This is a genomic window from Maritimibacter sp. DP1N21-5, assembly GCF_019218295.1.
In the GTDB taxonomy this organism is placed as follows: Bacteria; Pseudomonadota; Alphaproteobacteria; order Rhodobacterales; family Rhodobacteraceae; genus Maritimibacter.
In genome coordinates this window covers 224,128-334,034 of sequence record NZ_JAHUZF010000004.1, presented here as the reverse complement: position 1 = coordinate 334,034, position 109,907 = coordinate 224,128, and the positions used below count along the sequence as shown (strand labels likewise).

The window sequence follows — 109,907 nt, the reverse complement described above, 5'->3', positions numbered from 1 at the left end:
AGCCTCGATGGTCTTGTCGTCGTCACGGATGAGGTCCTGAAAGGTCTGCATCCAGACATCGTAGAACAGATGACCTACAACGCGCGCATCGCCGGGCGAGCCATTTTGCAACGTGAGACTGTATCGCGACAGGATGACGGTAATGATATCCAGCAGCGCATCGTCCACCTGCTTGAACGAACGCCCGAGTTCGGTGGTTGGCTGCCGCAACGCCGCAGCGTTGGCATAGCGCCAGGTCCGCTTGCTCGCGATGTGCATGGTTTCGACCGAGACGTCGGTGAAGATCGTCATCAGTGTGGCCAGAAACGTCACATCCGTGCGTGGTTCGAGCACCTTGCTGTTGTCGCGCGCGTTCTGCGCCCCCTCGGCGATGATGGCGATCAGAATGCCGTCCTTGTTGCCGAAGTAGTTGAAAACCGTTGGGGTTGACACGCCCGCCGCCTCCGCAATCTCGCCCATCGTGGTCGCATCGACGCCCTGCTCGCCGAAGAGTGCACGGGCGTGATCGAGGATTTCTTCCCGACGCTTCGCCTTCTTCCTCGACCTCAGCCCCGCTGTTTCGCCACCCGTCGCGGCTTTCGCGACGTCCCGGACCGCAATGGATTGGGCTTTCTGCTTTGCGTTGCTCATGGGAAACTTTCTTTATCCTATATAAAATTTTATTGACTAAAAAGTTTTCGTCAATAGCAATGGAGCCGTCGACACTTTTGGGGAGGTTCTTTGTCCATGATCCGTAGCGCTCCTGCCATTCGAGGCCGGTCCACCGCCCACGCGGCGGGACACCAGTGATCCCGAATACGCCAACACGCGCGGGGATGCCATTCCCGCAACGGCTGGCCGCAGCACGACCCGGTCTTGGGAACAGTATGTCGACACCGATCGAAACGCTTGAGAGGAGATACATGTGTTTTATCTGAACAACATCACGATAGGTTTGACAGCAGCGGCGGCGCTAACCTGCATGGGAGGTACGGCGTTGGCGCAATCGAACGATCCGGGCCGCTGGCTGACACCGACAATGATCGAAGCGCGGGCGAGCATGTTCATGCCCACCCTCAACTACCTGACGTTCCAGCACATGGACCAGATGTTCGCGACCCGAACCGTGGCCGCAGGTGACGCGGTCTGGGACTTGCCGGAGAACCCGATGTCGCTCGAAGGCGACTACACCATCCAGGGCGAGACCTTCGACCTCGAAGGCGCTCTGGAGCGGACCCGGACCAACGCGCTCGTGGTGCTCAAGGACGGCGCGATCGTTCACGAGACTTACCGCAATGGCAGTGGCCCCGACACACGGTTCCTGACCTTCTCGGTGGCGAAGTCCTACACCTCGACCCTGATCGGCTTCGCGCTGGCCGATGGCCTGATCGAGAGCCTCGACGACAAGGTCACGAAGTATCTGCCCGAAATGGAGGGCTCGGGCTACGACGGGCCGACCGTGCGCGATGTGCTGCGCATGCGGTCGGGCGTGAACTGGGAGGAACGTTACGAGTTCGGCAGCGAGACCCAGCTCACAACGGTCCACGACAATTCGCTCGTCGCCTACACCTATCGTTGGTGCGACTACGCGGCGAATGAAAGCGAGCCCGGTCCGAATGCACCGGATGCCGTGTTCAACTACGCCACACTCGACACCAGCGTCCTGGGCTGCATCGTCGAACGGGTGACCGGACGGACCGGGGCCGACTACATGTCCGAAAAGCTCTGGCAGCCGATGGGCGCGGAAAGCGATGCCTATTGGATCATGGACGGGCCGGATGACGTGGGCCGCGAGTTCTTTGGCGCGGGTCTTGCCGTTACGGGCCGCGATCATGCGCGATTTGGCCAGATGTTCCTTCAGGGCGGCATGGCCAACGGGAAACAGGTGGTCCCCGCCGATTGGGTAACCGAGGCGACCGTGCCCGACGAGGGCTATGAACCCGTCGCCGAGGGCGAGCCCATCGGATACCAATACCAGTGGTGGACCGACGCCGCGAGCGACGTCTTCATGGCGCTTGGCCTGCATCACCAGTTCATCCGTGTCGATCCGACGAACAACATCGTCATCGTGAAGATCAGCTATACGCAAGAGCCCGTGGGCCGTGATGCCGAGAACGAAGAACTCTTCGCACAGATCACAGCGAAGCTGACCCAGTAATCGGAAGACCTGACCTCGATCAGGACGGGCTCCGACTTGGCGGGGCCCGTCTTTCGTCCGGGGGCGCAGGCATCTGATCCACCAGCTCGACGACCGCAACCATGCACCACGTCGCCAACGTCAAACCCGCCTCTCCTCGTCGGGCGAACGAAAGCTGCGGGCCGACTTCGGAATCTGGGTTCACCCACTTTGCGGGCCCGTCTTGACCCCGCAAAGGCGATGACATAGGTACGAATTCGCTGAGCGGGCGTTGTGTAATGGTAAGACCTCAGCCTTCCAAGCATGTGTCTTGAGTTTCGCCCAACTGCGCAGGATTGCTAGCACTTTCATTTCATTTAATAAATGATTGCATGGTGCACCACGTAGTTGCGCCCGATATCGTGACGTTACCTTCAAAAAGCCTGCAAAAATGCCCAAGCTCACAGAGACCTACACTTCGAAGCTCCCCTTCTCGAAATCAGGCACCCTCAAGCACTGGGACAGTGAGTTGAGAGGCCTGGGCCTCTTCGTCGGGAAGCGTTCAAAGACCTGGTACTTTCAGAAGGATGTTGGCGGACAGACGAAGCGCATCCTGATCGGGCGCCATCCGATCGTGTCGGCACAGATCGCGCGACAGGCTGCCTTGGAATACGCGCTGGAGTGGAGCCGCGGATCTGGAAAGTTGGTGCAGCCAAGGGTCCCTACCCTCGAAGCAGCGCTCGATTCCTACTTGGCGCGTCCAAAGCTCCGCTCAGAAACACACAAGCTTGGCATCAGGCAGCAGTTCGATCTCCATCTCAAGGATTGGCTGAAACGCCCACTCGATGAAATCGACCAAAGCGCAGGTGGTCGCTCGCCACAGGTCGATGGCATCAACTCCGTCCGGAGCGAACCATGCCCTGAAGTATTTCCGGACCGTCTGAAACCACGCGAGACGTACGACGGATTTGCCCGAGTGCCCGACCATGGCAATCAAGTGGTTCGAGGAACGGCCGAAAGTTGAGACCATCGAAGACCTGAAGGAGTGGCGGGATACGATCGACGCGCTTCCCAATGCCATCCACGCCGCGTTCTACGAGTTGATCCTGTTCACTGGCCTCCGCAAATCCGAGGCATTCGCATTGGAATGGCAGAACGTTCACGAAGACCACCTTCACATCCCGATGACGAAAAACGGACGCAGCTTCGATCTCCCAATCCTGCAATCGCATCACGAGATTTTGGGACCTCTGCGTGGCCTCAGCCGCGACTGGGTCTTTCCATCACCAAAGAGCGCGGCGGGTCACCTCACCGGCCCGCAACGACTGAAATGGTCACCGCACACGCATCGTCGTACCTTTGCGACAGTTGCGATGGAGGCCGGCGTCCTCGAAGAGGTCGTCGGGCGACTACTGAACAACACACCGATTACCATCACCGGACAGCGCTTGACCAAGCCAAGTCTGGACGCCCTCCGCCCGAGCATGGAGATTGTCTGCGATGAGTTGTTGCGGCGGTGCAGCTCCGCCCACCCAGCGGGCGAAGCCTGAACCATTGATTGCGAATGTGAAGAAAGTGATTTGGACGTGCGAGAAACGATCGATGGCCTGACGGGGCTTTTGCAGAAGTTCGAACTAGAGCGTGGACCCATAACGAGGATTCCCTCCAAACTCGGAGCATGATTCACTGCCCCTGCCACAGGGGGGACCACGATGCGCCGACGCTTTGACCTGACGGACCTCGAGTGGTCGATCATCCAGCCTCTCGTGCCGCAGAACCTGAGTTTTCGCAAAGTGAGAATTGGAGGATAAAGGCCACATGATTATTGTCCTCGGAGCCCGGAGCGCACGAATGGCGACTACCGCACATCCAGATTGTTCCGCCTGCTCACCCGAAATCAGGGTTAAACCAAGCAAAGCGCTGGGCTCGTGACGCTACTTAAGACGGCAACTCGTATCCAATAGTTCAACGATGCTCATTGAAGACGTCACTTCCGCCCGGGAGGCTTTGGCCACCCGGGCGAGGTTGCCATCACCAATGGGTCAAGCCGCCGTCGCATGCGATGGTCTGGCCCGTGATGAAGCCTGCCGCTTCGGTGTTCAGAAACATCACGAGTCCCACGAGATCCATGGGAACCTCTTCACGCGGGATGCACTGAGTGTCGCGCAACCAGGCTTTGCCAGCCTCAGTCACGGTTTCGCGCGGCACTTCGGTGAACGTGCCGCCGGGTTGCACGGCATTGACCGTGATCCCATGACTGCCCAGCTCGCGCGCCATAGAGTTGGTCATCCCGATCAGGGCCGATTTGGACGTGACGTAGTGCATGTAGTTCTTCACCCCGAGAGGCACTGACCCGGAGGTGATGTTGATGATCCGCCCCCACCCTTGTGACTTCATGATCGGCGCCACGGCCCGCGCCATCAGGAAGCATCCCGTGATATTCACCCTGAGCACCAGATCCCATTCCTCGAGGGGGATCGACGTGAAGTCGCGCATCTTGAGGGTCGAGAAGATGCCAGCGTTGTTCACGAGGCCGTCGATGCGGCCATGCGCCTCCATGACCGATGCGACGAGCGCATCGACGGACGCAGGGTCCGACACATCGGTGCGTGCGGACATCGCCCGCCCACCTTCTGCCTCGATCTCGGCAACCACACGCTCTGCCGCGTCGAGGTTGATCTCGGCGATCACCGGGATCGCGCCCGCGGCGGCGAACTGGCGGGCGTATTCGCGCCCGATGCCCTGTCCCGCGCCGGTGATGATCACCACCCGGCCCGTCACATCGAAATTCCGGCCACGTGCCACCGGCCGTGCCTCTTCGATCGTCGTCGTCATTCTGTCTTGTCCTCCTGAAGGTGTGTCTTGTCTGGAATGCGTTTTGTCATGGTCCACTGCGGCAACCGGAGTTCGCCCTCTGGCGTGGCGATCGTCTCGAACTGCAGCTCGACGGCGGCCCCGATCATCGGCTCCAAGCCAGCAGCGCCGACGAGATTGCCGATCACCATCGGCCCCTCGGTCGTTGCGACGCTGACCACCACGTAGGGGGCCGGCAGGTCGTCAAAGTACTGGCGATGGAACCGGGTCCACGACACGATCCGGCCCGTGCCGGACAGCACGTCCCAATGGGCCGCCTCTGACAGACACTCGGGGCAACAGGGGGCGGGCGGATAGCGGATGAACCCGCAGTCTTCGCAGCGCTGCATCCGGTATTCCCCGCGCGCGACGTGGTCCCAGAATTCGTCATCGTACAGGCCGCGCATCGGCAGGGGGCGTTGACCGCTCATGCGAAAGACCCCCGGTACATGATGCTCGCGACTTTGCCGGCAACGTCGGACATGTAGTGCACGTGACGGCGTCGCGCGATCTGCCGATCGCCCGCCTCGCCCCGCAACTGGCGCACGGCCTCGACCTGATGGTTCCAACCCTGCATGTAGCTTTCCGACAGCATCCCGCCGGAGGTGTTGAGAGGCAGCCGGCCACCGGGACCCAGCGCCCCGCTGCGGATCAGTCCGGCCACCTCGCCCGGCGGGCAGTATCCGAAACCTTCGAGGGCGAAGGGAACATGCGCCGTGAAGCTGTCGTAAACCTGTACGCAATCCACCTCGTCGGGGCCCAGACCCGCGACCTCGTAGATGTCCGAGGCGACCTTGCGATGGGCGCTGTGATAATAGTCCAGAAGCCGGGGGCGCAGGCTCGTTGCCCCTGCGTTCAGATCCGCCCGCGCCAGCGCCGCCAGATGCACCGCGCGCGGATTTCCACGTGCCCGTTCGGCCGACATCATGATCAGCGCCACGCCGCCGTCGTTGATGAGGCAATAGTCAAACAGCCGCAGTGGCTCGCAGATGTACCGGGCCGCCATATAGGCCTCGAGCGTCAGCCTGTCCCGCATGATGGCCTGCGGGTTCATCCGGGCGAAATCGCGTTGCGCGACCGCGACCCGGCCCAGATCCTCTGGCATGAGGTCGTGCTCCGACATGTAGCGGTTGGCCATCATCGCGTAGAGGGCGCCTTGCGACGTCAGGCCCCAAGGGGCGTAGTAGACATAGGCCAGAAACCGGTCACCCCCCATGGCACGCGGCCCTCCGTACTGGGTGCCGGCACTGCGCTGATCGTTGCCGTAGACGAGCGCGACACAGTCGGCGAGGCCCGCGTGAATGGCCATGGCACCCTGTATGACGGCGTTGACCGCATCCGCCTGCGCCGACCAGCGCAGGTCGAGCCCAAGCACCTCGGCCGTGCGTTCGGTCGCGGTCGCCTGACCGACCACGAGGCCGTCGATGTCCTCGCGCCGCAGGCCCGCATCTGCCAGCGCCCGGCGAAAGGCGATGGATGCAAACCCGTAGGCGTCCGTGCGGACATGCCCCCGTTTCAGCGCCGCATGGTCGGCGGCGTAGTCGGTTTCGCCGACGCCCGTGATCGCGACGCTTCCGGCAAGGGACGACAGTCGTTCGGGCCGCGTCACGACAGTCCCTCCACCGTTGAAGGCACTTGCCGCGTATTCCGGGACCGCGCGAGCGCCGCCAGTTCTCGACGCAGCGCGGGGTCAGGATGGCCGAGTGCGGCCATGGTCCCGCCCGTGCGCGCCGGCGTCCGCGACAGCCGCATGGGGGTGCCCAGCACGTCGAACACGGCGCCGTCCGGGGTCGGGGCACTCAGGATCAATTCCCGCGCCCTTGTCTGCGGATGCTCCAGCACCTCTGACACGCTCAGAACTGGCGCCGCCGGAATGCCCGCTGTTGCGAGCAGGTTCAGCGCCGCCTCTCGCGTGTGTCCCGAAATATCCATGGTGCAGTCCGTGGGCAGGATGACGAAGCCCGTCGTCGTTTGTGCGATCCGAAAGGGGGCGGGCCGGTCCGGCGCGTTCCACGCAAGACAGGTCGCCCAGACCGTTGCGTCCTGCATCGCGAGGTCAAAGCGTAAGCCCAGGCCCGTATTGCGTGCGTGACGCATCCCCGCGATCAGCGCGACCAGCCCGAACTGCCCGCCCAATTGGTCGGAAATCGAAATCCCCGCCTTCGTCGGCATCCCGGCGACGCGTGTCACGTCAAGCGCGCCGGACATGGCCTGGATGACGGTGTCGAGCGCGGGGCGCCCCGGATAGACCGTGTCGAAACCAAATCCGTTGACGCTGCAGTAGACAAGATGGGGAAACCGCTCCCTCACGGCCTCGGCACCCAGTCCCAGCTTTTCCAGCGCGCCGGGCTTGAGGTTTTCGATCAGGGCGTCGGCGGTGGACAGAAGATCGAAAAGAACCTCCCGGTCCGCGGGTGTCTTGAGGTCGAGAACCAATCCGCGCTTGTCGGTGTTGGAGAGCATGAAGACATAGCTCGCGCCCGCCGCATTCAGGGGCGCATTGTGCCTGTTCGTGTCGCCCGTTGGCGGCTCGATCTTGATCACGTCTGCGCCGAGCGCACCCAGTTGACGCCCTGCCAGCGGCGCCACCGTGTTCATGCCGATCTCGACGATGCGCAAGCCAGAGAGCGGACCCTGATTGTCCGAGGCCGGGGAGACGGCCGCGGATTTGCGCTGGCGGGCCGCGCGATCCTGCCATTGCGTCGCGCGAAAAACATTTCCGGGCGCCACAAGGCCACTGGCGGGATCGCGGCGACACAGTCCCCGGTGAACGACGTTCGGTTCGGACTCGAGATCGCCGATGGTCAGGATCGGGCTGGCAGGCAGCCCCGCCCCGTTCACGATCTCCACGACGCGGTCCGCAGGCAGACCGCCGACCCATGCGCCGATCACGGCGTCGATGTCGGCCACATTGGCGAGCCGCGCGGTGGTGGTATCGAACCGGGGATCCTCGGCCAATGCCGGGCGATCCATCAGCGCGCAGAGCTTTGCCCACATCGCGTCGGTCGGCGCACAGATCAGCACCCAGCGGCCATCCGATGCGCGATAGCTGTTCCACGGCGTCATCGTCGGATGCCGGTTGCCGTTTCGGGTGGCGGGAAGGCCCGCAGTCACGAGCGGCACGAAGGTCAGAAGCGCGTTCACCCCTACATCGTAGAGCGCGATCTCGACCTCCTGCCCCTCCCCACTGGCATCTCGCTCAAAGAGCGCAGCCAGAACGGCCGCCGCGGCGTAGACTCCCGCCTCCATCGACACGAAGGGCGCCCCGGTGATCTCGGGCGGCCCCTGCCGGTCGCCGGTCGTATCGGCCACCCCTGCCCAGCCTTGCACCAGTTCATCGGGCAAAGGCCGCCCGGCGAACGGCCCCGAGGTGCCAAAAGCGGTCAGGTCGCACCGTATCTGCCCCTGCGCGCGACCGGCAATGACGGCATCGACGTCGGACGATGTAAGCAGGATGTCGGCCTCGCTCAGAAGCGCCTGCACACCCTCATCCAGTCTCGCGGACGACATCGCCACGCGCCGCTTGCCTGTAGCGAGTACCTCGGACCGTCGGGAATCGCCTCCGCCATCGGCCAGCCGTACGACTTCCGCACCCAGCATCGCGAGCACGTTGCCACAGGCTGCCACGGCCATCCGGGTGCCAACTTCCACGACCCGAACACCGGCGAGCAGGTTGCAAACGGTCATGATTTGTCCGTCCTATTCTTGTTCATGACGCACATCGGAATTGTCCTGACAAATCATGTAGGTTTGCGCTGATGGTCGCGCGCGCCATAAAAGTCCGCGGGCCGCTTTTCCCGAAGCGACGCACCGCCTTCGATCGACTCCGGCGTACCGAAGTAGAGGGCCAACGCCTGAAACGCGAGGTTGGATATCCCGCGGATGTTCTCGGAATCCGCGTTGAAAGACCGTTTCGCGATGGCAAGGGCGGTGGGACTTTTCGCGATGATTTCGGCACACCACCGATCCACCTCTGCGTCCAGCTCGGCCTCGGGCACGACGCAATTGATCAGGCCCATCGCAAGTGCCTCCGCCGCGCTGTACTGGCGGCACAGGTACCAGATCTCGCGCGCCTTCTTCTCGCCGACGGTGCGTGCGAGTAACGCGGTTCCCCAACCGGGATCGACCGATCCCATCTTGGGCCCCGCCTGACCAAAGCGGGCGGTGTCGGCAGCAATGCAAAGATCACAAAGGGTTACGAGGACATTTCCGCTGCCGATGGCATAGCCGCGAACCTTTGCGATGACAGGCTTCGGCACGTCACGGATGGCGGACTGGAGTTCTTCCACGGCAGGGCCCAACATGCCGCGCCCCCGACCGACCCGATCCGACTTCTTTTCATCCTTGTCGCCGCCAACCCCGAACGCGCGACCGCCGGCACCGGAGAGGACAATCGCGCCCACGTCCCGGTTCCAGCCCGCACGCAGCACCGCGTCGGCCACCTCCCCATAGGTGTGGCCGCGAAAGGCATTCATCCGGTCCGGCCGGTTGAAGGTAATGTGCGCAACCCGGTCCCGCTCTTCATAAATGATGTCCTCGTATGACGTGTCTTGCATGTGTTCCTCCATCGACTCGGTTCTACTAAATGTACGTACATTTTTGCAAGAGAGATTCTTCGCTTTCCGATTATATCCATTATTGCCGAGCACAAATGGCGCCTGTATCACATGATAACGTATTGTACGTACATTTTAGGGAGAGAACGATGAATACCGAGATAGGACGACGGCAGATGCTGAAAGGACTGGCGACGATAGCAGCGGCGGCGACGGCCACGGGCGCGACCACGGCCCGCGCGCAAACGGCACCCTCGGCCACGCTGCCTGCGGGCAACCCCGGCTGGCACGGGTTTCGCATGGGCGACATCGACGCCCTTGTGCTGTCCGATGGGCCACTGGCACAGGGCGACCCGACCAAGGTTCTTCAGGGACAGCCCGAGGACGTCATCCGCGAGACGCTGCGCAACAACCACCTCGACGACCAGAACATGACACTCGACCAGAACGTGCTTCTGATCAGGTCCGGCGACCGGCTTGCCCTGTTCGACACCGGGACGGGCGGCGCGCCAGCGTTCGGTGACGATCCAGGCAAGCTCATGTCAAATCTTGCGCAACTCGGGATCGACGGGGCGAGCGTGACGGACGTGGTTCTGACCCATGCCCATCCGGACCACGTCTGGGGGCTCTCCAGCGAAGACGGCACCGCCAATTTTCCGAACGCGCAGGTCCATCTGCACGAGGCCGAACACGGCTTTTTCACCGATCCCCAGAATGATAGCCATCCGCTCCTCGGGCCCTTCATGCCAACCTGTCGTACAGAGCTCGAGGCGGTTGCGGACCGGATCACCATCTTCCGAGACGGCGACGAGGTTCTGCCGGGCGTCCATGCGATCGCAGCCTTCGGCCATACCCCGGGTCACAGCTGTTTTCGCCTGACGTCCGGGGACAAGTCGCTCCTGCTCGCGGGCGACCTGGCGCATCACCATGTCCTCTTCACCCGTTACCCTGGCATCAAGTTCGGCTTCGACACCGATCCGGACCAGATGGTGCAGTCACGGACGAAGCTGTTCGAAATGCTCGAGGCCGAGCGCATGGCGTTCCTCGCCTACCACTTCCCCTTTCCCGGTGTCGGGCACCTCGACCGCTTTGGCGACGGATACCAATGGGTTGCGGCGGGGTTGGACAACACGTTCTAGGCCAGAACGCGACAGGGCGCCCGACCGGGCGCCCTGTTCGGTAGGTGCGAGCAAGGTGCCGCGAAGCCGTCTCAGGTCCCGAAGCCCGTCAGGGTGATCTTCCCGATGGTCTTGCCGGTCTCGACCGCCTGATGAGCACGGCGCAGGTTCGCGGCCGTGATCGAGCCGAAATCTTGCGAGGCTGCCGAGCGCAGTTTGCCTGCGTCGACCAGATCGGCCACCTCCCCCAGAAGCGCTCCGATTGCCGACTGGCGATCACCGCCCTGAAAGACCTTGGTCCACATCATCTCGAAGTGCAGCGCGCCCGCCTTGAGCCGCAGGGCCGCCGCGTCGATCCCCTGCGGATTGTCGACCACGACCACTTCACCCTCTGGGGCGAGACACTCCACGATGTCCGGCCAATGCTCCACTGTCCCGTTGAGCGGAAAGGCATAGCGCACGTCAGACACACCGATCTGTGCCATTTGCGGGGCGAGCGGTTTCGTGTGGTCCAAGACCGCGTCCACGCCCAGATCCATCAGCCAGTTGCGCGATTGCGGGCGGGAGGCCGTTGCGATGATGCGGAGCCCGGTCTTGGCTCGCAGAAGCTGCACCGCCATGGATCCGACGCCGCCCGCCGCACCGATCAGAAGTATGGTTTCCTGCTCTGTCCGACCGCCTTGCCCCGAACCTTCTCCGTCGGCGCAAGCGATCTTCAACCGGTCGAAGAGCGCCTCGTAGGCCGTGATCGCAGTGAGCGGGAGCGCCGCCGCCTCGGTGAAGCCCAGCGTGTACGGTTTGCGCGCGACAACCCGCTCGTCGGCCAGCACGAATTCCGCGTTGGCGCCGTCCCTTCGCATGTCGCCCGACAGCATGACCGCCGCCCCGACGTCAAAGAGGTGCGCGTCCGGTCCCCGGGCGACCACTGTTCCGGCTGCGTCCCAGCCAAGGATGATCGGCGGCCCCTCCGCCCGCTCGCGCCGCATCCGCTGCACGGCATCGAGGGGATTGACGGAAATCGCCTCGACCCGAATGAGCAGGTCTCGTCCCTCGGCCCGCGGTGTCTGCGCTTCGAAGTCGAAGAGCGATTGGGGATCGGTCGCAGGACGCGACGTGAGATAGCCGACGGCTTTCATGATAGGCTCCAAACGTTCGGTTTGACCCGATCTGGTTCATCGAGTGCCCCGTTCAAACGGGGACTAGTTCATTTGAGCGGGCAGCCATGTCGAAATGGCCGGGAACGCAACGATGAGGACAAGGACGATGATCTCAGCCAGAAGAAAGGGCATGATGCCTCGGATCAGATCCACCGCCTTCATGCGGCCCTCGCTGGCGGCGACCACCGTGAAGAGGTTCAGACCCACCGGGGGTGTGATCGCCCCGATCTCGACGAGCTTGACGAAGAGGACGCCGAACCAAAGACCGTCGATCCCCAGCTCCTGCGCGATTGGATAGACAAACGGCAGCGTGATCACGGCCATCGATGCGCCGTCGATGAACATGCCCAGAACCAGATAGGTCACCGTGACGATGGCAAGAAATTCCCACTTGCCGATGCCGGCCCCGCTGACCGCATCCGTCAGCTCCGGGACAAAGCCACTGGTCGTCAGGAAGCGAGCGAAGATGAACCCTGAAATCACGATAAAGAACAGGGAACTGGTCAGTACCGCCGTGCGGCTCAGATCACCCCAGAGCGAGGCCCATGTCAGCCTGCGCTGTGCAAGGCTGATCAGGATCGCCCCCATTGCGCCGACGGCACCTGCGACCGAGGGCGGCATGAACCCGGTGTAGATTCCGCCCAATACGATCGCGACGAGCAGCCCCATGCCCCAGAGGGTCTTGAGCGAGGCGAGCTTTTCGGAGAAGGACGTGGTGTTGACGGGGACCGGGGCCCAATGCGGACGAAGGCGGACGCCGACGAGGATCAACAGGACATAGACGACCGCGGTCAAGACGCCCGGCAAAAGGCCGGCCATGAACAGCTTGCCGACCGATTCCGTGGTCATGATGCCGTACAGCACGAACCCGAGCGACGGCGGGATCATGACCGCGAACGTGCCGGCCGCAGCGATGGCGGCGGCGCTGATGCGGGCGTCGTAGCCCTGCCGCACCATCTCGGGCAGGGCCATGCGCGTAAAGACGGCCGCGTTGACCACTGTCGACCCGGACACAGCCGCGAAACCGGCGGATGCAAGGGTCACTGCGACCAGAAGCCCGCCGCGCACCCGTTCAAGCCAGCGCGCGGCCACCGTGAACAATGACTCGATGATCCCGGCAGAGGCCGCGACGTTGCCCATCAGCACGAACATTGGAACGACGATGAAAGCGTATTCTGCCGCGGTCGAAAACGGGATCGTCCTCAGGTTGACGGTCATCAGGGTCCAGCCCGAGGTCATCCACAAACCGAAGGCGGACACGAGCCCGATGGACGCGCCGATTGGCGCCCCGAAGAGCGAGATGATCACGATAGCGACAAGGGACAGAAGCCCCAGAACGACGGGATCCATGTTATTGGCCTTCCATCACGGGCGCCCCGCGCGGACGCAGGAGGTGGACGAGCTGCCGCGTGGCTTCAACGAGCGCAATCGTCATTCCGATAAACACAAAGGCCTTGAAGGGAGCGACCGGGATGTCGATGCGACCTGCCGATGTCTCGCCAACTGCGATGCTGCGCGCGGCCAGAAGATAGGCCTGCCAGGAGATGAGCGCGTAGAACAGGATCGAAACGATCTGGCCGAAGATGTCGGTGATCCGTTCGAGCCGGGGGCCAAAGATCTCGGACAAGATGTCGATCTTGATATGGGCCTTCCGGTACTGAACCCCGGCCAGCCCCAGAAAGATGAGCACCGCTTCGAACAGCCGCTGAAATTCGATCGCGCTGGGGATCGGGCGGGCGAAAAATTCGGTCAGGACACGGTCCGCCACCCCCAGCACCATGAGGACAAGGACGACCCCTGCCGCGCAGGCCGTCGCGGCCTTGGCCAGCAGGGCGATCGTGCCATCCGCCATTTTCAGAACTTGACTCAAGATGTCCTCCCTCAATCATACGACCCGGCGTGAGCCGGGCCGCACGTCTGCCTCCAGCCTATGTCAGTCTGCGAGCGTGGCGCGGATAATCTCGACGACCGCCGCGGCCTCTTCCCCTCGGCCTTCGCCCTCGAGCTTGGCCGACCAGATGTCCAGCATGTCCGGAATGGCAGCCTCGATCGCTTCCGGATCGGACACTGGAACCACTTCGACGCCAATGTCGACCATCGACTGGATGCTTTCTTCGGCGTTCTGCTGAATGTGATCCGCGCCCCAGGCCTCGGCATCGCGAGCGGCCTGCGTGACCACCGCCTGCACCTCGGGCGACCATCCCTCCCAGACGACGGTCGGGGTCACGATGGGGGCAAGCTCGATCATCCCGAAGGAGTAGTCGACGAGGTACTTTGCCACTTCGCCCAGCTTGAAGGCCGCAAGGAACGACGGCGGGAGATAGGCGCAGTCGATGATGCCTTTGTCGAGCGCCTCGTAAAGCTCGTTCGAAGCCACGTTGACCGGAACGGCGCCCAGCGCCTCCCACATCAGCGGAACATAGGCGCCGTACCCGCGCAGTTTCTTGCCTTTGAAATCCGCCGTCGACTGGATCGGGTCCTTGCAAAGCAGGTAGTATCCGGGCGACGGACGGACCAGAGTGACCTGGCCACCGATGGCCGCGAGCTCCTGCTGCACGACATCGCTCGCCAGCAGGGCCTGCGACGCTTCCAGAACTTCATCGGCGCTGAAGAACACCATCGGCAGCGCGTTGGTCACACCCGAGAACTGGGTTTCGCTGTACTGCCCGGTTTCGAGCATCGTGAAGTCGATGGCGCCAGCTTCAACGAGCGTCATCATCTCGTCAGCCTTGCCGAGCGACCGGGTCCAGTAGATTTCCGCCGTCAGGTTGCCGTCGGACAACTCGGTCAGCTTGTCGACGAAATATTCGTCCACGTCCGAAATCGCGTTCCCCTGCGGCAGCACGGACGCATACTTGAAGTTCATTTCCGGGATGCCCTGCGCCGCGGCGGGCACATAGGTTGCCGCCAGCAGGAGCGCGGCACGAATTGCAGACTTCACCAAGGTTCTTCCTCCCTCATAGCCGGGCGCTCGATGCGCTCCAGTCGCTTCAAAATGTCCGTACATTTAAACCGTGTCAACTGATATCTCGCTCCGGCGATAATTCTCTACGGCCCGCGACAACGCCCGCTCGAGCGCAAGCGCATCGCGCGCGACGGCGGCGGCGTCTACAGGCCGAAACGCCGGGAGCGGCGGGCCCTGCACCGTAACCTTCTGACCGGAAAGCCGGGACAGGGCATCAGCCATCGCGCGCGTGTCGCCCGCGAGCGCGGGCATAACCGGAGACGCGTCACCCTGTTGTGCGCCAAGGCTCTCGGCGATGACGTTGGCGAGCTGGTCGAGCGGGTCGAACCATGACAGACCCGAAAAGGGGATCACGCTCGCCCGACCTTGCGCGGCCTCCGCGCAGGCTTGTGACAAGCCCGCACTGATGCCCCGGTGGCGACCGGGGCCAAAGATGACGAAGGGGCGGATCACCCGCGCCGTCATCCCCGTGCGCTGCGCGGTTTCCTCCAGGACATACTCGGCCAACAGCTTCAGGCTGCCATAGACGCTCGGCGGCTTGCAGGACGCGGCGGCCGATGAGATCAGGGTGAAAATGCCGACACCCAGCTCCGCCGCTGCTTCCATCAGCGCGATGGTCGCGAGACCGTTGACGGCCACCGCGTCTTCAGGACGCTCCGCAGAGGTCGGCAGGTCGAGCGCCGCCGCATGTACGACCGCATCGCATCCTGACAGCGCCGCACGCACCGCGGCCCGGTCACGCAGGTCCGAAATCCGCCAGTCGACCTCGTCCCCCGACAGTTTCCAGACACCGCACTGCGACGGGTCCGCGAGAACCGTGTCGAGCGAACGCACCCGGTGCCCCCGATCCAGCAGTGCCCGGATCACCGGCAGGCCCAGGCACCCGGCTCCCCCGGTGACGAGAACCTGCCGCGGCGTTTCCATGACCTGCCCTAGGCCAGCTTGATCTGGACAGTCTTGACCTGCTGATACTCGGCAAGTCCTTCCCGCCCGAATTCCCGGCCCACGCCGCTGTCCTTGTAGCCGCCATGCGGCATGTCATCTATGCCGACGTTGTTGTAGCCGTTCACGAACATCTTGCCGGTCCGAACGCCCTTGATCACCTTGAAGGCCCGGTCGAGGTTTCGCGTCCAGACACCGCCCGCAAGCCCATAGGCGCTGTCATTGGCGAGCCGAATGGCCGCGTCGGTGTCGTCAAAGGGGATGACAGCGAGGATCGGTCCAAAGACCTCTTCCTGCGCAAGGCGGCTCTGGTTGTCCACGCCGCCGAAAATCGTAGGCATGAGATAAAGCCCGTCATCGAGCCGGCTGTCGTCCGGCCGGCTCCCGCCGGTCAGAAGCGTCCCGCAATCGTGCCCGACGTTCACATGGCCACGAACACGGTCATACTGTTCGCGGTTCACGAGGGGCCCCATCGTCGTGGCCGCATCACGCGGGTCGCCGACGATCTGCTTGCCCGCCTGCGCCAGAACCCGCTCCATGAAATCGTCATAGATCGACCGTTGCACCAGAAGCCGCGTTCCTGCCGAACATTGTTGCCCGCTGTTGTAGCAGAAAGCGGCGATCGCCGTGGCCGCCGCCGTATCGAGGTCGGCATCCTCGAACACGATGTTTGCCGACTTGCCGCCCAGTTCGAGCGCGACCTTCTTGTTGTTGGTCGCCGCTGCGCGCATCACCGCCCGCCCTGTCGCGGTCGAACCGGTGAAAGCGACCTTGTCCACGAGCGGCGAGGACGACAGGTACTGGCCCACCACCGCGCCGCGGTCCTTTTGCGAGGTGATGACGCTCACGACACCGTCCGGCACGCCCGCTTGGGCCAGATAGCGCGCGAGCAGCACCGTCGGACTGCTGCATAGATGCGACGGCTTTGCCACGACGACGCAGCCTGCGGCCAACGCCGGGGCGATCTTGCACACCGGGTTCAGCAAGGGGAAGTTCCACGGAGTGATGAAGGCGGCCACACCTACGGGTTCCCGCAGGATCAGCCCGAAGGCCTGCGGATTGCGGTCGCTGATCGCCGAGCCCTCGAGGTCCAGCGTCGCCCCTGCGTAATACTCGAAGGTCTTCACGGCCCCCATGATTTCGCCCATCGCGGTGCTCACCGGCTTACCGCTTTCCAGCACCATCCGCTCGGCCAGCTCCTGTTTGTTGTCTTCGATGATGCGCGCCACGCGGCGCAGCACCTCGAAGCGACTGCGTGCGGGTGCATTGGACCAGACGCCGGAGTCGAAGGTCTTGCGCGCCAGTTCGACCGCCCGGCGCGCATCCTCCTCACCGCTGTCGGCAAACCGCGCGACCACCGAACCGTCGATCGGGCTGATGTGGTCAAAGGTCTTGCCCGAGGCGGCGGGCATGTCCTTATTGCCGATCCAGTTCAGAAACGTGGTCGTCTGCAAGGGCGCAGGCGAAGCTACGGTGTTCATGTGGTCTTCCTCCATGGTCGCCATCCCTGTCGTAGACGGCTGATCGTTTGTCTCGACATCGGCGCTACCATAATGTACGTACATTTGCAAACCAAAATGATCGTCCGTAAAGGATCTGCGATGCCCACCATGACGCCCCCGCCCCCGCTCGCCATCAGGTTCCTCGACGATGACCACGTCATTAGGCTGATCCCCGCCCTCCTCGCCGGACCAAATGGTACAAGCGCAGATTACGTGCGCGACTTCTTCAGTCCCGAGAAAATCGAGGCATCCGCATGGGCGGCCCTGACGCGGAGGCTGGAGGCCTACCACATCGCCCCCGAGGCCCTGTCCGTTTCGCCAGAAGACAGCGCGGTCCTTGTGTTCCGGCGCGGCCGAATCGATACGGACATTTTAGATGCCCATCCGAACCTCAGGCTGATCCAGCGCCTTGGGAGCGGCCCGCATACCATCGACCTCGACGCAGCCTCCGAACGCGGTATCGCAGTGTCCTGTATCACCCGGCCAAGTCTCGTGACCGTGGCCGAGCACTGCCTCATGCTCATGCTCGCTGCGAGCCGGAGGCTCATCCCCTGCGATCATGCGGTGCGAAGGGCAGAATATGCGCCGGGCAAAGCCGGGGAGGTCGCCTACAACTGGCCCGGCATGACGGGGATCGAAAGCCTCTACGGTAAAACGCTCGGCATCCTCGGCATGGGCGAGGTCGGCACCCTCCTTGCCGAGCGGGCGCGCGCGTTTGGGATGCGGCTCCTCTATTGCGACGAAAGCCCCCTGCCGCCCGCGGTCGCGCGGACCCTCGCAGCCGAACGCGTCGACAAGGCCGCGCTCTTTGCCCGCGCCGATATCCTGTCGATCCACATCCCCGGCACCCCCGCAAACCGCAAAGCGGTCGGTGCAAGGGAGATCGCGTTGATGAAGCCGGAGGCCATCCTCATCAACACCTCGCGGGGCAGCATCGTCGATGAGGACGCGCTCTGCGACGCCCTCGAAACCGGACGTCTCTCCGCCGCAGCGCTCGACGTGCATGGCCACGAACCGCGCGGACCGGACCGGATCACCGCCCTGCCCAACGTAGTTCTGACGCCGCATCTCGCCGCAGGATCGCGGCTCAACGTGCTCAAGGATATCGCGATGGTCTGCGACAATCTGCTGGCGGTCCAATACGGCGACCCCATCGTGCATGGCCTCGTGCCGCGAGGCGTGGCGCAATGACCCGTGTCCTTTCATCAACTCACCTGAACTTTCCCGACCTGCTGCGTGAAGGTGACCGGATCATCTGGACCCAAGGCGCGGGCGAACCGGTCAGCACGATCGAACGACTCTTGTCCCAACTCGATGACGTGCCCCCCGTCGAGGTCTTTCTGGGGGCCAGTTATTCGGGGCTGATCCGACCGGAACATGCGGGCCGCATCCGGTTTACGGGCATGGGTGCAGTGGGAACCACGCGCGCCTTGGCTGAGAAAGGCCTCATTGACGTGATCCCCTGCCACCTGTCCCACGTTCCGAGGCTTGTCGCAGCGGGGCAACTCCGCTTTGATGTCGTCATTCTGCAGGTGTCGCGGCGGGCGGATGGCCGGCTCGGCACCGGGGCGGTCAACGGCTATGTCCACGAGGCGCTTTCAAAGTCGCGCGTGGCGATTGCAGAAGTCAACGAACAGGCGCCCGATAGCACCAGCAGCACGGTGTTCGACATGTCGGACTTCACGCATGTCGTTCATGTTTCACGGCCGCTGATCGAACAGGCCCAGCCGACGCCGACCGAATTGGAGCGGCGGATCGCGCGCAACGTGGCCCACTTCGTCGGAGACGGCGACACGCTTCAGATCGGGATTGGCTCGATCCCAAACGCGCTGGCCGAAGCCTTGTCTGACCGCCGCGCGCTGGGATTGCATTCGGGCGTAATAGGCGACCGCGTGGCCGACTTGATCCGCGCCGGGATCATCGACAACAGCCGCAAATCGGTTGACCCCGGCGTGTCGGTCACGGGGGTCTTGGCCGGGTCGCGCGCCCTGTTCGAGCTTGCCCACGAGAACCCCCAGGTTGCCATCGAACCCGTGTCCAGAACCCACGCCATCGGCACCTTGGCGGCCATTCCGAATTTCGTGTCCCTGAACTCGGCCATCGAAGTGGACATCACGGGCCAAGCCGGGGCTGAATTGGTCGGCTCCCGCTACTACGGCACCATCGGCGGGCTGAACGACTTTGCCCGCGGCGCGCTCGCGTCCGCTGGAGGACGGTCGATCCTCGCCTTGCCGTCGCGAACCGGATCAGGGCAAAGCCGTATCGTGCCACTGGTGCGGTCTGGCGTTGTGACGCTTGCACGGTCGGACGCCGACATCGTGGTCACAGAATACGGCGCCGCAGAACTGCGCGGGCGTAATCTGTCGGAGCGCGCCGCGGCGATGATCGCCATCGCACATCCGGACGACCGGGACACTCTGGCGGCGGCGGCACGGAGGGGTGCCTGAGGCTCCCCGACCTACGCCGTCGGATCGTCGTCCCGACGCTCGCGCAGATAGGTGACGACCTGCTCGTACCGATCCGAACGGCATGTCAGATGGACATGGACCAACGGCAGGTTATCAGACGCGAAATACGTCCGTTTGATGACAAGAACCGGCGCTCCCGCCTCGATCCCGAGCTGGCGTGCCGCCTCGGGATCGACCGCACCGGCGGAAATCGCCTGCCGCGTGCGCGACGCGGTATGGCCGCTGTATTTCTGAACGAGATCCACGAAATAGGTCTGTCCGAGCTCGGCGTCCGGAATATTCTTCACGAGTGACATCGGCGCAAAGAGATTGGACACTCCATAGGGGATCCCGTCCGTGGTCAGGACGCGAAGGATGTGAAAGACCTTGGACGTCGGCCGAAGCCCCAATATTTCCACGACCTCGGGAAACGCCTTTGCGGGTTCCTGCTGGGCGCTGATCGTCAGCGATTGCTCGACCTTGAACTCGCCCGTCAGATCGTCGAGCGAGCCGATGGCCCAATACCCTGCCCGCCCTTTGCGCACGATCCTGGTCCCGCTTCCCGGCATCCGTACGATGAGCCCGTCATCGACCAGATGCTGCAACGCGATCCGCATGGTGTGACGGCTCACGTCGAATTCCTTCATGAGCTGGACCTCGGGCGGCAGCTCTTCCTCATATGTACTCGCGACGATACGGCGCCGGATCTCTTCGGCGAGGCGACGATGGGCGGGAATGGGTCTGGCCAAGATCTCTCCACGGGGCTTGAGCGGCTTTGCGCCGAGTCTGGACGAAAAGACCGGACATTTCGAGTCCCTTTCGGGGGGACTTGCCGGGCGCTCTCCGAATAATGCGAGGATCGTCAGCTTGGCAGTCCGGCAATCCGGGCCAGAAGCTCCGCTGCGGTCCGGGCGCCCAGCTTGCGCATGAGCCGCGCGCGATGGGCTTCGGCAGTGCGGTGCGAAATGCCCAACGCCCGCCCGATCTCCTTGCTCGTCGCGCCGGATACGCAGAGCATCGCGACCTCACGTTCCCGAACCGTCAGGTCGGCAACGCTTCGGTGATGCGACAGGTCATGGAACGACCACACACACTCACGAAAGAGGTCGTTGCGTGACAGCGAACGACCGATCACCTGACACCAGAACAACGAACCGTCTCGCCGCTTCATGATACGCTGATCTTCGAACCGCTGAGACGGGCCTAGCTCTTTCAGCCACCTCGCACCGATATGGGAAAACTCGTCGTGCGATGGATAGAGCGCGGCCACCGACGCGCCTTCAAGCTCCGCCGGACCGTAGCCGAACATGTCGGCGAACCTGTCGTTGCATGTCGTTATGAGCCTGTATCGCGACACCATCAGCCCTACGGGGGCAAGGGTGAACGCTGCCGCCGCGCTGACCAGATCTGTTTCCACGATCCCCTCCCCATAGGGTAATTCTACGAATATGCACGGCGCGGCCGTCCGTAGAAACCTTGGATGTGAAATTGCCATGAGAGACAATCGCTATTACATCGCACATCGTTGGCTGGGGACACACCCCGTTTGGCCGCCTGAAGGATCAGTCCGTGGAAGATCTGCTCGTATCCAGCGCGCGCGAGGCGATTGCGCATGCCGAAATTGACCCGTCCGAGATCGACGCCATCTGGATAGGTCACTTCAATTCCGGCTTGACCACCGACGCCTTCGTGTCCTCGCTGGCGCTTCAGGTAGATGACCGGCTGAGGTTCAAACCCGCTGTACGAGTGGAAAACGCCTGTGCCTCGGGGTCTGCCGCGATCTATGCCGCGCGCGACGCCATCGCGTCGGGCCGTGTCCGGACCGCGCTCGTCATTGGTGTCGAGAAGATGACGGATCAGGATACACCAGCCGTCACCAGGGCGCTGTCGGGAGCATCCTACCAGCGCGAAGAGTCGCATCTGAGCTTTCCAAGCGTATTTTCGACCTTTGCCCGGTCCTATTTCGACGCTTACGGCGATCACGCGCTCGCACTCGCCCGTATCGCGTCCAAAAACCACGCCAACGCGATGGCCAATCCGCTCGCACATATGCACAAGCCGCTGAGCGTGGAGGACTGCAATACAGTGGGGGAACGCAACCCGATGATTGCGGCGCCCCTCCGCATGTCGGACTGCTCGTTGATCAGTGATGGCGCGGCCGCGCTCGTGCTTGCGTCGGCGGACATGTCCGCGCATTTTCCTCGTGCCGTAGGTTTCCGGGCGGCCGAACAGGTCAACGACTTCCTGCCGATGTCGCGTCGCGACCTCTTGCGCTTCGAAGGACCGGCCCGGGCTTTTGCCCGCGCATGGGACGCGGCCGGGATTGGCGTGCAGGATCTGGACTTTGCCGAAGTGCACGACTGCTTTACGATTGCCGAATTGATGATCTACGAAGCCATGGGCCTCGCCCCGGCCGGTCAGGGGCATCGCCTGCTGGAAGAGGGAACGGTGCTGGCGGGCGGCGACTTGCCTGTAAACCTTTCCGGCGGACTCAAGGCCAAGGGCCATCCGGTCGGCGCAACAGGCGTGTCCATGCACGTAATGGCGGCGCGCCAGCTCATGGGCGAAGCCGGCGACATGCAGCGGCAGGGGGCGGAACTCGGCTGCGTGTTCAACATGGGCGGATCGGGCGTGGCCAATTACTGCTCGATCCTCGAAGCGGTACGGTGACGCCATGAACCCTGCACACTGGCTCGACCGCACAGCACGCCTGAACCCCGAAGCCCCCGCCATTTTCGAGGGCACCCAGCTTGTCTGTGACTACGCCACTTTCGCGAGGCAGGCCGCATCACTCGCCCGTGCCTTGGTCCGGGACTATGCAATCCAACCCGGCGACCGCGTCGCCATTTTCATGAAGAACCGGCCCGAATACCTTGTGGTGCTCTATGCCATATGGTGGGCCGGCGCGGTCGCGGTTCCCATCAATGCCAAGCTCCACCCGCAAGAGGCCGCCTGGATGCTGGACGACTGCGGCGCCAGGGTTCTGGTCGGAGACGGCGACACCGTGATCCCGACGCTCGGCCATGTCACAGGGTCGAAAATCACCGGGCTCGACGTGACGGGCACGGACTATCGCGACCATCTGTCGAGAACACCTGTGTCCGGCCCGGTTGACAGATGCGTCGGCGATCTTTCCTGGCTGTTCTATACCTCGGGCACCACCGGCCGACCAAAGGGCGCGATGATCAGCTGTGGCAACATCCTTGCCATGACCCAGACCTATCTCGTCGATGTCGATCAGGTGGAGACGGGCGAGGCGATCCTTTACGCCGCGCCGATGTCTCATGGCGCAGGGCTTTACAACTTCATCCATGTCCTGCGGGCGGGTCGGCACGTCCTGCCCGCTTCGGGGGGCTTCGACCCCGATGAGATCGCGCAACTCGCGCCCGTCTTCGGCTCCGTCAGCCTCTTCGCAGCGCCGACGATGGTGCGCCGACTGGTCTCGCAGGCGGCAATCTCGGGATACGACGGCACCGGTCTCAAGACAGTGATCTATGGTGGCGGCCCGATGTATACGGCCGACATCGAGGAGGCGGTGGAGGTTCTTGGAGCAAGGTTCGTACAGATCTACGGTCAGGGAGAATGCCCTATGACCATTACGGTTCTGCCGCGCGAGACCGTTGCTGACCGCACCCACCCCCGATGGCGTGAACGCCTGGGTTCGGTCGGTGTCGCGCAATCCTCGGTCTCGGTCCGCGTGGTCGACGAGTTTGGCGCGCCGCTGTCCGCCGGACATGTCGGCGGAGTCGAGGTCAAGGGCGCCCCGGTCATGCTTGGCTACTGGGAGAACCCCGACGCGACCAAATCTGCGATCCGGGATGGCTGGCTCGCGACCGGGGACAGGGGCGAATTGGACGAGGATGGCTACCTCACCCTCAAGGACCGCTCGCGCGATGTTATCATCTCGGGTGGAAGCAACATATATCCCCGCGAAGTCGAAGAGGTGCTGCTCCGGCATCCGTCCGTTTCGGAGGTGTCCGTCATCGGCGTTCCTGACGCCGAATGGGGTGAAATCGTGGTGGCCTACATCGTCCCGGTCGCCGGTCGAATCGTCGAACAGGCTTCGCTGGACACGCACTGCCTCGCATCTCTGGCCCGGTTCAAGCGGCCCAAACGCTACATAGCCCTGTCCGAACTTCCGAAGAATGCTTACGGCAAAGTGCTGAAGACGACCTTGCGGGCGCGAAAGTAGGGGCAGTCTGAGCATCATTGAACATGAGAAGGCAGGTCGGCATTGGCAAGACGGTGAAGTGGGCGGCTTGCGGAAGTTCGCTGCGGGCGCGAGTTGCTGGAGAATGCTTCGCGGCAGCAGACATTCAGTTCGGTTGGCAAAATAGCAGGAAATGACACCATTCGTCGCGCGGAGACGGATCGCAGGCGCTTTCAGTTGGACCAGCTGTAATACAGGCTCGTCGCGATCCCCTCGCGACGGCAGAGCTCGGCAATGCTGTCTTCGCCGCGCAGCCCATCCAACACGATCCTAATCTTCTCCTCGGCTGAATGTTGCTTCCTCGTGCGCCGCCGGATGTCCTTCACTACTTTCTCAGCGGGCGCTTTCTGTGTTCCGGGTTTCTGTCTCATCTCCACTCCTTGGCGGTTATGATGAGCCAGAAACCCTCCGTTACGAAATCAATTCAGATGTCCCAAGGGTGCTGACGGGAGACAATCAGCTGTATGATCAGAATGTCCGTTACCGCCACCTGTCGGGTTCAAAGGCATACCCTTCACGCGACATCGATGCCGAGCACAATGCTATTACAGATGCGGTGCTCGAACGGAACGCCGACCTTTCTGTGGAACTTCTGATGTCGCACTACTCAACCACCGGCAACTTCCTCAAGGAAAAGCTGGCGCCGGAGTACAAGGCCTGATTGTATCACGTGCCATCCGAGACCCGCAGGGCATTCTCGAAACCACCTTCGCAGAAACCGATGAGCACGGCGTTGTACCAGGCCGGGTCGGTCGGGGCCTCGGCGCCGAGAGCGCGCGACAACGTGGCGATCCGCATGTTCGACGAGACCACCGAAAGCATCGCCGTTACCGACACGACGAAGGCCATGGCCAGCCGGTCGCGCGGGGCGTCCGGATCGACGGCAATCATCGCCGCGAGGAAATCCTGTGCGATCGGGTCGAAGAACTCGCGAACGCGGGGATACCAGCGTTCGTCGGTGGCGATGCGGGCGATGAGCTTGGCATAGGCCGCCCATTGCCGGTCACCGCTCCAGGCCATGCGCGAATAGGGCAGGACATAGGCTTCGAGAATGTCGCGTCGGGTCAACGCAGCGCCTTTCCGGGCGCGGAGTTCGGCCAACGCCTCGCTGCGGGCGCGATTGAGCGTTTCGGCCCGGCGCTGGAAGATCGTCAGGAACAGATCGTCTTTGCTGCCGCCATGAAACCCCACCACGCTGAGCGACACGACCGCTTCGCGTGCGATATCGCGAATCGAAACGCCTTCGAACCCGTGCTCGGCGAACAGTCGTTCGGCCGCGTCGAGCACTTTTTCACGTGTGGCCTCACCGCGCGCGAGGCGGCCGTCCGCCTTGGGCTTGGCATGTTTCTCAGGCGCATAGCGAGCATTTGTTGGGGTCATGGGGCGATCATACGAATAACTAGTACGAACGTCCAGATAGTTTCTTGACAAAAATTCGAACGGACGTATGAATTGTATCAAGTCGGGTGTCGAACCATCCTGACAAAACCATTGGAGGGAGGAACCAATGAAACGATCAGCCATGCTTCTGGGGGCCGCGGTGTTGGCGTGCGCCCTTTCCACTGGCGCTATTGCCGAGACGATCACCATCGGGCACACGATCAACCCTGCCCCCGCGCCGGTGTTCATCGCCGATCAGCAGGGGCTGTTTGCCGATGCCGGTCTGGATGTGCAGCTTGAGGTAATGACTGCCGATCCGCTGTTTCCCGCCGCGCTGATGTCGGACTCGATCACCGTCGCCGCGATGACGCCCACGACCTTTCTTGCCGCAGTGGCCAACGGGCTCGATCTGGTCGCGTTCAGCGGCACCTCGACGACGCTGCAGACCTCGCGCGACATAGCCATTGTGTCCAGCACCGCCAGTGGCGTGACAGACGCCGAAGGCCTTGCGGGCCACAACGTCGGCGTGCCCGGTATCGGCGCGCTGCTCGATGTGATCCTGAAAGCCTGGCTGAACAACCACGGCGTTGCGCCCGCCGATGTGACCTTCATCGAGATGCCGTTTCCGCAGATGGCCGATCAGCTCCGCGCCGGTCGTGTCGACGCGGTAATCACCGTCAACCAGTTCGCCGGTCCGATGATCGGCGAGGGCTTCGGCCATATGGTCGCGCTGCCGCTGGCCGAACTGCCCGAAGGGCTGCGTACGGTCCTTCTGGTCGGCACCCGCGACTGGGTCGAGGCGAATCCCGAGGCGGTCGGCACGCTGCGGGAGACCATGTCGCAGGCCCAGTCGGTGGCCGAGGCCTCGCCCGAAGCGGTCCGCGAGGCGCTCGCCACTGCGATGCGCCTGCCGCCGCCGGTGGCCGAGCGCATTGAGCTGCCAAATGTCGACGTGGCGTTGAGCGTTGAAGACTTGACGTTCTGGCACGACGCGCTGCGCGAGCAGGGAGTGCTGCCCGGCGACATCGACCTCGGCCTGTTGGTTGCGCAATGAGCGCCATGCCTTCACTCGAAAACGATCCGGCGCGCGCTGTCGCGCCGGGCCAGCCGATGATCTCGTTCCGCAATATCGGGCTCAGCTTTGGCACCCATGAGGTTCTCAGGGCCATCGATCTCGACATCGCCGAAGGCGAATTCGTCTCCGTGGTCGGTCCCTCCGGCTGCGGCAAGACAACGCTTCTGCGCCTGCTCGCCGGGCTGGTGCGTCCTGATCGCGGAGAGGTGCTGCTGAACGGCCAGCGGCTCACTGGCCCCGACCGCAAGATCGCGGTTGTGTTTCAGGATTACTCCAAGGCGCTGCTGCCCTGGCGCACGGCCTCGGGCAACATTGCCCTGGCGCTCTCGGCGATGGGCGTGCCGAAAACCGAGTGGCCCGAGCGCATCGAGGCGCTGCTGGCGATGACGGGGTTGGAACATGCCGGCGACAAGCTGCCGCGGCAAATGTCGGGCGGAATGCAGCAACGCCTGCAGATCGCCCGGTGCCTGGCGCAGGAGCCAACGGTGCTGTTGATGGACGAGCCCTTCGGTGCACTGGATGCGATCACGCGCCAGACCTTGCAAGACGAAGTTCTGCGGATTGCCGCCGAGCGCAAGGTGACGGTGTTCTTCGTCACCCACGAGCTGGAAGAGGCGATCTATCTCGGCGACCGGGTGGTCGGGCTCTACGCCAATCCGGGTCGGGTGGCGCGCTCGTTCGACGTGACGCTTGCCAAGCCGCGCGACCAGCTGACGACGCGCGAGGACGCACAGTTCCTGTCGCTCAGACACGAGCTGTTTACCTTCATCAAGCACGCATGAGGCTGGTCATGACCTTGCCCCTGTCCCTGCCGCGTGGCGCCGTGGTGCCTTTGGCACTGATCGTCGTGCTGGAAGTGCTTGCGCTGGCCTTTCTGGACCCCGAGAACTACACCTTTGCCGCGCCGCACGACATCGCACTGGCGCTGGGGCGCGTGCTGGCCGACGGCACTCTGCTGATTGCCACCGCCCAAACCCTGTCCTGCGCCTTTGCCGGACTGGCAATCGGTTTTGCGCTGGGGGTGACGGCCGGTGTCGCCTTGGGACTGTCGCCCGCGCTCGACCGGCTGTTCGCCGTGACCGTCGAAATCCTGCGCCCGGTGCCGCCTGCCGCGTTGATCCCGCTGATGTTGCTGGTCGCCGGCTTCGGCTTTCAAATGGAAACCACGATCGTCGCCTTCACCACGCTCTGGCCGATCCTGGTGCTGACCCGCGCCGCGATCCGGGCGATCGAGCCGGGACTGGTCGAGGTCGGCCGGGTGCTCGAACTGGATGTGCTGCGGCGCACTCTGGTGATCGTCATCCCGTCGGCGGTACCGCGGCTCTTCGTGGCGTTCCGGCTGGCGGCGGGAATTGCGCTCACGGTTGCCGTGGTCGTCGAGGTCGTCGCCAACCCGCGCGGGCTGGGCTACGGCATGATCCTCTCGGCGCAGACGCTCCACCCCGATGTCTCACTGGCCTTCCTGGTGTGGATCGGCCTGCTGGGCTGGGCGATGAATGCCGGCCTCAACGCGCTCGATGCGCGCTTCTTTGCGAGGTTCCGCTGACATGACGTCAACACAACGCCTGATATGGTTCGCCGCTTCGCTGGGCTTCGCCGCCATGCTGCTCTTGCTGTGGGAATTGGCGTCGCGGGCGGGTGTGGTGCGCCCGGTCTTCTTTCCCGCCCCGTCGCGCATCGCCGCCGCCCTTGCCGAAGGGCTGACCGATGGCTCGCTGCTGCGCAACACTGCGCTGACAGTGGCCCGAACATTGGGGGGTTGGCTGATCGCCTCGGTGATCGGGGCCGCGCTCGGGGCGCTGATCGGCATGTCGGACAAGGCAAATTCCTGGCTCGGCCCCATGCTCGAGGCGCTGCGGCCGCTGCCGGTGGCCGCATTGGTGCCGATTATCGTCGCGGTGTTCGGTTATACCGAGCAGATGGTGCTGGCGATCATCGCGTTTGGTGCGCTCTGGCCTTGCCTCATGTCGACCGTCAGCGGGTTTCGCGCGGTCGAGCCACGCCTCTACGAGGTGGCGCGCGTGTTGCAGATGGGCCGGGCGGCGGTGCTGTTCCGTATCGCACTGCCGTCCGCGCTGCCGGAGATCCTTGCAGGCATGCGCGTGGGGCTCACCGTCGCGCTGATCCTGGTGGTGGTGGGCGAAATCATGGCCAGCCGCCCCGGTGTCGGCTTTCTGATCCTCCTGGCGCAGCGAAGTTTCCAATCCGCTGATCTCTATGCCGGGATCCTCGTGCTGGGGCTGGTGGGGCTTGTTACGGCGGCGCTGCTCGACAGCATCGAAAAACGCCTGGTTTTCTGGAGATGATCCCGATGCAGTTGATCGACTTGTCGCGCCCGCTTGAGAACTCCACCTTCGCCGATCCGCCGGGGCTAGGGCCAAAAATCACCTATCATTCCCATGGCGACACCACGAATCAGATCCTTTCGTTCTTTCCCGGAATCGATGCCGCCGATCTGCCCGGCGGCGAGGGCTGGGCCGTCGAGGAGATCGCGCTCAACACCCACAACGGCACGCATCTTGACGCGCCCTGGCACTACCATTCCACCATGGATAACGGCCAGCGCGCCATTACAATCGACGAGGTGCCGCTTGGATGGTGCCACGCGCGCGGTGTCAAGCTGGACTTCCGCCATCTGCCGGACGGCCACGTCGCCACCGCCGCCGAGGTCGAGGCCGAGCTGGCGCGCATCGGGCATGATCTGCAACCGCTCGACATCGTCGTCGTCAACACCGCCGCCGGGGCGCGTTATGGCCAGCCCGACTATCTGGCGACAGGCTGCGGCATCGGGCGCGAGGCGACGCTCTGGCTGACCGAACGCGGCGTGCGGGTAACGGGCACCGACGCCTGGTCATGGGACGCGCCGTTCCTGCACACCGCGCGGCGCGTGGCAGAAACCGGCGATGCCGGGCTGATCTGGGAAGGCCACCGCGCCGGGATGGTGCGCGGATACTGCCACATGGAAAAGATGGGCAATCTCGAAAGCCTGCCTGCGACCGGGTTCGAGGTGATCTGCTTTCCGATCAAGGTCAAGGGCGCCAGTGCAGGTTGGTGCCGCCCGGTCGCCGTGCTCAAGGGGCAGCCCGACGACTGAGTTCATCGGTCTCGTCGCCACCGTTCAGGAGAACCACGATGAAGTTTGTAACGCTCGACGATGGCAGCCGCGACGGCCGCCTCCATATCGCCTCGCGCGACGGCCAGCGGGTTGTGCCCGCGGACGGTGCCCGCACGCTGCTGGCGGCGCTCGAAACCTGGGACGATCACCTTGCCACCTGGCAGGCCCAGTATGATAGGCTGAACGACGGGGATGCCGGCGCGGCACCGTTTGCGCTTGAGACGGCCCTCGCGCCGCTGCCACGCGCCTGGCAATGGCTCGACGGCTCGGCTTTTGAAACCCACGCGCTTCTTCTGCAAAAGGCCTGGGGTCAGCCGCAGGTTGGCCTTTCGGAACGTCCTTTGATGTACCAAGGGATGTCGGACCGGTTCCTGCCGCCTCAAAGCGTCGCGCGCTTTCCGTCGGCAGCGGACGGGATCGACTTCGAAGGCGAGTTCGGGGTGATCCTCCGCGATGTGCCGATGGGCACGCCCGCATCGCTGGCCGCGCGCGCCATCCGGTTGATCGTGCTGATCAACGACTGGAGCCTGCGCGCGCTCGGCCCGGTTGAGATGGCCACCGGTTTCGGCTGGCTGCAGTGCAAGCCTGCCTGCAGCATGGCGCCTTTCGCGGTTACGCCTGACGAACTCGGCGCCGCCTGGCACGACGCCCGTGTATGCCTGCCGCTGCGCATCGACGTGAACGGCCAGCCCTTCGGCCGCGCAAACGGCGGCGAGATGAAGTTCGGCTTTCACGAGCTCATCGCCCACGCGGCCTATTCGCGCGATCTGCCCGCCGGCACCATCCTCGGTTCGGGCACCGTGGCGAATGCAAGTTACGAAGACGTGGGGTCGAGCTGCATTGCCGAACGCCAAGCCATTGAGCTGATCGCCCATGGCGCGTCCCGCTCGCCATTTCTCAATTCAGGAGACCGGGTCGAAATGCGCGCCTCTACAGCCGATGGCGTCGAACTTTTTGGCCCGATCGACCAGAGTGTCGAGATCTCTGCCTCGACATAGAACCGCACAGCTGCGCCGTACCGCGGGCACTGCCTTCGCTCTCCAGCCGGAGTATCTGCTTCGTCCGCACGGGTGTCCGCAGCGAATGGCCGGTTCGACAGACCGCGCCGCAGCGCGATGATGTGAGCTTAAATGGCAGCAAAGGGCCGCAAGCCGACTGGATCTCCTGAGCCACAGGACTTCTTGAAGGGGTATCTTGACCCCCAAAAAATGATGTCTTAGTTAGGTCAAACCCGGCGCGGGCGTTGTGTAATGGTAAGACCTCAGCCTTCCAAGCTGATGATACGGGTTCGATTCCCGTCGCCCGCTCCAGTTTTCCAGCCTTGAACCAGGATGTCTGGCCCCGCGACGCGGTGGGCTTTTGCGCGCGGCCAGGGATTCCGTTGGACGGGAACCGATCCTTGGAACGTGAAAGAGCCGGACCCCTGGTCCGGCTCTCTTCAGAAGGACGATGTTTCGTCCTGACTGCCCTACCTCAGAGGTAGTAGCTGTCCGAGAAGACGTGACGCACGATGCCGTCACGGGTCAGGCCGCGTTCGGCCAGCTCTTCGTCGGTCATCGCTTCGAGCGCGGCGATTTCGCCCTGGCGCGAACGCGCTTCGACATATGCGGCACCGAAATTCTTGAGCGCTTCGAGAACCCGGGCATAGATCGGATGAGAAGCGGCGAAGTCAGTCGTGGTTGCAGTGTAAGCCATTTTGGAAACCTCAGATGGTCTAGTGTCTCTGTGTTCCCCCCTTGGCGTCAGAGATAGGACACAGGGACTTACCCAACCACCCACAATGCCGAAATGCCGCCATGCAGCACGCGCAACCCGATTGAATAATCAGTAAATTCAGAGCAGCGCGCCGCGATGCGGCGTCGCAGCACCGTGCTAGGCGGCATCGACCGAAGACGCCGGGCGCAGGGCCAGCCCGCCAAGCTCCACGAGCGCGTTAACGACGGCCTCCACGCCGTCGCCATGCCGAAGGGAGGTGAATACGAAGGGCTTGCCTACCCGCATCCGGGTGGCGTCCCGCTCCATCACGTCGAGGTTGGCCCCGACATAGGGCGCGAGGTCGCGTTTGTTGATCACCAGAAGATCGCTCCGACAGATTGCGGGGCCGCCCTTGCGGGGGATTTCTTCGCCCGCCGCGACGTCGATCACGTAGAAGGTGATGTCGGCCAGTTCCGGCGAAAAGGTCGCGGACAGATTGTCGCCGCCACTTTCGATCAGGATCAGGTCGAGGTCCGGATGCCGCGCATTGAGCTCGGCCACCGCTGCGAGGTTGATCGAGGCGTCCTCGCGGATCGCGGTATGGGGGCAACCGCCGGTCTCGACGCCCATGACGCGGTCGTCTGGCAGGATCTGCATCCGCATGAGCGCCTCGGCGTCCTCCTGCGTGTAGATGTCGTTGGTGATTACCGCCATGGAACAGCGGTCCTTGAGTGCGCGGGCCAGTTGGGCGGTGAGCGTGGTCTTGCCCGCACCCACGGGTCCACCGATTCCGACGCGCAGGGGGCCGTTGGTCATGAGCGGAAGATCCTCGAATACTGGGTTTCGTGCTTCATCGCCGCGATATCGGACAGGAAGGTCGCGCTGGCGATGTGCGACAGGTTGCCGTCGGTCGCTTCGGCAGCCGTCTCGGCGCAGACCGGGGCGAGGTTTCGGATCACCCGCTGCGCGTCCGTCTGACCGATGGGCCCAAGCCGCTGGGCCGCGCTCACCAGGTTCGAGATGAAGACCTGCAGATAGAGCGTCAGCGTCATCTCGAGCGGCAGATGTTCAATGGCGGCGGCACGGCCCAAAGCGACCGGATAGGTCAGCCCGGCCAGTTCCCGGTCCCAGACGTGACCGACCACATCGCAGAAGGCCCGCCCCTGCGCCACCGTCTCAAGAAGCCGCTCCCGGCAGGGCGCAAAGGCGCGGGCCATGCTGTCGACTTCGGAGAGGGGCACGTCGCCATGGAAGGCCGCCGCGACGAAATGCGCGTCGGCATGGGCGGATCCCAGCGTGAGAAGATCGGTGAGCCAGGCTTCCAGCGTTCCGGCATCGGTGATCCAGCCGGCGTGAAAGGCGGCTTCCAGCCCGTGGGAATAGGTGAAGGCCCCCACGGGAAAGGCGGGCGAGAGCCATTGGTGAAGCGTCATGACGGCATCAGTGCGCATGATCGGGTCCTTCGTGTCCATGCTCATGGTCGTGGTCATGATCGCCTGCGGTCGGACCATGGCCATGAGAATGATCGTGCCCGTGCGTGCGCCCGTGTCCATAGGCGCCCCCCTCGGGGGTGAAGGGTGCTTCGATTTCGAGCAGGGTCGCGCCGAGGCGGATGAGCATGTCCGCCAAAACATGATCGCGTTTGATTAAAATGCGGGCGTTCGGTGAATCGATCTCTGCGGGCGTGTGGCGGTTGCCGATGTGCCAGGCGAGTCGCAGGATGTCGGGGCCCGTCACCTCGATCAGGGCCTCTTGGGCCGCCACGACACCGACCCGGCGACCATCGTCCAGAACGAAGGCGTCGAAGGCTCCGACGCTCGTTGTCTTGGGCAGATCGACGAGAAACCGCTCGCCCGCCGTGGTGGTCAGCACCTTTCGCCGCAGGAACCGTTCGTCATAGGTCAGGACGACCTCGAGGTCCGGGTGATGGACGTGGGCGACGGTTTCGGCGGTGGGAAGGCGGGTCATGGTCGGTCCTTGGTCGCTCAGGCGTCAGAACAGGAAATAGCGCTGCGCCATGGGAAGTTCGGTTGCCGGTTCGCAGGTCAGAAGCTCGCCGTTCGCGCGCACCTCGTAGGTCTCGGGGTGCACCTCGATCTGTGGCAGCGTGTCGTTGAGTTTCAGGTCGCGCTTGCCGATGCCACGGGTATTGGTCACGGGCAGGCACTCCTTGGCGAGCCCCAGATGTTTGCCGATGGAGGAATTGTGGGCGGCACCGCTGACGAAGAGCACGGCGGAGTTTTCGACCGCCCGCCCCATGGCCCCGAACATCGGGCGGGAATAGACCGGTTGCGGCGTCGGGATCGAGGCATTCGGGTCACCCATCTGCGCCATGGCGATCATGCCGCCGATCAGCACCATCTCGGGCTTCACGCCGAAGAACGCGGTGTTCCAGAGCACGAGATCGGCGCGCTTGCCCACTTCGATGGATCCGATCTCGTGGCTCATGCCATGGGCGATGGCCGGGTTGATCGTGTATTTCGCGATGTAGCGGCGGACGCGGAAGTTGTCGTTGTCGCCGGTTTCCTCGGCCAGTTTCCCGCGCTGTTTCTTCATCTTGTCGGCGGTCTGCCACGTGCGGATGATGACCTCGCCGACCCGACCCATCGCCTGACTGTCCGACGCGATGATCGAAAACGCCCCCATATCGTGCAGGATGTCCTCGGCCGCGATGGTTTCGCGCCGGATGCGGCTTTCGGCAAAGGCCACGTCCTCGGGGATCGACTTGTCCAAGTGGTGACAGACCATGAGCATGTCGAGGTGTTCCTCGAGCGTGTTCACGGTGAAGGGCCGCGTCGGGTTGGTGGACGAGGGCAGCACGAAGTCTTCGCCGCAGACCTTGATGATGTCCGGCGCATGGCCACCGCCCGCCCCTTCGGTGTGGAAGGCGTGGATCGTCCGGCCCTTCATGGCCGCGACGGTGTTTTCGACAAAACCGGATTCGTTCAGCGTGTCGGTGTGGATCATCACCTGCACGTCCATGTCGTCGGCGACCGACAGACAGGTGTCGATGGCGGCGGGCGTGGTGCCCCAATCCTCATGCAGCTTGAGGCAACAGGCCCCGGCCATCACCTGTTCTTCGAGCGCGGCGGGAAGCGAGGCGTTGCCCTTGCCAGCCAGACCGATATTCATCGGCACGCCATCGAGCGCCATGAGCATCCGCCCGATATTCCAGGGCCCCGGCGTGCAGGTGGTGGCGAGCGTGCCATGGGCGGGACCGGTGCCGCCGCCCAGCATCGTGGTCAGGCCCGAATGCAGAGCGTCCTCGATCTGCTGCGGCGCGATGAAGTGAATGTGGCTGTCCATCCCGCCTGCGGTCAGGATCTTACCTTCGCCCGCGATGACCTCGGTCCCCGGTCCGATGATGATGGTCACACCCGACTGCGTATCGGGATTGCCCGCCTTGCCGATGGCCACGATCCGCCCCGACCGGATGCCGACATCGGCCTTGAAGATGCCGGTGTGGTCCACGATCAGCGCGTTGGTGATGACAAGGTCGACGGCCCCATCGCCACGCGTGACCTGGCTTTGACCCATCCCGTCGCGGATGACCTTGCCGCCGCCGAACTTTACCTGATCGCCATAACCCCCCTCGGCGGTCAGGTCGCGCTCGACCTCGATGATCAGGTCGGTGTCGGCAAGCCGCACCTTGTCGCCGGTCGTGGGGCCGAACATCGCGGCATAGTCGGAGCGTCTGATTTTCGCGGGCATGTTAGCCGTCCTCGCCTTGCATCCTTGTTTCGCGCCCGAGATCCGTCTCTGGCGCGTCCGTTCATCCCACCCTAGGGCAGTCTTGGCCCGCGTTTCGCGAGCCGTTTCACGTTTGATTTCGTCTTCTGCCGGATCGGCTTCATCGCGGCCTTGGCGGCGTCGCCCCCGGTCGCGGCGGCCACACTGGCGTTCATGATGGCGCGGGTATAGGCGCCGGTCTTTTCCGACAGCATCCGCGCATTCTCGGACGGGGTTACCGACCAGAGCCCGGCCATCCCCCAGAGCCGCATGGCAATGACCATGTTGGCCTCGCCCACGATCATTCCGGCCTCAATCACATTGGCCCAATAGTCCATCGGGGTCGGCAGGCGTCTCATCCGGCGTAGACTCCCTGCGCCTTGTGCCAGTCGACAAGGGACACGTCGGGGTAGCTGTCGAACACCTGATCGCCCTCGGACACCTCCGCCTTAACCCAGTCGGGCTTCTCGCCCATGAAGATATGGGTGATGCTGGGCGGCGCGCGAAGCGGCGTGCGGATGACCCCAGCGATGGGGTGGACAAGCTCGGGCCAGCGCTCATCGAAGAGCCAGAGTTGCGTCCCGCAGGCCCTGCAATAATACCGCTCGGCCCCCGAATGGCCGCCCGTGTCGAGCCTGGCCTGAAAGCTGTCCATCCCCTCCCAGTTGTCCACCGACAGCGTTTCCGTGATGGCCCCGATGTTCACCGAGTATCCCCCGCCCCCGGCCGAAACCCGGCAGATCGTGCAGTAGCACCGCTGATAAGGAACCGGCGTCGCGCTCTCGACGGTGAAGTTCACCGCGCCGCACTGACATCCGCCTTCGATCGTCACGGTCATCAGAGGCTCCCCATCACCTTCTGATTGAAGCCATAGACCGTGCGCGTGCCGCCCAAGGGCACCAGATTGACCTCGCGCGACTGCCCCGGCTCGAACCGGACGGCGGTGCCCGGCGCGATATCGAGCCGCATGCCCCGCACCTTCTCGCGGTCGAAGTCGAGCGCCGGGTTCGTCTCGTAGAAATGGTAATGCGATCCGACCTGGACCGGGCGGTCCCCGGTATTGGCAACCATGATCGTGACGACCTCGGCCCCCTCGTTGAGGGTGAGTTCGCCGGGAGCGGCCATGACCTCGCCGGGGATCATTGGTCGCCTCGCCGGGCTTCGGCCAGCGCCCGTACCACCGCGACCGAAGACAACGCCACACCGATCACGGCGGCCATGGCGGCGATCCAGAAGCCGTCCGACTCGTGCAGATGCGGAGCGTCAAGGGGATGCGCCAGCGCGGGCGTCGTGGTCAGCACAAGGACGATGAGGGCACGCATATCGGTCTCCTACCTGATGGGGTTGTGAACAGTGACGAGCTTGGTGCCGTCCGGGAAAGTCGCTTCCACCTGAACCTCGTGGATCATCTCGGGCACGCCCTCCATGCACTGATCGCGGGTGATGACCTGTGCGCCCGCACGCATCATCTCGGCCACCGAGCGCCCGTCCCGCGCGCCCTCGACCACCGCATCGGTGATCAGCGCGATCGCCTCGGGATGGTTGAGCTTCACGCCACGCGCCAGCCGGTTGCGGGCCACGATGGCGGCCATCGAGACCAGCAGCTTGTCTTTTTCTCTCGGGGTCAGGTTCATGTCAGAGCATCCAGGGTCTTGGGATTTCGTCGTCGTTGAGCAGCCGGATCGCGGGCACGATGACCTGCCTGAGCCGCCAGCCGTCCGGGGCCACCACGCGGGCGACCAGAATGTCATCTGCCAGAAGGCTCGCACCCCCGGTCCCGGGCATCAAGGCCCGAAGACGGTCAAGCATCGCCGCTGCCTCGGGACCGACGAGGACCAGTGCCGCCATCGCCCGCGCACCTCCCATCGTGGCGCGCGAGGCCATGTGTCCGGCAATATCGCCCGACAGGTTCACGCCGTCCGCATAGAGCGGCACACCGCCACGCCGGATCGTCACCCGGTCCATGAACCGTCCCTCGCACAGCTCTTCTCCCATGGCGACGCGCCCCAGCACCAGCGGCTCGACCATCAGGAACCGCGCATCATCGGCCAGGTCCACGGTCAGGCGACGCGCGAAGTTCATCTCGTTGAACAGGATCGTCTCCTGCGGGAGCCAGTTGAGCCGGGCGCCCGCCCCGGCCGTCAACATGGTCTCGACCCGCCCCGGTGCCTCGCCCCGGGCGGCATAGGCGCGCTCGGCCGCCTGCGTGGTCAGGGTCAGCGTCGTGCCCTCGCCCGCGCGTGCCTCGAGAAAGAAGCGATCCCCTCCGGTGACGCCGCCCGCCGTGTTGATCAGCATGGCGTCCAGATGGTCCGCGAAGGTCCGGGGAAACAGGCACTTCAGTGAGCCCGACATCGACAGGTCGTCGATCACGCTCGCCTTGCCACGAAGCTTCGCGCTCAGCCGCACCGCGCCGCGCGCACGGGGCTGGGCGGCTTCCGTGATCGGAGCGGCGGTCAAAGCGGTCATGATTCCTCCGGTGGCACCGGACTTGATCAGACAGGAGGGGCCGGGGGAAGTCAGGCGGTCGCAGTTCATTCCGAACGACGGACCGTCGCGACAGAATGCGACCGCTCATGAAATGAGCTGACCGCACAAAATAGGGGCGAAATGAAAACCGGGCGCGCGCTGGCCCGGCATGCCTCAGTCCTCGGCGGGCTTGTCGTCGTACTGCCCCGACAGGATCCGCTGGGCCGCGCCCTCGGGGTCGTCATACTGACCGCGCTTCATGGTCCAGACGAAGAGGACCAGCCCCAGCATGCCGAGGAAGATGGAAACCGGGATGAGGAAGACCAGAACGTTCATTTCACACGCAGTCTGAGGGCATTGAGGGAGACGATAATCGACGAGGTCGACATCGCCAAGGCCGCCGACAGCGGCGTGGCCAGGCCGATCAGCGCGAGCGGGATCGACACGGCGTTGTAGACGACCGCGACACCGAAGTTCTCCTTGATCCGACGCGTGGCTTTCTTTGCCGTGGCCAGCGTGTCGGGAAGCGGTGCGAGCGATTTGCCCAGAAGCACGATGTCGCTGACCACGCGCGCGGCTTCGAGCGCGGAAGCCGGCGAGATCGACACATGCGCCGCCGCCAGCGCCGCCGTGTCGTTGAGCCCGTCGCCCACCATGAGCACCCGTTTGCCTTCGGCCGCGAGCGCCTCCAGCACCGCGACCTTGCCTTCAGGGAGCATGCCCGAACGGTAATCTTCGATGCCCAAACGATGCGCCACGTCGCGCACCGCCGCCTGGGCGTCGCCGGAGACCAGCGTGACGCCGTATCCCGCTGCTTTCAGCGCCGTCACCGCCTCGCCCGCGCCGTCGCGCAGCGCGTCGGTGAAGGTAAAGGCGACCGCGGGCCGCTTGCCGATCTTGAGATAGGTCGCGGTCCGACCGATCTGGGCAGCACCCACCCATTCGGCGCGGCCAAGGCGAACCTCCTGCCCGTCGTGCAGCGCCTCGATCCCGTGGCCCGGCACTTCCCGAACGGAGGACACAACCGCCGCCGGCACCCCCGCATGGGAGGCAATGGCACGGGCCAGCGGATGCGCCGAGCCTTGGGCCAGCGCGACCGCAACGGCCAGATCCTCGTCCGTATGATCGCCAAGATTGTCCGGCGTCGGGTTGCCTTCGGTCAGCGTGCCGGTCTTGTCGAAGACCACGTGATCGACCTCGGCCAGACGTTCCATCGCCGTCGCGCTTTTCAGGAGCATCCCGCGCTTGAAGAGCCGCCCGGACGCCGCCGTCGTCACCGCCGGCACGGCAAGACCCAGTGCGCAGGGACAGGTGATGATGAGGGTCGCCACAGCGATATTGAGCGCGAGGCGCACGTCGCCCCCCGAGATGACCAGCCACACGACGAAAGCCGCCAGCGCCAGAAGATGCACGACAGGCGCATAGAACGCCGCCGCCTTGTCCGCGAGCGACGTGTACTTGTTGCGCGCGGTTTCCGCGATGGCGACGAGGTCGGCCATGCGGTGGAGCGAGCTGTCCTTGCCCGCAGCAGCGACCCGGACCGTCAAGGGCCCGGTCAGGTTGTGCTCGCCCGCGTTCACCATGGCACCCGGCCCGGCAAAGACGGGCAGGCTTTCGCCCGTCAGGAGCGAACGGTCCACCTCGCTCTCGCCGGTTTCGACCATGCCGTCCACCGGAACACGGTTGCCGGGGGTGACGCGGACCAGATCGCCGATGGCGAGCTCGGCGACCGGCACGACCTCGTCCCTGTCGCCCACGATTCGGTGCGCACGCGGCACTTCCAGCGCGGCCAGTTCCTCGGCCGCCGATCGGGCCACGGCGCGGGTCCGGTGGTCGAGATAGCGGCCTGCGAGCAGGAACATGGTCAGCGAAATCGCAGCGTCGAAATAGGCGTTCTCGCCATGGTTCATCACCTCGTAGACCGACATGCCCGAAGCGAGCAGGATGGCGAGCGAGATCGGCACGTCCATGTTGAGCCGCTTCACGCGGAGCGCCGACCAGGCCGAGATGAAAAAGGGCTGCGCGGAAAATGCGACGATGGGCAGCGCGATCCCTGCGCTCACCCAGTGGAACATGTCGCGCGTTGCGTCCGACGCCCCGGACCAGACCGCGACGGACAGGAGCATCACGTTCATCATGCCGAAAAACGCGACGCCCAGCCGCATCAGAAGGTCCTTCGAGCGTTTGTCCGTCTCGGTCGCGGACAGTGCCCCGGCATCTAGCTCATAAGCCTCGTAGCCGATGGAGGTCAGGTAGGCGGCAAGCTCTTCCGCCTCTATCCCCTGGTCCGCTTCCACCGTCGCGCGCTTGAGCGTCAGGTTCACCCGCGCCGAGCGCACGCCCGGTTGCGTCGCGAGCCCGCTTTCCACCCCGACGATACAGGCCGCGCAATGAGCGGTGGGCAGCGAGAGCATGATGCGTTTCGCTTCACCGCCGTTGCCGGCATAACCCCGCCCCGCCGTGCTTTCGGCAAGCGCGGCTGCATCGCAGGCAGGACAGGCGGAAACGGGTGCGGCCATGATCGGATCTCAGGACTTCGGAACGAAAAGCTCGATGAGCTTGCGGTAGCGGGTGCCATCGGCGGCGGTGGCGGACAGGCGCATTTCCCATTTGCCGTAGTCAAGCTGGCCGACCTCGGCGACATAGGCGCCGGTCATGGTCCGGATAAACTCCGGCTCCTGATCGTCGAGCACATGCGTCGCGCGGCCAAGGATGCCGCCGATCTCGGCCACTTCGACGGGAAGACCCGTCTCATCCGTGATCCGGAGCGACAGTTGCGTGCCGAGGATCCCCGGCTCGACCGTCCATCCCAGCGCCTCCTGCGCCGCACGGTCCGCGTCGAACTGCTGGCTCGCGACATAGGAGTTCTTCGTCTCGAGGCCCGGAAAGGTGCTCACGGCCTGCACCGCCATGAAGACGTTGACCCCGATGATGACCGCGAAAGCGCTCACGAAGATCGCCAGCACGTGCCAGCCGGTCAGCTTGCGGCCGGAGTGTTCCTGTTCAACCACGCTCATTGCCCTCTCCCATTGAAGACCGTGTCATGGAAAGTCCGGTCGCCCGTGACCCCGTCGATGACCCAGATGCGGATTTCGGTTCTGTCGTCCCGCGCCATGTCGGTTCCCGCCGGGGCGGTCACGTAAAGACGCGTCTTGCCTTCCGTGTCGGCGGGGACCGAGAGCATCGTCTCGACCGTGCCTTCCACGTTTACCATGAAGGGGCTGTCGATGCCGAGCGTGAAGTAGAACGGCCGACTTTCCCCATGCTTGTTACGCACGCCCACCTCGTAGGTGTTGCGCACCGACCCGTCCGAGAGCGTCACGAAGGTCGGGTTGCGCACCGGGCGAACGGTCAGGTCGATCACCGGACGCACGAAGAGCATCACGGTCAGCGCCACGCCGATGGCGGCCCAGAGGAAGGTGTAGAGCAGCACGCGCGGGCGCAGGACGTGTTTGATGAGCGAGCGCTTGTGCCCGCCGGCGCGTTCGTGGACCTCGTCCTTCAGCGCGATGTAGTCGATCAGCCCGCGCGGCTTGCCGACCTTGTCCATCATCTCGTCACAGGCGTCGATGCAGAGCGCGCAGGTGATACATTCGAGCTGCTGACCGTCGCGGATGTCGATCCCCATGGGGCACACGTTCACGCAGGCGTTGCAGTCGATGCAGTCGCCCAGCCCTTCGCGCTGCTTACCCCGACCACGCGGCTCGCCCCGCCAGTCGCGGTAGGCGACGACGACGGTGTCCTCGTCCATCATCGCGGCCTGGATGCGCGGCCAGGGGCAGGCATAGATACAGATCTGTTCCCGCGCGACACCGCCGAAGAAGAAGGTCGTGAAGGTCATGATCGCGATGGTGGTATAGGCGACCGGATGCGCGTTCCCGGTAAAGAGATCGCCCAGAAGCTGCGGCGCATCTGTGAAATAGAAGACCCAGGCCCCGCCGGTCGCCGCACCGATCAACAGCCAGACCGCCCATTTCGACAGCCGGAGCCGCCATTTGCGCAGGTTCCACTTGGCATTCCACAGGCGCACGCGGGCGTTGCGGTCGCCCTCGATCCAGCGCTCGGTCAGGATGAAAAGGTCGGTCCAGACGGTCTGCGGGCAGGCATAGCCGCACCAGACCCGGCCCAGCGCCGAGGTGAAGAGAAAGAGCCCAAGCCCCGCCATGATGAGAAGCCCCGCGATGAAATAAAATTCATGCGGCCAGATCTCGATCCAGAAGAAGAAGAAGCGGCGCCCGGCGAGGTCCACGAGTACCGCCTGGTCGGGCAGGTTCGGCCCGCGGTCCCAGCGGATCCACGGCGTCAGGTAATAGACGCCAAGCGTCAGCGCCATGATCCACCATTTCAGCGCACGAAATTTGCCGCGCACGCGTCGCGGAAACACGGGTTCGCGGGCCGCATAGAGCTTCTGCGGGCTCTCGGGTGAGTCGGTCGTAGCCATGGAATCTTCCGTCGCGCTTGTCATTACCGTGTCATCTATCCGATCCGAAAAGCCGCAAACTTTGACTTGCATCAACATTTCACAGTCGGGCGGCCTTTCATGCGCAAGTTGACGTTACGTAATGCAGATCTTTCGGACATGTTTTCCGGATAGTCTGTCCGATAATGAAAAAAGCCAGGGGTCACCCCCTGGCCAGTTGTTTGGTTGGCACCGACCCCGGAGAAACGCGCGAACAGGATCAGGGGTCGGTGCCGTCACCCCAAGGAGTGAGGCCTTGGGGATCTCGGGTGCAGGATGGCGTTATTCGCCGCCACCCAGCTGGTGAACATAGGCCGCGACGGCCTTGATCTGGGCTTCGTCCAGACGGGCGTTCCAGTTCGGCATCGCGCCTTTCGGACCGACGCGGACCGAATGCTCGACGCTTTGCTCGTCGCCGCCATAGAGCCAGATCGCATCCGCGAGGTTGGGCGCACCCTGCTCGCGGTCGCCCTGGGCGTTCTCGCCATGGCAGGCCGTGCAGTTGTCGGCAAAGACCACGGCGCCTTCTTCGACGTTACCCATGCTCTCCATGCCGGAGAGCGAGCGGACATAGGCCACCACGTTGGTGATTTCCTCGTCCGAAAGGTAGTCGTCGCCAAAGGCGGGCATTTCCGAGAAGCGGGCATCGTCGTCGGTGCCGTTGCGGATACCATGCGTCACCGTATAGGTGATCGCCTCGATATCGCCCCCCCAGAGCCAGTCGTCGTCCAGCAGGTTGGGATAGCCGTTGCCTTCGGCCACACCGTCCGCCCCCGCGCCATGGCACTGGGAGCAATAGGTGGCGAAGGTGGCACGCCCGGACTGGATCGCATAGTTGCTCACTGCTTCGTTGGCCGCGATCTCGGTCACGTCCATCGCAGCAAGTTCGGCCTTGATGCCCGCGTTCATCTCGGCGAAGCGGTCGATCTCGGAGGCCACCTCGGTGCGGGTCGAATACCCGAGAACACCGCGTGTCGCCCCGTTGATCAGCGGCCAGGCCGGATAGGCGATGGTATAGCCGATGCCCCAGACGATGGTTGCGTAGAAGGTCCAGACCCACCAGCGCGGCAAGGGGTTGTTGAACTCCTTGATGCCGTCCCATTCATGGCCGGTGGTGCCGACGTCTTGTTTCTTGTCGCTCATGTCCAGGCCTCCTTAGTTGTCCGCGCTCTGCGCGGGTTGATCGTTACGGAAGGGGGCCAGCGCCGCGTCTTCGTGGATCGCACGGGAGCCGGGGCGAAACACCCAGACAACCATGAGAACGAAGAAGAGAAACATGGCGAGAAGCACCCAGCTGTCCGCGATTTCCCGAAAGATGGAATAGGTGTCCATGGTTCTGCCTCACCGGATCCAGTCTTCGGGCGTCTGCTCGAATTCCGAGAAGTCGACGAGCGTGCCCAGCATCTGCATGTAGGCGATGAGCGCGTCCATCTCGGTCAGCTGCGGCTGCCCGTCGAAGTTGCGGATCTGTGCGCCGGGGTAGCGTTCCACGACCCCGCCTGCGTCGCTGTCCTCGAAGACGATCCCGTCAGGGTCGGCCTGGGACTTGAAGTCCGCGACCGCCATCTCGAGTTGCTCGTCCGTGTAGGGAACGCCGACGAAGCGGTTGGTGCGCAACACGTCCTCGACATAGCGCCCGTCGATCGGACGGTCGAGCAGGTAGGCGTAGTTCGGCATCACCGACTCCGGCACCACGGACTGCGGGTTCACGAGGTGATCCACGTGCCATTCGTCCGAGTAGCGTCCGCCCACACGGGCGAGGTCGGGACCGGTGCGCTTGGAGCCCCACTGGAACGGATGGTCGTATTGCGACTCCGCGGCCAGCGAGTAGTGTCCGTAGCGTTCCACCTCGTCGCGCATCGGCCGGATCATCTGCGAATGGCACACGTAGCAGCCTTCGCGGATATAGATGTTCCGGCCTTCCATCTCGAGCGGCGAGTAGGGCCGCACCCCTTCCACGTCCTCGATGGTGTTCTCGAGGTAGAAGAGGGGCGCGATCTCGACGATGCCGCCGACGGTGACCACGAGGAGCGAGAAGACCAGCAGGAGCGTGGCGTTCTTCTCGAGGACGGCGTGTTTATCAAGGATTGCCATTGATCTGGTTCCCCTTATTCGGCGGCGACGGCGGCAGTGGTGCTGGGCTCAGCCAGCGGGGCACGACGCACCGTCATCCAGAGGTTGTAGGCCATGATCAGCGCACCAGTGAGGTAGAGCACCCCGCCCAGACCGCGGACCACATACATCGGGAACTTGGCGGCAACCGTGTCGGCGAAGGAGTTCACGAGGAAGCCCTGTGCGTCCACTTCGCGCCACATCAGGCCTTCCATGATCCCCGACACCCACATGGCGGCGGCGTAGAGAATGATCCCGATGGTGGCGAGCCAGAAGTGCCAGCTCACGAGTTTGAGGGAGTAGAGACCCTGCTTGTTCCACAGTTTCGGGAACAGGAAGTAGAGCATCCCGAAGGTGATCATGCCGTTCCAGCCCAGAGCACCCGAGTGCACGTGACCGATGGTCCAGTCCGTGTAGTGGCTGAGCGAGTTGACAGCCTTGATGGACATCATCGGGCCTTCGAAGGTCGACATGCCGTAGAAGCCCACCGAGATGACCATCATGCGGATGATCGGGTCGGTGCGCAGCTTGTCCCAGGCGCCCGAGAGCGTCATCAGGCCGTTGATCATGCCACCCCAGGACGGCATCCAGAGCACGACCGAGAACACCATGCCGAGGGTCGAGGCCCAATCCGGCAGCGCGGTGTAATGGAGGTGGTGCGGACCGGCCCAGATGTAGAGGAAGATCAGCGCCCAGAAGTGGATGATCGACAGCTTGTAGGAGAACACGGGGCGCTCGGCCTGCTTCGGAATGAAGTAATACATCATGCCCAGGAAGCCCGCGGTCAGGAAGAAGCCCACGGCGTTGTGGCCATACCACCACTGTGTCATCGCGTCCTGCACACCGGCAAAGACCTGCACCGACTTCGAGCCGAAGATCGACACCGGGATCGACAGGTTGTTGACCACGTGAAGCATCGCGATGGTGATGATGAAGGACAGGTAGAACCAGTTCGCCACGTAGATGTGGGGTTCTTTCCGTTTCATCAGCGTACCGAGGAAGACCAGCAGATAGGCGACCCAGACGATGGTGAGCCAGAGGTCCACATACCATTCCGGTTCGGCGTATTCCTTGCCCTGTGTGGAGCCCAGCACATAGCCGGTCGCGGCGAGCAGGATGACGATCTGGTAGCCCCAGAAGACGAACCAGGCGAGCCCGTCATTCCACAGGCGCGCGCCCGAGGTCCGCTGGACCACGTAGAAGGACGAAGTGATGAGCGCCGTGCCCCCGAAGGCGAAGATCACCGCCGAGGTATGCAGCGGCCGCAGGCGGCCGAAGTTGAGGAAGCCCTCGGCCCAGGCAAAGTTCATCTGCGGAAACGCGAGCATGAACGCGATATAGGTCCCGACGAGGAAGCCCACGACGCCCCAGAAGGCGGTGAGAGCCACACCCCAGCGGATCGGCCCGTCGAGATACCCGGATTTCGGAGCAGGTTCATGACCCATGCGGCGCAGGGTAAAGATGAACATGCCGCCTGCGATCGCCACGACCAGAATGGCGTGGACCAGGTAAGCAAGATCGCGGGCATAGGTCGTGGCAATCGCGGCCAGCACTGCAATGAGGCCGAAGATTACCAGCTTGAGATAATCCCACATTTTTCGTCCCTTCTGTCTGTCATCGCGCAAGACATCCGAGAGACGAATCCCATCAGTCCGCGCTGTTCGACTGACTGGGGATTTGAACGTTTCGCCGTCCATTAACCTTGATCCATGTCAAAAGCTTCCTATGAGACCGGAAAAAACGGGTTTGACCCAAATCAAGGCGATGGCCGTGGCTGCGCCGCAATGTTGGAACAATTACCCTTGACCCGGTCTTTCTCAGGAAAGGCCCTACCAACAGGAGGCGGACATGGCCTTTCGCTCCATCACCACTGTGATCACTGACATCGACGGCTCCGCGTCGGCCCTTCAGGCGGCAATCGCGCTGACCCAGCAGGAAGAGGCGCATCTCGACGTGCTGTGCCTGGGACTCGACCGGACACAGCCGGGTTTCTACTATGCCGGGGCGACCGCGGTCGTCATGCAGGACACGCTACAGGCGGCGCGGGAAGAGGCGCTATCGCTTGAAAACCACGCCCGTTCCAAGCTCGCCGGCGTGACCTTCAACTGGTCTGCCACCGGCATTTCCGCGCAAATGATCGGGCTCAACGCCCTCGTTGCGCATCGCACCCGCTTCTCCGATCTCGTGATCCTGCCCCGCCCCTATGGTCAGGGTCGCGGGCACGACACCGAAGCCATCGTCGAGGCCGCGATGTTCGAAGGCGACGTGCCGGTGATCGTGCAGCCGGACGGCAAGGCATTCCCTGATAAGATCGACCGCGTCGTGATCGGCTGGAACGAAAGCCGCGAGGCGATGCGCGCCACCCGCGCCGCGCTGCCCTTCCTTAAGGCCGCCGATACGGTGAGCGTGGCGATCATCGACCCGCCCAAGCACGGACCGGAACGGTCGGACCCCGGCGGCCAGCTGTCGCAGTTCCTCGCCCGCCACGGCATCCGTGCCGAAGTGTCGGTCCTGTCCAAGACCATGCCGCGTGTGGCAGACGTCCTGATGCGTCACGCTTCGGATGTGGACGCCGACATGCTCGTCATGGGCGCCTACAGCCATTCGCGGTTCCGGGAATCGATCATGGGCGGAGCAACGCGCAACATGCTCGAGGCCGCGGAACTTCCGCTCTTCCTCGCGCATTGAGGACGTGACGGACGACACGTCCACCCCTCCCTGAACGACTTGGCCGGTGGTTTTCCACCGGCCTTTTTCTTTCCGATAATCCGAACTTACTTTTAGTGATCAGGAACTTGCCAAGTTCTTCTAGCGGCCGCACTTACGGGATGCGCCGGTTCGTCTTCGAACGTGAAGGCCATCGACATACCGGCGGATACCTACAGCGGGCTGTCATGTCGTCAGATCGAAACGAAAGCGCGGGAAGTCGCCGCTCAGACCAGCGCAGCCGCTGGGGTTCAGGACCAGAACGCGTCACGGGACGCCATCGCGACGGGCGTGGCGGTCGTGCTGTTCTGGCCAGCGGCCTTCTTCGTGGGCGGCAACGACCAGGCTGCGTCTCAGCTTGCCCTCTACAAGGGCCAGATGAATGCGCGCCAGATCGCCTCGGAATCCAAGAACTGCGGGCTGGTCTTCAAGACGGTCGAACCTAACGCCTAGCCCGTCTTCGAACGGAAAAACGCAGGGGATGGCCAATGGCCGGCCCCTGCGGACCCTCGGGGACAGCGATCAGGATATGAACCCGCCGTCCACATCGTCGCCGGTTTCCAGAAGCAGGGTCTCGAAATCCGGCACGATCACGCGCCGCTTGCCCTCGAGTTCGATGATCCCTTCCTTCTTCAGGGCCGAGATCTGGCGGCTTACCGTTTCAAGCGTGAGCCCGAGGTAGTCCGCCATCGACTCCCGGGTCAGGGGCAGGTCGAAGATCATGCCATTCTTGGGCGATTGCTTGCGCAGCGACGCATCGCGCCGTGCCACGATGACGAGGAGCGAGGCAATCTTTTCGCGCGCCGTCTTGCGGCCCAGGACCGTCATCCACTCCCGTGCCGAATCGAGCTCGTCCAGCGTCATTTCCAGAAGCCGCTGGCCGATATGGGGCGTCGTGGTCATGAGCCCCTCGAAGGGCCGACGCCGGAAGCAGCAGACGGTGACATCGCTCACCGCCGTCACGTCGAAGGGGGCTTCGGTGCGGCCCGGACGGCCGATGAAATCCGAAGGCAGAAGCAGGCCGACCATCTGGGTGCGCCCGTCTTCCATCGTCTGCGACAAGGTCGCGATCCCGGTCACGACCGAAGCCACGAACTCCATGTGGTCGCCCTTCCACAGGATCGGCTGACCCGCTTCGTAGGTCCGGTAATACTTGATCTCCTCGAGAGTTTCCAATTCGTCCGGCTCGCAACGCGAGCACACGGCGCGGTGCCGGATCGGACAATTGGAACAGTCCTTGAGGTCAAGGTGAAGAGATCCCATCGCGAGGGGGCCTTTTTGATCCGTGTCAATGTCGCGCGCCAAAAGCACCTATAAAGCTAGCCCAATGAACAACATTGTGCAACTTCGCAAGCTGGGGCTCTTTGACGCGCGTGTGCCGCGTTACACGAGCTATCCGACCGCTCCGCATTTCGCCGGCGGCGTCACGACCGAGACGGTCACCGACTGGATCAAGACGATCCCGGAGGGGTCGAACATCTCGCTCTACCTTCACGTGCCCTTCTGCCGTCGGCTGTGCTGGTTCTGCGCCTGCCGCACGCAGGGCACGACGACGGCAGAGCCGGTCGAGGCCTATGTAGGTACGCTTATGCAGGAGCTGAAACTTCTGGCGGACATACTGCCCGAGGGCGTTCAGCTCGGCCATCTGCACTGGGGTGGCGGCACGCCCACGCTCCTTCAGCCGGACATGATGCGACGGCTTGGGGCGGCGATCTTCACCACTGCGCCTCTCGCACCGGGCGCGCAGTTCTCGGTCGAGATCGACCCCAACGAAATCGACGACGACCGGATGGACGCCCTGGCGGAAATCGGCCTCAACCGCGCGTCGATCGGTGTTCAGGATTTCGATCCGATGATCCAGGAAGTCATCGGCCGCCCGCAGAGTTACGAGGTGACGAAGGCGGCCGTCGACGGGTTGCGCGCCCGCGGCATCGCTTCGCTCAACGTCGACCTGCTCTACGGCCTGCCCCACCAGACGCTGACCCGGATGCGGCGGTCGGTGGATCAGGTTCTGTCCCTCGATCCCGACCGGATCGCGCTCTTCGGCTATGCCCATGTGCCTTGGATGGCCCGGCGCCAGAACCTCATCCCGATCGAGGCGCTGCCGTCACCCGAGGAACGGCTCGCCCTCTTCGACACAGCGCGCGACATGTTCGTGGCGGCTGGCCACACCGAAATCGGCATCGACCATTTCGCCAAGCCTGCCGACGGGCTGGCCCGGGCGCATCGCGAGGGCACCCTCAGACGGAACTTCCAGGGCTACACCGAGGACGGCAGCGGCATCCTGATCGGTATCGGAGCCTCCTCGATCAGCCGCTATCCGCAGGGTTACGCCCAGAACGCTCCAGCTACCTCGAAATATCAGGCCGCGGTGCGCGGCGGGCAGCTCGCCATTTCGCGCGGCCATGCCTTCCGGGGCGACGACCGGCTGCGCGGTCGCATCATCGAGGCGCTCCTGTGCGACTTCCGCGCCGACCTGACCGCCATCGCGCGCAAACATGGCGTGGAGCCCGCCGGCGTGATCGCCATGGTCGACGGTCTGGATCAGGCGATGCCCGACACGGTCACACTGACGGACGGCGTGCTCGCCATTCAGGATCACGCACGCCCGCTCGCCCGCATGATCGCGCGCTACTTCGACGCCTACGAGATGAACGAGGCCGGCCATAGCCAAGCGGTCTGATTGCGACTAGCCTGCGCCTTCAGTCAGGGAGGGCAGCATGGATTTCATGGAAGCGGCACGGCTCGTCATCGGGGCCGATCACGTGTTGACCGGTCAGGACACCGCCCGGTTCGCACAGGATTCCGCGGGGAAATACCTGTCCACACCGCTCTGCGTCCTGCGCCCCGGCTCTACGGAGGAAGTCTCGGCGCTACTGTCGCTGGCCACCCGGCACGGCCAACCCATCGTCCCGGTGTCGGGCAACACCGGCGTGTCCGGCGGCACATCGACCCAGGGCGCGGCGATGCTGTCCCTGGAACGGATGAACCATATCCTTGCCCTGAAGCCCGAGGCCCGTCTGGCTGTGATCGAGGCCGGCGTGATCCTCGACAGATTGCGCGATGCGGCGGCAGAGCATGGCCTGACCTTTCCCGTCGTTTTCGGGGCACGCGGCTCTGCCATGCTGGGGGGCATGCTTGCGACCAATGCGGGTGGCTCGAATGTCCTGCGCTATGGCAACACGCGGGCACAGGTGCTGGGGCTCGAGGCGGTGCTGGCGGATGGCCGCGTGATGGACCTCATGTCGGAGCTGCACAAGGACAACTCGGGTTATGACCTGCGCGACCTGCTTATCGGGTCCGAGGGCACGCTGGGGATTATCACCCGCGCTGTGGTCAAGCTCGTTCCCCTGCCCCGCCACCTGACGACGGCGATGGTCGCCCCGGTAACGCTCCCTGCGGCACTCACCCTCCTGAACCGTTTGCAGGAAGCGACGGGCGGCATGGTCGAAGCCTGCGAATACATGCCGCGCAGTTACATCGAGCGCAGCCTTGCCCGCGCAATGCCGGAACCCTTCGATACCCCGCAGGACGTCAACGTTCTTCTCGAGCTCGGTGGGGGCGCGGGGATCGGCGAGGTCTTCGAGCAGGTTCTGTCGGATGCTCTCGAGGAAGGTCTCATCGCCGATGCGGTGATCGCCCAGAACGAAGCCCAGCGCGCCGCCATGTGGCACCGTCGCGAAGCAGCGGCCGAAATCATGCTCGCCCCCGGAGCCAAAGCGATGAACGACATTTCGCTTCCCCTCGACGCGGTGCCGGTCTTCTTCGCCCGCATGTCCGCGCGCCTGCCCGAGCTCGACGCCGAAGCCACGGACATCTCCGTCGCGCATCTGGGCGATGGCAACATTCACTACGTGATCTACGCCGGACGCGCGGATCCCGACCACCTGTCCGCCCTCGTGACCGAGGTGGACCGCGTCGTGGCCGAGCTTGGCGGCAGCTTCTCCGCCGAACACGGTATCGGCGTGCTCAAGCGCCCCTCGATGGAACGCCACAAGGACCCCGTCGCGCTCGATGTGATGCGCGCGATCAAGGCCGCGCTCGATCCTGCGGGCATCCTCAATCCTGGCAAGGTGCTGCCCGACTAGGCGTTGCGCACCGCCTCGATCATCAAGGCGACGTTCTCGGGGTCGGCATCCGGTGTGATGCCATGGCCCAGGTTGAAGATATGCGGACCGCCCCGGAAGGCTTCGACGATGGCGCGCGCCTCGTCCACCAGCGCCTGCCCGCCGGTGACCATGTGGCCCGGCGCCATGTTGCCTTGAACGCATCCGTCGACCTGCACATTGGCCGCGGCCCATTCGGCCGACACGGAATTGTCCAGCGCCACGCAATCGGCCCCTGTCGCCTTGGCGAAACCGACGTAACGGTCGCCCGCCTCGCGCGGGAAGGCGATGATCGGCACGCCCGGATGGCGGGTCTTCAGTTCCGCGATGATCCGCTTGGCGGGTGCCAGCGCGAAGTCGTCAAAGTCCTGACCGCGCAGCGACCCGGCCCAGCTATCGAAGAGCTTTACCACCTCGGCCCCGGCCTCGATCTGTTTCGAGAGGTATTCGATGGTGCCGTCCGTGATCCGGTCGATGAGCGCCGCAAACAGCGCCTGGTTTTCCGCTTTCAGCGCATGGGCCGGCGCCTGATCCGGCGTGCCGCGCCCGGCGATCATATAGGTGGCAACCGTCCATGGCGCACCGGCGAAGCCGATCAGCGTCGTCTCCTTTGGCAATTCCCGCGACAGGATCGACACCGTTTCATAGACCGGCGCCAGATGATCGTGGATGTCATCGGCCCCCTTCAGCGCATCGAATTCCGCCTGCCGGTTGATCGTGGACAGACGCGGACCCTCGCCGGTCACGAACCACAGGTCCGCGCCCAGCGCCTGCGGCAAGAGCAGGATGTCGGCGAAGAGGATCGCGGCGTCGAACCCGTAGCGTCGGATCGGCTGCAACGTCACCTCGGCGGCCAGATCGGGTGTATAGCAGAGGGACAGGAAATCCCCGGCCATGGCGCGCGTAGCGCGGTATTCCGGCAGGTAGCGCCCCGCCTGCCGCATCATCCAGATCGGCGGTGTGGGCAGCGTTTCTCCGGCCAATGCGCGTAGGATCGTCTTGGTCATCGTGGTCTCCTCTGCGGCTTCACGTCACGTCTCGGGCCGCGATTGTCAAGCAAGCGCAGGTCTGGACGGGACAATCCGTCGCGTCTATTCACTCGCCCCATGACCATCACGCTCCCCGACCCGCTGAACCCGCTCAAGATCGGCACCCGAGGCTCGCCCCTCGCGCTGGCGCAGGCGCATGAGACGCGCGACCGGCTCGCCGCGGCCTTCGACCTGCCCGAGGCGGCCTTCGAGATCGTGGTCATTAAGACCACCGGAGACGACCGGGCGCTGATCGCGTCGGACACACCGCTCAAGACGCTCGGCGGCAAGGGGCTCTTCACCCGCGAGATCGAGGATCAGCTACTGTCGGGCGGCATCGACCTTGCCGTGCACTCGATGAAGGACATGCCGGTGGCGCAACCCGCCGGTCTCACGCTCGACTGCTACCTCCCGCGCGAAGACACCCGCGACGCATTCGTGGCGCTGGACGGAAGCCCCCTGGCCGACCTGCGGCAAGGCGCGACGGTCGGCACCTCGTCGCTGCGCCGCCGCTCGCAGCTTCTCAATCGCCGTCCCGACCTGACCGTGGTCGAATTTCGCGGCAACGTGCAGACCCGGCTTACCAAGCTCGGGGACAATCTGGCCGAGGCGACCTTCCTTGCAATGGCCGGTCTCACGCGGCTCGGGATGCTCGGCGATGTGCCCCATACCCCCATCGCGCCCGAGGACATGCTGCCTGCCGTGGCGCAGGGCGCCATCGGGATCGAACGGCGCAGTCACGACGCCCGGGCCATCCATATGCTCGAAGCGCTCCACGACACCGCCACCGGCCAGCGCCTCGGCGCCGAACGCGCGTTTCTTGCCGCGCTGGACGGCTCCTGCCAGACCCCCATCGCCGGGCTCGCGACGCTCGATGGAACGACGCTGCGGCTGCGCGGGGAAATCCTGCGCACCGACGGGTCGGAAGCCCTTGCCGACGACATGACCGGCGCCATCGAGGACGGGCCGGAAATCGGGACCGAGATGGCGCGCAAACTGCTGGCGCAGGCGGGCCCGAACTTCTTCGACTGGCGCTGACCCCATACGGTGGATTAGGGTCGCTCCGACCGTCTCAGGGAGGACCGCATGCCCCGGATCAAAGGTTTCCAGAGCGTTAGCCGCCGTTTCGCCCCCCGCGGCGATGGACGGCGCACATGACATCCACAATCAAGCAGATCGCCCAGAGCGACGTTCCCGCAAGTTTCGGCTGGGCCAAGGCCGTCGCGGCCTTGAAAGCCGGGCATCGCCTACCCCAAGCCCAGATCAAGGACCAGTTCCTGAGCCGGGGCGACGACGCCTTCATGACCCGTGCCGCCTGGATCGAAGGGCTGGGGATCGGCGTCAAATCCTTCACCGTCTTTCCCGGCAATGCCGCGAAGGGGCTCCCTTCGGTTCAAGGTGCGATGCAGATCTTTGACGAAGCGACCGGCGCACCCGTCGCTCTCGTGGCCTCGGACGTGGTGACCTACTGGAAGACGGCGGCGGATTCGGTACTCGGCGCTCTTCTGCTGGCACGGCCCGACAGCCGCCATCTCCTCGTCGTCGGAACCGGTATCGTCGCGAGCAGCCTGATCCTTGCCTATGGCGAGATGTTCCCCAAGCTCGAACGCATCACGATCTGGGGCCGCAATCCCGACAACGCGGCAGCGCTGGCAATGAACAACGGCAACCTCCCGTTCGAGGTGCGCGCGACGTCCGATCTCGCCGCCGCTGCCGCTGCCGCCGACATCATCACGAGTGCCACCATGGCAAAGACACCGATCCTGAATGGCGACTGGCTCCGCGAGGGCACCCATGTCGACCTGATCGGCGCGTTCAAATCAGACATGCGTGAAGCCGACGATAGGCTCCTGAAGCGTGGCCGCCTTTTCGTCGACAGCTTCGACACGACGCTCGCGCATATTGGCGAGCTCTCGATCCCGCTTGCCGAAGGCACGATCACGCGGGACGACGTTCTGGGGGATTTCTACGATCTCGTGGCGGGCAAGATCGGGCGCGTCAGCGACCGCGATATCACGGTCTTCAAGAACGGAGGCGGTGCCCATCTCGACCTCATGACGGCCATGGCCATCGTGGCCGGATGACGGTTTTCAAAGGGATAAGGTGAGAGGCTGGACAACGACCCAAGCGGGACTCGTTACGGCTGCTTCCTTCCGGACCTGACCGGGTTGGCGAGGTGCTCGCCCGCGCCAACCTCTCGAAGGGGCATATAGGAAACCCGAAACCGGAACGCAAGGATTCGGTGGACATCCACAAGTCACCCCCCTACCCCTCTCGCGACACGTCAGGGAGCGCACAATGGACCTCACGGATCTCGCCTTCGGCGGCGGTGGCCTCAACCGCGCGGCGCACCTGCGACCGCGCGCTGACGAGCTCTGGTCCTCGGGCGCGGCGCATGTTCTGCCGCTCTGGCGGGGCCGGCCGCTTTTTCAGGGAGAAGACCGCGCGCTCGACCTCGTCTTCACGGATGCCGCCCATCCGCTCATCGCCGAAAACCAGCCCGAATGGCTCTTTCTCGGCCAGCGTGGTGACCGCCCGCTTTTCGCGGCCGACATCTCCTCCTGGACCCCGCCCCATGAAAGTGCGGACGGCGGCCCCGGCTTCGGCGGCGAACCCGTTCCGGTAGAGGCGCCCGACCTTCCGCCCGACGCCCATTTCGCCGACCTTCGCGCCGCGCTCTACGGCCTCGACCCCTGGGAAAGCGAAGTCGCCGCTACCGCGCGGGGCCTCTTTGAGTGGCACCGGTCGCATGGCTTCTGCGCCAACTGCGGCCAGCCGTCCGAGATGAGCCAGGCCGGCTGGCGCCGCGATTGCCCTGCTTGCGGCCGCCCGCATTTTCCCCGCACCGACCCGGTGGTGATCATGCTGGTCACGCGCGGCAACTCGGTCCTTTTGGGGCGCTCGCCCGGCTGGCCTCCGGGCATGTATTCGCTTCTCGCGGGCTTCATGGAACCCGGCGAAACGATCGAGGCCGCCACCCGCCGGGAGGTGTTCGAGGAAACCGGCGTGAACTGCGGCCCGGTCGAGATGCTCGCCTCCCAGCCCTGGCCCTTCCCGGCCTCGCTCATGATCGGCACACGGACGGAAGCGACTTCCACCGAAATCACGCTCGACCCGGTGGAACTGGAACATGCGCTCTGGGTCAGCCGCGAAGACCTTGCCCTCGTCTTCTCTGGCGCCCACCCTGTGATCCGCAAGCCGCGCCGGGGGGCTATCGCGCAGGTATTGCTCAAGAATTGGCTTGCGGGAACCCTGCCAAGTCCGCACAGTCCGCGCTGAAAAACGAAGCGAGCAGTCAGAAGGTCACATCATGAAACTCACCACGCGCGAGGATATCGCCGCGCCGATCGAAGCGGTTTTCGCCAATGTCGCCGACTTCGCCTGGTTCGAACGCGCCGCCATGCGCCGCGGCGTCGACGTGGTGCGCACCGACAGCCTCACGACAACCGGCACCGGCATGTCCTGGCACGCCGAGTTCAGCCTGCGCGGCCGAGACCGCAAGGTCGATGTTGATCTGGCCGACTATGACCCGCCCGAAAAGATGAAGCTCATCCTGCGCTCCGCCGGGCTCGAGGTCGAGGCGCTGATCGACTTCGTCGCCATGTCGCGCAGCCGCACGCGCATGAACGTGACCATGGACGCGACGCCCAAGACGATCCCCGCTCGCCTGATGATCCAGTCGGCGAAACTGGCGCGCACGAACATCCTGAAGCGCTATCGCCGCCGCGTCGCCGAATATGCGGCGGAACTCGAGGAACGCTGCCACGCCCGCGGCTTCTGAGCTTTCATCTTTTCCCAATACTCTGGGGGAGTTGCCGAAGGCAGCGGGGGCGAAGCCCCCATCCTGGCTCGCACAGGGCGAGACACCGCGCCGTCCTCGCCGGAGGCGAAGCGGCGCAAGTCCTGTGCGAAGCTCGACTAAACGACCTCAGCCGTTGCGACGCGGGTCGGCCGGATAGACCCCGAGAATGTCGAGGTTCGTCGTGAAATACCCCAGTTCCTCCAGCGCGAGCTTCAGCCCCGGATCGTCCGGGTGCCCCTCCACGTCAGAATAGAAGCGGGTCGCGGTGAAATTCCCGTCGATCATGTAGCTTTCGAGCTTGGTCATGTTGACGCCGTTGGTCGCGAACCCGCCCATCGCCTTGTAGAGCGCGGCCGGAATGTTGCGCACCTCGAAAACGAAGGTGGTCATCATCTTACCGGGCCCGCGCCGGGTCAGGTCGATGTCGCGCCCCATGATCAGGAAGCGTGTCGTGTTGTGGCCGTGATCCTCGATATCTCGCGCCAGCACCTCGAGCCCGTGGATCTCGGCGGCGAGCGCCGAGGCGAGGACCCCTTCGCCCTCGGTTTGATGCGCCGCCAGATCCGCCGCCGCCCCGGCGCTGTCCGCCGCCGCATGGCCCCGGATACCATGGGCGCGCAGGAAGGCGGCCGACTGGGGCAGAAGCACCAGGTGCGCGCGCACGTCCCGGATGTCTTCAAGCTTGCGTCCCGGCACGCTCATGAGCGCGATGCGCACTCGGACGAAGGCCTCGTCCAGGATATGCAGCCCGCTTTCGGGAAGCAGCCGGTGGATATCAGCGACACGGCCATAGGTCGAGTTCTCGACCGGCAGCATTGCTAGGTCCGCCTCGCCCGATTTCACCGCCGCGATGACGTCCTCGAAGGTCGCGCAGGGCAACGGCTCATGATCGGGCCGCGCCGCGAGACAGGCTTCGTGGGAATAGGCCCCGAGGTCGCCCTGAAACGCAATCTTGCCCGCCATCTCGCTCACCTTCGCTCACATTCCTGAAAATACGCCCCATGGGGCCTATCGTCGCGCCTCATAGCGCTTGAATTCAGCCAGTTAAAGCGTGTAGACACCCGCCAGAATTAGCCAGGAACGGATCGCGACATGTTCGACACAATGACCTTCACCAAGGCCGGCGCCGCCGTCTGCGCCGCTCTGCTGATCTTCCTCTTCGGAAACTGGGCCGCCGACAGCCTCTATGCAACGGCGTCGGAAAGCCATGGCGAAGCCGCCGAAGGTGAAGAGGCTCATGCCACGCAGGGCTACGTGATCGCGAACCTCGAAGCCTCCGAAGCCGGTGGCGCCGAGGAAGAAGCCGGCCCCTCGTTCGAAGAAGTCTTCGCCTCGGCAGATGCGGCCGCCGGTGAATCGGTCTTCAACAAGTGCAAGGCCTGCCACAAGGTCGACGGTTCCAACGGCACCGGCCCGCATCTCGATGGCGTGGTCGGCCGCACGGTCGCCGCCGTCGACGGCTTCGGCTACTCCGACGCCATGGCCGCGCATGGCGGTGAATGGACCCCGGAAGCGCTCGACGCCTTCCTCGAGAACCCGCGCGGCGACGTCCCCGGCACCAAGATGACCTATTCCGGTCTCAAGGACATCGAGGACCGCGCGAACCTGATCGCCTGGCTCGCCACGCAGAACTGATCGGGGCGAACCAGTGATTGACAAGGGCCGTTTCGGGGAACCGAAGCGGCCCTTTTCCGTTGGCAAAGGGACAAGCATGTAATGTCCCTGCAACCTGCCTCACGAATTCTCGCCTTGAAGTTGGGGGGCGGCGGGCCGTAGCCTGCATGAAACAGGGAATTCGCGATCAAGGAGAGCCCATGACGCCGCACGCCTCGCGCCGCAACGACCCCCGCAACCCGGCCCCGCGCGGTCAGGCACAGGCCGCCACCCGTATCTTCTCCGATCTGCGCTCCGTGGCGCTGACCCTCGCGCTCTCAGGCGCCGTGGTGCTCGCCGGAACCATCATCGCCCGGGGGCAGGATGCGGGGCAGGACGCCCAAACCACCGTCACCCACGCCTATTCCAACTTCGGCGAAGTGAAATACGGGCCGGATTTCCCCCATCTCGACTATGTAAACCCCGACGCGCCCAAAGGCGGAGAGATCTCGATCTCTTCCATGGGGACCTTCGACAGCTTCAACCAGTATTCCCGAAAGGGCGTTCCGGCGGCGTTGAACACCATCGGGTCCGAGGCGATCCTCGCCGCCACGGCCGACGACGCCTATAGCGCCTATTGCCTGCTCTGCACGACGATGGAGTATCCCGAGGACCTCAAGTGGGTGACCTTCAACCTGCGCGACGATGTGACGTTTTCCGACGGCACGCCGATGACCGCCGAGGACGTGCTCTATTCCTTCAACCTGTTTCTCGAACAGGGCATCACCGAATACCGCGCCATCGTCGAAGGCTTTATCGAAGGCGTAGAGGTCCTGGATCCCCACACCATCACCTTCACCTTCACCGATCAGGCGCCGATCCGCGAGAGGATCACCTTTGCCGGCGGCACGCCCGTCTTCTCCAAGGCCTGGTTCGAGGAAACGGGCCAGCGGCTAGATGAAAGCTCCGACCAGCCCTTCATGTCCACCGGCGCCTATGTGCTCGACAGTTTCGACTACAACCGTCAGATCATCTACAAGCGCAATCCCGACTATTGGGGCGCCGATCACCCGCTTCAGATCGGGCAGTCCAACTTCGACACAATCCGCGTGGAGTATTTCGCCGACAGCCAGGCCGCCTTCGAAGCCTTCAAGGCTGGGGCTTTCACCTTCCGCGAAGAGAACTCCTCGCTCATCTGGGCCACGGGTTACGAAAATTTCCCGAACCTTCAGGACGGCCACGTCATCAAGACCGAGTTTGCCGACGGGACCGTGGGCACGGCGCAAAGCTTCGTCTTCAACCTTGATCGTCCGACCTGGCAGGACAAGCGCGTGCGCGATGCCATCGGCATGATGTTCAACTTCGAATGGTCCAACGAGGCGCTGTTTTACGGGCTCTATTCCCGGGTGAACAGCTTCTGGCCCGGCTCCGAACTCGCCGCGACGGGAACGCCATCGGAGGCTGAGGTCGCGCTGCTCCAGCCGCTCGTGGACGAGGGACTTCTGGATGCCGCGATCCTGGCCGAGGAGGCCCCCGAGCCGCCCGTCAACGCGGCCGCCCAGAACCGCCCGGACCGTGGGATGTTCCGTCAGGCGGGCGCGCTTCTGGCCGAAGCCGGATGGGAGCCGGGGTCGGATGGCAAGCTGCGCAAGGACGGCCAGATGCTCGACCTGGTCATCGTGTCCTACGACCCGAGCTTTGATCGCATCATCAACCCCTATATCGAGAACCTTCAACAGCTTGGCGTGAACGCGAAACTGGAGCGGGTGGACACCGCGCAATATGTCGAACGCCGCCGCGCGGGCGAATTCGACATGGTAAGCCACGGCTTCAGCATGGGCTTCGAGCCGGGCATCGACCTTGAGCAGTGGTTCGCCTCGAAGACGGCCGACGACAGTTCACGCAACCTCATGCGCCTGCGCAGCGAGGCGGTGGACAAGCTCATTCCCGCCGTGGTCGCGGCCAAGGATCTGGACGAGTTGCAAACCGCCGTCCACGCGCTCGACCGGGTGCTGCGCTCCATCGGGTTCATGGTGCCGCAGTGGTTCAAACCGGTCTATACCGTCGCCTATTACGACCAATACGAGCACCCCGAAAATATGCCGCCCTATGCCTTGGGCTACATGGATTTCTGGTGGTATGACGAGGCGAAACACGACGCGCTCGTGGCCGCGGGCGTGTTGCGCTAACCCGCCCGCGACCGCCTAGAGAAAGACCCGAAACCCAATGGGCGCCTATATCCTTCGCAGGCTCTTGCTGATCATCCCGACACTGTTCGGGATCATGGTGATCAACTTCACCCTGACACAATTCGTGCCCGGCGGCCCGATCGAACAGATCATCGCCCGGATCGAGGGCGAAGGCGACGTCTTCGGTGCAATCTCGGGCGGTGGCAGCGACTTCGGTGCCTCCGTCACTTCGGGGGAATCGGCGCAGGGCGGGTCGGAATACGTGGGCGCGCGCGGCCTTCCCGCCGATTTCATCGCCGACCTCGAACGGGAGTTCGGCTTCGACAAGCCGCCGGTCGAACGCTTTTTCACGATGATCTGGAATTACATGCGGCTCGACTTCGGGCAGAGCTACTTCCGGTCGATCGGGGTCTTCGAACTGGTGGCCGAAAAGCTCCCCGTCTCGATCACGCTGGGCCTCTGGTCGACGCTCCTGTCCTATGTGATCTCGATCCCACTGGGCATTCGCAAGGCGGTGCGCGACGGCTCGACCTTCGACACCTGGACCTCGGGCCTGATCATCGTGGCCTATGCGATTCCGGGGTTTCTCTTCGCAATCCTGCTCCTCGTCCTCTTCGCGGGCGGCACCTATTGGCAGATCTTCCCTCTGAGGGGTCTGACCTCCGACAACTGGGAAAGCCTCTCTCTCGTCGGCAAGGTCGCCGATTACTTCTGGCACATCGCCCTTCCTGTCATCGCAAGTTCGATCTCCGGGTTCGCGACCCTGACCCTGCTCACGAAGAACAGCTTCCTCGACGAGATCAAGAAGCAATACGTCATCACCGCCCGCGCCAAGGGCGTCAAGGAAAGCCGCGTGCTTTATGGCCACGTCTTCCGCAACGCCATGCTCATCGTGATCGCGGGCTTCCCGGCGCTTTTCGTGTCAGTCTTTTTCGGGGGCTCGCTCATCATCGAGACGATCTTCTCGCTCGATGGTCTCGGGCGTCTGGGCTTCGAGGCTGCAGTCGCACGGGACTACCCCGTGATCTTCGGCACGCTCTTCGTCTTCTCGCTTCTGGGCCTGCTCATCGGCATCCTGTCGGATCTCATGTATGTCTTCGTCGATCCCCGCATCGACTTCGAGAAGCGGGAGGCGTGACATGAGCCTCGACCCGAACGCCCGCATGCCCGGCGAAGACGCGCCTGCACCCGTTGTCCCGGCGCGCAGCCGAATGTGGCTCTCGCCGCTCAATCAACGCCGCTGGCGCAACTTCAAGCGCAACCGCCGGGCGCTCTGGTCGCTCATCATCTTCGGCGTGCTCTTCGGCCTGTCGCTCTTTGCCGAGCTTCTGGCAAACGACAAACCGATCATGGTGAAATATGACGGCCGCTATTACTTCCCGGTCGTCCAGTTTTATCCCGAAACCGCCTTCGGGGGCGATTTCAGGACCGAGGCCGTCTATGGCGATATCGAGGTCAAATGCCTCATCATCGCGGCGGGGTCAGAAGCCTGCTGGGACGACCCCGACGGCACCATCCTCGATGCGCAGGACGGCATGCTCGGGGACACGGTCATCAACGAGGGCTGGCTCCTCTGGCCGCCGATCCCCTACAGCTTCAACACCATCAACGACATCGGCAAAGCCGCTCCCTCGGCCCCCGATGCGAACCACTTCCTGGGCACCGACGATACCGCCCGCGACGTGCTGGCCCGGGTGATCTATGGCTTCCGGCTGTCGGTCTATTTCACCATCATCGTGACGATCGCGACCTCCATCGTCGGCATCGCGGCGGGTGCGATTCAAGGCTATTTCGGCGGCTGGATCGACCTCGTCTTTCAGCGGATCCTCGAGATCTGGGCCTCGACCCCGTCGCTCTATGTGATCATCATCCTCTTCGCCATTCTGGGCCGAAGTTTCTGGCTCTTGGTCTTTGTGACGATCCTCTTCGGCTGGCCCGCGCTTGTCGGCGTGGTTCGGGCGGAATTCCTGCGCGCGCGCAATTTCGAATACGTCCGCGCGGCCAAGGCCTTGGGCGTGTCGTCGCGCACGATCATGTTCAGGCACATGTTGCCCAACGCGATGGTGGCGACCGTGACCATGCTGCCCTTCATCATCACGGGCACCATCGGCACGCTGGCCGCCCTGGACTTCCTGGGCTACGGCCTGCCGTCTTCGGCGCCGTCGCTGGGTGAACTGACACGGCAAGCCAAACAGAACCTTCAGGCGCCCTGGCTCGCCTTCACGGCCTTCGTAACCTTCACGGTGCTCCTGTCGCTTCTCGTCTTCATCTTCGAAGGCGTGCGTGATGCCTTCGACCCCAGAAAGACCTTCCAATGACCCTGCTTTCCGTCGAGAACCTCCGGATTTCCTTCCGGCAGGACGGCAGGATCATCCCGGCCGTCAAGGGCGTGTCCTTCGACATCCAGAAGGGCGAGACGGTCGCGCTGGTGGGCGAGTCCGGGTCGGGCAAGTCCGTCACCGCGCTTTCCACCGTGTCGCTCCTGCCCGAAAGCGCGATCATCGAAGGGTCGATCACCTACAAGGACCGCCAGATGGTCGGCGCGTCGGACAAGGAACTACGCCGCACGCGCGGCAACGACATCTCCTTCATCTTCCAGGAACCGATGACCTCGCTCAACCCGCTGCACACTCTGGAAAAGCAGCTGCGCGAGTCGATCGAACTGCATCAGGGCCTGACCGGCGACGCGGTGCGCGCGAAGATCATCGAACTGCTGGAGAAGGTGGGCATTCCGGATCCCGCCTCGCGCCTCTCCGCCTATCCGCACCAGCTTTCCGGCGGCCAGCGTCAGCGCGTAATGATCGCCATGGCGCTCGCCAACGGTCCCGACCTTCTGATCGCGGACGAGCCGACAACCGCGCTCGACGTCACCATTCAGGCGCAGATCCTCGATCTGCTGATGGAGTTGAAGGACACGCTGGGCATGTCGCTTCTCTTCATCACCCACGACCTGACCGTGGTGCGCAAGATCGCGGACCGGGTCTGCGTCATGAAGGACGGCGAGATCGTGGAAGCCGGCCCGACCGAGTCGATCTTCGACGCGCCGCAGCATCCCTATACGCAAAAACTCCTGTCCGCCGAACCTTCGGGGAGCCCCGCTCCCGTGCCCGATTTCGCCAAGGAAATCGCGCGGACCCAGGACCTCAAGATCTGGTTCCCCATCTACCAGGGCCTTCTGCGCAAGACGGTTGGATACGTCAAAGCCGTGAACGCCGCGACGCTTTCCGTGCGCGAAGGCGAGACGGTCGGCATCGTCGGGGAAAGCGGCTCGGGCAAGACCACGCTCGCGCTCGCCATCATGCGACTCATTTCGTCCGAGGGGCCGGTGGTCTTCCTTGGCAACGACATTCAGGGTTGGCGCTCGAAACAGATGCGTCCGCTCCGGCGCGACATGCAAATCGTGTTCCAGGACCCTTTCGGGTCGCTGTCGCCGCGCATGACCTGCGAGGAGATCATCGCGGAAGGCTTGGGCGTTCACGGGCTGGAACCCGGGCGCAACAAGACCGAGATGGTGGCGGAGATCATGCGCGAGGTCGGGCTCGACCCCGCCACGATGCACCGCTACCCGCACGAGTTTTCCGGCGGGCAGAGGCAGCGGATCGCCATCGCGCGGGCGATGATCCTGCGCCCGAAGCTCGTGGTGCTGGACGAGCCGACTTCGGCGCTCGACATGACGGTGCAGGTGCAGATCGTGGAGCTCCTGCGCGGTCTACAGGCGAAATACGGGCTCGCCTATCTCTTCATCTCGCATGACCTGAAGGTGGTGCGCGCCCTCGCCCACAAGGTCATGGTCATGAAATCGGGCGACGTGGTGGAAGAGGGCGACGTGGACCAGATCTTCGACAACCCGCGCACGGCTTACACCCGTGCCTTGATGGCAGCGGCCTTCGATCTGGCGGCGGTCGAAGGGGCCAGCGCGTAGAGCTTTCCGTTGTCCGGAGGCCTTGGACGACCTACCCCTGTCCGGCTTCGATCACCGTACAGCTCGTGCCCCGCGCCGTGAGCCGCCGACAGGCCAGATCCGCGGCCTCTTGCGTCATGCCCACGAAATTCGCGTTCCAGCCCTGCCGTCCGTTCTGCACCTTGCGCAGGGCCTCGCCCAGAGTGGCAAGTTCGGCCAGCGCCGTGCGCAGAAGCACCCGCTCGGCTTCATAGCTCGACCCGTATGTGCCGACGTTGATGCCGAAATGATGCCCGCCCGAGGTCGACAGCCGCGTGACGACTTCCGGCGTCGCCATCGTCGCGGCGCCGGAGCCTTCGACGCTCGCGAGGATCACATTGTCGGGTCGTGCGGGCGGCGCCGGGGCCGTTTCTGGAGCGGCCATGGAGGCTGCGATGATCGTGGCACCCTCGGTCTCGGCCTCGGCCGCGATCGGCGCGGTGTCGTTCTCGCCTGCTTCGGCCACAAGCTCGTTCAGCGTGTCTTCCAGCGGCACTTCCGTGGTGTCTTCGATGACTTCCGCGACTTCGACGTCTCCCGGCGTCCCGTCGGTTTCCGCTTCCGCCACGACTTCCTCCGGCACGCCAAGGTCCTCAGGCCGGGGTTCCGGCGGGGTCGGGGCGAGGAGCCCCGCGATCAGCTCGTTCACTTGCTCGCCGGTTTCCTCCGACAGGCCCGCGCCGGGTCGCGGCTTCGGGCGGATCGACTTGATCGGCGCAGCGACGATGCGGATGGTCTTGCCCACGCCGCCTTCCTCGTCGTCCGGTCCCAGACCCGCGACCAGCGCGGGCGCCGATCCGATACCCAGCCCCTGATTGCCCAGGTAAGGCGGGCGTTGTGTCGGGCGGATGTTGGCCCGCGACGGCGCTTTCTGGAACCCGATGTCGAGGAGTTCAGCCACCTGTGCGTTGCGCGCCGCCGTCGACTGGCCGCCGAAGACCGTCGCGATGATCCGCTCCTGCCCACGTTGCGCCGAAGCGACAAGGTTGAAGCCCGCCGCATTGGTGAACCCGGTCTTGATCCCGTCCGCGCCTTCATAGGCGTCGAGGAACCGGCGGTTCGTGTTGTTGATCGCCCGGCCGTTCACGTTCTCGCTCCGGCGCGAGAAGAGGTTGTAATAGGCGGGATAGTCGTAGAACAGGTGCATCCCCATCATCGTCATGTCCCGCGCGGTCGACAGGTGCCCGTTCGCGGTCAGGCCATGCGCGTTGACGAAATGGGTCCGGGACATGCCCAGCGCCTTGGCGGTGCGGTTCATCCGCGCGGCAAAGGCCTCTTCCGAGCCGGACACGGCCTCGCCCAGCGCGGTCGCCGCGTCGTTCGCCGACTTGATCGCGGCGGCGCGGATCAGGTGGCGGATGGCGATTTTCTGGCCCTTGGCCAACCCGATCTTCGACGGCGGTTCGGCGGCGGCATTGGCCGAGATGGTCACGACCGTATCGAGCGTCAGTTCCCCGTTCTCGATCGCCTCGAAGACGATGTAGAGCGTCATCATCTTGGTGAGCGACGCGGGGTGTAGCTGGGTGTTGGCATTGCGTTCGTGAAGCACTTCGCCGGTGCGGGCATCGACGACGTAATCGGCATAGGGCGCGGTATGCGCTGGTCCCGCGCCGATGAAGGCCACGATCAGAATGAAAAGGAGATACCGGACACTACGCCCGTAACGCCCAAGGACGTCGCTTACCATGGTCTGCCTCATTCCCCGGACGATTGTTTTTTGGGTATCCGGTTTATTTTTCTGATTTGAAATCAGCCTAGCACGGGTCCCCAGATCGGAAAACACCTTACAAACAATATCTTTGGCGACCGGCCACGCCCCCGGACACCACATGTTGAGTGTCCCGCTTGGGACACCCCCAAAGGTTGAAAATGGCGAAAATGTGGCTTAGTTAGCCGAGGCTTTCGATAATCTTCGGCAACACACCCAGCCGCGCGATTTCGTGGAAACGCGGGTGCGTCGTCGGCGGTTCGGCATGTTCGAAGGCCCAGGTCAGATCGTGCGGCACATGCACGCCAAAGGCCCCGGCCTCGATCGCCGGGATCACGTCGGACTTGAGAGAATTGCCCACCATCATCGCGTCCTCGGGTGCGACACCCCGGCGGGCAAAGATCTCGCCATAGACCGGCGCGGACTTGTCCGACACGATCTCGACCCCGTCGAAAAGCTCGCCCAGACCCGACTGCGCGAGCTTGCGCTCCTGATCCAGAAGGTCGCCCTTGGTGATGAGAAGGATGCGGTAGTCGGCGGCCAGCCGCCCCACAACCTCTTCGACATCGGGCAGAAGTTCGATGGGATGCACCAGCATGTCCTGCCCGGCGGCGATCAACTCGGCGATCACGCTGGCGGGCACTTTCTGTTCGGTCACCTCGATGGCCGTTTCGATCATTGACAGCACGAACCCCTTGATCCCGAAGCCATAACGCCCGACGTTGCGCCGTTCTGCCGCGATGAGACGCTGCTCGAGATGGTCGCGTTCGGCATGATCCGCGAGGAGCTCGGCGAATCGATCCTGCGTCAGGCGAAAGAACTGCTCATTCTGCCAAAGCGTATCGTCGGCATCGAATGCGATTGTCGTCAATTTTACTGCCACAGTGGCCGCTCCTTCCGTCGAACCTCTTTATTTATGCGCATCTTACGTTATATTGTCTGCTTCAAACGAGCATGTTCCGGGGGCACATGCGCCCTGATTGGAGAGGCCCGAGTGCATCTGAAGCAAGTGGACATATGCGCCCCGACGGCGACCGGGGAAACCCTGGCTGCGGCTCCGGCCCGGACCCGGCCGGCGCGGCTTGGACCGTCCGACGACGATTTCGGCAACGAGACCGGCATCGCCACCAAGACGAAGCCCAAGACCAAGCGCCCGCCGCTCTACAAGGTCCTGCTCATCAACGACGATTTCACGCCAATGGAGTTCGTCGTCCTCATTCTCGAACGCTTCTTCGGAATGAACCACGCGCAGGCCTTCGAGATCATGCTGACAGTTCACAAGAAGGGCCTCGCGGTGGTCGGGGTGTTTTCCTACGAGATCGCCGAAACCAAGGTCGCGCAGGTGATGGACATGGCGCGCCAGCACCAGCACCCCCTTCAATGCACGATGGAGCGGGAATAGCTCCCGCCCCCTGACAGGCTCCCATGTCCTCCTCCCGACTGACCGCCGCGCTCGACAGCGGCTCGCTCGCCCTGCCCGAGGGGCGTATCGCGGTCTTCTCGCCGGTGATGGGCGCCGATCTGTCAGCCCTGCCCCGCGAACGGGTCGAGGTGATCAGCCGCTTCGCCCCCGATGCCACCTATTGGCAGGGACTGGGTTACAGGGTGCTGCAAGCGCCGGAAGGCACGTATGCCGCCGCCATCGTTCACATCCCGCGGGCCAAGGACGCCGCGAAAGGCCTTCTGTCCGAAGCCGCCGCCCATGCCGCGTTGATCGTGGTGGATGGTCAGAAAACCGACGGGATCGACTCGATCCTGAAGGCGGTCAAGGCGGTTGCGACACCGGACGCCGTGCAGTCCAAGGCGCATGGCAAGATCTTCTGGCTCGCCGCTCCTGATCTTGCCCTCTGGAAGGCCACGCCGCGCACCGTCAAAGGCGGTTTCGTCACCCGGCCCGGCGTCTTCTCCGCCGACGGGCCGGACAAGGGGTCGGAAGCGTTGGTCGCTGCCATGCCGACCCTTGCGGAGCATGTGGTGGACCTTGGCGCCGGTTGGGGGTTCCTGTCGCGCCATATCCTTCAAAACGAAGCGGTGACGCAGCTAGACCTCGTCGAAGCCGACCTGACCGCACTCGATTGCGCCCGTGAGAACGTGACCGATCCCCGCGCCCGCTTTTTCTGGGCTGACGCCACGGCGTTTGAGCCCCGCGCACTGGCCGACTGGGTCGTGACCAATCCGCCCTTCCACACCACCCGCGCGGGCGACCCGAACCTTGGGCGCGCTTTCATCGACGCGGCGGCCGACATGCTCAAACCCACGGGCCAGATGGTGCTGGTGGCCAACCGCCATCTTCCCTACGAAGACCTCATCGCCACCCGATTCCGCGAACATGCCGAAATCGGCGGCACTTCGGGGTTCAAGGTCATTCGCGCGGTGAAACCGCTTCGGTTGCGTCGTTGACCGGCCCTAAGCTCTCCCAAAGGTAGCAGGAGCTTCTCATGTCCTTTTCCATCGCCGGCAAGACCGCCATCGTCACCGGGGCCGCCAATGGCGTGGGCCTCGCCATCGCGCGGCACTTCATCAGCGAGGGCGCGAACGTGATCTGCGCCGACATGGACGAACTGAAACTGGCCGAGGAATTCGGCGCGAACCCGGACATGGACATCCTGCCCGAGGCAGACGGTGCCGAGCCTTCGAACGTACGGATCTTCGCGGGCGACTTGCGCAAGAAGCTGACCATCGCGAACCTTCTGTCAGCGACGCTCGACGCTTTCGACCGCGTCGACATTCTGGTCAACGCGAGCCGGCAGGTCGCCGCCTCCGACCCGCTCGACCCCGACGACAAGATGGTCGAGGCGCTGCTCGACCAGAACCTGATGACGGCTCTGCGCCTGTCGCGGGCCGTTGCGCGCAAGATGATCGCGCAGGCCGAGGGAAATGACGACCGCGGCGCGAGCATCGGCTCGATCGTCAACCTGACCTCGATCGCCGCCCATCGCACGCGCTCCAACCTGATGGCCTTTTCCATCGCCTCGGCCGCGCTGGAACAGATGACGCGCTCGATGGCCGTGGCGCTTGCTCCCGAAAAAATCCGGGTGAACGCGGTCTGCTTCGGCTCGGTGATGAGTGCCTCGTTGCGCGAATCGATCCTGAACGACTCCACGGTGCGCGACACGGTCATTCAGGGCACCCCTCTTGGCCGGATCGCGGAAGCGAGCGAAGTGGCCGAGGCCGCGCATTTCCTGGCCTCCGACGCGAGCCAGTTCGTGACCGGCCAAGTGGTGACGGTCGACGGCGGGCGCACCGTGATCGACGCCGTGGACACCGTGAGCCACTGATCGCGCCTGCGGTGGGACGCCGCAGGACATTCACATCCGATGCCCGATCCACTAGAGACAGGCGACATTCGAGGAGCAGCGCAGATGAGCGAGACTGTCGTGACGGCCGATATGATGGACGACGAAAAAACCCGCGCGAGCGCGTGGTTTCGTACCTTGCGCGACCAGATCGTTGCGGCCTTCGAGGGTCTCGAGGACTCGCTGGACAGCGGGCCATTCGCCACCCTGCCCGCCGGGCGGTTCGAGGTGACGGCAACGCGCCGTGCATCGGACGATGGCAGCGATGCGGGTGGCGGGCTCATGTCGGTGATGCGCGGAGGACGCGTGTTCGAAAAGGTCGGCGTGAACGTCTCGACCGTCTACGGCACCCTCGGCGCGGCGGCGCAACAGGCCATGGCCGCGCGCGGCGTGCCGGGGATCACGGAGGACCCGCGGTTCTGGGCCTCGGGCATCTCGCTCGTGGCGCATATGCAGAACCCGCATGCCCCCGCCGTCCACATGAATACGCGCATGTTCTGGACCCCGGGCGCTTGGTGGTTCGGCGGCGGCGCGGACCTGAACCCCTGCCTCGAATACGACGAGGACACCGCGCATTTCCATGCCGCGATGAAGGCCGGATGCGATCCGCACGGGGCGGACTACTACGACCGGTTCAAGGCCTGGGCGGACGAGTATTTCTTCATCCCCCACCGCCATCGGGCCCGGGGTGTGGGCGGGATCTTCTATGACGATCACACCACCGGCGACTGGGAGGCGGATTTCGCCTTTACCCAAGACGTGGGCCGCGCGTTTCTTCCGGCCTTCCTGCCGGTCACGGAACGCCGTCGCGACACGCCCTGGACCGAGGCCGACAAGGACGCTCAACTCGTGCACCGCGGCCTCTATGCCGAATACAACCTCGTCTACGACCGGGGCACGAAGTTCGGGCTGGCAACGGGACACGATGCGACCGCCGTGTTGATGAGCCTGCCGCCGCTGGCGAAATGGGTCTGACGAGCTGAAGACGGCCTAGTTGTCGCCCGAGAGACCCGTGGGCGCCCGACGGTTGTCGGTGTCGGGCTCTTCCCAACCCGCGTCGCTATCATCTTCGGCAGATCCATCGTCCTTCGCGCCCTCGGCCTCGTCGGCATTGTCCCGCACGCCGCAGATCTCGCGCAGGTCGCTCCATTGGCTGGCGGTCAGAACCTCGTTGCGATATTCCCGCCCGCCCGAGGCGACAGCCGAGGCTTCGATCCGCGCGGCCATCTGCGGATGCGACGACAGATGGGCCGCGAAGCCCTCCATATCGCCGTGCTCGTCCTTCATCCGCTGGAAGAATGTCCCGATCCATTTCGGATCGATGTCCGCCCGGCTCAAAAGCCCGTGGGCATAGGTGTCGGCCCCGGATTCGGCAGACTGGCTGTATTGCGCATTGATAAGCTGGTTGGTCAGGAACAGGACCACGGTGCCGCCGGCAAAATCCCCGAAGAGCAGCCCCAGCACGCCGATCGACCCAGCCGAGCGCAGCGCGTCGCGGGTCGGGTCACGGTTCACCACATGGCCGATCTCATGGGCGATGACGGCCGTGACCTCTTCCGCCGTTTCCGCCGAGTCGATGAGACCGCGGAACACGATCACCCGACCGCCGGGAAGGGCGAAGGCATTGACGAGTTCATGGTCCAGCACCGCAATTTCCACCGGATAGGGCAGGTCGTCCTCGGCCGACAGACGCCGCTCGATCTCGGCCATGGCCGCCATGCCGGCGGGGCGTTCACAGAGCGACACGGGGCTCGCATCGACCGAAAGCGCGGCGCGGATCTGCTCGAACGTCGCATCGCCCAGCGCCCGCTCGCCCTCGGGCGGTAGGTAGGTAGCCAGTTGATTGGCCATGATCGGCACGAGCACGAAGATGATGAGCGCGACACTCGCCACGGCACCGCTCGCCCAGGCCCCGATCCGCGGAAGGTTCGTCACCGGCGGGCGCAGCCGCAGGTGTTTCGCATTCTCGCGAATATGGATCGCGATCCCCGGATCCTGCACGATCAACCGTTCGAGGCTGTCGTGGCCCGGCTTCACGACGATCCCCTTGGCGTCCGCCTGATCGGGAAGCTCCCGGAGGTCGTCCAGAGGCCATGTCAACTCGTCGCCATTGGGAAAGCGCAGAAGGATCGCGCCAGGCTTGGACCAGATCGACATGCGCAGCACGCTCGCCGTCATGCCGTCCACGTAATCCGCAAAGACCTCGACGGGTTTCGCGGGCTCGGGTTCGGGCAACACGTTGGGATTCTCGAAGTCGCTCAAAACGCATCCCCCAGCGGCAGGGCATCGGCAAAGCCCTCGGCCTCGGCAAATTCGTCACGGGCGCGCTGACGCACGGCACGGAGCGCCTCGGGGTTCACGATCTCGGTCACTTCCGCGAAGTGTTTCGCCATCGGCAGCGAAATGAAGGTCTCCTTCAGCACCGACCAGAAGACGAAGTAGCCGAAATAGACCATCACGCCGAAAAGGATCGGCAAGGCACGGGGCAAGGCGCCAAAGTTGCCTTCTTCGAGGTTTGTCAGCACCTCGGGCCCCATCGCCGCGAGGATTGCGGCCACCACCGCGCCGAGGGCGATGCTCGCCCCGAGAAAGATACCGATCATCGCCGCCCAGCCGCCCGCATAGATGCCGATGACCCGCCCGGTCCGGGGCGCGGTGCGCAGCCGCACATCGCCCAGCGTCTTGGTCTCGGTCAGGGCCTTGAAGCTCTGCGCTTTCCAATGGGCAAGGCCGAAGACGAACCAGCCGAAGGCCAGTGTGCCGAGGGGCGAATAGCGGGGATCGGCGGTGACATAGGTCAGAACCCCGATGGCGACCGAAGCGAGAATGGCGAGGTAGACGTGGATCATCGGCTTCACCAGCAGCTTCCAAGACCCGCCCTGATGCATCCGGTGGTCGCCGTAATAGGTCCGGTCGACACGGTATTTCTCGAGCCAGTAGGTCTTGACCGGCCAGTAGAGCCCCAGCGTCACGACCGTCAGACCCCAATGCAGCATCGACCGCCACACGAAGCCCGCCACACCGGGTTCCAGTCCGAAACGGATGCCGCGCCAGCGGGTCCGGGCCAGCACATAGCGGCGCGCGCGATACTGGGCGAAGAAGATCATGGGCGTCAGGCCGATGACCGAGACGATATAGGCCGGTGCATTGCCCTTGAAGAGCGAGAAGGAGAAGAACATGAGGATCAGGTTCACGATCCCGATGTAGAAGGCGAGGAACACGACGGCGGTGAAGAACCCCAGAAGTTTCTCGGTTGGTGTGCCCACGTATTCGAGCGGGATGCCGCCGGGACGGATCGCGCTCCAGTAATAGCGGCGCATCCGGGTCTTCATCCAGAAGCGGTAGAACCCCGCCGTGAGCACCGTGAAGAGCCCGGTGATGAGCGCCAAGTTGAAGATCCGGGGTTTCTCGCCCGCATAATCCGTCTTGAGGTCAACAAAGGCCATCGGCGCTCGATCAGGTAAAGGTGTTCGACTTCGGAAATCCGTGCGGCGGCAAGCGACCCACGCCTGCACGTTTGCCGATCCACGGCGTCATGTCCACCTCGGTACGCGTGCGGTCGCCGCCGGCGGCCCAGGACAGACCCTTGTCCAGATCGAAGGTGGTAAGGTCCGAAAGCCCGCCGTCGAGGGCCAGCGTCCCCTGCCGCCCGCGCGCCATGTTGTATTTCTGAAGCCTGACGCCCTTGCCCCGGTTCATCTCGGGCAGTTCCGAGACCGGGAAGACGAGGAGCTTGCGGTTGTCGGACACCACGGCCACATGGTCGCCTGCGACGACACGCACCAGCTTCGCCACGTCTTCCCCGACGTTGAGAACCTGCTTGCCGTTCTTGGTCTGGGCCAGCACGTCGTCCTCGGGCACGATGAAACCGTTGCCCTCTTTCGACGCGACGATGAGCTTGCGACGGGCCTCGTGTGTAAACATGTCGATGATCTCGACATCGTTCGGCAGGTCGATCATGAGCCGGACCGGCTCGCCCATCCCCCGGCCTGACGGCATGTTCGCGCCCGACAGCGTATAAAACCGCCCGTTGGCCGCGAAGAGCAGGATCTTGTCCGTCGTCTGGGCGTGGAAGGCGAAGCGGGGGCCGTCGCCGTCCTTGAACTTGAGCTCGCGGGTCAGGTCGATATGCCCCGACATCGCGCGGATCCAGCCCATCTGCGAACAGACCACCGTGATCGGCTCGCGCTCGATCATCGCCTCGATCGGCACGTCGGGCACTTCGGCGGCTTCCGCGAACTGCGTGCGCCGGGCGCCGTGTTCGTAGTCCTTGCCGAATTTCTTCTTGGCCTCGCGCAGCTGCTCGGAAATCCGGTCCCATTGCAGGCTTTCGGACTCGAGAAGGTCTTCGAGACTCGCCCGCTCTTCCATCAGAGCGTCACGTTCGCGGACCAGCTCCATCTCCTCGAGCCGCCGCAAGGAGCGCAGGCGCATGTTGAGGATCGCGTCGGTCTGCACCTCGGTCAGCTCGCCCTCGCCCGGCCCCGGCGGCACGTAGTCGTGTTCGTTCGTCGCACGCGCGTGTTCGATCCCCCAGTCCTCGCGCATGAGCGCGACCTTGGGGTCTTCGTCATAGCGGATGATGTCGATCACCCGGTCGAGGTTCAGGAAGGCGATGATGAAGCCTTCGAGCACCTCGAGCCGGTGGTCGATCTTGTCCATCCGGTGTTTCGAGCGACGGATCAGGACCTCGCGCCGGAAATCGAGGAAGGCGCGCAGCACCTCTTTCAGCGAACAGACCTTGGGCGTCAGACCGTCGATCAACACGTTCATGTTGAGCGAAAAGCGTGTCTCGAGGTCCGAGTTGCGGAACATGAGCCCCATCAGAACCTCGGGGTCCACCGCGCGGCTCTTGGGCTCCAGCACGAGGCGGATGTCATCGGCACTCTCGTCGCGCACGTCGCCCAGAACCGGGATTTTCTTGAGCTGGATCAGCTCCGCGATCTTTTCGATCAGCTTGGATTTCTGAACCTGGTAGGGAATTTCCGTGACGATGATCTGCCACTGGCCACGGCCCAGATCCTCGACCTCCCACTTCGCGCGCAGCCGGATCGACCCGCGCCCGGTGCGGTAAGCCTCGGCAATCGACTCGCGGGGCTCGACGATGACGCCGCCGGTCGGGAAATCCGGCCCGGGGATATAGTTCAGAAGCGTGTCGTCACGGGCATCGGGCGTCCGGATCAGGTGAATACAGGCATCCACCAGTTCCGCGATGTTGTGCGGCGGGATGTTGGTGGCCATGCCGACCGCGATGCCTGCCGCGCCATTGGCGAGCAGATGCGGGAAGGTCGCGGGCAGCACCGCGGGTTCTTCCAGACGGCCATCGTAGTTGGGGCGGAAATCGACGGCGTTCTCTTCCAGTCCGTCGAGCATCGACTCGGCCACGAAGGTCATCCGCGCTTCGGTATAGCGCGACGCTGCCGGGTTATCCCCGTCGATGTTGCCGAAGTTCCCTTGCCCGTCGACGAGCGGGTAGCGCACGTTGAAATCCTGCGCGAGCCGCGCCATCGCGTCATAGATCGCGGCGTCGCCGTGCGGGTGGAAATCCCCCATCGTGTCGCCAGAAATCTTGGCCGACTTCAGGAACCGCCCGTTCGAGGCGAGCCGTAGTCGATACATCGCGTAAAGGATGCGCCGGTGCACCGGCTTCAACCCGTCGCGCGCATCGGGCAGCGCCCGGTTCATGATCGTGGATAGCGCATAGGTCAGGTAGCGCTCGCCAATCGCGCGGCGCAGCGGCTCGGCCACTTCCGAGCCGGTGTTTTCGTCGTCGATGAGATCGCTCATGTGACCCGGAATAGACGACCGCGGAATCGCGGTAAAGGACCGTCAGCGCCCCGGTGCGCAGATGACACACTCGAAAGAGCAAAAGGAATCGGAGCAAAATTGCGCCCGGCGCGTTACACTCAGGACCACTGAAGGGGATGTAACGATGGCTTTGCTGCGACTGACGTTGATCGCGACTGCCGCGCTTGGCGCGGCCATGTATCATTACGGACGGGACGATGGCCTGCCCGACGACCCTCTGGGCCGCGACACGGCGCTCGTATCGCCACGCCTGCTGGGTGGGCCTGCCTTGGCTGGGGGCGGCAATGAGAAGGAAAGCGACGCGCTCATGCTGGCCCTGGCTTCGGACGCGAGCCCCGAGAGCGCGACGCAGCTCGCCCTCGTGTCCTACGAGCCCGAAGTCGAGCCAGTGATTTCGGCCAAGAACCCGACCGCAGAGGTGGCCGATGTCGCCCCCGAACCCGAAGAGCCCGAACCCGAAGAGATCGAGCTTGCGTTGCTTTACGTCTCAGGAAGCTCGGTCAACGTCCGGGGTGGCCCATCAACCAGCTTCGGCGTGATCGACGCGCTCGGATATGGCACCCCTGTCCAGGACCTTGGCGACGCCGGCGAAGGCTGGCGCGAAATCCGGCTTCTGGAAACCGGGGAAACGGGCTACATGTCGGGCCAGTTCCTGACCGCCACGCCGTAGGGCATCCGCCCGCGCACTGGCCCCAATTCCGACCGAGGTCGTTTGGCCGACAAATCCCTCCTGATCACCGGCTGCTCCACGGGCATCGGCTATGACGCGGCCCACGGCATGAGGGCGCGCGGCTGGCGCGTGTTCGCGACCTGCCGGTCCGAAGCGGACTGCGAACGCCTGCGGGCCGAAGGACTGGAAAGCTTCCGCCTCGATCATACCGATGCCACGAGTATCGCCGACGCCATTGCCGAAGCCACCCGCCGCACCGGTGGCACGCTCGACGCGGTCTTCGTGAACGCGGGCGTGGGCATTCCCGTCGCGGCCGAGGACCTGTCGCTGGGTGCCCTGCGCGAGGTCTTCGAGGTCAATCTCTTCGGGGCGCATGAGGTCATCCGCAACGTGATCCCGGTCATGCGCGCACAGGGCCACGGCCGCATCGTCAACTGCTCCTCGACCCTCGGCCTTTCGACCATCCGCTGGCGCGCACCCTACGCGGCGTCGAAATTCGCGCTCGAGGGCTACACCGACACTCTGCGGCTGGAACTCGGCCCCGCGAACATCCAGGCGATCCTGATCGAGCCGGGTCCGATCACCTCGCACTTTCGGCTGAACTCGAAGAAGATGTTCGAGAAATGGGTGGACTGGGAAACCTCGGCCCTGCGCGACCAATACGCGGCACAGGTCCTGCCCCGGCTGACCCGCGACATAGACGCCCGCGACCCCTTCGAATTGCCCGCCTCCGCCGTCACCGAAAAACTCGCCCGCGCGCTGGAAAGCACCCGCCCGCGTCCGCGCTATTTCGTGACGACCCCGACCCATGTCGCCTACTGGGGGCGAAGGCTCCTGCCCACGCGTCTGGCCGACTGGCTCCTCGCCAAGGCCTGACCCCTCGCCATTCCCGCAGGGCTCCTGTATCCCGAGGGCGATCCATCCGGCCAGAAAGGGAGGCCACCCATGTTCGACGACCCGCTCGTCTTCATCCCCATCGGCGCAGTCCTCGTCGTCGCGCTCATCCTGCTCACCGGCATCGGCGGCTTCGCCAAGGGCGGCGAGTTCAACCGCAAGAACGCCAACAAGCTGATGCGCTGGCGCATCTATGCCCAGGCCGTCGCGATCGCCGTGATCCTCGGCTACATCTGGTTCCGGAGCCGCGGCTGATGGTGGTCCTGTCCAAGATCTACACCCGCACTGGGGACAAGGGCGAAACCGCGCTTGGCGACGGCTCGCGTGTCGCCAAGCATTCGGCCCGGGTCGAGGCCTACGGCACGGTCGACGAGACCAACGCCACGCTTGGTCTGGCCCGTCTGCATGCGACAGGCGAGATGGACGACGCCCTCGCGCGGATCCAGAATGACCTCTTCGACCTCGGCGCGGATCTCTGCCGTCCGAATCGCGCGGCGGACGACGAAGCCGAGTATCCGCCGCTCCGGATGATCGACGCCCAGGTCGAGCGGCTGGAAGCGGAAATCGACGCCATGAACAAGGATATGGCGCCGCTCAGGAGCTTCATCCTTCCCGGCGGCACGGCGCTTGCTGCGCACCTCCACCTGTCGCGCACGGTGTCGCGCCGGGCCGAGCGGCTGGCGACCGAACTCGCCACCACCGAGGACGTGAACCCCGCCGCGATCAAATACCTCAACCGCCTGTCGGACTGGTGCTTCGTCGCAGCGCGCGTGGCGAACAAGGACGGCGCGGAAGACGTGCTCTGGGTGCCAGGCGCCAATCGCTAGCCCCTGCCTCTCTCCTTCTGCCTCCCCATCATTGCTTCACAAATACCTTGGAGGGGATCGCCATTGTCGCGTCGATGGTCGGGAGATACAATGGCAACGGGGAAGCAAAGCCTTGCCCAGCAGGTCGGATGTCGCGACAGCGACAGCCGAAACCTAGCCCAGCCGCTCCGGCATCTGGGTGCCGCGCAGGAACTCGTCGGCCTCCATTGCCCGTTTGCCTTCCCGCTGCGCCCGCGTGATCTTGACCGCCCCCTGTCCGCAGGCCACGGTCAGCGGTCCGATCACCACCCCGGGGTCCCCGATGCCTTCGACCAGCCGTGCACCCAGCAGCTTGATCCGTTCGCCATCCATATCGCACCAGGCGCCGGGAAAGGGCGACAGCCCCCGGATCAGCGCGCCCACTTCGCCGGCCGTGCGGGTCCAGTCGACGCGCGCTTCGGCCTTGTCGATCTTCGCGGCATAGGTGACCCCCGCCTCGGGCTGCGGCTCGGGGGAAAGCGTCGGCAGGCGATCCAGCGCCTCGACGATCAGCCGCGACCCAAGGGCCGACAGCCGGTCGTGCAATGCGCCTGTCGTTTCCTCGTCTCCGATGGTCAGCGCCTCGCGCAAGAGCACGGGCCCGGTGTCGAGCCCCGCCTCCATCTGCATGATGCAAACGCCGGTTTCCGGGTCGCCCGCCATGATCGCGCGGTGAATGGGTGCCGCCCCCCGCCAGCGCGGCAGGAGCGAGGCGTGGATATTCAGGCAGCCATGCGTCGGCGCGTCGAGCACCGCCTGCGGCAGGATCAGGCCATAGGCCACGACCACGGCAATTTCGGCGCCCAGTGCCGCAAACTCAGCCTGCGCCTCGGCGTCCTTCAGCGACTTCGGATGGCGCACGGGAAGCCCCAGTGCCTCGGCCCGCGACTGCACCGGGGTCGGGCGGTCCTTCTTCCCGCGCCCGGCGGGGCGTGGCGGCTGGCAGTAGACGCAAAGCACCTCGTGCCCCGCTTCCACCAGCGCATCGAGCACCGGAACCGAGAAATCGGGGCTGCCCATGAAGACAAGTTTCACCGCGTTGCCTTCCGTGCCTTGGCCACCAGACGGTCGCGCTTCAGCTTGGACAGATGATCAAAATACATCTTGCCATTGAGGTGGTCGATCTGGTGCTGCACGCTCGTCGCCCAGAGACCGACGAAATCCCGCTCCTCGACCTCGCTTTGAGCGTTGAGGAACCGCACCCTGACCGCACGAGGGCGCGAGATCGTGGCCCAGACGCCGGGCAGGTTGGGTGAGCCCTCGTCATGATCGCGCATCTGCACACTGGCGTGAAGCACCTCGGGATTGGCCATGCGCACGGCCTGCCCGCGAGTTTCGCTCGCGTCCACCACGGCAAGGCGGCGCATGATACCAAGCTGCACGGCGGCAAGACCGACACCTGGCATCGCGTCCATGGCACGGATCATCTCGTCCCAGATCGCGCGCACGTCGTCGTCGATCGTGTCGACCGGCGCTGCGGGCGTGCGCAGCCGTTTGTCCGGATACATGACAAAGGGGCGGTGGGCGGCCATGGGCACCTCGGATTTCAGGACGTAGGGCTCAGGCGCGCGCCTGTTCGCGTTTCATCTTGGCCGACTTGCGGGTCATCATCTGCCGTTTCATGGGCGAGAGATAGTCGATGAAGAGCTTGCCATTGAGGTGGTCGATCTCGTGTTGGACGCAGGTGGCCCAGAGCCCCTCGAAGTCCTGCTCTTTTTCGTTGCCGTCCCGGTCGAGCCATTTCACACGCACTTCGGCGGGACGCGTCACCTCCGCGTATTGCTCGGGGATCGACAGGCAGCCTTCCTCATAGACGCTGGTATCGTCTGACGACAAGAGCACCTCGGGGTTGAACATCACCATCGGGCGCGGGGGTTCCGCATCGTCCTTGACACAGTCCATCACGATCACCCGTTGCAGCACACCGACCTGCGGCGCAGCAAGTCCGATGCCCGGCGCGTCATACATCGTGTCGAGCATGTCATCGGCAAGCTTGCGCAGCTCGTCCGAGACATCAGGCACGGCGTCGCACACCTTCTTCAGGCGTGGATCGGGGTGAATGAGAATAGGCTTGATCGACATGGCAATCAGATAGGACAGCCGCGCGGCTTGCGCAACGCCCCTTGCGCCCGGAGCCCACTGGCGTAGCTTGGCCCGACGATCAGGAGGCCCCATGAGTTACGATTTCGACACCGTCCACAACCGCGTCGGCACCCATTCCGCCAAGTGGGACAAGATGGAAGCGCTCTATGGCGTGTCGCCCGAGACCGGTATTTCCATGTGGGTGGCCGATATGGATTTCCCGGCAGCGCCCCCGATCCAGCGTGCACTGAAAGGCATGATGGAGCCCGGGATCTATGGCTACTACGGCGACGATGCCGGCTATCTCGCTGCGATCTGCTGGTGGATGGACAGCCGCCATGGCTGGACCGTGAACCCCGATGCGATCTTCACGACCCACGGGCTGGTGAACGGCTACGCGCTTTGCCTCGATGCCTTCTCCAAACCCGGCGACGGCGTGATCCTGATGACGCCCGTCTACCATGCATTCCACCGTGTCATCCGGGCCGCGGGGCGCGAGCTCGTCGAATGCCCCCTCGCGCTGGTCGACGGGCGGTACGAGCTCGACATCGCCGCATGGGACGCGCAGATGACCGGGAACGAAAAGATCCTTACCCTCTGCTCGCCGCATAATCCGGGCGGGCGCGTCTGGACGCAGGCCGAGCTTGAGGCGATCGCCGATTTCGCCCGCCGCCATGACCTCGTCCTGATTTCGGACGAGGTGCATCACGACCTCGTCTTCCCCGGCGCGAGCCATATCCCGATGGCGACCCTCCCTGACATCGAGGATCGGCTGGTGATGATGACCGCCACCACGAAGACCTTCAACATCGCGGGCACCCATTCCGGTAACGTGATCATTCCAGACGACAGGCTGCGCGCCGCCTTTGCCGCGCGGATGATGGCGCTTGGCATTTCGCCCAACAGCTTCGGAATGATCATGGCGGAGGCCGCCTATTCCCCCGAGGGCGCGGAATGGGTCGATGCGCTGGTCAATTACCTCGATGGAAACCGCCGTCTGCTGGATCAGGGGTTGAATGCGATCCCCGGCGTGCGGTCGATGCCGCTGGAAGCGACCTACCTTGGCTGGGTAGACTTCGCCGGCACCGGGATGGAGCCGTCCGAATTCACGCGTCGCGTCGAAGGCGCGGGGATCGCGGTGAACCATGGCGCGACCTTCGGCACGGGCGGCGAGAGCTTTCTCCGGTTCAACTTCGCAACCCAGCGTTCGCTGGTGGTGGAGGCCGTGGAACGGGTACAGGCGGCCTTTTCGGACCTGCAGTGACCCGGCTGGCTGAACCGACTAGACGACCCGTCTAGCGCGGGCCTTCGATCAGCCCGACGGGCGCATCCGGGTCGCGCGCGAAATCGAGTGGCGCGCGGTCCGAGGCGGCCGTCGCACGTTTGAACTCATAGCGCATGAGCGGCCCATCCTCTTCCGAGGCCACGATCAGGCATTGGTAGAGATGGTTGTCCCCGGCGTAGAGGTCGACCAGCCCGCGCAACTTCGGCGCGTCTTCCTGCGCGAGAGCAAAGCCACCCTCGCGAAACTCCAGCACGGGAAACATCGTTTCGCCCACGGCGACCTTCAGCCGCGACGACCGGCGTTTCTGCCGCACACGCGCGGCGTCGAGCCCTTGCAACAACTCATCACGAACAACGTCCATGACACCCTCCGTTACTCCCCTAAATCATGGTAACACCACGATTAATCTCAGGTTAACAGAAAAGTTCGTTGAAAGGTTCCACGGTTCATTTCCATATCCTGAACCTGTGGCTCAGGTATTGTGCTCTTCGACCAATGTCACACCGACCACGGGGCGCAGCACATGGGGCCTTTCCGGGTCGTAAAGTGCCGAGTCCTTGAAGTCACGGATCGTGCCCAGCGCGGGGCCCACGAGGATAAGAGCGGTGCGCGTGATCTTCTCGGCACGGACCTTCAACCGGATGTCCGAGAGCGTGCCGCGAATGAGCATCTCGTCCGGCCAACCCACGCGATAGGCGACCACCACGGGACAATCCGCACCGTAATGTGGCGTCAGCACACGCTCGATTTCCCGCATGTTGCGCACGCCCAGGTGGATGGCGAGCGTCGCGCCAGTCCGGGCAAAATTCTCCAGCGTCTCGCCCTCGGGCATCGCCGTCGATTGCATCGAAACCCGTGTCAGGACAATGCTTTGCGCAATCTCCGGGATGGTCAGTTCCTGTCCCAGCGCCGCCGCAGCCGCAGCATAGGCGGGCACGCCCGGCACGATCTGATAGGGGATATCGTCGGCACGCAACCGGCGGATCTGTTCGGCGATGGCCCCGTAGAGGGACGGGTCACCCGAATGGACCCGCGCCACGTCCTCGCCGCGCCGGTGTGCGGCAAGGATTTCGGCATGCGTGTCGTCGAGAGTCATCGGTGCCGTGTCCATCACCCGCGCCCCGTCCGGCGCACCGGCGACGACCTCGGGCGGCACGAGTGAGCCAGCATAAAGACAGACAGGACAGGCCGCGATCAGGCGCTGCGCCTTGAGCGTCAGAAGCTCTGGGTCACCCGGACCCGCACCGATGAAATAGACGGTCACTGCGCCTTCTCCTCTTCCAGATGCCGGTTGCCCACGTCCTTGAGATCGCCATCGATTCGCCGCGCATAGCCACGCGGGGTGAACATGCGCGGCCCTTCGCCAAGCTGCGCGAGCCGGGTATTGGACGACCCGACGAGCACCACGGTCAGCATATCGACCTCGTCCACCTCGAGGTCGCAGAGAATACGGTAGCGTATGCTTTCCTGCGGACGGCCAAGGTTGGAAGCGAGCAGGACAGGCGTATCGGCCGGCCGGTGCCTTAGCAGGATGTCTCGCGCCTCGGCCAGAAGCGTGCGGCGGGTGCGCGACACGGGGTTGTAGAAAGCGATGACGAAATCGCCCTCGGCGGCCGCGTTCAGCCGTCGGATGATGTCGTCGCGGGGTGTCAGCAGGTCAGAGAGCGAGATCGTGCAGAAGTCATGGCCGAGCGGCGCACCGGCGCGCGCTGCGGCACCCTGAAGCGCGGAGACGCCAGGCGAACAGACGACCTCGACGCGCCGTGCGGCATCGCTGACACCCCCGAAATCGGGCGCCCGGTCGAGCAACTCGAACACCAGCGCGCCCATGGCATAGATCCCGGCATCCCCGGAACAGACGAGCGCGACGTTCTTGCCCAGCCCGGCCTGCTCCAGCGCATAGCGGCACCGGTCCTCTTCCCCGCCAAGCGGGAAGTCCGACCGCGCCTTGCCCGCCGCGAGCGGGCCGAGCAGGTCGATGTAAAGCCCATACCCCACAAGCTCCTCGGCATCGGCCACCAGACGCGAAACTTCCGGCGTGCGCCAGGTCGATTGACCCGGACCGATGCCGACGATCGACAGACGTCCACGGGGCCGGCCCGCGAGGGTGGTGATCGGCGCTGGCGCCCGAACAAGGGCGCAGGTGGCATTGGCCGTCTTGCGCTTTGTTGCCGCGAACTGGCCCGCCTCGCCCGCAAGGCACAGGGCGGCGTTCTCGCTCACGCCGTGGGTACCGACCTCGGCAAAGACCACCTCTGACGGGTTCGCGCTGCGCCCGGTCTGGGCCTCCAGTTCGGCGGCTGGGAAGAGCCGCAGCGGAACGCCCAGACGGGCGGCGAGCGACAGGATCGCCGGTTCATCGGCCTTGAGGTCGATGGTGCCCACCGCGGCGATGGCACCGGGAGCAATTCCGGCGTCCGCCAGCGTGGACAGGACCAGATCCCAAAGCTCCTCCGGCGGGCAATTGCGGGCACAGCCGACACCCAGGGTGAAGACCTGCGGATGATAGACGAGCCGTGCTTCCGACCCGTCAAGCGACGTCTCGGTCACGGCAAGTTCCACCCCGCCGTCCGTGTCCTCGAGCCCGAAGATGTTGTCGCCAATGACGCTCACGCCCGACCCGGACAGAAGCGCGGCCATGGCACCCTTGGCGTCCTCCGGGTTCGCCAGGCGGTAGCCCGGCGGCGGCACGTCGAGCGCCGCGCCGATGGCAATGTCGCCTGCCGTGGTGACGGCGGCTTTGGCACCCAATGCGGCAGCGATTTCGGTTGCGAGCCGGTTCGCACCCCGGTGTCCCCCCAGAAGCGGAATGACCACCGATCCGTCGTCCGAGACGGACAGAACGGGTGGCTCACTCCGCTTGTCGGAAAGGAGCGGCGCCACGGCGCGGATCAGGATGCCAGAGGCACAGACACCAACGACCGGCGTCCCGGCGGCGAACAGATCGCGCGCATGATCGAGCGCATTGGCGAAGAACACATCGGCCCTCTCCACACGATCCATACGGCCATGAATGGTGGCACCGAGCGCCACGGCGACACGGTGCGCCGTCGCTTCACCCGACCGGTTGAGACAGAGCACGACGGGGGTCACAGCCATGGGTCGGCACCTTTCGTCACTAAGATCATCGAAAAATAGGGGGCCGGATCGGGCGCCTCCGACAAGGGCAGGATACGTTCTTCGGCCAGCGTCGCGCGCTCGACATAGGTGGCGCTTTCGGCCAGTCCGAGTGTGGTCAGCACATCACGGATGCGCCCAAGATGGCGGCCCACCTTCATGATGGCGACCGAACTGGCCGCCTCGATCCGCGCCCCGATTTCGTCGGACGGAAGCGGGCCGGGGATGACGGTCAGCACCTCGTTGCGTGCCGCGAGGGGCCGTGCCGCTCGTGCCGAAGCGGCCGAGACCGAAGTGACACCTGGGATGATCCGGGTCGGAAACCGACGGGCGAGACGCGCGTGCAGATACATGAAGGACCCGTAGAACAGAGGGTCCCCTTCGCAGAGGACCGCGACGTCCGCCCCGCTGGACAGTGCCGCAGAAATCCGTTCCGCTCCAAGGTCATAGGCCGCCTGTGCCGGTTCGCGCGCCTTGGTCATCGGGACCTCGATCACGATCTCATGCGCCCCCGCCGCGATATGTTCGGCGGCGATGGAGCGGGCAAGGCTTGGCGTGTCGGGCAGCGCCGGATAGGCGACGACGGGGGCCGTAGCGATGGCCCGCACCGCGGCCAGCGTCATCAGGTCCGGGTCGCCCGGACCAAGGCCCACACCGATCAGGGTTCCGCTCATCGCTTGATCAGGCTCCACTGCATCACGGGCATAGCCGGCCGCCACCCGGTGCGCGGCCCCAGGTCGTCAGCGCGCGAGATGCCGAGCTGGATCAACTCGCCACCATGAGTCTTGTAAAGCTCCAGAAGCACGGCCTGGCTTTCGAGCGTCACGGCGTTTGCAACCATCCGCCCGAGCGGCTTCAGCGCCGACCATGCGGATACGTATGTGCCTTCCGACAACCCGCCGCCGATGAAGACCGCATCGGGCGCCTCGAGCCCCTCGAGAGCCGCGGGCACCATGCCGTCGATGATCTCCAGTCGCGGCACGCCAAGCGCCAGCGCATTGGCAGCCGCCATGGCGCGTCGGTCGGCTCGAGGTTCGATCCCGATGGCGCGGGCATAGCGGGCGGCACGCATCCACTCGACCGCGACGGAGCCGCAGCCGGTCCCGATGTCCCACAAAAGCGCCCCTCGCATCGGCATAAGCTTCGCCACGGTCAGCGCCCGCACCTCGCGTTTCGTCATGGTGCCGTCGTGCTGGAACAGGTCGTCCGGCAGGCCCGGCACGCGCGGGAGGAGCGCGGCGTTGGGGGCCGCGATGCACTCGACCGCGAGCGTGTTGAAGGCGGGCACCTCGTGGCTCCAGTTTTCCGCCGTCCCATCGAACCGCGCTTCGTCCTTGCCGCCCATATTGGCGAAGACCGTCATCGGGCTCCGGCCGAAACCCCGTTCGGTCAGGAACCGCGCGATCTGCCCCGGCGTCTCGCTGCCGGTGGTCAGGATCAGGAGCCGTGCGTCGGGCTGGATGAAAGCGATCATCTGCTCGACCGGGCGGCCATGGACGGTCAGCGTTTCGAGGTCGGCCATGGACCAGCCCATCCGGGCAGAGGCCAGTTGGAAGGCCGAAAGCTGCGGGTGATAGGTGATCTCGCCGGGAGGAATGCCACGCCCGATCCGGGCACCAACCGAGAACCAGAGCGGATCCCCGGTCGCCAGCACCACGACACGTTTGCCCCGGTAAGAGAGAAGCGTGTCGATCAGCGCATCGAAGGGCGAGGGCCAGGAGACGCGCTCGGCGGTCACACCATCCGACAGCGAATGGTGACGGTCGCCGCCGATGATCACCTCGGCAGCCTCGACCACGGCGCGGGTGGCGGGGGTCAGCCCGTCCATGCCGTCCTCGCCGATCCCGACGATATGGAGCCAGGGTTGGGTCATTGCAGTTTCTCCGGAAGGCCCGCGGCGAGCGCATTGACGGCGGCCGAGGCGATCGCCGACCCGCCCCTGCGCCCGCGCAGGGCGACGAAGTCGCAGCCGCGCGGGTTGTTGGACAACTCGGCCTTGGATTCCGCCGCGCCGACGAAGCCCACGGGAAACCCGAGGATCACCGCCGGTTTCGGCGCGCCGGCGTCCAGGAGCTCGAGCAGGTGGAACAGCGCTGTCGGTGCGTTGCCGATGGCGACGACGGCGCCTTGCAGCCGATCCGCCCAAAGCTCGACCGCGGCTGCGGACCTCGTGTTGCCGATGGACTTCGCACGGTCCGGAACGGAAGGATCGTTCAGCGTCACGATCACCTCGTTCTGGCGCGGCAGGTAACGGCGAATGATCCCCGCGCCGACCATTTCGCAATCACACAGGATCGGCGCACCGGCGAGCAAGGCATCGTGGCCCGCCTCATAGGCGCGATCCGAAAATGACAGCCGGTCGGCTACCTCGACCATGCCGCAGGCGTGGATTATCCGCGTGGCGAGCGCCGCCATGCCCACCGGAAACCGATCCAGCCGCGCCTCACGCTCCACGGTAGCGAAGCTCTCGCGGTAGATCGCGGCAGGGTCGCGCGTGTAGCGAAGTGGCGGGCGGGTCATTTGCGACGCGCCGATTCTGGCCCGTGCGGATGTTTCGCATGGGGATAGACCGGGTGGTGGTGGCCGTGGTCATGCCCGTGATCGTGCCCGTTACCATGATGATGGTGATGGTGGTCGCGATGGTGCCCGTGGTCGTGATCATGGTCATGGTCATGGTGGCCATGGTCATGGGCGTGCAGATGAAGCCGGCACTCGCCGGTGCAGAAGGTGGTGCAGAAGCGGCAATCCTCGACGTTGGACCCCGGCGCCGAGGCCCCCTGCCCTTCGACGTGGTGGTGATGGCTTTCCTGGATCGCGCCGACTTCGGCTTCGAAACCCAACACCTCGACCCGGTATTTGCACATGACGCAGGTCGGCGGCGGCACCTCGGCATAGGCGGGGTGTCCGGCCCGATCCTCGGGTTTCACGTGGACGTGTTTGCCTGCCGACAGCGACAGAACCTGCTCGCGGTAGCCGCAGGTGCCGCAGTTGGGCGGCGGCACCGCGCCAAGCTGCTCGGTCACGCGTTCGGCGAAGGTCTCGAGCACTTTGGGGTGGTCGTTGAGATAACCGGCCTTGACGAACTGGATGCCTGGGTGCGCCTCGGCGACGCGGTCGGTGAACCCGTAAATCCGGTCGATCAGGATGCCGGTGAAGAGGAAGTAAGGGAAGACGACGATGCGCTTGTATCCAAGCCGCGCGGCGTGTTGCAGGCAGGGTTCGACGAGCGGGAAGGTCACGCCGGAATAGCCAACCTCGAGCCAGCCGAACCCCATGCCTTCCTGCAGAAGGCGTGCGATCTTGGCGACATTGGCGTTGGCATCCGGGTCCGACGCACCGCGCCCGATGACGACGAGACAGGTGTCGTGGATATCCACCGGTCCCTGCGTCGCATCTGCCTCGGCCAGAGAGGCGCGGATACGGTCGCCGGCCGCTGCGATCATCTTCGGATCGACGCCAAGCTCACGGCCGTATGAGACTTCGATCCCGTGTTCGGCGGCATAGGTATTGAGCACAGTGGGAATGTCGTTCTTCGAATGCATCGCGGCGAAGAGCATCCCCGGCACCGCGACGATCCGGTCGCAGCCCGCCTCCCGCAGGTTGTCGAGACCGACGCGGATCACCGGGTTCGCGAACTCGAGATAGCCGTAGTCGACGATCCAGTCGTCCGGGAAGAAGGCGGGGAGCTTCTCGGCAAGCACCTTGAACTCGTCCACCGCGGACTGGCTGCGCGACCCGTGGCCGCAGATCATGACACCGATCTTCGACATGGTTCAGGCCTCCTGCGGTTCGGCGGTCTCTGCTTCGTCCGCCGCCGTGTCTTCAACCTTCTTGCCCCGTCCCCGCAGCGCGCCCCAGACGGCGACGCCGATGGCCACACCAATGGCGACTCCGGCGACCCAGTGGTCGTGACCGGCCGCATCGGCCAGATGCCCGGGATGCGCCAGCGCCATGCCGGGCAACAAAAGCAGGAGAGCGGCAATGGTGAACTTCATCGTGGTCCTCGCGTGGCTTGGACCGGAACGGAAGAGGGCGCGGCAGCTTCGCCGACGACGGCCTGCGAGGATCCCCGATTGGGTCGATCCGAAAAGCCCACCTCTCCGGCCCCGGTCGGGGCATCGTCGCGACAGGGCATACAGGAACCGTTGGCGCGGGTAAATGCGCCATGCGACGCCTGGGGAGAGACCCGCGACATGTGTCAGGGCGCACAGGTCATGCGCCCACTGAACCAATTCGCACAGCGTCGCGTTTTCCCTATGTTGGGAGGCAACGAAGGAGGACCCGATGGGCTATCTCGAGAACGGCGACTGGAACACGAACTGGTATGACACCAAGGCGCATGGCGGCAAATTCGTGCGCTCCACCACAAAGTTTCGCAACTGGGTTACGCCGGACGGCGCGCCCGGCCCCTCGGGGGATGGCGGCTTCGCGGCGGAAAGGGGGCGGTATCACCTCTACGTCTCCTTTGCCTGCCCCTGGGCCCATCGCACGCTCGTGTTCCGCACGCTGAAGGCGCTTCAGGACCATATCGACGTGTCTGTGGTGCACCCGGACATGCTTGAAGACGGCTGGACCTTCGACACCGACTTCGTCGGCGCAACCGGGGACAAGCTCTTCGGCAAACGCTTCATGCGCGAGATCTATACCGAGGCAGACCCGAAGATTTCCGGCCGGGTCACGGTGCCCGTCCTTTGGGACAAGAAGACCGGCACCATCGTCTCAAACGAATCGGCCGAGATCATCCGGATGTTCAACTCGGCCTTCGACGGGATCACCGGGGACACACAGGATTTCTGGCCAGAGGCGCTGCGCGGAGAGATAGAAGAGGTCAACGACCGGGTCTATGACGAGGTCAACAACGGCGTCTACAAGGCCGGCTTCGCCACCACGCAGGAGGCCTATGACGAGGCGGTGGTCACGCTGTTCCATGCCCTCGACTGGCTGGAAGAGCGGCTCTCGGGTCAGCGCTATCTGGTGCGCGACAGGATCACGGAAGCTGACTGGCGGCTCTTCACGACGCTGGTGCGCTTCGATCCGGTCTATCACACGCATTTCAAGTGCAACCGGAAATGGCTTCGCGAATACCCGAACCTCTGGGCCTATACCCGCGAGCTATATCAATGGCCGGGTGTGGCCAACACGGTGCACCCGGACCATTACGTGCGGCACTACCACTACAGCCACGACATGGTGAACCCGAACCGGATCATCCCGATCAACCCGGTGATCGACTGGGACGAGCCGCATGGGCGGGACAAGGCCTTTCCGGTCGCGGCCTAGTCCTTCCGTTTGACGCTGACGCGGCATCGCCAAGGCATTCATGACGCAGTGGAGGGATTGAGCGCGCTGGCGGGATGACCATATTGAACGCATGGCAGTCACGCTTCTCATCATCATCGGGGCCGCCGCGGGCTTCATCGCCACGCGGATCATGAAGGTCGATACCAACGTGATCGTCACCGTGGGTGTCGGGGTGCTGGGCGCGTTGATCGGGGGGCTATTGCTCAGGGCGCTGGTGACCGTGGCCGCCGTGGCCTTCGGCTTCATCGGGGCCGTTCTGGGGGCTGTGTTCCTGATCTGGTTCTGGCAGACCTACCTGGGCAAGTAGTTACTTGAAGGGCTTCATGCCTTCGCGGGCCAGTTCGTCGGCGCGTTCGTTTTCCGCGTGGCCGGCGTGGCCCTTGATCCACTTCCAAGTGACCTGATGGCGCTTCGTCGCCTCTTCCAGCCTTTGCCAAAGCTCGACGTTCTTCACCGGCTTGTTACCCGAGGCACGCCAGCCGTTGCGTTTCCAGCCGTGGATCCAACCCGTGATCCCGTTCTTCACGTAGGCGCTGTCGGTCACGATGGTGATGGTCGCGGGCCGCTCCAACGTTTCGAGCGCCATGATCGCGGCCATCAGCTCCATCCGGTTGTTGGTCGTCGCCGCTTCGCCGCCCGAGAGGGTGCGTTCCTTGACCACCGTGACGCCGTCCTTGGCCTGCATGAGCACGCCCCAGCCCCCCGGGCCGGGATTGCCGGAACAGGCGCCGTCGGTATGTGCGACGAGATCAACCATCGGAATGCGCTTTCGTCGCCTGCACCCAGATCCAGGGCGACGCTTCACCGGAAAGGCCCTTGCCGGTTCCCTCGCAGCGGGCAGTGGGCGTGAAGCCGGAGGTGGTCAGATGTCGCAGGAGTTCGTCCTCATCGTAATAGGTGTAGAACCGCCCGAGGGCGTCACGGCCTTCCCCTTCGCCCAGTTTCATGCCGATGTGCAAGAGGCCAGCGGGTTTCAAGGCACGGGCGAGCGCTGCGAGGTGGTCGGGAAAATCCGCGCGCGGCGCATGAAGGAGCGAGAAGTTGCCCCAGATGCCGTCGTAGAGACCGCTCCCGTCTATCTGGGCGAAGGTCGATTGTCGCGCGGGCACGCCGATCTCCTGCGCCGCGCGGACCATTGCCGCACTTGCGTCCACCGCGTCCACATCGAGGCCCGCGTCCATCATCCTGCGGGCATCGAGCCCCGGACCGCAGCCGAGGTCGAGCACGACTCCGGGGCGCGGCAGGCGATCCAAGAACCCGTCGAGGCCCGGCGTATTCCACGCAGAGACCATCCGGGCATAATCCCCCGTGCGGGCGTCGTAGACGGCCAGTGTTTCGGCGTCTGCGCTCACGACAGGAAGCTGGGCGCGGCCACGATATGACCGATGACGAGGCAGGGCACGACCACGGCGGTCAGTATCAGGCGCAGCCGCATCCACCAAAGCGGCGCAAGCCCGGCGCGCGTGCAGGCGTAGTCGATGGGAAGGAGCACGACGAACCCCACGGCGGCCGAGAGAAGGGCGGTATCTTCGAGGATGAAGAAGAAGGCCCAGAGCGCCGGGATGACCGACAGGATATAGAGCGTCGCGGCCTGTTTGCCCGTGGCGTTCGTCGCAAAGCCCCAGATCACGCCCGACATGAAGGGCAGGATCACCATCGCGTAATCGGCGAGAAGCGGCCAACCCTGCCAGTAGTCGTCGAGCCCGTCGATCCGCTCGAAACTCGTGATCAGCCCCCAGACGAAGGGGATCAGCCCGGCCAAGCCCAGAAGAAGCGGGGTGCGGGGAATGCCGATCATGGGCCTCTCCTCGCGCGGATGCGGATCACGGGATGGTTGCCAAGCGCGCCGGATTTCACATCCGTCTCGGACGCGAGAATGTCGAAATCGCCGAGCAAGGCGGTGAGCTCGGCTTCGGTCACATAGGTATAGGCCCGCTGCAGGCTGTCGCGCTCTTCGCCGCTTCCGAGGATCATGGACAGATGGAGCACGCCGTTGGGTTTCAGCGCCGTGTGCAGCCGGGCGATATGGGCGGGCAAGGTCGCACGCGGGGCATGAACGAGCGCGAAGTTGGCCCAGATTCCGTTGTAAGTGGCGGTGGCACGCAGATCATCGAACGAGGCCTCCAGAAATGCCGCGTCGGGGGCAAGACGGCGCGCGACCGACAAAAGCCCGCGCGACGCATCAAGCCCGGTCACACGAAACCCGGCCCAGCTCATCTGCGCGGTAGCGATCCCATGGCCACAGCCGAAATCGAGCACCTGCGCGCCTTCGGGCAAGAGGGCCATGAAGGCGGCCAGCGCCGGCGAGGGCGGTCCTTCGGCGGTGACATCCGTCATCCGTGCGGCTGCCGTATTGTAGAAGGCGATGGTGTCCGGGTCAGGACGCACGCGGAGGCCCGCCTCAGGCGGGTTCGCGCAGCACGCGCGGCACCTTGAACTCGACGTTCTCGACGGCGGTTTCCACCACGTCCAGCGTCACGTCGTAACGGTCGCGAAAGGCGTCGATCACCTCCTGGATGAGCACGTCCGGGGCCGAGGCACCCGCCGTCACGCCAATCGCGCGGGCACCCTCGAGCGCGCGCCAGTCGATTTCATCCGCGCGGCCGACAAGCTGGGAATAGGCACAGCCCTGCCCCCGCGCGACCTCGACCAGACGGCGGGAGTTGGACGAGTTTGGCGCCCCGATCACCAGCAGCGCATCGACCTTGGGCGCGACGGCCTTGACCGCTTCCTGCCGGTTGGTGGTGGCGTAACAGATGTCTTCCTTGTGTGGGCCGATGATCGCCGGGAACCGGGCCTTCAGCGCCGCGACGATGTCGATGGTGTCATCGACCGAGAGCGTCGTCTGGGTGATGAAGGCAAGTTGCTCGGGGTCGCGCGGCGTGATCCTGGCGACATCCGCGACCGTCTCCACAAGCAGAACCTCGCCCTCGGGCAGTTGCCCCATGGTGCCGATGGTTTCGGGGTGACCTTCATGGCCGATCATCACCATCTGAAGCCCATTGGCGTGGTGACGTTCGGCTTCGATATGCACCTTGGACACCAGCGGACAGGTCGCATCGACATAGACCATTTCGCGCCGCGCCGCTTCGGCAGGCACCGCTTTCGGCACGCCGTGGGCGGAGAAGATCACCGGACGGTCCGGCGGACATTCGTCCAGTTCCTCGACAAAGACCGCACCCTGCGCGCGCAGGCTGTCCACGACGAACTTGTTGTGCACGATCTCGTGGCGGACATAGATCGGCGCACCCCATTTCTCGATCGCCATTTCGACGATCTTGATGGCCCGGTCCACACCGGCGCAGAAACCGCGCGGGGCAGCGAGATACAGGTTCAGGGGCTGTTTGGTCATGGCGTTCGCGGCGCTCCTTGGTCCGCTCCACACCTAATGGGCATGTGGCGTGAGGTCCAGTGGGCCAGCCCTCATCTTTCCATGAGCAGTCCCCGGTCCTCGTCGGGAACAGGTCCGACGAAAAAGGGCCCGGCAATGCGCCGGGCCCTTCGCTTGTCTCTGACCGGATGCCTCAGGCGTCCGCGTCTTCGTTCGCCGTGTTGTCAACGCGCTCGGGCCGATCTTCACGCGGAGGACGCCCAATGACTTCGCGCAGCTCGTCGAGCTCGATGAAGTTGTCAGCCTGACGGCGCAGTTCGTCCGCGATCATGGGCGGCTGGCTACGGATCGTCGAGACGACCGAAACACGCACGCCCTTGCGTTGCAGCCCTTCGACGAGCGGCCGAAAATCGCCGTCGCCGGAGAACAGCACGATATGATCGACATGCGGGGCGATCTCCATGGCATCGACGGTCAGTTCGATGTCCATGTTGCCCTTCACCTTGCGACGCCCCATGGAGTCCGTGAACTCCTTGGCCGGTTTCGTCACCATGGTGAACCCGTTGTAGTGGAGCCAGTCCACCAGCGGACGGATCGGCGAATAGTCGTCGTTCTCGAGCAAGGCCGTGTAGTAGAAGGCGCGCAGCAATTTGCCGCGGCGCATGAACTCCTGCCGGAGGAGCTTGTAGTCGATGTCGAAGCCAAGCGACTTCGCCGCTGCATAAAGGTTCGAACCATCAATGAACAGCGCAAGCCGTTCGTCCTTGTAGAACATAATCCATCCTTCCGAATTGTGTTCGCCGTGAGTGCCGTGAGTGGTAAGTGCGAAAAAAGCGGGCGCGGCGAATCTGCGGGGCAAAATAGGGTGTCGAAACCATGTCGCAAGCAAACAATACCGGTTTACCTAGGGACAACATCCTTGTTTGCCTTGGGAGTAACGCAACGTCGCCCGCGGGGGGGCCGGAAGCAACGGTGCGCGCGGCGATTTCCTCGCTCGATACCGGGCCAATAAAGGTCCTCGCCCGGTCTCGTCTGTATCAGTCTCCTTTTGTCCCGAAGGGCACCCAGCCCGATGTGGTGAACGCCGTGGTCGCGGTCGAAACCGACCTGGACCCGGCGGCCCTTCTGGGCTGTCTGCACGATATCGAGGCCTCCTTTGACCGCACCCGCAGGGCACGATGGGAAAACCGGACACTCGATCTCGACCTCCTTACGTATAAAGAAAAAATCCTGCCTGACCAGTCCACGCTTCGTGAATGGGTCGAACTTCGCCCAGAACTTCAGCGACAACGCGCGCCCTCGGAACCTATCGTGCCGCACCCGAGAATGCAGGACCGCGCCTTCGTGCTCGTGCCCGCCGCCGACGTCGCGCCGGACTGGCGTCATCCACTCCTTGGTGCGTCCATCGCCGAGATGCTCGCGGCCCTTCCGCCAGAGGATGTGGCCGAGATCGTTTCATTGCAAACGACATAGGCCGACATCCGCCGATTCCACTCACGTACGAGAGCGGCGGAGCGGGCGGGACGGGTGTTTCACCACCTTTTCGGTCCCGGCTCGCGCGCATTCTGCCCTCGTTTTCCCTTGTGTTTCCTGTTGAACGGCCCTAGACAGCGCTTTCACACCAACAGCTTTGGAGTGCCCAATGGCCCGCGTGACGGTTGAAGACTGCGTTGACAAGGTTCCGAACCGGTTCGATCTGGTGATGCTTGCCGCCCATCGTGCGCGCGAGATTTCGTCGGGTGCCTCGATCACGGTCGACCGCGACAACGACAAGAACCCCGTTGTGGCGCTGCGCGAGATTGCGGACGAAACGCAAACTGCCGACGACCTGACCGAACGCATGATCGAGTCGAACCAGACCCAGATCGAAGTCGACGAGCCGGAAGACGACCAGATGGCCCTGCTCATGGGTCAGGAATCGGCCGACAAGCCCGACGACGACGACATGACGGACGAGAAACTCCTTCGTGCTCTCATGGAGGCACAGGGGCAGCGGTAATCCGACCCCCCGCTTGAGAATTTGGCGGACCTGAATGCCGGCACTTGATCCTGAAGAGCTCGTCGCGCAGGTCCGCGCCTACAACCCCAAGTCCAACTCGGACCTGATCCGCGCGGCCTTCGATTACGGGCGGCGCATGCATGAAGGGCAGACGCGCCAGTCGGGCGAGCCCTATTTCACGCATCCCGTCGCCGTCGCCCATATCCTGGCCGAGATGCGGCTCGACGACGCCACGATCATCACCGCGCTTCTGCACGACACGATCGAGGACACCGGCTCCACCTATACCGAGATCGCCAACAAGTTCGGGCCAGACGTGGCCGAGCTTGTCGACGGGGTGACCAAGCTTACAAACCTGCAGCTTTCCTCGACCGAGACGAAGCAGGCGGAGAACTTCCGCAAGCTCTTCATGGCGATGTCGAAGGATCTGCGCGTGATCCTCGTGAAGCTCGCCGACCGTTTGCACAACATGCGCACGATTCGCGCCATGCGACCCGAGAAACAGGCACAGAAGAGCCGCGAGACGATGGACATCTTCGCGCCGCTCGCAGGCCGGATGGGGATGCAGTGGATGCGCGAGGAACTCGAAGACCTCGCCTTCCACGTCCTCAATCCCGATGCGCGCTCGTCGATCATCCGGCGCTTCATCCGGCTGCAAAAGGAATCGGGCGACGTCATCAACAAGATCACGACCGACATCCGCAAGGAACTCGACCGCGCCCAGATCGAGGCGCAGGTCTTCGGTCGCGCCAAGAAACCCTATTCGATCTGGCGCAAGATGCAGGAGAAGGACCAGAGCTTCTCGCGTCTGTCCGACACCTATGGTTTCCGCGTGATCACCGAGAGCGAGGCCGATTGCTACCGCGTTCTGGGCGCCGTCCACCAGCGCTGGCGCGCCGTGCCGGGGCGGTTCAAGGACTACATCAGCCAGCCCAAGTCGAACGGTTACCGCTCGATCCACACCACTGTGTCGGGCCGCGACGGCAAGCGCGTGGAAATCCAGATCCGCACCCGCCAGATGCACGAGGTCGCCGAAGCGGGCGTTGCCGCGCATTGGTCCTACAAGGACGGGGTAAAGAGCGAGAACCCCTTCGCCGTCGATCCCGCGAAATGGATCGCGACGCTGACCGAGCGCTTCGAGAACGCCGAGGATCACGACGAGTTTCTCGAGAACGTGAAGCTCGAGATGTATACCGACCAGGTGTTCTGCTTCACGCCCAAGGGCGAAGTGGTGCAATTGCCGCGTGGCGCCACGCCGCTCGATTTCGCCTATGCCATTCACACCCGGATCGGCGACAGCTGCGTGGGCGCGCGCGTGGACAACATCCGCGTGCCGCTCTGGACCCGGATCAAGAACGGCCAGTCGGTGGAGATCATTACCGCCGAAGGGCAAAGCCCGCAGGCCACGTGGCTCGACATCGTCGTCACCGGCCGCGCCAAGAGCGCGATCCGGCGGCGTCTGCGGGAAGAGGACCGGGAGCGGTTCATCAAGCTCGGTCGCGAACTGGCGCGGGTCGCCTTCGACCACGTCGGGCGCAAGGCCACCGACAAGGCGCTCGAAACCGCAGCGAAACAGCTTTCGCTCGGCGGGCCCGACGATCTTCTGGCTCGGCTCGGGTCGGCCGATCTTGCCGCCCGCGACGTGGTGGCGATCCTCTATCCCGACGCGATTGACCCGGGCACCACGATCACCCAGGACCGCGCGGTCATCGGCCTCGAACCTGACCAGAGCTTCACCATCGCGGCCTGTTGCCAGCCGGTCCCGGGCGAGCGCATCGTCGGCATCACCTATCGCGGGCGCGGGGTGGTCGTGCATTCCATCGATTGCCATGCGCTCGAAGAGCTGGCGGAGGATTCGAGCCGCTGGGTGGACGTGCACTGGCACTCCGGCAAACATGCCGCCGTCCATACGGTGACGCTCGAGTTGACGATTTCCAACGATGCAGGGGTCCTTGGACGAATCTGCACATTGATCGGCGAGCAGAAGGCCAATATCTCGGACCTGCACTTCATCGACCGGAAACCGGATTTCTTCCGGATCCGCGTCGATGTGGACCTGCGCGACATCGAGCATCTTCATGCGGTCATGCTGGTTCTCGAAGCCGAAACCGACGTTGCGGAAATCCGACGGCACAGGGACCTGAGCCGCGCACCCTAGGAAAGGAGGGCGAGCTTGTTCAAACGCAAACCGCGCTCCTACCTTCAGTCGCTTGGCGATCTGGTTTATCCGCGCGGCGGATGGCTGCGCGCGACGCGCTATGTGCTGCACCGCCTGCGCCGGCTTCCCGATCCCGCCGACCGCATCGCGCGGGGCGTGGCGGCGGGGGTCTTCGTGTGCTGGACCCCGCTCTTCGGGTTGCACTTCGTTCTGGCGGCGCTGATTTCGTGGGTGGTGCGCGGCAACTACCTCGCCGCGATCCTCGCCACGTTCGTCGGCAACCCGATCACCTTCCCGTTGATCGCCTCGATGTCGCTGCGCATCGGCAACCGGTTCCTGGGCCTGCCGATGCAGGACATAAGGCTGGCCTATGTCTTCGACGCCTTCGCGCGCGCGAGCTATGACATCTGGCACAACTTCATGTCGATCTTCACCCATCACACCGCAGAGTGGTCGGGGCTCGCCCTGTTCTTCGATCGGGTCTTCCTGCCTTACCTGGTGGGTGGGATCCTCCCCGGCATCGCAACCGCAATGGTCGCTTTCGGGCTGTCAAAACCGGTCCTGACGACCTACCAGAAGCAAAGGGTGAAACGCATCCGCAAGAAATACGACAAGCGCATGGCGGAACGCGCCGCGCAACAGGCACGGGGGGACAAAGCGGAATGACCGGGAAACTTCGACTGGGCGTGAACATCGACCACGTGGCCACCGTGCGCAACGCGCGCGGCTCTGCCTATCCCGACCCGGTGCGGGCGGCGAAACTGGCGGAAGAGGCCGGGGCCGACGGTATCACCGCGCATCTGCGCGAAGACCGGCGCCATATCTCGGACGTAGACATCGACCGGCTGATGGCGGAACTGTCGCTGCCCCTGAACTTTGAAATGGCCGCCACGGACGAGATGCAGGCCATCGCGCTCCGTCACAAGCCCCACGCCGTCTGCATCGTGCCCGAGAAGCGGCAGGAGGTGACGACCGAAGGCGGTCTGGAGGTGGCCAAGCAGGAAAACCGCCTCGCCCATTTCATCGCGCCCTTGCGGGACGCGGGTTGCCGCGTGTCGATCTTCATCGCCGCCGATCGCGCCCAGATCGAGGCCGCCGCGCGGATCGGAGCCGCCGTGGTCGAACTTCACACCGGCGCCTATTGTGACCACCACGCCGCGGGTGATTTCGCCGCGCGGGATGCCGAGCTGGAGCGTCTGCGCGACATGGCGGCCTTCGCCCATTCGATGGGGCTAGAGGTTCACGCGGGCCACGGGCTGACCTATGACACCGTCAAACCGGTCGCGGCCTTTCCCGAGGTCATGGAGCTGAACATCGGGCATTTTCTGATCGGCGAGGCGATCTTCCGGGGACTTCCGGAAAGCATCCGCGAAATGCGCCGCCTGATGGACGAGGCGCGGGCCGAGGCTCAAGACGGAGCGCGCCGGTGACGCTGACCGAACTTGCCCCCATCCTCGTCGTCTGGGCGGTGGGCGTGGCCTCGCCCGGCCCCGCGATCCTGACGCTCATCTCGACGGCCCTAGGTGCCGGCCGCCGGGCGGCCCTTGGCGTGGCGCTCGGCATCATGTGCGGCTCGGCGTTCTGGGCGATCTCGGCGGGCCTGGGCCTCGGCGCCGTCATGATGGCCAACGCTTGGTCGATCGAGATCCTGCGCTATGCGGGCGCGGCCTATCTCCTGTTCCTCGCGGTCAAGTCCGCCCGCAACGCGCTTCGCCCCGGGGCGAAGGCGCTCCAGCCAGCGACCGAGCCGATCCGCTTCGCGCGCGGCTGGCGCAAGGGCGCGCTCGTCCACCTCACCAATCCCAAAGCAGTGTTCTTCTGGGGCTCGCTCTATGCCGTGGTCCTGTCGCCCACCGCTCCCGTGACAGATATCATCGAGGTCGGCTTTGGCTGCATGACGGTCTCAAGCCTCGTCGTCTTCACCTATGCGTTCATTTTCTCGTCGCCCCGGATCGCGGGGCTTTACCTCTCGGCGCGCCGCTGGTTCGAGGGCGCCTTTGCCGGTCTCTTCGGCTTCGCCGCCGTCTCGGTCCTGCTCGTGAGGGCCACATGATCCGCCTGGCCGCCGCCCTCGCCCTCCTGACCGCGCCCGCCCTCGCCCAGACCGTCACCGACTGCGCGCAAGAGGTCGACCTGCGCCTGATCGCCGAACCTTGGGACAGTGCCACCCGCGCCTTTCCCGAGGGCGACATCCGCGTGGTGCTGCTCGACACTCGAGACCCCGCGCCGGTTCCGTTCCGGCTCCTGATCCTGTCGCCGCCTTACAACGATGACGGCACGCGCCAGTGCAAGGTCATCTCGGGCGCCGAGGACTGGGGTTATGCGAACATGGACCTGGCCGCCCATGACGCGGCCTTCGATCCGGACACCGGGCTGCTCTTTTCTCTGCCGGTCACGATCTGGCGCGCGGCGGATGAGACGACCGGCCCGGCGACGCTGTCCTTCTCGCTCAACGCGGGCAGCGGCGAAATCGCGACGAACTTGGATTTGCCGGGCGAATAGGCCAATCTCCCCCGGCAACCGCCCCGGAGTCCCCATGCGCCCCATCTTCGCCACCCTCCTCGCCCTTTTTCCGCTCGCCGCCTCCGCTCAGGACGTGGTCGACTGTGACTGGCAGGCGCGGGCCGACAACATCGCCGAGCCCTGGAGCGAGAATGCCGCGCTCTTCTCGAACGGCGCTGTGCGGATCGCCAAGCTCGACACCATCGAGCCCGCGATGGGCGGCTTTCACCTGCTCGTGCTGTCGCCACCCCATGACGAACTGGGTTTTCGCCAGTGCAAGGTGATCACATGGGAAGAGACCCTCGGTTTCGCCGCGCTCGATTTCCCGGCGCTCGAAGCGGCCTATGATCCTGCGGTCGGGCTCATGTTCACGATCCCCGCCCGCGTGGCGACAGGCGAAGGCACCACCGCCGCGCTCCTCAGGTTCTCGCTCAATCAGGCAACCGGCGCGATCACGCCTCGGCTCGACCTTCGCACCGAGTGACCCACCGCGCGTCGGCGGTGAAGGTCTCCCCCTCCCCCGCATTGCCAAGCCCGCGCCCCCCGATTAGGGTCTCGCCGACAGAGGGAAAGGGCGAGACATGCAGATCAACTTCGCGCGTTATGCCGGCATCTATGCCCTTCTGACCGTGATCCTCGCGCTCGCGCCCCCGATGCTCGGCCTGCCCAGCGCGCTCGGCTTCGCCGCCGCCCTGCCGCCGCTGCTCGCCTCGGTCGTGGAAGGCAACGCCTATGCCCGAACAAAGGGCGGTCGACCCACCGGCCAGACCGCCCTGTTCGGCGCGGCCCGGATGACAGCGGTCGCATTGGGGGTGAACCTGCTTGTCGCCGGCCTCGTCAATGCCGCGATGCAGGGCCGGCTCATGTCCATGGCCGGAGAGCCGTCGCAGATCGCTCTCATGGCCGTGGGGCTCATCGTGATCCAGTTCGGCTTCAACCGGCTGGGCCTGCGTCTCGCGCCGCAGTCGGCCTGACCCGGCGGGCGCCATGATCCTCGGCATCGGCACCGATCTTGCCAATATCGACCGGATCGCGGGCGTGCTGGAACGGCATGGTGACCGCTTCCGCAACCGTGTCTTCACCGAGATCGAGCAGGCCAAGGCCGAACGCCGTGCCGATACGCCGGGCACCTATGCCAAACGCTGGGCCGCGAAAGAGGCCTGTTCCAAGGCGCTCGGCACCGGGCTACGCATGGGGATATCCTGGAAGGACATGGCGGTCTCGAACCTGCGCACGGGCCAGCCCGTCATGCACCTGACTGGCTGGGCCGCTGAACGGCTGGCTTCCATGACCCCGCCCGGTCACGAGGCCATCGTCCACGTCACCCTGACCGACGATCACCCCTGGGCGCAGGCTTTCGTGCTGATCGAGGCCCGCCCCATCGCCTAGCCGTAACTTGACTTGGCCCTGCCCCGGTTTCATACCGCGAAGGCAAACGAGCAGGAGCAAACGGGGCAGACATGGCCGAGAAAAAAGAAGGCATCATGGAGACGGTCAAAACCGTCTTCTGGGCACTCATCATCGCAGGCGTCTTCCGCACGCTGTTCTTCCAGCCCTTCTGGATTCCCACCGGTTCGATGAAGGACACGCTGCTCATCGGCGATTTCCTCTTCGTCAACAAGATGGCCTATGGCTATTCCCAGTATTCCTGTCCCTTCGCCATGTGCCCGATCTCGGGCCGGATTCTCGGCTCCGAACCGGAGGTCGGCGACGTCGTCGTCTTCCGCCACCCGACACTCGGCACCGATTACGTCAAGCGCCTCATCGGCAAGCCGGGTGACAAGATCCAGGTGACCGACGGCGTCCTCTCCATCAACGGGGAAGAGGCGACACAGGTCCCCGACGGCACCTATGAGGAAATCTACCAAAGCCAGGGCCGCTTCGGCACGCTCCCGATCTGCATCAACGGCGCGGTCGGACAGGGCGGCACCTGCGTGAAGGAGAAATTCGTCGAGACGCTCCCCAATGGGGTGAGCCATTCGATCCTGAACGCGGGCAACGGGCGGCTGGACAACACCAATGTCTTCACCGTCCCGGAAGGCCATTATTTCTTCATGGGCGACAACCGCGACAACTCGACCGACAGCCGCGTCAGCCAGCGCGCGAACGGCGTTGGCTTCGTCTCCGAGGAATACCTTCTTGGCCGCGTCGACCGGGTGATCTTCTCCTCCGCCGGCAAGCGGCTCCTCTTCTTCTGGGACTGGCGCGGCGACCGCTTCTTCAAGAAGGTCGACTGAGGCTGGGCGGGGCGCGCCGTCGCCCCGCGCCTTCCTTCCGGTCGAGACGGCTAAGGGAACAACGCGCATGAAACTTTCGGCAGACCTTCAGGCTTTCTCGAAACGCCTCGGGCACGATTTCGACCGGCCCGAGCTTCTGATCCGCGCGTTGACCCATGGCTCGATGTCCTCGCAGACCCGCCCCGACAATCAGCGGCTCGAGTTTCTGGGCGACCGAGTGCTGGGCCTCGTCATGGCCGAGGCGCTGCTGGCTGCCGACAAGGGCGCCAGCGAGGGCCTCCTGGCCCCCCGCTTCAACGCGCTGGTGCGCAAGGAAACCTGCGCCGACGTGGCCCGACAGGTGGATCTGGGCGCCGTCCTGAAACTCGGTCGCTCCGAACAGATGTCCGGGGGCCGTCGCAAGGAGGCGCTCCTGGGCGACGCGATGGAAGCGGTGATCGCCGCGGTCTTTCTCGACGGGGGTCTCATGGCGGCGCAGGCGGTGATCCTTACCCTTTGGGGCGAGCGTATCCAGACGGTCGAGGAAGACGCCCGCGATCCGAAGACCGCGCTTCAGGAATGGGCGCAGGCCCGCAAGATGCCGCCGCCCAGCTATACCGAAACGGCGCGCTCCGGACCGGACCACGCGCCCGAGTTCACCATCGAGGTGACGCTGCAGAACGGCCGGTCGGCATCGGCCACCGCCAAGTCCAAACGGGGGGCCGAACAGGACGCCGCGAAGACCCTGCTGTCGAAACTGGGCGGCTAGAGCTTCTTCACCACCGCCCCTTCGCGGGGCCGCAGGGGCGGGATCGGCCCGCCCACCTGCCGGTTATGCGCCCGCCAGAGTTTCTTGCGCACCCCCTCGACCTCGAGATGCCGGTATTCTCCGCCCGAAAACTTCGGCCAGTCGATCGCGAGCCCCTGTTTCACCAGTTCCGCGGACAGGTCGCGTCCATCCGGCAGGTAACACCGCGCCACGCAACGTTCGTAGGAAAACGCGCCCAGAACCGGAACCGCGGTGACCACCTGTCCCTTGCACAGATGCACCATCGCCCACTTGGCCTTGATCCCGTAGGGGTGGTCCATCTCAGGTGCGTCGATGCCGAAGAGCCGGATGCTGGTCTTGTTGATGACGATGGTGTCTCCATCGACGACATAGGCGGGCCCCACGATCCTGGCGGGCACTGTGGGACGCTCGGGATCGGCGGGGAGTGTCTTGCGAATGACCGTCGTGCGTTCATAGCGGCGACGGACGACTAGCTTGGTCGTCTGTGTCTGCGTCGGCGGAGACGACGGGCGACGGCGCTCGACGGGCCGGTAGCGCCCTTTGGGACGCTTCCGACGGCGCCGGCCGGGGACAAAGAAGACATAAGCAAACACTGAAATGAGGAGAAAAACGACGAGTTCCAAAGGCCGGTCCATAAAAAGAATCACAATCTCTTAACAAATGATGACTCTCGCGCCTTGATCGACAAAGCCCTTTCATCTTTCCACAAACACTCATTCCCACCACTTCCATGCTCTCCCCGCCGCGCAAACTCCCCAACAGGCACAGAGGCACCCACCGCCCGGACCACGCCGAAGGCGGGGCCGGGCGAACCCTTTGCGCGCGAGCGCACAATCTGACAGCGCTTGCGACCAGGACCACCATGGGCCATTCCTGTGCGGCACCACCGCGCGAGGACCCATGACACCCAATCTCAAAGGCTCCCTCTTCATGGTCGCGGCCATGTGCGCCTTTGCGGCGGAGGACGCGCTGCTCAAGTCGGCCTTCGAGGCGATTCCCCGCGGCCTTGCGTTCACCGTTTTCGGCATCCTCGCCGCCACGCTTTGCGCGACGCTGTCGCTCATCGCCGGGGAAAGGGTGTTCCCGCGCGAGTTCCTGTCCCGCGGGCTTCTGATCCGATCGGGGATCGAGCTGGTCGGGCGGCTGTTCTTCACCCTCTCCCTGGCCCTCGTCTCGCTCTCGCTCACTTCGGTGATCCTGCAGGCCACGCCCCTCGTCGTGACGCTGGGTGCCGCGGTTCTTTTCGGCGAAAAGGTCGGCCCGCGCCGCTGGACCGCCATGCTGGTGGGTTTCCTTGGGGTCATCCTGATCCTGCGCCCGACGCCCGGACACTTCGACCCGCTGGTGATCCTGCCGGTTCTGGGCATGCTCGGCTTCGCAGGGCGCGATCTGGCCACCCGTGCCGCACCGCCGCATGTCTCGGGCCGCCAGCTGGGAACACTTGGTTTCATCGTCGTGACGCTGGCGGGGCTCGTCATCTGGGCCTTCGATCCGCGCCCGCCGACGGGCACGGCCATCGGATGGGCCGCCGTGGCCGGGGCGGGGCTCGTCGGCACCTTCGCCTACAACGCGCTCACCACCGCCATGCGCACGGGCGAGGTGTCGGTGGTCGCGCCCTTTCGCTATTCCCGGCTGCTCGTCGCGCTCGTCGTCGCCTATCTCGCGTTCGGGGAACGGGTCGATGCGCTCACCTTCGCGGGGGCCGCGCTCATTGTCGGGTCAGGGCTATACACATTGATCCGCTCGGGCCGGGCTGCGGCACCGCGCCCCCTTTCCCCGCGCAAGGAAGAAGGGGCATAAGGGCGCCATGACCGACCAATCGCCCCTCCAGCGCTTCCCCATGGAGCGCGAAGACATCGACCGCCTCATGACGGCCTTCTATGCCCGCATCCGTAAACACAAGGTGCTGGGCCCGATTTTCGCCCGCGCGATCGCGCCCGAAAACGGGCCGGAGTGGAAGGTGCATGAGGAAAAAATCGCGAGCTTCTGGCGCAACGCCATCCTTATGGACCGCGACTATCGCGGCTCGCCGATGCAGGCGCATGTGACCAACGGCGAGGTGATGCCGGAGCACTTCCCGCTCTGGCTCGAGGTCTTCCACGAAACCGCCCGTGACGTCCTTCCGCCCGAGAAAGCGGCGAGCATGTCGGCGCTGGCCGAGCGCATCGGGCAAGGTCTGCGCTGGGGGCTCGAGAGCGTGCAGGAACGGCAGGGGCAGTCCGGCCCGCCGAACCTTCGCTAGATCCGGCGGAGCCTGACGGGCGGCTTTTCGGCCCGCGCGATGACGCCCTTGAACTCGAGGTCGAGCTGAACGCATTTGAGCCACCAGCCCGCCTTGTCACCTCCGGGAAAGAGGCTCTGGTCAAGTTTCGGGAGCAAGGCCTCCTTCGCCTCCGGTACCTTCATGCCCGGCGCCTCTTCTGGCAGGACGGCCAGAAGCGCCTGCTTCATGTCCTCGTATTTCGCCCGGTCCACACGCGTGATGTGGTCCGGCGAGTTGATGTTGCGCACTTCGATCTTGTCGTCGACCATGTCCTAGTCCTTTACCCAACCCAGTTTGGGCACCCGGAATCCCATCGCGACCCAAGCGCTCATGAGCTGCACCATGAACTTGAGCGTATGGGTTCTGGGCGCCGGAATACCCACCGCGAGCCCGCTGGGATCCGCGAGGTCACCCGCCATCGTATAGACTTCGACGGGCAGGCGATCCGCTTCCGGGATCCGGTCGGTGTAGACCGAGATCCAGTGTCCGCCCTTGAAATCCAGATACATCGGCGCATTGCAGCAGGTGGCAAGGACACGCCGCGTCTTGGTGTTCGGCGTGAGCCTGTAAGGCTCGAGATATTCCCTGCCCCGCAAGAGCCGCACCCGGTCCTTGCGCATGAGCGTATAGGGCGTCGCCCCGGAGTCATGCACGACCTTCCCCGCGCCCGGCATGGTTTCGAACCGGTGGTTCGCGGTCTGGCAGGAGGTGCAACAGCAGGCATTCGACATGATCGGCACCCCGATGAGTGCGATGGCGGTCTTGCCGCAATGGCAGGTGGCGGTCGTTTCCATCATGACCCTCCCGAGTCGCTAATCAAACTAGACCGTCTAGTTTGATTTCTCAACGCCCCCCGCATAGAAACATATCATGACCGGAACACGCCGTACCAAGAGCCAGCAGAAGATTCTCGCCGCTGCCGAGGCATTGTTCCTGTCTCAAGGGTATGTCGGGACGTCGATGGATGCGATAACCGAGACGGCCGGCGTTTCGAAACAGACTGTCTACGCGCACTTCGCCAATAAGGAGGCGCTGTTTCTCGCGATGATCGACCACCTCGTCGGCGGCGCGACGGCGGCTGTCCGGCACAGGTTGCCGCTTCCCGGCCCGGGCGACGACCTGCGCGACACGCTCACCGATTTCGCGCGCGCGGACCTTGCGGTGGTGCTGACACCCAGGCTGATGGGGCTCCGGCGACTCGTGATCGGGGAACAGGCGCGTTTTCCCGACCTTGCGGCGAGCCTCTTTTCCAACGGGCCGCAGGGGTCGATCGACCGGATCCGCGACATCCTCAACGTCTTTGCGGGGCGCGGTGAGCTTCGCCCCTGCGACATCGACCGTGCGGCCGAGCACTTCAACTGGCTCGTCATGGGCGGACCGACCAGCCGCGCGATGCTTCTGGGCGACGGATCGTTCCTTCCCCCGGACGAACAGGCCAGGCACGCGGCAGACTGCGCCGACATCTTCTGCGCCGCCTATGCGGCTGGACACGCAAACCCCTAGCGCCTTGCCCGGCAATGAGCTAAGGCCTGCCAATGACCACACGTTCCGGATTTGCAGCCCTCATCGGCGAGCCCAACGCGGGCAAATCGACCCTGACGAATACGCTCGTCGGGGCGAAAGTGTCCATCGTGACCCACAAGGTGCAGACCACGCGCGCCCGCATCCGTGGCGTGGCGATCGAAGGCGAGAGCCAGGTCGTGCTGGTGGACACCCCCGGCCTATTCGCGCCGAAGCGTCGTCTCGACCGCGCGATGGTGGCTGCCGCCTGGGGCGGGGTCGCGGATGCCGATGTGATCGTGCTTCTGATCGAGGCGCATCGCGGGATCACCGAGGGGGTGAAGAACATCCTTCAGAACCTGCCCGATGTCGCAGGAAAGCGCCCAGTCGCCCTGGCGATCAACAAGATCGACATGGTGAAATCCGACGTGCTGCTCCAACTGACGCAGGACATGAACGCGGGCTTTCCCTTCGTGAAGACCTTCATGATCTCGGCGGAGAAGGGCTATGGCGTTCAGGACCTGAAGGAATGGCTCGCGGGCATGATGCCGGAAAGCCCGTGGCTTTACCCGGAGGACCAGATCGCCGATCTGCCGCTGCGGATGATCGCCGCCGAGATGACGCGGGAAAAGCTGACGCTCCGGCTCCATCAGGAGCTGCCCTACCAGCTCACCGTCGAGACCGAGATGTGGGAGGAGCGCAAGGACGGCTCCGCCCGGATCGACCAGATCGTCTATGTTGCCCGCGATGGCCACAAGGGGATCGTGCTGGGCAAGAAGGGCGAGACGATCAAGGCCGTGTCGCAGGCGGCGCGCGCCGAGCTCGAGGAATTTCTGGGCCGCAAGATCCACCTCTTCCTGCAGGTGAAGGTGCGCCCGAACTGGCTCGAAGAAGCCGAGCGTTACTCCGAGATGGGTCTCAACTTCAAAGACGGAAATCAGTGAGCAGGCTGGCCACTGGCCTTTGGGTCTCGGCCTATCTCGCCCGGCTGCAGGCCGAAGGCATATCGGTCTATATCGTGGCGCGGGGCGATGCCACGGCGGGCGCGGTGCTCGTCAAACTCGCGACCATGGACGGCAAGGCCACGGCCTTTCAGCGGTCGGTGGACCTCATCACCGGCGAAAGACGCTGGATGGAGCTGACATCGGGCGACGAACCCATGGTCGATGAGAGCATCCGCAAGCAGCGCAGTTTCGACCCCGACCTCTGGGTGATCGAGGTCGAGGATGCGCGGGGGCGCCACATGCTGGGCGACATGGGGCTCGACTAACGCGCGCGCGCGGTCACAGGTCCACCCCAGCAGAACCGCCCCGGGCCGGACCCGGCCAGCACGAAAAGCCCGCCCGCGATGGCCCAGTTCTTGACCATGATCGTCACCTGCCAGGGGTCCGCGCGAAGCTGCCAGTGGAAGTAGCTCGTGAACAGGCAGTAACCTGCGAGGACCAGCGCCCAGAGCCGCACGCCCCTGTCACCTGGGCCAAGCAGAAGCCCGAGTGCCGCGACGAGATTGAACACCGTGACGGGCCAGACGAGCGCACCGGGCAGGCCGATCCCTTCGATCATCGCAATCACGGGGGCCGGGTCAGCCAGCTTCTGTGCGAAACCGCCAAGGAACAGGAACGCGAGCAACAAGCGCCCCACGAGGTTCAGGATATCGTTCATGGACGCAATCACGGGTGCGAGGCGCACTTGGTTTCCGTAGGCGGGCCCGCGGCAGACAGGTGCAGCCCGGGCCGATCCCGGTTCAGTTCGGCGCATCCTCCACCCGCGACAGGCGGTAGATGCCTTCGGGCAGGTCGAGCGCCGCCGCGAGGTCCTGCACCTGGGCTATGGAAAGGGTGATGACCTGCACCTGATCGGTTTGCGGATTGAGCTGTTCGATGGTGATGCAATCGTCGAAGGCGTTGATGGTCACGTCTTCCTGAAGAAAGCTCGCCCCTTCGTCGCCCTCGTCCACGAGGGTCACAACGGTCGCGTCGAAGTCGTGTTCGATGGTAAACATGGGGCCAGCCTACGCTCCCCGCCGGAAAAGGCCAGAGCCATTTGAGCCATATCAAGGCGCGTTCCCGATCACCTTCCGATGATCGCCGATGACAGGCGCGTGTTTCCCGCGTGCGACCACTGGAGAGGGACGATGAAGGACATGACCGACCGCACCGGCACCCCCGCACTCATGCGCCGCATGGCCGACACTCTGGGGCTCGATCTCGAAGTCGAACGTGAGGCGCATCTCGTGTCGCGCCGCCAACTGGAGCGTGCCGCCGGGCGCTGCGACAGCTGCGCCGATGCCGAAGGCTGCGAGCTGTGGCTGGAGGATCACGCAGGCGGCGCACAGGAAGCCCCGAAACTCTGCCCGAACAAGGCGCTTTTCGATCACCTTCACGACGGCTGGTAGAGCACACGTCCCGGCGTGTCTTGATCGCCCGTGGGGAGCGGGGTAACCCGGAGCATGGCCAAGCTCTACTTCCATTACTCCACCATGAACGCGGGCAAGTCGACACTGCTTCTGCAGGCATCGCACAACTACCGCGAACGCGGGATGGAGACCTACCTCATCACCGCGCAGTTCGACAACCGCGCGGGCGACGGTGTCATCGGGTCGCGCATCGGCATCCATGCCGCAGCCGATACTTTCGCCCCCGGCGAGGACATGTTCGCCAAGATCGAAACGCGGCTCGCAGAGGGGCCCGTGGCCTGCATCTTCATTGACGAGGCGCAGTTCCTGTCACCCGACCAGGTCTGGCAACTGGCCCGGGCGGTGGATGACCTTCGCGTGCCGGTCATGGCCTATGGGCTGCGGGTGGACTTCCAGGGAAATCTCTTTCCCGGCTCCGCCACGCTGCTGGCCCTCGCCGACGAGATGCGCGAGGCGCGCACGATCTGTCATTGCGGCAAGAAGGCCACGATGGTCGTCCGGCAGGATGCCGAGGGCCATGTGCTGACCGCCGGCGATCAGGTCCAGATCGGCGGCAACGAATCCTACGTGAGCCTGTGCCGCAAGCACTGGCGCGAAGCGGTCGGCGACCGCATGAACCGTGCTGAACCCGTTCTCGCTCGCTAGGCGGGTCCTGGGCCTTGGCGCGACCGGGGCGATCGCGCTGGTCGGCGCCAAGAGCTGGCTTGACGAGGAACGCGCACAGTTGCGGCTCGACTATTACCAGTCGCTCTCGGGGTTCTATGCCGATGCCTCGCAATCCTCCTGCCTCGCGCGGGATTCAGTGGTAGACGCCGCCATGGGCCGCGGCTGGGATGTGCGCGAGGTGACGAGTTGCGGTGGCGCCGACAGCTATCTGCGCATCGTGCCCAAGGCCCAGACGCCCTGGATGCAGGGGCCGGACGGTTTCGTCATGGGGTTCGACGCGCGCGGGTGCCGCAAGGCGATCCCCCCGGAATGCGGTAACTGAACCTCGCGGGGGCGTGACGTCTGTAACCCCCGCGCCGCTTGCCCTTGGCCCCGCCTTTTCCTATGACCGCGACAAACGGACCACGGTTCAACTTTGGCGAAAAGGCTAGGACATGAACAGACGCACAGTTCTCTCATCCGGTGCGGCGATACTCGCTCTGCTGACCGCCCCACGCCTCGCGCTCGCGCTTTATGCGCCGCGGCCCGCAGGCTGGCGGACCTTCGAGCTGGTGACACGGATCGAGCTTCCCCGCGATGGTCAGGCCGCTCAGGCCTGGGTGCCGGTGCCATCGATGGACGAGGAGCTCTGGTCGAAGCCGGGCGAGACCACGTGGGAGGCCAACACGGACGAGGTCGCCCTTGCCACCGATCCGGATAGCGGCGCCAGGATGGTGCACGCGGTCTGGGCCGCTGACTCCGAACCCGCCGTCCTGACCGTGACCTCGACCGTGGCGACCCAGAACCGGTCCGTGGACCTTCTCACGCCGAGGGGCAAACCTTCGTTGTCAAACGAAGCGCGCGCCACCTTCACCGCGGCGACGGAGCTTCTGCCCACCGACGGGATCGTGGCAGAGACCGCGGCGGCGATCACCGAAGGCGCGAAGGACGATTTCGAGAAGGCCCGGCGCATTTACGAATGGGTCGTCGAACAGACCGAACGCGACCCCGAAGTGAGGGGCTGTGGGCTTGGCGATATCGCCTCGATGCTCCAGACCGGCGACCTCACCGGCAAATGCGCCGACCTCAACGCGCTTTATGTCGGGCTCGCACGGGCGTCGGGCATTCCGGCGCGCGATCTTTACGGCATCCGCGTCGCGCCATCGGCTTTCGGCTACAAGAGCCTTGGCACCGGGTCCGAGGTGATCACGAAGTCGCAGCATTGCCGCGCCGAGGTCTTCCTCGAGGGGTTCGGATGGGTGCCGACCGATCCGGCCGACGTGCGCAAGGTCGTGCTGGAAGAGCCGCCGAACACACTCACCCTCGCCTCTCGCGAGGTGGAAGATGTGCGTGCCGCGCTCTTCGGGTCGTCGGAGGGGAACTGGATCGCCTTCAACGACGCACATGACGTGGCGCTGCCGGGCAAGGAAGAGGAGGTTCTGCCTTTCCTCATGTATCCGGCGGCGGAGGTGGGCGGCGAGATGCGGGACGAGCTGGACCCGGACGCTTTCACCTATTCCATCACCGTGCGCGAAGTGACTGCCTGAGGCGGTTCACACCGGGTTCTCAAGCGTCCCGTCCTTCAGGAAGGACAAGATGTTGCGCGCCGCCATCATGCCCATCTCGGTCCGGACCTCAAGCGTCGCTGTGCCGAGATGGGGAAGCAGCACCGCATTCTCACAGGCGCGCAGACGCTCTGGCACGTCGGGTTCGTATTCATAGACGTCAAGCCCGGCTGCCCCGATGCTGTGCGCCTCGAGCGCCTCGATCAACGCGGCCTCGTCCACCACTTCGCCGCGCGAGATGTTCACGAAGACCGCATGCTCCGGCATCGCGGC

Annotated in this window: 123 protein-coding genes, 1 tRNA gene, 1 other RNA gene and 2 pseudogenes (2 of these 127 only partly in view); 60 read left to right on the top strand and 67 right to left on the bottom strand. The window is 64.5% G+C overall.

Annotation, left to right across the window (positions count from 1 at the left end; genetic code table 11):
* On the bottom strand, window positions 1–630 hold the 5' portion of the coding sequence (locus KJP29_RS06145; protein ID WP_218462679.1) for a TetR/AcrR family transcriptional regulator. The gene continues 132 nt to the left of window position 1, outside the view; the window shows 630 of its 762 coding nt (coding positions 1–630); its start codon is at window positions 628–630; its stop codon lies beyond the left edge, outside the window.
* Window positions 631–904: 274 nt separating this feature from the next.
* On the opposite strand from KJP29_RS06145, the gene KJP29_RS06140 reads away from it, so the two are divergent.
* Together KJP29_RS06140 and KJP29_RS06135 are read left to right on the top strand one after the other, a co-directional pair.
* Window positions 905–2,137: a serine hydrolase gene (locus KJP29_RS06140; RefSeq protein ID WP_218462678.1), complete on the top strand. Its 1,233-nt coding sequence runs from the start codon at window positions 905–907 to the stop codon at window positions 2,135–2,137.
* A 409-nt stretch (window positions 2,138–2,546) separates the two neighbouring features.
* Window positions 2,547–3,645, top strand: a pseudogene (locus KJP29_RS06135) (tyrosine-type recombinase/integrase).
* 481 nt (window positions 3,646–4,126) lie between these two features.
* Here the strand turns inward: KJP29_RS06135 and KJP29_RS06130 are convergent.
* Genes KJP29_RS06130 through KJP29_RS06110 form a run of 5 tightly spaced genes read right to left on the bottom strand, consistent with a single transcriptional unit; the run spans window position 4,127 to window position 9,597 of the window.
* Complete coding sequence (locus KJP29_RS06130; protein ID WP_218462677.1) at window positions 4,127–4,930, bottom strand: SDR family NAD(P)-dependent oxidoreductase; 804 nt, start codon at window positions 4,928–4,930, stop codon at window positions 4,127–4,129.
* On the bottom strand, window positions 4,927–5,379 hold the full coding sequence (locus tag KJP29_RS06125; protein ID WP_218462676.1) for a Zn-ribbon domain-containing OB-fold protein: 453 nt from the start codon (window positions 5,377–5,379) through the stop codon (window positions 4,927–4,929). Before KJP29_RS06125 ends, KJP29_RS06130 begins: the two co-directional genes overlap by 4 nt.
* The gene (locus KJP29_RS06120; RefSeq protein WP_218462675.1) at window positions 5,376–6,557 is read right to left on the bottom strand and encodes a thiolase family protein; all 1,182 of its coding nucleotides are present in this window, start codon (window positions 6,555–6,557) and stop codon (window positions 5,376–5,378) included. The genes KJP29_RS06125 and KJP29_RS06120 overlap by 4 nt, the downstream gene beginning before the upstream one ends.
* The gene (locus tag KJP29_RS06115; protein ID WP_218462674.1) at window positions 6,554–8,635 is read right to left on the bottom strand and encodes a CaiB/BaiF CoA-transferase family protein; all 2,082 of its coding nucleotides are present in this window, start codon (window positions 8,633–8,635) and stop codon (window positions 6,554–6,556) included. Before KJP29_RS06115 ends, KJP29_RS06120 begins: the two co-directional genes overlap by 4 nt.
* A 53-nt stretch (window positions 8,636–8,688) precedes the next feature.
* The gene (locus KJP29_RS06110) at window positions 8,689–9,597 is read right to left on the bottom strand and encodes an enoyl-CoA hydratase-related protein (RefSeq protein WP_370630841.1); all 909 of its coding nucleotides are present in this window, start codon (window positions 9,595–9,597) and stop codon (window positions 8,689–8,691) included.
* Window positions 9,598–9,653: 56 nt separating this feature from the next.
* Between KJP29_RS06110 and KJP29_RS06105 the strand changes: the two genes are divergently transcribed.
* Window positions 9,654–10,643: an MBL fold metallo-hydrolase gene (locus KJP29_RS06105; protein ID WP_218462673.1), complete on the top strand. Its 990-nt coding sequence runs from the start codon at window positions 9,654–9,656 to the stop codon at window positions 10,641–10,643.
* A gap of 71 nt (window positions 10,644–10,714) precedes the next feature.
* On the opposite strand, the gene KJP29_RS06100 is transcribed toward KJP29_RS06105, so the two are convergent.
* The 6 genes from KJP29_RS06100 to KJP29_RS06075 form a co-directional block, all read right to left on the bottom strand.
* A complete protein-coding gene (locus KJP29_RS06100; RefSeq protein ID WP_218462672.1) occupies window positions 10,715–11,758 on the bottom strand; it encodes a zinc-binding alcohol dehydrogenase family protein in 1,044 nt (347 codons plus the stop codon).
* Between the two features lie 63 nt (window positions 11,759–11,821).
* On the bottom strand, window positions 11,822–13,129 hold the full coding sequence (locus KJP29_RS06095) for a TRAP transporter large permease (protein ID WP_218462671.1): 1,308 nt from the start codon (window positions 13,127–13,129) through the stop codon (window positions 11,822–11,824).
* A 1-nt stretch (window position 13,130) separates the two neighbouring features.
* A complete protein-coding gene (locus KJP29_RS06090; protein WP_218462670.1) occupies window positions 13,131–13,649 on the bottom strand; it encodes a TRAP transporter small permease in 519 nt (172 codons plus the stop codon).
* 63 nt (window positions 13,650–13,712) lie between these two features.
* Entirely contained in the window at window positions 13,713–14,720 is a 1,008-nt protein-coding gene (gene dctP, locus KJP29_RS06085) for a TRAP transporter substrate-binding protein DctP (RefSeq protein ID WP_218462669.1), read from the bottom strand.
* Between the two features lie 66 nt (window positions 14,721–14,786).
* Window positions 14,787–15,668 (bottom strand): NAD(P)-dependent oxidoreductase, encoded by an 882-nt coding sequence (locus KJP29_RS06080; protein ID WP_218462668.1) that lies wholly within the window; start codon window positions 15,666–15,668, stop codon window positions 14,787–14,789.
* Window positions 15,669–15,676: 8 nt separating this feature from the next.
* Window positions 15,677–17,167, bottom strand: a complete 1,491-nt coding sequence (locus KJP29_RS06075) for an aldehyde dehydrogenase (RefSeq protein WP_218462667.1) — start codon at window positions 17,165–17,167, stop codon at window positions 15,677–15,679.
* Window positions 17,168–17,287: 120 nt separating this feature from the next.
* On the opposite strand from KJP29_RS06075, the gene KJP29_RS06070 reads away from it, so the two are divergent.
* The gene (locus KJP29_RS06070; protein ID WP_218462666.1) at window positions 17,288–18,379 is read left to right on the top strand and encodes a 2-hydroxyacid dehydrogenase; all 1,092 of its coding nucleotides are present in this window, start codon (window positions 17,288–17,290) and stop codon (window positions 18,377–18,379) included.
* Complete coding sequence (locus KJP29_RS06065) at window positions 18,376–19,635, top strand: acetyl-CoA hydrolase/transferase family protein (protein ID WP_218462665.1); 1,260 nt, start codon at window positions 18,376–18,378, stop codon at window positions 19,633–19,635. Before KJP29_RS06070 ends, KJP29_RS06065 begins: the two co-directional genes overlap by 4 nt.
* An 11-nt stretch (window positions 19,636–19,646) precedes the next feature.
* Here the strand turns inward: KJP29_RS06065 and KJP29_RS06060 are convergent, their stop codons facing one another.
* Window positions 19,647–20,384 (bottom strand): GntR family transcriptional regulator, encoded by a 738-nt coding sequence (locus KJP29_RS06060; RefSeq protein WP_218462664.1) that lies wholly within the window; start codon window positions 20,382–20,384, stop codon window positions 19,647–19,649.
* A 113-nt stretch (window positions 20,385–20,497) separates the two neighbouring features.
* Window positions 20,498–21,052: a LuxR C-terminal-related transcriptional regulator gene (locus KJP29_RS06055; RefSeq protein ID WP_370630840.1), complete on the bottom strand. Its 555-nt coding sequence runs from the start codon at window positions 21,050–21,052 to the stop codon at window positions 20,498–20,500.
* A gap of 92 nt (window positions 21,053–21,144) precedes the next feature.
* On the opposite strand from KJP29_RS06055, the gene KJP29_RS06050 reads away from it, so the two are divergent.
* Together KJP29_RS06050 and KJP29_RS06045 are read left to right on the top strand one after the other, a co-directional pair.
* Window positions 21,145–22,305 carry an acetyl-CoA acetyltransferase gene (locus tag KJP29_RS06050; protein WP_218462935.1) on the top strand — a complete coding sequence of 387 codons (1,161 nt, stop codon included), beginning with the start codon at window positions 21,145–21,147 and terminating at the stop codon, window positions 22,303–22,305.
* 4 nt (window positions 22,306–22,309) lie between these two features.
* Window positions 22,310–23,827: an AMP-binding protein gene (locus KJP29_RS06045; RefSeq protein ID WP_218462662.1), complete on the top strand. Its 1,518-nt coding sequence runs from the start codon at window positions 22,310–22,312 to the stop codon at window positions 23,825–23,827.
* A 197-nt stretch (window positions 23,828–24,024) separates the two neighbouring features.
* On the opposite strand, the pseudogene KJP29_RS06040 reads toward KJP29_RS06045, so the two are convergent.
* Window positions 24,025–24,216 (bottom strand): annotated as a pseudogene (locus tag KJP29_RS06040) (transposase); the annotation flags it as partial.
* On the opposite strand from KJP29_RS06040, the gene KJP29_RS19420 reads away from it, so the two are divergent.
* Window positions 24,195–24,506, top strand: coding sequence for an FCD domain-containing protein (locus KJP29_RS19420; protein ID WP_370630839.1), 312 nt, complete (start codon window positions 24,195–24,197; stop codon window positions 24,504–24,506). The pseudogene KJP29_RS06040 and the gene KJP29_RS19420 overlap by 22 nt on opposite strands.
* A gap of 5 nt (window positions 24,507–24,511) precedes the next feature.
* Here KJP29_RS19420 and KJP29_RS06030 read toward each other — a convergent pair whose 3' ends face one another.
* Entirely contained in the window at window positions 24,512–25,225 is a 714-nt protein-coding gene (locus KJP29_RS06030) for a TetR/AcrR family transcriptional regulator (protein WP_218462660.1), read from the bottom strand.
* Window positions 25,226–25,352: 127 nt separating this feature from the next.
* Here KJP29_RS06030 and KJP29_RS06025 point away from each other — a divergent pair, with 127 nt between their 5' ends.
* The 7 genes from KJP29_RS06025 (at window position 25,353) to KJP29_RS05995 (ending at window position 30,725) form a co-directional block, all read left to right on the top strand.
* Window positions 25,353–26,279, top strand: a complete 927-nt coding sequence (locus KJP29_RS06025) for an ABC transporter substrate-binding protein (protein WP_218462659.1) — start codon at window positions 25,353–25,355, stop codon at window positions 26,277–26,279.
* On the top strand, window positions 26,276–27,082 hold the full coding sequence (locus KJP29_RS06020) for an ABC transporter ATP-binding protein (RefSeq protein WP_218462658.1): 807 nt from the start codon (window positions 26,276–26,278) through the stop codon (window positions 27,080–27,082). Before KJP29_RS06025 ends, KJP29_RS06020 begins: the two co-directional genes overlap by 4 nt.
* Window positions 27,083–27,090: 8 nt before the next feature.
* Window positions 27,091–27,846 carry an ABC transporter permease gene (locus KJP29_RS06015; RefSeq protein WP_218462657.1) on the top strand — a complete coding sequence of 252 codons (756 nt, stop codon included), beginning with the start codon at window positions 27,091–27,093 and terminating at the stop codon, window positions 27,844–27,846.
* Between the two features lies 1 nt (window position 27,847).
* The gene (locus tag KJP29_RS06010) at window positions 27,848–28,606 is read left to right on the top strand and encodes an ABC transporter permease (RefSeq protein ID WP_218462656.1); all 759 of its coding nucleotides are present in this window, start codon (window positions 27,848–27,850) and stop codon (window positions 28,604–28,606) included.
* A 5-nt stretch (window positions 28,607–28,611) separates the two neighbouring features.
* Window positions 28,612–29,394, top strand: a complete 783-nt coding sequence (locus KJP29_RS06005; RefSeq protein WP_218462655.1) for a cyclase family protein — start codon at window positions 28,612–28,614, stop codon at window positions 29,392–29,394.
* 38 nt (window positions 29,395–29,432) lie between these two features.
* Window positions 29,433–30,413: a fumarylacetoacetate hydrolase family protein gene (locus tag KJP29_RS06000; RefSeq protein ID WP_218462654.1), complete on the top strand. Its 981-nt coding sequence runs from the start codon at window positions 29,433–29,435 to the stop codon at window positions 30,411–30,413.
* Between the two features lie 238 nt (window positions 30,414–30,651).
* Window positions 30,652–30,725, top strand: a tRNA-Gly gene (locus KJP29_RS05995).
* A 163-nt stretch (window positions 30,726–30,888) separates the two neighbouring features.
* Here KJP29_RS05995 and KJP29_RS05990 read toward each other — a convergent pair.
* The 19 genes from KJP29_RS05990 to ccoN all read right to left on the bottom strand — a co-directional run bounded on the left by KJP29_RS05990 (window position 30,889) and on the right by ccoN (window position 45,474).
* On the bottom strand, window positions 30,889–31,110 hold the full coding sequence (locus KJP29_RS05990; protein WP_218462653.1) for a DUF1127 domain-containing protein: 222 nt from the start codon (window positions 31,108–31,110) through the stop codon (window positions 30,889–30,891).
* 177 nt (window positions 31,111–31,287) lie between these two features.
* Window positions 31,288–31,926, bottom strand: coding sequence for an urease accessory protein UreG (gene ureG, locus KJP29_RS05985; protein ID WP_218462652.1), 639 nt, complete (start codon window positions 31,924–31,926; stop codon window positions 31,288–31,290).
* On the bottom strand, window positions 31,923–32,561 hold the full coding sequence (locus tag KJP29_RS05980) for an urease accessory protein UreF (RefSeq protein ID WP_218462934.1): 639 nt from the start codon (window positions 32,559–32,561) through the stop codon (window positions 31,923–31,925). Before KJP29_RS05980 ends, ureG begins: the two co-directional genes overlap by 4 nt.
* Window positions 32,551–33,078, bottom strand: a complete 528-nt coding sequence (locus KJP29_RS05975) for an urease accessory protein UreE (RefSeq protein ID WP_218462651.1) — start codon at window positions 33,076–33,078, stop codon at window positions 32,551–32,553. Before KJP29_RS05975 ends, KJP29_RS05980 begins: the two co-directional genes overlap by 11 nt.
* 24 nt (window positions 33,079–33,102) lie before the next feature.
* Window positions 33,103–34,821, bottom strand: a complete 1,719-nt coding sequence (gene ureC, locus KJP29_RS05970; RefSeq protein WP_218462650.1) for an urease subunit alpha — start codon at window positions 34,819–34,821, stop codon at window positions 33,103–33,105.
* A gap of 71 nt (window positions 34,822–34,892) precedes the next feature.
* Window positions 34,893–35,198 (bottom strand): antifreeze protein, encoded by a 306-nt coding sequence (locus KJP29_RS05965; RefSeq protein WP_255553458.1) that lies wholly within the window; start codon window positions 35,196–35,198, stop codon window positions 34,893–34,895.
* Window positions 35,195–35,677, bottom strand: coding sequence for a GFA family protein (locus KJP29_RS05960; RefSeq protein WP_218462649.1), 483 nt, complete (start codon window positions 35,675–35,677; stop codon window positions 35,195–35,197). Before KJP29_RS05960 ends, KJP29_RS05965 begins: the two co-directional genes overlap by 4 nt.
* Window positions 35,677–35,982: an urease subunit beta gene (locus KJP29_RS05955; RefSeq protein ID WP_218462648.1), complete on the bottom strand. Its 306-nt coding sequence runs from the start codon at window positions 35,980–35,982 to the stop codon at window positions 35,677–35,679. The genes KJP29_RS05960 and KJP29_RS05955 overlap by 1 nt, the downstream gene beginning before the upstream one ends.
* Window positions 35,979–36,161, bottom strand: coding sequence for a hypothetical protein (locus KJP29_RS05950; RefSeq protein WP_218462647.1), 183 nt, complete (start codon window positions 36,159–36,161; stop codon window positions 35,979–35,981). Before KJP29_RS05950 ends, KJP29_RS05955 begins: the two co-directional genes overlap by 4 nt.
* A 9-nt stretch (window positions 36,162–36,170) precedes the next feature.
* Window positions 36,171–36,473 carry an urease subunit gamma gene (locus KJP29_RS05945; RefSeq protein WP_218462646.1) on the bottom strand — a complete coding sequence of 101 codons (303 nt, stop codon included), beginning with the start codon at window positions 36,471–36,473 and terminating at the stop codon, window positions 36,171–36,173.
* 1 nt (window position 36,474) lies between these two features.
* Window positions 36,475–37,308: an urease accessory protein UreD gene (locus tag KJP29_RS05940; protein ID WP_218462645.1), complete on the bottom strand. Its 834-nt coding sequence runs from the start codon at window positions 37,306–37,308 to the stop codon at window positions 36,475–36,477.
* 174 nt (window positions 37,309–37,482) lie between these two features.
* Window positions 37,483–37,644 carry a cbb3-type cytochrome oxidase assembly protein CcoS gene (gene ccoS / locus KJP29_RS05935; protein ID WP_218462644.1) on the bottom strand — a complete coding sequence of 54 codons (162 nt, stop codon included), beginning with the start codon at window positions 37,642–37,644 and terminating at the stop codon, window positions 37,483–37,485.
* Window positions 37,641–39,827 carry a heavy metal translocating P-type ATPase gene (locus KJP29_RS05930; protein ID WP_218462643.1) on the bottom strand — a complete coding sequence of 729 codons (2,187 nt, stop codon included), beginning with the start codon at window positions 39,825–39,827 and terminating at the stop codon, window positions 37,641–37,643. The genes ccoS and KJP29_RS05930 overlap by 4 nt, the downstream gene beginning before the upstream one ends.
* A gap of 9 nt (window positions 39,828–39,836) precedes the next feature.
* Window positions 39,837–40,325, bottom strand: coding sequence for a FixH family protein (locus tag KJP29_RS05925; RefSeq protein WP_218462642.1), 489 nt, complete (start codon window positions 40,323–40,325; stop codon window positions 39,837–39,839).
* Complete coding sequence (gene ccoG, locus KJP29_RS05920) at window positions 40,322–41,749, bottom strand: cytochrome c oxidase accessory protein CcoG (protein ID WP_218462641.1); 1,428 nt, start codon at window positions 41,747–41,749, stop codon at window positions 40,322–40,324. The genes KJP29_RS05925 and ccoG overlap by 4 nt, the downstream gene beginning before the upstream one ends.
* Before the next feature lie 300 nt (window positions 41,750–42,049).
* Window positions 42,050–42,910: a cytochrome-c oxidase, cbb3-type subunit III gene (gene ccoP / locus KJP29_RS05915; protein ID WP_218462640.1), complete on the bottom strand. Its 861-nt coding sequence runs from the start codon at window positions 42,908–42,910 to the stop codon at window positions 42,050–42,052.
* Between the two features lie 12 nt (window positions 42,911–42,922).
* Entirely contained in the window at window positions 42,923–43,099 is a 177-nt protein-coding gene (locus KJP29_RS05910; protein WP_218462639.1) for a cbb3-type cytochrome c oxidase subunit 3, read from the bottom strand.
* A gap of 9 nt (window positions 43,100–43,108) precedes the next feature.
* Window positions 43,109–43,861 (bottom strand): cytochrome-c oxidase, cbb3-type subunit II, encoded by a 753-nt coding sequence (gene ccoO, locus KJP29_RS05905; RefSeq protein ID WP_218462638.1) that lies wholly within the window; start codon window positions 43,859–43,861, stop codon window positions 43,109–43,111.
* Window positions 43,862–43,875: 14 nt separating this feature from the next.
* Entirely contained in the window at window positions 43,876–45,474 is a 1,599-nt protein-coding gene (gene ccoN / locus KJP29_RS05900; RefSeq protein ID WP_218462637.1) for a cytochrome-c oxidase, cbb3-type subunit I, read from the bottom strand.
* A gap of 253 nt (window positions 45,475–45,727) precedes the next feature.
* On the opposite strand from ccoN, the gene KJP29_RS05895 reads away from it, so the two are divergent.
* Both KJP29_RS05895 and KJP29_RS05890 read left to right on the top strand, forming a co-directional pair.
* Window positions 45,728–46,567 (top strand): universal stress protein, encoded by an 840-nt coding sequence (locus KJP29_RS05895; protein WP_218462636.1) that lies wholly within the window; start codon window positions 45,728–45,730, stop codon window positions 46,565–46,567.
* 162 nt (window positions 46,568–46,729) lie between these two features.
* On the top strand, window positions 46,730–47,038 hold the full coding sequence (locus KJP29_RS05890) for a hypothetical protein (RefSeq protein WP_218462635.1): 309 nt from the start codon (window positions 46,730–46,732) through the stop codon (window positions 47,036–47,038).
* Between the two features lie 69 nt (window positions 47,039–47,107).
* Here the strand turns inward: KJP29_RS05890 and fnrL are convergent, their stop codons facing one another.
* On the bottom strand, window positions 47,108–47,848 hold the full coding sequence (fnrL, locus tag KJP29_RS05885) for a transcriptional regulator FnrL (protein WP_218462634.1): 741 nt from the start codon (window positions 47,846–47,848) through the stop codon (window positions 47,108–47,110).
* A gap of 64 nt (window positions 47,849–47,912) precedes the next feature.
* Here fnrL and hemN point away from each other — a divergent pair, with 64 nt between their 5' ends.
* A complete protein-coding gene (hemN, locus tag KJP29_RS05880) occupies window positions 47,913–49,268 on the top strand; it encodes an oxygen-independent coproporphyrinogen III oxidase (protein ID WP_218462633.1) in 1,356 nt (451 codons plus the stop codon).
* Window positions 49,269–49,305: 37 nt separating this feature from the next.
* Complete coding sequence (locus KJP29_RS05875; protein WP_218462632.1) at window positions 49,306–50,673, top strand: FAD-binding oxidoreductase; 1,368 nt, start codon at window positions 49,306–49,308, stop codon at window positions 50,671–50,673.
* Here KJP29_RS05875 and hemE read toward each other — a convergent pair.
* On the bottom strand, window positions 50,670–51,698 hold the full coding sequence (gene hemE, locus KJP29_RS05870) for a uroporphyrinogen decarboxylase (RefSeq protein WP_218462631.1): 1,029 nt from the start codon (window positions 51,696–51,698) through the stop codon (window positions 50,670–50,672). The genes KJP29_RS05875 and hemE overlap by 4 nt on opposite strands.
* 99 nt (window positions 51,699–51,797) lie before the next feature.
* On the opposite strand from hemE, the gene hemC reads away from it, so the two are divergent.
* Both hemC and KJP29_RS05860 read left to right on the top strand, forming a co-directional pair.
* Window positions 51,798–52,757, top strand: a complete 960-nt coding sequence (gene hemC / locus KJP29_RS05865) for a hydroxymethylbilane synthase (protein WP_218462630.1) — start codon at window positions 51,798–51,800, stop codon at window positions 52,755–52,757.
* A 116-nt stretch (window positions 52,758–52,873) separates the two neighbouring features.
* Window positions 52,874–53,803, top strand: coding sequence for an ornithine cyclodeaminase family protein (locus tag KJP29_RS05860; protein ID WP_218462629.1), 930 nt, complete (start codon window positions 52,874–52,876; stop codon window positions 53,801–53,803).
* A gap of 17 nt (window positions 53,804–53,820) precedes the next feature.
* Here KJP29_RS05860 and ffs read toward each other — a convergent pair.
* Window positions 53,821–53,919: signal recognition particle sRNA small type (gene ffs / locus KJP29_RS05855), an RNA gene on the bottom strand.
* A 98-nt stretch (window positions 53,920–54,017) separates the two neighbouring features.
* Between ffs and nudC the strand changes: the two genes are divergently transcribed.
* Entirely contained in the window at window positions 54,018–54,998 is a 981-nt protein-coding gene (gene nudC, locus KJP29_RS05850) for an NAD(+) diphosphatase (RefSeq protein ID WP_218462628.1), read from the top strand.
* A gap of 31 nt (window positions 54,999–55,029) precedes the next feature.
* Complete coding sequence (locus KJP29_RS05845) at window positions 55,030–55,500, top strand: SRPBCC family protein (protein WP_218462627.1); 471 nt, start codon at window positions 55,030–55,032, stop codon at window positions 55,498–55,500.
* A gap of 147 nt (window positions 55,501–55,647) precedes the next feature.
* On the opposite strand, the gene KJP29_RS05840 is transcribed toward KJP29_RS05845, so the two are convergent.
* A complete protein-coding gene (locus tag KJP29_RS05840) occupies window positions 55,648–56,484 on the bottom strand; it encodes a prephenate dehydratase (protein WP_218462626.1) in 837 nt (278 codons plus the stop codon).
* A 129-nt stretch (window positions 56,485–56,613) separates the two neighbouring features.
* Between KJP29_RS05840 and KJP29_RS05835 the strand changes: the two genes are divergently transcribed.
* From KJP29_RS05835 to KJP29_RS05815, 5 genes are all read left to right on the top strand, one after another.
* Window positions 56,614–57,156 (top strand): cytochrome c family protein, encoded by a 543-nt coding sequence (locus tag KJP29_RS05835; RefSeq protein WP_218462625.1) that lies wholly within the window; start codon window positions 56,614–56,616, stop codon window positions 57,154–57,156.
* Window positions 57,157–57,335: 179 nt separating this feature from the next.
* On the top strand, window positions 57,336–59,303 hold the full coding sequence (locus tag KJP29_RS05830) for an extracellular solute-binding protein (protein ID WP_218462624.1): 1,968 nt from the start codon (window positions 57,336–57,338) through the stop codon (window positions 59,301–59,303).
* Window positions 59,304–59,340: 37 nt separating this feature from the next.
* A complete protein-coding gene (locus KJP29_RS05825; RefSeq protein ID WP_218462623.1) occupies window positions 59,341–60,441 on the top strand; it encodes a microcin C ABC transporter permease YejB in 1,101 nt (366 codons plus the stop codon).
* A 73-nt stretch (window positions 60,442–60,514) separates the two neighbouring features.
* The gene (locus tag KJP29_RS05820) at window positions 60,515–61,621 is read left to right on the top strand and encodes an ABC transporter permease (RefSeq protein ID WP_218462932.1); all 1,107 of its coding nucleotides are present in this window, start codon (window positions 60,515–60,517) and stop codon (window positions 61,619–61,621) included.
* Window positions 61,618–63,225, top strand: coding sequence for an ABC transporter ATP-binding protein (locus tag KJP29_RS05815; protein ID WP_218462622.1), 1,608 nt, complete (start codon window positions 61,618–61,620; stop codon window positions 63,223–63,225). The genes KJP29_RS05820 and KJP29_RS05815 overlap by 4 nt, the downstream gene beginning before the upstream one ends.
* A gap of 31 nt (window positions 63,226–63,256) precedes the next feature.
* Here KJP29_RS05815 and KJP29_RS05810 read toward each other — a convergent pair whose 3' ends face one another.
* Together KJP29_RS05810 and KJP29_RS05805 are read right to left on the bottom strand one after the other, a co-directional pair.
* Entirely contained in the window at window positions 63,257–64,930 is a 1,674-nt protein-coding gene (locus KJP29_RS05810; protein ID WP_218462621.1) for a D-alanyl-D-alanine carboxypeptidase family protein, read from the bottom strand.
* 202 nt (window positions 64,931–65,132) lie between these two features.
* The gene (locus KJP29_RS05805; RefSeq protein ID WP_218462620.1) at window positions 65,133–65,834 is read right to left on the bottom strand and encodes an HAD family hydrolase; all 702 of its coding nucleotides are present in this window, start codon (window positions 65,832–65,834) and stop codon (window positions 65,133–65,135) included.
* 237 nt (window positions 65,835–66,071) lie between these two features.
* Between KJP29_RS05805 and clpS the strand changes: the two genes are divergently transcribed.
* From clpS to hemF, 4 genes are all read left to right on the top strand, one after another.
* Window positions 66,072–66,353 carry an ATP-dependent Clp protease adapter ClpS gene (clpS, locus tag KJP29_RS05800; RefSeq protein WP_370630847.1) on the top strand — a complete coding sequence of 94 codons (282 nt, stop codon included), beginning with the start codon at window positions 66,072–66,074 and terminating at the stop codon, window positions 66,351–66,353.
* Window positions 66,354–66,376: 23 nt separating this feature from the next.
* Window positions 66,377–67,351, top strand: coding sequence for a class I SAM-dependent methyltransferase (locus KJP29_RS05795; RefSeq protein WP_218462619.1), 975 nt, complete (start codon window positions 66,377–66,379; stop codon window positions 67,349–67,351).
* Between the two features lie 38 nt (window positions 67,352–67,389).
* Complete coding sequence (locus KJP29_RS05790; RefSeq protein ID WP_218462618.1) at window positions 67,390–68,229, top strand: SDR family NAD(P)-dependent oxidoreductase; 840 nt, start codon at window positions 67,390–67,392, stop codon at window positions 68,227–68,229.
* Between the two features lie 84 nt (window positions 68,230–68,313).
* Window positions 68,314–69,222, top strand: a complete 909-nt coding sequence (gene hemF / locus KJP29_RS05785; protein ID WP_255553456.1) for an oxygen-dependent coproporphyrinogen oxidase — start codon at window positions 68,314–68,316, stop codon at window positions 69,220–69,222.
* Window positions 69,223–69,237: 15 nt separating this feature from the next.
* On the opposite strand, the gene KJP29_RS05780 is transcribed toward hemF, so the two are convergent.
* Genes KJP29_RS05780 through KJP29_RS05770 form a run of 3 tightly spaced genes read right to left on the bottom strand, consistent with a single transcriptional unit; the run spans window position 69,238 to window position 74,034 of the window.
* A complete protein-coding gene (locus KJP29_RS05780) occupies window positions 69,238–70,509 on the bottom strand; it encodes a M48 family metallopeptidase (RefSeq protein ID WP_218462617.1) in 1,272 nt (423 codons plus the stop codon).
* The gene (locus KJP29_RS05775; RefSeq protein WP_218462616.1) at window positions 70,506–71,693 is read right to left on the bottom strand and encodes a DUF898 family protein; all 1,188 of its coding nucleotides are present in this window, start codon (window positions 71,691–71,693) and stop codon (window positions 70,506–70,508) included. Before KJP29_RS05775 ends, KJP29_RS05780 begins: the two co-directional genes overlap by 4 nt.
* Before the next feature lie 10 nt (window positions 71,694–71,703).
* Complete coding sequence (locus KJP29_RS05770) at window positions 71,704–74,034, bottom strand: DNA topoisomerase IV subunit A (protein ID WP_218462615.1); 2,331 nt, start codon at window positions 74,032–74,034, stop codon at window positions 71,704–71,706.
* A 145-nt stretch (window positions 74,035–74,179) separates the two neighbouring features.
* On the opposite strand from KJP29_RS05770, the gene KJP29_RS05765 reads away from it, so the two are divergent.
* The 4 genes from KJP29_RS05765 (at window position 74,180) to KJP29_RS05750 (ending at window position 76,446) form a co-directional block, all read left to right on the top strand.
* On the top strand, window positions 74,180–74,725 hold the full coding sequence (locus KJP29_RS05765) for an SH3 domain-containing protein (protein ID WP_218462614.1): 546 nt from the start codon (window positions 74,180–74,182) through the stop codon (window positions 74,723–74,725).
* Window positions 74,726–74,767: 42 nt separating this feature from the next.
* Window positions 74,768–75,601, top strand: a complete 834-nt coding sequence (locus KJP29_RS05760) for an SDR family NAD(P)-dependent oxidoreductase (protein ID WP_218462613.1) — start codon at window positions 74,768–74,770, stop codon at window positions 75,599–75,601.
* 69 nt (window positions 75,602–75,670) lie between these two features.
* Window positions 75,671–75,874, top strand: a complete 204-nt coding sequence (locus KJP29_RS05755) for a twin transmembrane helix small protein (RefSeq protein ID WP_218462612.1) — start codon at window positions 75,671–75,673, stop codon at window positions 75,872–75,874.
* Window positions 75,874–76,446 carry a cob(I)yrinic acid a,c-diamide adenosyltransferase gene (locus KJP29_RS05750; RefSeq protein WP_218462611.1) on the top strand — a complete coding sequence of 191 codons (573 nt, stop codon included), beginning with the start codon at window positions 75,874–75,876 and terminating at the stop codon, window positions 76,444–76,446. Before KJP29_RS05755 ends, KJP29_RS05750 begins: the two co-directional genes overlap by 1 nt.
* A gap of 153 nt (window positions 76,447–76,599) precedes the next feature.
* Here the strand turns inward: KJP29_RS05750 and fmt are convergent, their stop codons facing one another.
* From fmt to def (KJP29_RS05735), 3 genes are read right to left on the bottom strand one after another with little or no spacing between them, the layout of a single operon-like run.
* Window positions 76,600–77,499 (bottom strand): methionyl-tRNA formyltransferase, encoded by a 900-nt coding sequence (gene fmt / locus KJP29_RS05745; protein WP_218462610.1) that lies wholly within the window; start codon window positions 77,497–77,499, stop codon window positions 76,600–76,602.
* Entirely contained in the window at window positions 77,496–77,996 is a 501-nt protein-coding gene (def, locus tag KJP29_RS05740) for a peptide deformylase (protein ID WP_218462609.1), read from the bottom strand. The genes fmt and def (KJP29_RS05740) overlap by 4 nt, the downstream gene beginning before the upstream one ends.
* Window positions 77,997–78,024: 28 nt before the next feature.
* Window positions 78,025–78,546, bottom strand: coding sequence for a peptide deformylase (gene def / locus KJP29_RS05735; protein ID WP_218462608.1), 522 nt, complete (start codon window positions 78,544–78,546; stop codon window positions 78,025–78,027).
* Between the two features lie 91 nt (window positions 78,547–78,637).
* Here def (KJP29_RS05735) and KJP29_RS05730 point away from each other — a divergent pair, with 91 nt between their 5' ends.
* Window positions 78,638–79,810 (top strand): MalY/PatB family protein, encoded by a 1,173-nt coding sequence (locus KJP29_RS05730; RefSeq protein ID WP_218462607.1) that lies wholly within the window; start codon window positions 78,638–78,640, stop codon window positions 79,808–79,810.
* 31 nt (window positions 79,811–79,841) lie between these two features.
* Here KJP29_RS05730 and KJP29_RS05725 read toward each other — a convergent pair whose 3' ends face one another.
* From KJP29_RS05725 to KJP29_RS05690, 8 genes are all read right to left on the bottom strand, one after another.
* A complete protein-coding gene (locus tag KJP29_RS05725; protein ID WP_218462606.1) occupies window positions 79,842–80,192 on the bottom strand; it encodes a hypothetical protein in 351 nt (116 codons plus the stop codon).
* Between the two features lie 111 nt (window positions 80,193–80,303).
* Entirely contained in the window at window positions 80,304–81,095 is a 792-nt protein-coding gene (cobM, locus tag KJP29_RS05720; protein WP_218462605.1) for a precorrin-4 C(11)-methyltransferase, read from the bottom strand.
* Window positions 81,092–82,930, bottom strand: coding sequence for a precorrin-3B C(17)-methyltransferase (gene cobJ, locus KJP29_RS05715; protein WP_218462604.1), 1,839 nt, complete (start codon window positions 82,928–82,930; stop codon window positions 81,092–81,094). The genes cobM and cobJ overlap by 4 nt, the downstream gene beginning before the upstream one ends.
* Complete coding sequence (gene cobI / locus KJP29_RS05710; RefSeq protein WP_218462603.1) at window positions 82,921–83,622, bottom strand: precorrin-2 C(20)-methyltransferase; 702 nt, start codon at window positions 83,620–83,622, stop codon at window positions 82,921–82,923. Before cobI ends, cobJ begins: the two co-directional genes overlap by 10 nt.
* On the bottom strand, window positions 83,619–84,821 hold the full coding sequence (gene cbiE, locus KJP29_RS05705; RefSeq protein WP_218462602.1) for a precorrin-6y C5,15-methyltransferase (decarboxylating) subunit CbiE: 1,203 nt from the start codon (window positions 84,819–84,821) through the stop codon (window positions 83,619–83,621). Before cbiE ends, cobI begins: the two co-directional genes overlap by 4 nt.
* Window positions 84,818–85,468: a precorrin-8X methylmutase gene (locus tag KJP29_RS05700; protein WP_218462601.1), complete on the bottom strand. Its 651-nt coding sequence runs from the start codon at window positions 85,466–85,468 to the stop codon at window positions 84,818–84,820. Before KJP29_RS05700 ends, cbiE begins: the two co-directional genes overlap by 4 nt.
* Window positions 85,465–86,718, bottom strand: a complete 1,254-nt coding sequence (locus KJP29_RS05695) for a sirohydrochlorin chelatase (RefSeq protein WP_218462600.1) — start codon at window positions 86,716–86,718, stop codon at window positions 85,465–85,467. Before KJP29_RS05695 ends, KJP29_RS05700 begins: the two co-directional genes overlap by 4 nt.
* Before the next feature lie 3 nt (window positions 86,719–86,721).
* Entirely contained in the window at window positions 86,722–86,943 is a 222-nt protein-coding gene (locus tag KJP29_RS05690) for a DUF6732 family protein (protein WP_218462599.1), read from the bottom strand.
* Window positions 86,944–87,232: 289 nt separating this feature from the next.
* Between KJP29_RS05690 and KJP29_RS05685 the strand changes: the two genes are divergently transcribed.
* A complete protein-coding gene (locus KJP29_RS05685; protein WP_218462598.1) occupies window positions 87,233–88,228 on the top strand; it encodes a glutathione S-transferase family protein in 996 nt (331 codons plus the stop codon).
* A gap of 91 nt (window positions 88,229–88,319) precedes the next feature.
* Window positions 88,320–88,556, top strand: coding sequence for a GlsB/YeaQ/YmgE family stress response membrane protein (locus KJP29_RS05680; RefSeq protein ID WP_218462597.1), 237 nt, complete (start codon window positions 88,320–88,322; stop codon window positions 88,554–88,556).
* Here KJP29_RS05680 and rnhA read toward each other — a convergent pair whose 3' ends face one another.
* The 6 genes from rnhA to KJP29_RS05650 form a co-directional block, all read right to left on the bottom strand.
* Entirely contained in the window at window positions 88,557–89,006 is a 450-nt protein-coding gene (gene rnhA, locus KJP29_RS05675) for a ribonuclease HI (RefSeq protein ID WP_218462596.1), read from the bottom strand.
* The gene (locus KJP29_RS05670) at window positions 88,999–89,601 is read right to left on the bottom strand and encodes a class I SAM-dependent methyltransferase (protein ID WP_370630838.1); all 603 of its coding nucleotides are present in this window, start codon (window positions 89,599–89,601) and stop codon (window positions 88,999–89,001) included. The genes rnhA and KJP29_RS05670 overlap by 8 nt, the downstream gene beginning before the upstream one ends.
* Complete coding sequence (locus KJP29_RS05665; RefSeq protein ID WP_218462595.1) at window positions 89,598–90,047, bottom strand: DUF3429 domain-containing protein; 450 nt, start codon at window positions 90,045–90,047, stop codon at window positions 89,598–89,600. The genes KJP29_RS05670 and KJP29_RS05665 overlap by 4 nt, the downstream gene beginning before the upstream one ends.
* The gene (locus tag KJP29_RS05660) at window positions 90,044–90,637 is read right to left on the bottom strand and encodes a class I SAM-dependent methyltransferase (protein WP_218462594.1); all 594 of its coding nucleotides are present in this window, start codon (window positions 90,635–90,637) and stop codon (window positions 90,044–90,046) included. Before KJP29_RS05660 ends, KJP29_RS05665 begins: the two co-directional genes overlap by 4 nt.
* A gap of 13 nt (window positions 90,638–90,650) precedes the next feature.
* Complete coding sequence (ispH, locus tag KJP29_RS05655) at window positions 90,651–91,601, bottom strand: 4-hydroxy-3-methylbut-2-enyl diphosphate reductase (RefSeq protein ID WP_218462593.1); 951 nt, start codon at window positions 91,599–91,601, stop codon at window positions 90,651–90,653.
* A gap of 172 nt (window positions 91,602–91,773) precedes the next feature.
* A complete protein-coding gene (locus KJP29_RS05650; protein ID WP_218462592.1) occupies window positions 91,774–92,355 on the bottom strand; it encodes an NYN domain-containing protein in 582 nt (193 codons plus the stop codon).
* Window positions 92,356–92,456: 101 nt separating this feature from the next.
* Here KJP29_RS05650 and folK point away from each other — a divergent pair, with 101 nt between their 5' ends.
* The 12 genes from folK to rnc all read left to right on the top strand — a co-directional run bounded on the left by folK (window position 92,457) and on the right by rnc (window position 101,224).
* Entirely contained in the window at window positions 92,457–93,053 is a 597-nt protein-coding gene (gene folK, locus KJP29_RS05645) for a 2-amino-4-hydroxy-6-hydroxymethyldihydropteridine diphosphokinase (RefSeq protein ID WP_218462591.1), read from the top strand.
* 169 nt (window positions 93,054–93,222) lie between these two features.
* Window positions 93,223–93,579 (top strand): DNA-directed RNA polymerase subunit omega, encoded by a 357-nt coding sequence (gene rpoZ / locus KJP29_RS05640; RefSeq protein WP_218462590.1) that lies wholly within the window; start codon window positions 93,223–93,225, stop codon window positions 93,577–93,579.
* Between the two features lie 34 nt (window positions 93,580–93,613).
* Window positions 93,614–95,737, top strand: coding sequence for a bifunctional (p)ppGpp synthetase/guanosine-3',5'-bis(diphosphate) 3'-pyrophosphohydrolase (locus tag KJP29_RS05635; RefSeq protein WP_218462589.1), 2,124 nt, complete (start codon window positions 93,614–93,616; stop codon window positions 95,735–95,737).
* Window positions 95,738–95,752: 15 nt separating this feature from the next.
* Window positions 95,753–96,403 carry a DUF2062 domain-containing protein gene (locus KJP29_RS05630; protein WP_218462588.1) on the top strand — a complete coding sequence of 217 codons (651 nt, stop codon included), beginning with the start codon at window positions 95,753–95,755 and terminating at the stop codon, window positions 96,401–96,403.
* Entirely contained in the window at window positions 96,400–97,167 is a 768-nt protein-coding gene (locus KJP29_RS05625) for a pyridoxine 5'-phosphate synthase (protein WP_218462587.1), read from the top strand. Before KJP29_RS05630 ends, KJP29_RS05625 begins: the two co-directional genes overlap by 4 nt.
* Window positions 97,164–97,790, top strand: coding sequence for a LysE family translocator (locus KJP29_RS05620; RefSeq protein ID WP_218462586.1), 627 nt, complete (start codon window positions 97,164–97,166; stop codon window positions 97,788–97,790). The genes KJP29_RS05625 and KJP29_RS05620 overlap by 4 nt, the downstream gene beginning before the upstream one ends.
* Entirely contained in the window at window positions 97,787–98,239 is a 453-nt protein-coding gene (locus tag KJP29_RS05615; protein WP_218462585.1) for a hypothetical protein, read from the top strand. The genes KJP29_RS05620 and KJP29_RS05615 overlap by 4 nt, the downstream gene beginning before the upstream one ends.
* Before the next feature lie 34 nt (window positions 98,240–98,273).
* On the top strand, window positions 98,274–98,723 hold the full coding sequence (locus KJP29_RS05610; protein ID WP_218462584.1) for a hypothetical protein: 450 nt from the start codon (window positions 98,274–98,276) through the stop codon (window positions 98,721–98,723).
* Between the two features lie 97 nt (window positions 98,724–98,820).
* On the top strand, window positions 98,821–99,213 hold the full coding sequence (locus tag KJP29_RS05605; RefSeq protein WP_218462583.1) for an ABZJ_00895 family protein: 393 nt from the start codon (window positions 98,821–98,823) through the stop codon (window positions 99,211–99,213).
* 13 nt (window positions 99,214–99,226) lie between these two features.
* Entirely contained in the window at window positions 99,227–99,628 is a 402-nt protein-coding gene (gene acpS / locus KJP29_RS05600; protein WP_218462582.1) for a holo-ACP synthase, read from the top strand.
* A gap of 71 nt (window positions 99,629–99,699) precedes the next feature.
* Window positions 99,700–100,476 (top strand): signal peptidase I, encoded by a 777-nt coding sequence (lepB, locus tag KJP29_RS05595; RefSeq protein WP_218462581.1) that lies wholly within the window; start codon window positions 99,700–99,702, stop codon window positions 100,474–100,476.
* A 67-nt stretch (window positions 100,477–100,543) separates the two neighbouring features.
* Window positions 100,544–101,224, top strand: coding sequence for a ribonuclease III (gene rnc / locus KJP29_RS05590; RefSeq protein WP_218462580.1), 681 nt, complete (start codon window positions 100,544–100,546; stop codon window positions 101,222–101,224).
* Here the strand turns inward: rnc and KJP29_RS05585 are convergent.
* A complete protein-coding gene (locus KJP29_RS05585; protein ID WP_255553455.1) occupies window positions 101,221–101,868 on the bottom strand; it encodes a thermonuclease family protein in 648 nt (215 codons plus the stop codon). The genes rnc and KJP29_RS05585 overlap by 4 nt on opposite strands.
* 277 nt (window positions 101,869–102,145) lie before the next feature.
* On the opposite strand from KJP29_RS05585, the gene KJP29_RS05580 reads away from it, so the two are divergent.
* Window positions 102,146–103,045, top strand: coding sequence for a DMT family transporter (locus KJP29_RS05580; RefSeq protein WP_218462578.1), 900 nt, complete (start codon window positions 102,146–102,148; stop codon window positions 103,043–103,045).
* Window positions 103,046–103,052: 7 nt separating this feature from the next.
* Window positions 103,053–103,487: a group III truncated hemoglobin gene (locus KJP29_RS05575; protein WP_218462577.1), complete on the top strand. Its 435-nt coding sequence runs from the start codon at window positions 103,053–103,055 to the stop codon at window positions 103,485–103,487.
* Here KJP29_RS05575 and KJP29_RS05570 read toward each other — a convergent pair.
* Together KJP29_RS05570 and KJP29_RS05565 are read right to left on the bottom strand one after the other, a co-directional pair.
* Complete coding sequence (locus KJP29_RS05570; protein ID WP_218462576.1) at window positions 103,484–103,777, bottom strand: hypothetical protein; 294 nt, start codon at window positions 103,775–103,777, stop codon at window positions 103,484–103,486. The genes KJP29_RS05575 and KJP29_RS05570 overlap by 4 nt on opposite strands.
* Before the next feature lie 3 nt (window positions 103,778–103,780).
* Window positions 103,781–104,305 carry a GFA family protein gene (locus KJP29_RS05565; protein ID WP_255553454.1) on the bottom strand — a complete coding sequence of 175 codons (525 nt, stop codon included), beginning with the start codon at window positions 104,303–104,305 and terminating at the stop codon, window positions 103,781–103,783.
* A gap of 73 nt (window positions 104,306–104,378) precedes the next feature.
* On the opposite strand from KJP29_RS05565, the gene KJP29_RS05560 reads away from it, so the two are divergent.
* Genes KJP29_RS05560 through KJP29_RS05550 form a run of 3 tightly spaced genes read left to right on the top strand, consistent with a single transcriptional unit; the run spans window position 104,379 to window position 106,278 of the window.
* On the top strand, window positions 104,379–105,011 hold the full coding sequence (locus tag KJP29_RS05560; protein ID WP_218462575.1) for a TetR/AcrR family transcriptional regulator: 633 nt from the start codon (window positions 104,379–104,381) through the stop codon (window positions 105,009–105,011).
* Window positions 105,012–105,043: 32 nt separating this feature from the next.
* Window positions 105,044–105,952 carry a GTPase Era gene (gene era, locus KJP29_RS05555; RefSeq protein ID WP_218462574.1) on the top strand — a complete coding sequence of 303 codons (909 nt, stop codon included), beginning with the start codon at window positions 105,044–105,046 and terminating at the stop codon, window positions 105,950–105,952.
* Window positions 105,949–106,278: a DUF1491 family protein gene (locus tag KJP29_RS05550; RefSeq protein ID WP_218462573.1), complete on the top strand. Its 330-nt coding sequence runs from the start codon at window positions 105,949–105,951 to the stop codon at window positions 106,276–106,278. Before era ends, KJP29_RS05550 begins: the two co-directional genes overlap by 4 nt.
* Here the strand turns inward: KJP29_RS05550 and KJP29_RS05545 are convergent.
* Together KJP29_RS05545 and KJP29_RS05540 are read right to left on the bottom strand one after the other, a co-directional pair.
* A complete protein-coding gene (locus KJP29_RS05545) occupies window positions 106,275–106,670 on the bottom strand; it encodes a DoxX family membrane protein (protein ID WP_218462572.1) in 396 nt (131 codons plus the stop codon). The genes KJP29_RS05550 and KJP29_RS05545 overlap by 4 nt on opposite strands.
* A gap of 82 nt (window positions 106,671–106,752) precedes the next feature.
* Window positions 106,753–107,010 (bottom strand): hypothetical protein, encoded by a 258-nt coding sequence (locus KJP29_RS05540; protein WP_218462571.1) that lies wholly within the window; start codon window positions 107,008–107,010, stop codon window positions 106,753–106,755.
* Between the two features lie 132 nt (window positions 107,011–107,142).
* Between KJP29_RS05540 and KJP29_RS05535 the strand changes: the two genes are divergently transcribed.
* The 4 genes from KJP29_RS05535 (at window position 107,143) to KJP29_RS05520 (ending at window position 109,616) form a co-directional block, all read left to right on the top strand.
* Window positions 107,143–107,403 (top strand): DUF6455 family protein, encoded by a 261-nt coding sequence (locus KJP29_RS05535; RefSeq protein ID WP_218462570.1) that lies wholly within the window; start codon window positions 107,143–107,145, stop codon window positions 107,401–107,403.
* A 54-nt stretch (window positions 107,404–107,457) separates the two neighbouring features.
* Window positions 107,458–108,069 (top strand): thymidine kinase, encoded by a 612-nt coding sequence (locus KJP29_RS05530; RefSeq protein WP_218462569.1) that lies wholly within the window; start codon window positions 107,458–107,460, stop codon window positions 108,067–108,069.
* Entirely contained in the window at window positions 108,044–108,412 is a 369-nt protein-coding gene (locus KJP29_RS05525) for a hypothetical protein (protein WP_218462568.1), read from the top strand. The genes KJP29_RS05530 and KJP29_RS05525 overlap by 26 nt, the downstream gene beginning before the upstream one ends.
* A gap of 112 nt (window positions 108,413–108,524) precedes the next feature.
* Window positions 108,525–109,616 carry a transglutaminase-like domain-containing protein gene (locus tag KJP29_RS05520; RefSeq protein ID WP_218462567.1) on the top strand — a complete coding sequence of 364 codons (1,092 nt, stop codon included), beginning with the start codon at window positions 108,525–108,527 and terminating at the stop codon, window positions 109,614–109,616.
* A gap of 6 nt (window positions 109,617–109,622) precedes the next feature.
* Here the strand turns inward: KJP29_RS05520 and KJP29_RS05515 are convergent, their stop codons facing one another.
* Window positions 109,623–109,907, bottom strand: the end of a protein-coding gene (locus tag KJP29_RS05515) for a D-glycerate dehydrogenase (RefSeq protein ID WP_218462566.1). The gene runs 669 nt beyond the window's last position; only the last 285 of its 954 coding nucleotides appear in the window; its start codon lies off the right edge, out of view; it ends in the stop codon at window positions 109,623–109,625.

Excerpts from the sequence above, each read along its gene's own strand:
- KJP29_RS06095 (WP_218462671.1), bottom strand. The coding sequence starts at position 13,129 with ATGGATCCCGTCGTTCTGGGGCTTCTGTCCCTTGTCGCTATCGTGATC.
- KJP29_RS05945 (WP_218462646.1), bottom strand. The coding sequence starts at position 36,473 with ATGAACCTGACCCCGAGAGAAAAAGACAAGCTGCTGGTCTCGATGGCC.
- KJP29_RS06010 (WP_218462656.1), top strand. The coding sequence starts at position 27,848 with ATGACGTCAACACAACGCCTGATATGGTTCGCCGCTTCGCTGGGCTTC.
- KJP29_RS06030 (WP_218462660.1), bottom strand. The coding sequence starts at position 25,225 with ATGACCCCAACAAATGCTCGCTATGCGCCTGAGAAACATGCCAAGCCC.
- KJP29_RS06070 (WP_218462666.1), top strand. The coding sequence starts at position 17,288 with ATGCCCACCATGACGCCCCCGCCCCCGCTCGCCATCAGGTTCCTCGAC.
- KJP29_RS05765 (WP_218462614.1), top strand. The coding sequence starts at position 74,180 with ATGGCTTTGCTGCGACTGACGTTGATCGCGACTGCCGCGCTTGGCGCG.
- rnhA (WP_218462596.1), bottom strand. The coding sequence starts at position 89,006 with ATGGTTGATCTCGTCGCACATACCGACGGCGCCTGTTCCGGCAATCCC.
- KJP29_RS06105 (WP_218462673.1), top strand. The coding sequence starts at position 9,654 with ATGAATACCGAGATAGGACGACGGCAGATGCTGAAAGGACTGGCGACG.
- ccoN (WP_218462637.1), bottom strand. The coding sequence starts at position 45,474 with ATGTGGGATTATCTCAAGCTGGTAATCTTCGGCCTCATTGCAGTGCTG.
- fnrL (WP_218462634.1), bottom strand. The coding sequence starts at position 47,848 with ATGGGATCTCTTCACCTTGACCTCAAGGACTGTTCCAATTGTCCGATC.
- KJP29_RS05980 (WP_218462934.1), bottom strand. The coding sequence starts at position 32,561 with ATGCGCACTGATGCCGTCATGACGCTTCACCAATGGCTCTCGCCCGCC.
- KJP29_RS05830 (WP_218462624.1), top strand. The coding sequence starts at position 57,336 with ATGACGCCGCACGCCTCGCGCCGCAACGACCCCCGCAACCCGGCCCCG.
- KJP29_RS05975 (WP_218462651.1), bottom strand. The coding sequence starts at position 33,078 with ATGACCCGCCTTCCCACCGCCGAAACCGTCGCCCACGTCCATCACCCG.
- KJP29_RS05635 (WP_218462589.1), top strand. The coding sequence starts at position 93,614 with ATGCCGGCACTTGATCCTGAAGAGCTCGTCGCGCAGGTCCGCGCCTAC.
- KJP29_RS05665 (WP_218462595.1), bottom strand. The coding sequence starts at position 90,047 with ATGATCGGCATTCCCCGCACCCCGCTTCTTCTGGGCTTGGCCGGGCTG.
- KJP29_RS05965 (WP_255553458.1), bottom strand. The coding sequence starts at position 35,198 with ATGAGACGCCTGCCGACCCCGATGGACTATTGGGCCAATGTGATTGAG.
- KJP29_RS05770 (WP_218462615.1), bottom strand. The coding sequence starts at position 74,034 with ATGAGCGATCTCATCGACGACGAAAACACCGGCTCGGAAGTGGCCGAG.
- KJP29_RS05650 (WP_218462592.1), bottom strand. The coding sequence starts at position 92,355 with ATGTTCTACAAGGACGAACGGCTTGCGCTGTTCATTGATGGTTCGAAC.
- KJP29_RS05680 (WP_218462597.1), top strand. The coding sequence starts at position 88,320 with ATGGCAGTCACGCTTCTCATCATCATCGGGGCCGCCGCGGGCTTCATC.
- KJP29_RS05790 (WP_218462618.1), top strand. The coding sequence starts at position 67,390 with ATGTCCTTTTCCATCGCCGGCAAGACCGCCATCGTCACCGGGGCCGCC.
- KJP29_RS05685 (WP_218462598.1), top strand. The coding sequence starts at position 87,233 with ATGGGCTATCTCGAGAACGGCGACTGGAACACGAACTGGTATGACACC.
- KJP29_RS05840 (WP_218462626.1), bottom strand. The coding sequence starts at position 56,484 with ATGGCGGGCAAGATTGCGTTTCAGGGCGACCTCGGGGCCTATTCCCAC.
- era (WP_218462574.1), top strand. The coding sequence starts at position 105,044 with ATGACCACACGTTCCGGATTTGCAGCCCTCATCGGCGAGCCCAACGCG.
- cobJ (WP_218462604.1), bottom strand. The coding sequence starts at position 82,930 with ATGGCTGTGACCCCCGTCGTGCTCTGTCTCAACCGGTCGGGTGAAGCG.
- KJP29_RS05940 (WP_218462645.1), bottom strand. The coding sequence starts at position 37,308 with ATGACCGCTTTGACCGCCGCTCCGATCACGGAAGCCGCCCAGCCCCGT.
- KJP29_RS05545 (WP_218462572.1), bottom strand. The coding sequence starts at position 106,670 with ATGAACGATATCCTGAACCTCGTGGGGCGCTTGTTGCTCGCGTTCCTG.
- nudC (WP_218462628.1), top strand. The coding sequence starts at position 54,018 with ATGGACCTCACGGATCTCGCCTTCGGCGGCGGTGGCCTCAACCGCGCG.
- KJP29_RS06130 (WP_218462677.1), bottom strand. The coding sequence starts at position 4,930 with ATGACGACGACGATCGAAGAGGCACGGCCGGTGGCACGTGGCCGGAAT.
- KJP29_RS05700 (WP_218462601.1), bottom strand. The coding sequence starts at position 85,468 with ATGACCCGCCCGCCACTTCGCTACACGCGCGACCCTGCCGCGATCTAC.
- KJP29_RS05755 (WP_218462612.1), top strand. The coding sequence starts at position 75,671 with ATGTTCGACGACCCGCTCGTCTTCATCCCCATCGGCGCAGTCCTCGTC.
- KJP29_RS05560 (WP_218462575.1), top strand. The coding sequence starts at position 104,379 with ATGACCGGAACACGCCGTACCAAGAGCCAGCAGAAGATTCTCGCCGCT.
- KJP29_RS06075 (WP_218462667.1), bottom strand. The coding sequence starts at position 17,167 with ATGAACACCGTAGCTTCGCCTGCGCCCTTGCAGACGACCACGTTTCTG.
- hemC (WP_218462630.1), top strand. The coding sequence starts at position 51,798 with ATGACCATCACGCTCCCCGACCCGCTGAACCCGCTCAAGATCGGCACC.
- KJP29_RS05810 (WP_218462621.1), bottom strand. The coding sequence starts at position 64,930 with ATGGTAAGCGACGTCCTTGGGCGTTACGGGCGTAGTGTCCGGTATCTC.
- lepB (WP_218462581.1), top strand. The coding sequence starts at position 99,700 with ATGGCCGAGAAAAAAGAAGGCATCATGGAGACGGTCAAAACCGTCTTC.
- KJP29_RS06025 (WP_218462659.1), top strand. The coding sequence starts at position 25,353 with ATGAAACGATCAGCCATGCTTCTGGGGGCCGCGGTGTTGGCGTGCGCC.
- KJP29_RS05625 (WP_218462587.1), top strand. The coding sequence starts at position 96,400 with ATGACCGGGAAACTTCGACTGGGCGTGAACATCGACCACGTGGCCACC.
- cobI (WP_218462603.1), bottom strand. The coding sequence starts at position 83,622 with ATGAGCGGAACCCTGATCGGTGTGGGCCTTGGTCCGGGCGACCCGGAC.
- KJP29_RS05795 (WP_218462619.1), top strand. The coding sequence starts at position 66,377 with ATGTCCTCCTCCCGACTGACCGCCGCGCTCGACAGCGGCTCGCTCGCC.
- KJP29_RS06045 (WP_218462662.1), top strand. The coding sequence starts at position 22,310 with ATGAACCCTGCACACTGGCTCGACCGCACAGCACGCCTGAACCCCGAA.
- KJP29_RS05565 (WP_255553454.1), bottom strand. The coding sequence starts at position 104,305 with ATGATGGAAACGACCGCCACCTGCCATTGCGGCAAGACCGCCATCGCA.
- KJP29_RS05955 (WP_218462648.1), bottom strand. The coding sequence starts at position 35,982 with ATGATCCCCGGCGAGGTCATGGCCGCTCCCGGCGAACTCACCCTCAAC.
- KJP29_RS05580 (WP_218462578.1), top strand. The coding sequence starts at position 102,146 with ATGACACCCAATCTCAAAGGCTCCCTCTTCATGGTCGCGGCCATGTGC.
- KJP29_RS05875 (WP_218462632.1), top strand. The coding sequence starts at position 49,306 with ATGGATTTCATGGAAGCGGCACGGCTCGTCATCGGGGCCGATCACGTG.
- KJP29_RS05835 (WP_218462625.1), top strand. The coding sequence starts at position 56,614 with ATGTTCGACACAATGACCTTCACCAAGGCCGGCGCCGCCGTCTGCGCC.
- ccoP (WP_218462640.1), bottom strand. The coding sequence starts at position 42,910 with ATGAGCGACAAGAAACAAGACGTCGGCACCACCGGCCATGAATGGGAC.
- KJP29_RS05695 (WP_218462600.1), bottom strand. The coding sequence starts at position 86,718 with ATGTCGAAGATCGGTGTCATGATCTGCGGCCACGGGTCGCGCAGCCAG.
- KJP29_RS05910 (WP_218462639.1), bottom strand. The coding sequence starts at position 43,099 with ATGGACACCTATTCCATCTTTCGGGAAATCGCGGACAGCTGGGTGCTT.
- ureC (WP_218462650.1), bottom strand. The coding sequence starts at position 34,821 with ATGCCCGCGAAAATCAGACGCTCCGACTATGCCGCGATGTTCGGCCCC.
- KJP29_RS05750 (WP_218462611.1), top strand. The coding sequence starts at position 75,874 with ATGGTGGTCCTGTCCAAGATCTACACCCGCACTGGGGACAAGGGCGAA.
- KJP29_RS05815 (WP_218462622.1), top strand. The coding sequence starts at position 61,618 with ATGACCCTGCTTTCCGTCGAGAACCTCCGGATTTCCTTCCGGCAGGAC.
- rpoZ (WP_218462590.1), top strand. The coding sequence starts at position 93,223 with ATGGCCCGCGTGACGGTTGAAGACTGCGTTGACAAGGTTCCGAACCGG.
- hemN (WP_218462633.1), top strand. The coding sequence starts at position 47,913 with ATGAACAACATTGTGCAACTTCGCAAGCTGGGGCTCTTTGACGCGCGT.
- KJP29_RS06005 (WP_218462655.1), top strand. The coding sequence starts at position 28,612 with ATGCAGTTGATCGACTTGTCGCGCCCGCTTGAGAACTCCACCTTCGCC.
- KJP29_RS06000 (WP_218462654.1), top strand. The coding sequence starts at position 29,433 with ATGAAGTTTGTAACGCTCGACGATGGCAGCCGCGACGGCCGCCTCCAT.
- KJP29_RS05960 (WP_218462649.1), bottom strand. The coding sequence starts at position 35,677 with ATGACCGTGACGATCGAAGGCGGATGTCAGTGCGGCGCGGTGAACTTC.
- KJP29_RS05860 (WP_218462629.1), top strand. The coding sequence starts at position 52,874 with ATGACATCCACAATCAAGCAGATCGCCCAGAGCGACGTTCCCGCAAGT.
- KJP29_RS06065 (WP_218462665.1), top strand. The coding sequence starts at position 18,376 with ATGACCCGTGTCCTTTCATCAACTCACCTGAACTTTCCCGACCTGCTG.
- KJP29_RS05725 (WP_218462606.1), bottom strand. The coding sequence starts at position 80,192 with ATGGACGTTGTTCGTGATGAGTTGTTGCAAGGGCTCGACGCCGCGCGT.
- KJP29_RS05690 (WP_218462599.1), bottom strand. The coding sequence starts at position 86,943 with ATGAAGTTCACCATTGCCGCTCTCCTGCTTTTGTTGCCCGGCATGGCG.
- def (WP_218462609.1), bottom strand. The coding sequence starts at position 77,996 with ATGGCCGCCCACCGCCCCTTTGTCATGTATCCGGACAAACGGCTGCGC.
- hemE (WP_218462631.1), bottom strand. The coding sequence starts at position 51,698 with ATGACCAAGACGATCCTACGCGCATTGGCCGGAGAAACGCTGCCCACA.
- KJP29_RS05925 (WP_218462642.1), bottom strand. The coding sequence starts at position 40,325 with ATGAGCGTGGTTGAACAGGAACACTCCGGCCGCAAGCTGACCGGCTGG.
- KJP29_RS05775 (WP_218462616.1), bottom strand. The coding sequence starts at position 71,693 with ATGGCCTTTGTTGACCTCAAGACGGATTATGCGGGCGAGAAACCCCGG.
- KJP29_RS05615 (WP_218462585.1), top strand. The coding sequence starts at position 97,787 with ATGATCCGCCTGGCCGCCGCCCTCGCCCTCCTGACCGCGCCCGCCCTC.
- ccoS (WP_218462644.1), bottom strand. The coding sequence starts at position 37,644 with ATGAACGTTCTGGTCTTCCTCATCCCGGTTTCCATCTTCCTCGGCATG.
- KJP29_RS06015 (WP_218462657.1), top strand. The coding sequence starts at position 27,091 with ATGACCTTGCCCCTGTCCCTGCCGCGTGGCGCCGTGGTGCCTTTGGCA.
- KJP29_RS05895 (WP_218462636.1), top strand. The coding sequence starts at position 45,728 with ATGGCCTTTCGCTCCATCACCACTGTGATCACTGACATCGACGGCTCC.
- KJP29_RS05990 (WP_218462653.1), bottom strand. The coding sequence starts at position 31,110 with ATGGCTTACACTGCAACCACGACTGACTTCGCCGCTTCTCATCCGATC.
- hemF (WP_255553456.1), top strand. The coding sequence starts at position 68,314 with ATGAGCGAGACTGTCGTGACGGCCGATATGATGGACGACGAAAAAACC.
- KJP29_RS05575 (WP_218462577.1), top strand. The coding sequence starts at position 103,053 with ATGACCGACCAATCGCCCCTCCAGCGCTTCCCCATGGAGCGCGAAGAC.
- KJP29_RS06080 (WP_218462668.1), bottom strand. The coding sequence starts at position 15,668 with ATGGAAACGCCGCGGCAGGTTCTCGTCACCGGGGGAGCCGGGTGCCTG.
- ccoG (WP_218462641.1), bottom strand. The coding sequence starts at position 41,749 with ATGGCTACGACCGACTCACCCGAGAGCCCGCAGAAGCTCTATGCGGCC.
- def (WP_218462608.1), bottom strand. The coding sequence starts at position 78,546 with ATGTCGATCAAGCCTATTCTCATTCACCCCGATCCACGCCTGAAGAAG.
- ureG (WP_218462652.1), bottom strand. The coding sequence starts at position 31,926 with ATGACCAACGGCCCCCTGCGCGTCGGAATCGGTGGACCCGTGGGTGCG.
- KJP29_RS05570 (WP_218462576.1), bottom strand. The coding sequence starts at position 103,777 with ATGGTCGACGACAAGATCGAAGTGCGCAACATCAACTCGCCGGACCAC.
- KJP29_RS05950 (WP_218462647.1), bottom strand. The coding sequence starts at position 36,161 with ATGCGTGCCCTCATCGTCCTTGTGCTGACCACGACGCCCGCGCTGGCG.
- folK (WP_218462591.1), top strand. The coding sequence starts at position 92,457 with ATGTCGCAAGCAAACAATACCGGTTTACCTAGGGACAACATCCTTGTT.
- ccoO (WP_218462638.1), bottom strand. The coding sequence starts at position 43,861 with ATGGCAATCCTTGATAAACACGCCGTCCTCGAGAAGAACGCCACGCTC.
- KJP29_RS05930 (WP_218462643.1), bottom strand. The coding sequence starts at position 39,827 with ATGGCCGCACCCGTTTCCGCCTGTCCTGCCTGCGATGCAGCCGCGCTT.
- rnc (WP_218462580.1), top strand. The coding sequence starts at position 100,544 with ATGAAACTTTCGGCAGACCTTCAGGCTTTCTCGAAACGCCTCGGGCAC.
- KJP29_RS05820 (WP_218462932.1), top strand. The coding sequence starts at position 60,515 with ATGTGGCTCTCGCCGCTCAATCAACGCCGCTGGCGCAACTTCAAGCGC.
- KJP29_RS06125 (WP_218462676.1), bottom strand. The coding sequence starts at position 5,379 with ATGAGCGGTCAACGCCCCCTGCCGATGCGCGGCCTGTACGATGACGAA.
- KJP29_RS05530 (WP_218462569.1), top strand. The coding sequence starts at position 107,458 with ATGGCCAAGCTCTACTTCCATTACTCCACCATGAACGCGGGCAAGTCG.
- KJP29_RS05845 (WP_218462627.1), top strand. The coding sequence starts at position 55,030 with ATGAAACTCACCACGCGCGAGGATATCGCCGCGCCGATCGAAGCGGTT.
- KJP29_RS06020 (WP_218462658.1), top strand. The coding sequence starts at position 26,276 with ATGAGCGCCATGCCTTCACTCGAAAACGATCCGGCGCGCGCTGTCGCG.
- KJP29_RS05605 (WP_218462583.1), top strand. The coding sequence starts at position 98,821 with ATGCAGATCAACTTCGCGCGTTATGCCGGCATCTATGCCCTTCTGACC.
- acpS (WP_218462582.1), top strand. The coding sequence starts at position 99,227 with ATGATCCTCGGCATCGGCACCGATCTTGCCAATATCGACCGGATCGCG.
- KJP29_RS05540 (WP_218462571.1), bottom strand. The coding sequence starts at position 107,010 with ATGTTTACCATCGAACACGACTTCGACGCGACCGTTGTGACCCTCGTG.
- KJP29_RS05730 (WP_218462607.1), top strand. The coding sequence starts at position 78,638 with ATGAGTTACGATTTCGACACCGTCCACAACCGCGTCGGCACCCATTCC.
- KJP29_RS06100 (WP_218462672.1), bottom strand. The coding sequence starts at position 11,758 with ATGAAAGCCGTCGGCTATCTCACGTCGCGTCCTGCGACCGATCCCCAA.
- KJP29_RS06115 (WP_218462674.1), bottom strand. The coding sequence starts at position 8,635 with ATGACCGTTTGCAACCTGCTCGCCGGTGTTCGGGTCGTGGAAGTTGGC.
- cbiE (WP_218462602.1), bottom strand. The coding sequence starts at position 84,821 with ATGACCCAACCCTGGCTCCATATCGTCGGGATCGGCGAGGACGGCATG.
- KJP29_RS05825 (WP_218462623.1), top strand. The coding sequence starts at position 59,341 with ATGGGCGCCTATATCCTTCGCAGGCTCTTGCTGATCATCCCGACACTG.
- KJP29_RS05535 (WP_218462570.1), top strand. The coding sequence starts at position 107,143 with ATGAAGGACATGACCGACCGCACCGGCACCCCCGCACTCATGCGCCGC.
- ispH (WP_218462593.1), bottom strand. The coding sequence starts at position 91,601 with ATGACCAAACAGCCCCTGAACCTGTATCTCGCTGCCCCGCGCGGTTTC.
- KJP29_RS05610 (WP_218462584.1), top strand. The coding sequence starts at position 98,274 with ATGCGCCCCATCTTCGCCACCCTCCTCGCCCTTTTTCCGCTCGCCGCC.
- KJP29_RS05520 (WP_218462567.1), top strand. The coding sequence starts at position 108,525 with ATGAACAGACGCACAGTTCTCTCATCCGGTGCGGCGATACTCGCTCTG.